Here is a 113604-nt window from a genome sequence, read left to right on the forward strand (position 1 = left end):
CGGCGCATGGGTGCACGGGGAAGGCTCGCCTCGAATGGTTGACCGTTCGAGGCGAGCCGCATCGCCTCACGAACGCTGAGGGCTTTAGTGATTACCGGGTATCGGCTGCCAACAAATTAGCGCGACTCCTTACAGGCGGGCCCGGGGAGTTCAGCGCCGAGCGGACTCAGTCGAACAAGTCGAGAAGCGAACCTTCGTTGTCCGAGCCGATGATTCCGACCGGCTTGCTGCTGGCGTCGTCGAGGATGGTGTCGAGGTTGGCTTGGATGTCCTCTGGAGTGACCTCGGGGTTCGTGTAGCCGCTGTTGATCGTGAGCGCGAAGCGTTGCATCAAGCCACCCTGGGTGAGCAGTGTCTCGCCGGCGATGGAACAGTCTTCATGCGCGAGGTAGGCAACCGTCGGGGACACCATTGCGGTGGTCATTGTCTTCTCGAGCATCTTCTTCAGATCGTCGGGGATCTCCGCCTCCGCAGCCATTCGCGTGTAGGCGGTGGGGGCGATCGCGTTCACCCGAATACCGACTTTGAGCGCTTCCATGGCGAGGGTGCGGGTGAACGAGAAAATGGCGCCCTTGGAGGCGACGTACGCGCTCTGCTGTTCAAAACCGACCAGTGTCGGCGACGCGGTGTTGACGACGCGCCCCGCCCCTGACGCGATGAGGTGCGGCCACGCCGCGGCAGTCACGGCCGCGGTGCCGAGGAAATTGACCTCGATGTGCTGGCGGATGCCCTCGATCGCCTCCGGTCCGAAGGGCGTCATGTGGTTGATGCCCGCATTGTTCACGACGATGTCGAGACGTCCGAATGCCTCGATCGCGGTCTGCACAATCGCCTCGGCGCCGGTCGACACGCTGTCGTAGTTGGCGACGGCCTTTCCGCCCGCCGCGGTGATCTCGGCGACCACGTCATCGGCGGGAGAGCTGTCGGACCCTTGTCCTGCGGCAGAAGATCCGAAGTCATTGACCACGACCGATGCTCCTCGTGAGGCCAGCAGCAGCGCGTGCGAGCGGCCGAGCCCCCGACCGGCGCCCGTGACGATGGCGACCTTCCCGTCAAAACGCAACATGGTCTCTCGCTTCCCTCCATGCGTGGCATGGACGACAGGTTGACGGGACGCCGGACGCCCCATCGCATCTAAAATATATTTGATAGTATATGCCATCTAGGATGCGGCTACGCAAGAGAGCGGGCGAAATCTGTCGACCGAAAGCTGGTTGTGAGAGCTGGCCGACAACGCGTTGCGCAGACGGCGAGGGCCGCCGGCGTGCCGGCGGCCCTCGCCGTCGTGCGTCGAACCCGGAATCAGCTCAGGTGCTTGCCGAAGAACGGGACCAGGCTCTCGAGCGCTTCGCCGGTAGGGCCGGGCTGGTCGTAGAGGTCGTAGTGCGAGGCACCCTCGACCACGACGAGTTGCTTGTCCTTCGACGCGGCACGACCGTAGAGCTCCATGCTCAGTCGCTGCGAAGCGAAGGCGCCGGGCTTGTCGCCGATCACCACGCACAGCGGCTGCGTCAGGAACACCTCGACGCGGTCGTAGGCGTCCCAATCGGCCAGGGCGGCTTGGCGACCGAAGTTGAAGCTGGTCTTGCCACCGGGGGCTTGGCCGCGATCGGTCTTGTAGTAGTCGGTGGCCTCGAGCACATCGATATCGGTGACGCCCGCCTGCTTGGCCGCCTCGACCGACGGTGGCAGCAGATCGTTGATCACCTGGGCCTGGCCGCGCGCCTGCGCGGTGCGCTGCGCGGCGATGGCCTCGAGCATGCCCATCGGGTTGTACTCGGAGAAGCCCTCGCGCATCAGCCGGCCGACGTTGCTGCCGACGACGGTGCCGAGTGCCTTGATCCGGCGGTCGATCTTGGTGGCAGCTACCGCGTAGCCGGCGCCGCCACAGATCGCGAGCACTCCGATGTTGTCCGCGTCGACGTACGGCAGCGTGACGAGGTGGTCGATCACGAAGCTGAAGTCGCTGGTCCGGAAGCCGGGATCCTCGACCGAGCGCGGATCGCCGCCACTGTCGCCCTGGAAGCTCGCGTCGAAGGCCGCCACCACGAAGCCCGATTCGGCCAGGGCCTTGCCGTAGATGTTGCCCGAAGTCTGTGCTTTGCAGCTGCCGGTGGGGTGGGCGGAGACGATGGTGGGATACACCTTCGACTCGTCGAACCCCGGCGGGAAGTAGATATCGGTTGCGATGTCCCAGGCCCAGCCCTTGACCGGCACCGTTGTGATGTTGTCTGCCATGACCTTCTCTCCCGTTCTATAGCTATTCGCTGGCTACAACAGAAATCTACGGCCGTTTCGGCAGTCGAAGAAGGTCAGAACAGTGCCTAGGAACGATCTCTCCCAGTCAGGCCGGGGCTGAACTTCGGCCGGGCCGGATCGTCGCCGACCAGAAGTAGAGGCGGGGCCGCCCGACGAATTACCCTTCGGCAACGTGGGGCAGGAGCCGATGCTCCCGCCCCACGCTGTGTGCCGTCAGATCAATTCCAGCCGCCTGGCGAGGTTGCGATTGCCACGCTGTCGCTGCCCGGGCTAGCCATCGGCGAGTCGATCAAGCGTTGGAGACGGTACCCAAGACCGCCGGATCGAGCTCCAGGCCGATGTACTCCTCGGCATGCGTTGCGAAGCCGTTCTCAGTTTTCACGATGATGGTGTTGTGGATCTTCTGGCCATTGAACTCGCCGGAAAACTGCACGAGGAAACCAGTATCGGTCACGGTGAAGCGGCGGTTGGTCATCGTAGGGAGACCCCCGACGGTGTGCACGTTCTCGATCGCCTTTTCGAAGGAAATCCAGACGTTGTCGTTGGAATGCCAAACCTGTGCGCCGGGCGCGCAGAGCGGGGCGAAATTGTCGACGTTGTCCAGTGCGTCGAGCCATGCCTGCGCGAGTTCTGCGTTCGTACGGGTGCTGGTTGTCATCGTTGACTCTATTCTCTTGGCCCGACGGGGTGCCGGGATTTTGTGAATTGCTGTGCGGATCAGGTGTTCCGACAGCGGTGATATTCAGTTGTGGTCCGGTGGGATCTCAGACGGCTCGTGTCCACGTGTGTAAGGCGTCGAGATCGACGAGCGCGCCGAGTGCGGTGCGCATGATGCTTGCCATATCGACTGCGTCGGGTTGCACGGCCCACTGCAGCTGCACGCCGTCGAGCAGGCCGATCACGCTCGACGCGGCATCCGCGTGGGAGAACTTCCCGCGGTATATCCCTCGCTCGTCAGCCAGTGCGAAACGCTGGGCCAGCAAGTCGCGGTAGGTGTTTCGGCGAGAGCGAAAGTGTTCGTAGGCCGGATGTGCGGGCGAGGTGGCCTCGGCGACGAGCATGACGTACACCCGAACCAATTCAGGTGTGTGACTCAGGGCGTCGGCCAGATCGATGATGCCGAGTAGTAAGCCGAAGTCTCCGGGCCGGAACGCGACAGTCTGCGCCCACTCGTCGCGCTGCTCCAGCACCGCGAGAAGCAGCGCTTGTTTGTCGGCGAAGTGATGGAAAATGTTTGCTGGACTGATGCCGGCATGCTCGGCGACGTTGCGCAATGTGCCGCACGCATAGCCCGAATCGGCGAACACCTGAAGTGCGCTGGCCAGAATGGCCTCACGCTTCGCCTCGCTCTTAGCGTAGCGGCCGCGCGTCCCGCAGCGGGTTCTGAGCTGGGTCATCGTCGTCCCGTCCATGTGCCCGGCAGGCCGGGATGGAAACACTATATTAAATATCTACCAGATGTTCAATATTATATTTTGTGCGACGAGAGCGTGCTAGCTTCAGCTCGGCAGCCGCCACACGGAACATCTTTCGACCCTGGTGCCCCCGATGCGGGGGACCGACAGAACGGAGCAGTCGGTGCCGACTGACTTGGAACGATTGATCGCGATCGAGGACTGCAAGCAGGCCCGATACAACTTCCACCGGTCCCTGGATACCAAGGACCGCGACCTCTACCTCTCGACAGTGTCAGCCGACCTGGTGTTCATCCCGAAGGACGCGAACAACCCCGACCTCGGCGAGATCGTCATGAACGGAGCCGACACGTTCTGGGGTTTCGCCGAGCAGGTTCTGCTCTCGCGCAAGTCGATCCATCTCGGCGTCGCGCCACAGATCACGGTGATCGACGAGAACAACGCCACCGGGTTCTGGTACATCTGCGGCTATGGCGAGCTCACCGAGGCGGAGGCGGCAGAGAAGGCCGCCGAGGCGAAGGAGATCGATGAACACGCCAAACAGGCACTCGAGATCTTCGCCGCGGATGCGGGCGGCAGCAAGAAGAGCCTCGCCTTCGAGAGCATCGAGGACGAGTATGTCCGGATCGATGGCAAGTGGGTCATCTCGAGGATCCTCGTAACCGCCCTCGCGAGCCTCTGAGTTCGCAGCCACACGACGGTGTTCGGTCACCGCAGGTACGTGCCTGCGGTGATACGGAATCTTGTGAGGGGTGTTCGCGGCGCTTCCTGGGAACAGATTCTCCCCTGCAACGGGTGGTCGGCGGGTGCCACCATCGACTCGGACATCGCCACGGCACGACGCCGTGGGCCGTGCGCCACCCACCGTCTGGACGCGGATAAGCGGTTGGCGCCGAGTGGATCGAGGAGACCGTCATTTCTACCAATATTTCCGAGCAACCGTCGCTCCATGCGGCGACACTGATCGTCGGTGGCTCGTTGGGTGGGTTGACCACAGCGCTCGCGCTGGCGGCTCGCGGAAGGGCGGTCACCGTTCTCGAGCGGACAGGTGGGCGCACACAGCGGGGCGTGGCCATTCTGGTATCCGGCGCGAGCTTGCGTGGGGCGCTCGGTGCGCAAGCGCGCGAGATCGTCGGTAAGGCACTCGGTCCCGCGTCGATGCGGCAAGGGGTCTACCCACACTCCTGGTGGGACGTGTATTCGGCACTGCGCGATGCCGCCGATGCGGAGCCGCTCATCACAGTGGTCGAGAACGCTCACGTCACCGAGGTCGGACAGGACGACGACGCTGCCTGGACCCGCCTAGCGGACGGATCGGTGTGGACCGGCGACGTGCTGCTGGGCGCCGACGGCTACCGCAGCGTGGTTCGCCGCTGGGTGGATTCGGCCCGGCCTGTCGCCGACTACGCGGGATACGTTGTGTGGCTGGGGCAGTCGGATCTGCCGGAGTACTACCTCGAGCGGGCAGGCGGCCCCGATTTCTTCTCCGGGGAGGACGACATGCTCGCCGTATACCCGCTGATCGATCGCGACGGCGGCGTCACCCGCTACGGATGGGGCTGGTTCGATCCGCACCACACCTCGTTGTTCCGGCGGATCGGAGCAATCGACGGTGCGGAGGTCAAGTACACGCCGCGCGTGGACGCTGTCCCCGGCGAGGTCTACGACGAAATGATCCGCACCGCCGAGACTCGGTGGCCCGAACCCTGGCGCACGGGTGTCGTCGAGGCGTTCCGGGCGAGGGATGTGGTGGCCACCCCGATCACCGAATACCTACCGCATCGGGTGGCCAACGGCCGCATCGGCGTACTCGGTGACGCCGCGCACGCTCAGACGCCCATGACCGGTGCCGGATTCGAAGAAGCAGTAGCGGATGCGGTCGCGCTGGCAGAGGCGCTCGACGGCGTGGATGCCGAGCAAGGCCTCGAACGCTATGAAACGGCCCGGTTGGCCGGAATGCGCAGTCGGGTATCGGCAGGGCAGTCCTTCAGCCGGTCCTTCGCGGGCATCTAGAATTCTTCGGAGCTGCGAGAATCATGGTCGTCGAACTCGATGTGATTGCGGCGCAACAAGATCCACCCTGACGCCGCAAGCGGACCTCGACCGGTGTCGAGCCCCGCTTGCCGTGCCGGTGCGGCTCGTCAGTCCAGGTTGATGTAGACCGCTTTCGGGTAGAGGTAGGACTCCACGTGTTCCTTGGCGCCCTTCCATCCGTATCCGCTCATCTTGTACCCGCCGAAGCCGATCGAGGGGTCGAGGACGCCGTAGCAGTTCACCCAGATCGTGCCGGCCTGGATACCGCGGGAGACGTTGTGCGCGGTGGACAGGTCACGGGTCCATACCCCGCCCGCCAGTCCGTATTCGGTGTCGTTGGCGATGCGGAGGGCGTCGTCGACGTCGTCGAAGGGAATGACCGAAGCGACGGGCCCGAAGATCTCCTCGCGCGCGATGGTCATGGTATTGGTGGCATCAGCGAAGATGGTCGGTTCCAGAAAGTAGCCCGCACCGAGTTCGTCGAGGCGCTTGCCGCCGGCGACCAGTTCGGCACCCTCGGTGCCGCCGATCTGGATGTACTGCTGCACCCGGTCGAGCTGACGCTGATTGATCAGCGGTCCCAGCTGCGTGTCCGGGTCGAGGCCGTCGCCGACGCGCACGGTCTTGGTGAATTCGCCGATGCGGGCGACGAATTCGTCGTAGATCGGGCGCTGCACGAGGATGCGGGAGCCGGCGACGCAGACTTGACCGCTGTTGGTGTACACGCCCATAGCGGCTCCGGGCACGGCCTTGTCCAGGTCGGCGTCGGCGAAGACGATGTCGGGTGACTTGCCGCCCAGTTCCAGCTGCAGTCGTTTGAAGTTGGTCGCCGAGGCGCGCACGATCGACCGGGCGGTGCCGACCGAACCGGTGAACGCGAGCCGGTCCACATCGCGATGCTCGGACAACGCCTGGCCCGCTTCAATGCCGTAGCCGGTGACGACATTGATCACGCCGTCGGGTACGCCGGCCTCGGTCAGCAGTTCCGCGATACGCAGTACTGACAGCGAGGCATCCTCAGCGGGCTTGAGCACCGCGGTGCAGCCGGTAGCGAGCGCGGGCCCGAAGATCCACCACAGGCCGATCAGGGGGCCGTTCCACGGAATGACGCCGCCGACCACGCCGACGGGGGCGAGGTGCTTGAGGGTGAGGAAGTTGCCCGGCAGTGAGTTGGGGGGAGTGGAAGCAGTCGCGAGGTCGCACTGGGAGGCGAAGAACTGCAGGACCTGCGAGGTCCATTCGGCCAGCCCGCGCGTGCGCTGCAGGGGCGCGCCCATGTCGAGGGTCTCGATGGTGGCGAGCTCCTCGAAGTTGTCGAGCACCACATCGTGGACCTTCAACAGCAGCTTGCGTCGCTGGTGCGGCGTCCAGCGGCTCCACTCACCTTCGAACGCGCGCCGGGCGGCGGCGACAGCGCGGTCGATATCGGTGGCATCGCCCGCGGCGATCTGCGAGATGACCTGCCCGGTAGCCGGATTGACGACATCGATCTGTCGCCCGGAGGCGGCTTCGACCCACTGACCGTCGATGAGATGGCGCTTCGGGCCGGAGACGAACGCGGGCACTTCATGAACTGATGCGAGCATATCAGGCATAATATATTCCTCTTGGGGCGCCTATCGCTGTTTCGACCAGGCATCCGAAAACAGCCGAGCCCTCGGATGGAACCGGGGATCGGTAGTGGTGTTGCGGTCAGAGATCGTCGTCGAGGTGGTCGTCGTCCACGGGGCGGGTCAGCAGCTGCTCGATGAAAATCTTCGTGGCGGGGCTGAATTCGCGTCCGCGAGCGGTAGCGAGGTGGATCCGCCGCTCGGCCCATGGCTCGTCGAGGTCGAGTACGGCGACGCGACCGATCCATTCGTGGCCCACCAGGCATTCGGGCTGCACGGTGACGCCCAGCCCGGCATTGACCAGGCTGATCGCGGCGCCGCCGCTGCGCAGGACGTGCTTGGGCGCGTACTCCTCGCCGACACGCTGGGCTGCCGCACGCAGCGCCCCGACCAAGGCGCGTGGAGCGATCAGATTCTCCGGCAGTAGATCCCGGATCGTCACGCTGGGCTGCTCGCTGAGCGGGTGCCCGAGTGGGACCACCGCGACGATGCGGTCGCGCCGATACGGGGTCACCTCGACACCGTCGAGGTCGAGCCCGTACGCCGAGGCGAAAACGCCCAGGTCTGCCTCGCCTCGTGCAACCTCTTGGACGATGTCAGCGTTCTCGACCTCGTGCACGACCAGATCGACCAGCGGGTATTCGCGGTTGAAGTCGCCGAGCTCACGGGCCAGGAACGGCACGATCACCGACCGCGCCGACACGATCCGCAACTCGCCCTGCACGCCCTCGGTCAGTGAGGCGAACTCCGTGCGCATGTCGTCGAGACTGTCGAAGATCATGCGCGCGTGGCGGGCCAGGATCGCACCCGCCGGACTCGGCACCACGCCCTTGGGGCTGCGGTCGAGCAGCTTGACACCGGCGATGTTCTCGAGCACTTGGATCCGCTTGGTCGCGGTGGACGCGGCGATGTTCTCGCGGATCGCGGCCAGGCCGATCTGCTGTTCTTCGATCGCGGAGAGGAACAGTCGCAAGGTGAACAGGTCGACCTGTCGAATCAGGTGCAACCGGTTGAGCGTGCCCATCTCACCTCCGCGGACGATCTGTCGTCGGTGACTCCGAGCATAGTCCAGACGCTGACAAAGAATATTTAATATCTCACATTCAGGAGGTCGGCACCCGTTCGATGAGGGCGACCTTGACATGGTCGGGGCGTTTCAGCGTGCCGTCGGGCACCAGCTCCACGATCGCCTTCACATTGAGCGCCGAACGCACCCGCCCTTCGATGGTGGTGCGCAGGTCCTCGCGCTGCTCGGCGCTCAGATCGTGGGCGTACTCGACCACCAGCGGTAGCGGGCGCTGGGTCGAATGACCCTCGAAGTCGGCTCGGATGCGCATCTCGCCGGTGGTCGCGGGAACCAGTTCCATGACGAGCTCCTTGATCGCCGACGGGAACAGGTTGATGCCACGCACGATGAGCATGTCGTCGGTGCGTCCGACACAGCGCACCTTGTAACCCGTTCGGCCACAAGCGCAGTCGGTGCCGGTCACCACCACGTGGTCGCGAGTGCGGAACCGCAGCAGGGGAGAGGCCTGGCGGCGCAGAGCGGTGTAGACGAGCTCACCGCCGGCGCCAGGGACCGGCGCCACCTGTTCGCCGGTCTCCGGGTTGATGAGTTCGGCGATCATCAGATCCGGCGACAGGAAGTGCATGCCGTCGCCGACCTCGCATTCGCCCCAGTAGGTGCACGCGATATCGGTGCCACCCAACATCTCCCGTGCCGTGGCGCCCCAGAGCGACTCGAGCTTCTCGCGCACCGCGGGCAGCCCACCGCCGGGTTCGCCGCCCACGCTGATCGCGCGCACCCCTAGCTCGGCGGCGGCGCGGCCGACGATCTGCGGAGCCTGCTCGGCCAGGTGGGTGAGGAAGTAGGGGGTGCCGATCAGGGCGTTGGGGCGCTGATCGGCCTGCACACGAAGCAGTCGCTCGGCGCCGGCCTCCGCGCCGATCGGGATATCGACGATGCCCATGTACTGCAGGATCTGCACGATCGGCAGGCCGCCGACAAAACCCTTGCTCATGCCGAAGCCGTGCAGCAAGCGGTCGCCGGGCCGAAAACCGTTGGCGTACAGGGCGCGTGCGCCCAGCTCACTCCAGGTGCGGATATCGCTGACGGTGAGGCCGACGTAGGACGGTGAGCCGGTGGTGCCCGACGAAGCCTGGATCTGCACGATATCGGCATCGGCGGCCGCCACATGCGCACCCAGCGGCGGAGCGGCGGCGAGGCTGTCGCGCAGTTCCTGCTTCTCGGTGAACGGGAGATCCGCCAGATCGGCGACCGTCTCGATCTTGCCGACATCGACACCGTGCTGGGCGAACTTTGCCTGGTAGAACGCGCTGTTTGCGGCCAGATAGGCGAGCTGCTCCCGGAGGCGCTCGTCTTGGACCCGCCGCGACTGAGTCGCCGACAATGTCTCGACGGCACTCCAGTACTGCGCCGAGAAAGGAACACTTCTCATGATGACTCCCGAATGGCCGTTGCAACGTCGCCGCGCTACCGTTGCGGTTCGGCGACGATTGTTCCCTGACCATAGTTGGGCTATTACAGCTATTCAATTCACTGTCTTCGAACTACCACTTCGGAATTTTTCACTTGCTAACAGACTGGGTGCGTGTCAATCTCGAACTATCGGCGGCATGCCTGCCTGACCTGCTGGTTCATGGGCGGTTGTGGGTAGGCCGGCTCGATTTGGTGGAGTATCGGACTCGGATCGGACCATCCGCCGGGGGATTCGAAGCTGTCGAATGACGAATTCGAAGATCATCACTTGGCGCCCGAGTGGGCGGGAATTAACGTACTGCTCGGCGAAACAATTATCCGAAACCATCGCATTACGGAGCGCAAGAATGAATTCGAACTTCCTGGACGAGTCGCAGGCCGACTGGCTCGACACCGTGAACAAGTTCATGGACAACGAGATCACCGTGGAGTACGTGCGCAAGTGCGACACCGGCCGGGAGTACCCGTACGAGGCATACGAGAAGATCGCCGCGCAGGGCTGGCTCGGCATCCTCATCGACGAGGCCGAGGGTGGCTCCGGCGGTGACATCTTCGACTACTCGCTGATGGCCGAGGGCCTGGGCAAGTACGGTTTCGACTTCGCCTGCTCGGTGCTGGTGCCGACCTTCACCGCGATGAACATTCTCAAGTACGGCACCGACGAGCAGAAGGCGCGCTACGTCAAGCCGTTCATCGACGGCCAGATCCGGTTCTCGGTCTCGATCTCCGAGCCCGACGCCGGTTCCGACGCCTCCAACACCAAGACCCGCGCCCGCCAGGAAGCCAACGGCGACTGGGTGATCTCGGGCCAGAAGCTGTGGTGCTCGGGTGCCGCGGCCAAGGACACCGTCATCGCGATGCTGGTGCGCACCGATACCGACGACAAGCACGGTGGTCTCTCGGTCCTGCTGATCCCGAACGACACCCCGGGCCTGGACATTCGCAAGCTGCCGACCCTGTCGCGTCATGCGACCGGTACCACCGAGATCTTCCTCGACGAGGTGCGTGTGCCCGCCGAAGCGCTGCTCGGCAAGGTCGGACAGGGCTGGAAGATCATCACCGATCACCTCGAGCTCGAGCGTTGTGCCGTCGCCGCGGCTTACGTCGGCAACGCCCAGGAGGCGGTGCGCGCGGCCAACAAGTACGCCCATGAGCGTATCCAGTTCGGCAAACCGATCTACGAGTTCCAGGTGCTCAAGCACATGCTGGCCGAGAACCAGACCCGCGTCGACGCCGCGCGTCTGCTCTGCTATCGCGCCGCCAAGATGAAGGCCGCTGGTCTGCCCGCCGCCCGCGAGACCTCCATGGCCAAGCTGTACGGCTCCGAAACCCTCAAGCAGTGCGCCCTCGACGGTATGCAGATCCTGGGTGGCTACGCCAACCTGCCCGAGGCCGACATGGAGCGCTACCTGCGCGAGAGCGTGCAGTCCACCATCGGTGGCGGCACCTCGCAGATCCAGCGCACCATCATCGCCAAGTCGATGCGCCTGTAGTCCGGCGTGTAAACCACCCTCCCGAATGCACTCTGAGGAGAACTTCGATGGCCACCATCAACAATCGCATCGACATGCCGCTCGACGAGATCGAGGTCGGCACCGTGTTCCGCTCCGGCGGACGCACCATCACCGAAGCCGACGTCGTGAATTACTGTGCGCTGACCGGCAACTGGATCGAGATCCACTCCAACGTGCACTACGCCGCGCAGACCCGCTTCGGCAAGCGCCTGGTGCAGGGTTCGCTGACCTACTCCCTGATGACCGGCCTGATCCAGTTCGGCCCGTCGATCCAGGCGAACTACGGCATCGACAACCTGCGCTACCTCAAACCGGTGCTGATCAACGACACCATCTACGTCACCGCCGAGGTCATCGCCAAGAAGGACAAGGACGAGAAGTTCGGTGTCGTCACCTTCCTGATGAAGGCGCTCAACCAGGACGGCGACGTGGTCCAGCGCAGCGAGTGGAGCCTGCTGATGCTGCGTAAGCGCGAGGACCTCGACGCACTCGTCGGCGCCTCGCTGCCGACCGAAAAGGTGCGGGGCTGACCTCATGACCGCACAACCCGTCGCAGCGATCGTCGGCATGGGCGATGCCTATGCCACGCGCGCCAATCGCAAAGACCCGCTGCAGCTGGCCGTCGAGGCCACCGTGGCGGCACTCGCCGACGCGGGGATCACGAAGGATCAGGTGGACGCCTTGTTCACCGGTCGTTCGCCGTGGGCCGACAAACGCTCGCAGTGGAACAACATCTTCGCCTCGCACATGCAGATGCCGTTGACGTTCACCAGCGAACTCACCCTGCACGGCGCCGGCCTCACCGCCACCCTTGCCCAGGCATCACAGATGATCGCCGCGGGCAAGGCGGAATACGTGCTGTGCCTGCAGAGCGATGCGACGGAGTTGTTCGTCGACGCCGTGGCCATGGGCGCGGAGGCCGACGCGGATCCGCAGTTCGAAGTGATGTACGGACCGACGATCCCGTCCCTCTACGCCCAGGCCGCGCGCCGGTACTTCCACGAATTCGGCATCACCGAAGCCGATCTCGCCGAGGTCGCCGTCGCCAACCAGCGCTGGGGCGCCCACCACCCGCACGCGGCCAAGGCCAAGCACGGCGAGATCGATGTCGCCACGGTGCTCGCCTCGCCCTACGTGGCCACCCCGTTGCGCCGGTGGATGTGTTCCACCTGGGGCGGCGGTACCGGCGGTGCGCTGGTCGTCACCGCGCCCGACAATGTGCGGGCTGACCAGAAGCCGGTCTACCTGCACGGGTACGGCTCGGCCACCACCCACGAGTACCTGTCGGACCGGATGAACATGCGCACCTGCAAGTTCGCCGACTTCGGCACCCTGCCCAACCTCACCCACACCGCCACCATCGAGGCGGCGCGGCAGGCCTACGCGATGGCCGATCTCGGCCCCTCCGACATCGACATGGTGCAGATGTCGGTGAACTTCGCGCACATGGGCCCGATCGTCATGGAGGACTTGGGTTTCGCGAAGAAGGGGCGTGGTATCGACGTCTATCGCGAAGGCCGCACCGGCGTCGACGGCGACCTGCCGACCGACACCAACGGCGGCTGGCTGTCCTTCGGTCAGCCCGGCATCTCCTGCAACATGGACACCATCATCGAGACCGTGCGCCAGCTGCGCGGACAGGCACTGGGACTGACGCCGACCCGCAAGCCGGAAACCGCACTGGTGCAGGGCGCGGGCGGCATGTTGGCGGCGGGCAGCGTCCTGGTGCTGGCGGCCTGAGCGGGAATCGGAGAACATCATGAGCGAACCAACCAACGACTGGCCGCAGCCGTACCAGCTGCTCGACGCCGCGCCCTATTGGGCGGCGCTGGACGATCAGCGCTTGACCTTTCAACGCTGTGCCGACTGCGCCGAAGCCGTCTGGCCCGCGCATTCGTATTGCCCGTACTGCGCCTCCGCAGCACTGGCCTGGGAGGAGTCGGCCGGACGCGGCACGGTCTATTCCTTCAGTACGGTGATGCGCGGCCCGACCCCGGTGTGGGCGTCTATCACGCCCTACACCGTCGGATTCGTCGAGATGGCGGAGGGCTACATGCTCTTCGCCCAGATCGAAGGCGACCCGGAGTCCATCGCGATCGACCAGGACGTCACCGTCCGCTTCGTCGAACGTGGCGCCCAGACCATCCCCGTTTTCACCGCCGCGAACCCCGGGTAGAGGTGCACGATGACACAAGACGATCGATCACGACCAGGGCAGGAGTAGGCGATGCAGAACGAACTTCCGCTGGCCGGGATCGTCGTGGTCGAGCTCGGTGACAGCGCCTCGGCGCCGTTCACCGGCAAGATCCTCGCCGAACTCGGCGCCGAGGTGTGGAAGGTCGAGCGGCCGACCGGGGATTCGTCGCGAGGCTGGGGCCCGAGTATGTGGAAGGGCAGCGGCGCTGCGTTTCACGCACTCAACCGCGGTAAACGGTCCATCAAGATCGACATCAAGGACCGCGATCAGCTTGCGCTCTTGCATCAGTTGATCGCAGAACGCGCCGATGTGTTCCTGCACAATCTGCGACCGGGCTCGGCGGCCAAATACGGCCTGGATGCCGAAAGCCTGCGGGTGACCAAGCCCGAACTCGTGCATTGCGAGGTCGGCGCCTTCGGACACAGCGGGCCGATGAACATGCTGCCAGGCTATGACCCGCTGATGCAGGCGTTCTCCGGAATCATGAGCATCACCGGCGAGAACACCGGACCGCCGGTGCGCGCGGGGGTGTCGATCATCGACTTCGGCACCGGCATGTGGGCCGCGATCGGCATCCTGGCCGCGCTGCATCGCCGTCAGTCCAAGCTCGACGGCGCCGCGGTGAACGCGTCGCTGCTGGAAACGGCGATCGGATGGATGTCGATCGGCGCGGCCGGCTACAACACCGACGGCGCACCCGGCGAACGCCACGGATCCGGCGTCGCGTTCATCGTGCCGCATCGCGCATACTCGGCCGCCGATGGCGATCTGATCGTCAGTTGCGGCAACGACGGCCTGTTCGCACACCTGAGCCGGGCGTTGGATCGGCCGGAGTGGGCGAGCGATGAGCGGTTCGCCACGAACGCGGGACGGCTGGCCAATCGGGCCGAGATCGACCGGCTGATCGGCGATCGGCTGGCCGAACACCCGCGCGAATACTGGCAGCAACGGTTGCAGGACTTCGGTGTCCCGGTCGCGCCGGTACAGACGACCGCCGAGATGGTCGCTCACGAGCAGACCAGGGCGCTCGGCATTATCGGCGCACCCTCCGAAGACGAGATCGGGGTCGTGGGTCTGCCGTTGTCGTTCGACGGCAAACGGCCACCACCGTTGGCGGCCGCGCAAGATATCGGCGGAGCCGACGACCAACTGCGCGACAGTCTCCGAATGGGTGGAAACGGCAATGGGTAGTGCCAGTGGCCCGCTCGCGGGCATCCGTATCGTCGAACTGGGCGGGGTCGGACCGACCCCGTTCGCCGCGATGCTGCTGTCGGATCTGGGTGCCGACATCATCCGGTTGGATCGCCCCCCGGGCTACGACGGTGGCGCGCCGATCGACGCGCGGTTCAATCTGCTCAACCGGGGCAGGCGCAGCGCGGTCTTCGACTTGAAGAAGCCCGCGGCGGTCGAAGCGGTGCTGCGACTCGTTGCCGAGGCGGACGTGGTGCTCGAAGGATTTCGGCCCGGCGTCGCGGAGAAGCTCGGCCTCGGTCCCGAACAGTGCACGGCGGTCAATCCGGCGCTGGTCTACGGCCGGATGACGGGCTGGGGCCAATTCGGCCCGCTCGCACAGGATCCCGGCCACGACGTCAACTACATCTCACTGACCGGCGTCTTGCACTCGGTCGGCCGCGCCGGTGAACCGCCCGCCATCCCGCTGAACCTGGCGGGTGATTTCGGCGGGGGCTCCTTATATTTGGCGCTGGGTGTGGTGTCCGCGCTGCTGGAAAGCCGCACCTCGGGTCGGGGCCAGGTGGTCGACGCCGCCATGGTCGACGGCTCGGCCTCGCTGATGACCCTGTTCTACGGCCTGTTCGCCGCCGGCTACTGGAGCGACGAGCGCGGCGTGAACCGGCTCGACTCGGGCGCGCCTTGGTACAACGTGTACGAAACCGCCGACGGCGGCTGGGTCAGCGTGGGCGCCAACGAATCCCGCTTCTGGCGCAACCTGCTGCGCATCATGGACATCGACGAATCGGAGCTGCCCGATCAGCACGAAAAGTCGCAGTGGCCGTCGGTGCACAAGCGGTTCACGTCGGTGTTCTTGACGAAGACCCGCGATGAATGGTGTGCCCTCGCGGATGGTCAGGAGGCGTGCCTGGCTCCGGTGCTCTCGCTCACCGAAGCGCCGCGACACGCGCACCTGCGTGCTCGCGGCACCTTCGTCGACATCGAAGGTGTGGTCCAGCCCGCTCCCGCACCGCGATTCAGCCGCACACCGGGCGCGATCCAGCACCCACCTGCTGACCCCGGCGAGCACACCGATGAGGTTCTGTGTGACTGGGGCTTCACTCCTGCCGAGCTCACCGCGCTGCGCCATCAACGGGCCATCGCCTGACCGCAGTGTGACCAACGAAGCGCTCGGTGCGAAACTTCCGCCGAGCGCGTTCGCGTTGCGCAGTGTGGCTACTTCGAGCTTGTCGGCCCGAAGTTGAATTCCGAGGGTTGGAGAATGATGAACCCTTCGCCGAGGAATCGCACCTGCGCTACCTCGCCGGACCCGCCGCGCAGCATCGATCCGAAGCTCTGGGTGCGCACGATGGAGGTCTGCAGGCCCGAGGACCAGCCGATCAGGGCATCGGAATCGGCGAAAACCGGTTGCTGGTGACTGACGGGGATGACGATCGGCTGACCGTGGCTGGTGATCGCCAGCCGACCCTGTCCTTGGAACACACAATTGAACAATCCGCCTCCGACGAAAGCGCCTGCGCCGGAGACCATCTGGATGTCGTAGCCGAGCGAAGGCTCGTAGACGAGGATGTGTTTGCCGTTGATCGACAGTGAATCGCCGGGGTCGAGGTCGATCAGAAAGCACTCCGAGGAATGGTGCGCGAACCAGACCTCGCCCTGCCCGCGGCAGCTCATCAACGGCACCCCCTCACCGGTCGCGAACCGCTTGACCAGGTTGCCCAGCCCCTGGCTCTTGATCTCGAACGCGAATTGCCCGCGGTAGCCGATCATGGCACCTTGGCGGGCGTACACCTCGCCGTTGACGCAGGCCTTCACACACCTGGAGTGCTGCAGGGTGATACCGAGTTGCGTTGCCTGCTGGGCCATATTGTCGGCGTGGAAGATCTCACTGCGCATGCGCGTCTGTGCTCCTGAACGATCGCGGGGCCGCCTGTTCGGGCCGGCGCGGGCCGGCCGAGCGCCTGCCTCACGATACCGAGCTGCCGGATCGGTGCCCACCACGCGATCTTCGGCATCAGGGGTGAGTTCGCTCGTTCGACGACCCCAGCCGATATGTCCAGCCCGACTCGAGGCGGGTCGCATCGTGGTCGTCAGACGTCGGTGCGAATCTGCAACGTCTCGGGCGTGAATGCAGCGCCGGTGGACACCAGGTGATCGATCTCGTCGGCACCGAACCCGTATTCGCTCAGTACCTGGACCGAGTTCTCCCCGAGCCGGGGTGCGGGATAACGCAATTCGGGTGCGTCTTCGCTCCATTGCTGGGGGATGCCCAGCGACCGCAACAGCCCTTCGGTCGGGTGTTCCTCTTCGGCGAAGAAGCCGACAGCCTTCATGTGCGGGTCGTCGAGCAGGGTTTCGGGTGTGTTCATTTCGATGGCGGGAATGTCGGCCTCGGTGAGGATCTGCACCCACTCCGCCGTCGTCTTGGTTTCGAGTACTTCGGCGAGGAAGCTGTAGAGCAGGCCGATGTTCTCGGTGCGGCCGCCGATATCGGCGAAGCGGGGGTCCTGCGACATTTCCGGTTTCCCCGCCAGCGCGAAGAATCGGTGCCAGTGCTTGTCGGTGTAGACGTTCACACCCAGGTAGCCGTCACGGGTGCGATAGGGGCGGCGGTCGGAGTTCATCATCCGGGCATAGCCGGAGGTGCCGATCGAGGGGATGAAGGTGTGGCCGTAGAGGTGGTCGCCCAGAGCGAACTGGGCGAAGGTCTCGAACATCGGGACCTGCACTTCCTGACCGTGTCCGGAGCGTTCACGGCGGTAGAGCGCGGTGGTGATCGCGTTGGCTGCGGCCATGCCGACTACCCGGTCGGCGATCGCGGTGGCGATGTAGGTGGGTGGGCCGGATTTGCGGCTCTGTAGGACCGGCATGCCGACGGCGGCCTGGATCAGATCGTCGTAGGCGGGCCGGTCGGCGTACGGGCCGTTCTGGCCGAAACCGAAAGCGCCACAATAGATCAGGCGCGGATTGCGCTCGCGCACCTGTTCGTAGGCCAGACCGAGGCGGGCCATCGACTTCGGGCGCAGGCTGTAGAGCAGCACGTCGGCCGAGGCCAGCATGCGCTGCAACGCGGCATTGCCGTCCGCGGATTTGAGGTCGAGTACCACACTGCGCTTGTTGCGGTTGAGGTGCAGGAAGATCGCGCCCATGCCGGGGTTGCGGCGTGGACCGACACCGCGCGTGGTGTCACCGGCGGTGGATTCGATCTTCACCACATCGGCGCCCATGTCGGCGAGCAACAGGGTCGCGAAGGGGCCCATGAAGTTCGAGGTCAGGTCGAGGATGCGCACGCCGTCGAGCGGTCCGGTCATGTGTTCGTCTCTTTTCGTGGTGCGGGAGACGCGGCCGGGCTGAGCCACCGGCAGCGATCATCGATCGTGCCGGGAGAACCCGAGGTCCGGTCACCGGCTCCTCTCATCGTAAAACGCGAGTGCTATCGAACCCAGTGACATGTTACGAAGCCCGAATTCGCGGACGCCGAATCAGTCGGAACTCGTGATCTGACAGTAGTTCTTACTGGGGGTGGAGGTTCATGGGAAGAATCTTTCCCATTGTCGGGAGGTTCTGCCGGAGAGAAGCTTGTCGCATCGGCTTCGAGCCGGAGCAGATCTCATCGAAAGGATCGTGCCTGATGCGCACAAGCGTCAACTTCTCGAGCAACGGCCTGCGCCTGGCGGGCATCCTGTTCACCCCCGACAACCGCACGGGTGAGCGCCTGCCCGCCGTGGTGGTGTCGCACCCCGGCGGTGGTGTGAAGGAGCAGACCGCCAGCATCTACGCGCAGCGACTGGCCGACAAGGGCTATGCCGCGCTCGTCTTCGACGCCGCCTACCAGGGTGAGAGCGAAGGCGAGCCCCGCTTCCTGGAGGACCCCTTCCAGCGCAGCGAGGACGTCAAGTCCGCTGTCACCTTCCTGACCACCCGTGACGATGTCGACCCCACCCGCATCGGCGCCCTCGGTATCTGCGCCTCCGGTGGTTATGTGCCCTTCGCCGCGCAGACTGACCACCGCATCAAGGCCGTGGCCACCGTCAGCGGTCTCGATATCGGCGACTACCTGAGCAACGGCCTCGGCCGCACCCAGGACCCGTCGGTGCTGCAGGAAATGCTCGACGCCGCCGGTGCGCTGCGCACCGCCGAGGCGCAGGGCGCGGAGCCGAACTACCAGATCTGGGCGCCGCCGAGCGCCGAAGGTCTGGAACAGGCGCCGGAACTGTTCCGCGACGCGCACGACTACTACCGCACCCCCCGCGGGCAGCACGAGCGCTCGGAGAACAAGTGGCCGCTGCAGAGCATCGACCGGATCGCGCAGTTCGACGCGTACGCCAAGATCGCCATGATTTCCCCGCGTCCGCTGCTGATGATCGTCGGCTCCAAGGCTGACACCGCCTACTTCAGCGAGGAGGCCGTCGCCAAGGCCGCCGAGCCGAAGGAACTGTTCGTCGTCGACGGCGCGACCCATGTCGACCTGTACGACCTGGACCAGTACGTCACCCCCGCCGTGGACAAGCTCGACGAGTTCTTCGGCAAGGGTCTGGCCGGCTGATCCCGGCCGACGCTCACACAGGCGTCTGCCCCGCACGGGTGATCCTCGTGCGGGGCAGACGTTTTCGTGTCTCGGTCAGGGGGTCTTCACCAGGATCGGACCGTCGCCGAAGATGGTTCCGGTATCGACCGAGGGCAGCGCGGATCGGGTCAGCGTGCCGTCGGCATTGACGTCGAAGATGTGGATCTTCGTTGTCACCGTGGTGGGCAGGCAGTCGGCGACGTAGAGGTGGCGCTCGTCGTCGCTGAGTTTCACCAACCCGGGATAGGACCCGGCCGGCGCCCGGTACGGCGAACCGGGCAGCGGCGTCAACGCACCATCCGGACCGATCGAGAATCCCGCGATCGCGCCGCCGGCGACCTCGGGAATGTAGACATAGCGTCCGTCCGAGGTGACCTCGGCCGCGTGCGGCATCCCGCCGGTGGCGTACGGCGAACCGGGGGTGGGCGTCAGGCTTCCGTCGTCGCCGACCGCGAAACCTGAGACACTGCTGCCTTGTTCATTGCTCACGTAAACGAACCGGCCGTCGGGCGTGTAGCCCGGATTGACCGGGAGCCTGCCGCCGGGCACGGGATCGCCGAGCGCGGTGAGCTCGGCGTCCGCACCGATCGCGTAGCTGTGAATCTTGGCGTCGGCGGCACTGGTGAAGCGCAGATAGCGGCCGTTCGGGTCGACGGTGATCATCGGGAAGACGGCGAATCCGTGGACCGTGGTCTCGCGCAGGAAGGTGAGCGCGCCGGTGGGGGAGACAGCGTAGGTGCTGATCCGTCCCGGTACCCCGCCCGCCCCGATGAACAGGAATCGTCCGTCGGGCGTCAGGATCGAGGTGACCACCGGGCCGCCGCTGAACGCGACCTCACCACCCGGGATCGGATGCGCCGTGCCGTTGTCGTCGAGGTGGTAGCCGGTGACGCGCTGCGCGCCCACCTGAGTGACATAGACATCGCGGCTCTCGGGTGCCGCGGCCACCGACAGCACGGCGGGACCCGCGCCGAACGGTGAGCCGGGCACTGCGGACAACCCGCCGTCGTCGGCGATGCGCAGGACCGCCACATTGCCGGTGGCGGTGCCGCCCATCAGCAGGAACTGTGACTGTTGACCGGGTGCTCCGGCGGCGGTGCCTGCCGCCCAGCCGGCGCCGAGGACCACCGCCGCGAGCGCGGCGGTCGGCTTCAGGAGCAGCTGGGCGCGACGGCCCGCCCTACGTCGTGGAAATGTCGTCATCGACTACCTATCCGAACTATCCGCTGTGTCAGACACCGAGGAAGTCGTGGTAGCGGAAGGTGATGTCGCCGTCGAGCATCTCGAGCAACTCGGCGATGACGCCGGACTCGTCGCGCCAGGCGAGGTAGGCCTCGAAGTTCGCGCGGGTGTCCCACTTCTCGACGAAGAGAATCCGGGCGGGTTCGTCCTGATTACGTGCGACCTCGACGCTGATATTGCCCGCGAAGTTGCGGGTACCGGGCAGGTTCTTGATGAACCATTCGCGCAGATCGTCGAAACGGTCGGCTTTGGCGGACATGTCGATTGTTACCTGAACAGCCATGGAAATGCAGACTCCTGTCGGCAGGAAAGGGAATGTTCGGCGGAAACTCCGGCAGCGAACGAAACGACCGTAACGCGCATCACAGTCCAAGCCAATTGGCGAATTGGCAAGTGGCGATTCGATCAGCGCGAAGTGGCTGGTCAGCGAGGTCTGGGTGGGTTCGGGGCCGGTGAAGTGAGGGTTCGAAAATCGTCAATTGATTCGCACCCAGGTCTGGATATGATCGAGGTCACTCATTCGGAAACTATTCCGGGAGTTCCTTTTGCAGCGTGGCAACGGCCATCTCATCGATGGTGCGGTGCGTGCGGCTGTATTCGTGCGGCAGGAGTTCGATGTGGCGGTGCGGCGAGAAAACCGTTCGAGTCTGTATATCGGCGGTCAATGGGTCGCCCCGGCGACCACCGATACTTTCGAAGTCGTCTCACCGTTCACCGGGCAGTCGATCCGTCGCGTCGTGGCCGGCTCGCGCGAGGACATGGACCGGGCGGTGTCCGCCGCCAGGTCGGCGTTCGACACCGGCCCGTGGCCGCGGATGAGCCTGGCCGAGCGGATGGCGGTTCTGAGTCGGCTCGGTCAGGCGATCGCCGAGCACCGCGGCGAGATCGCGGCGTTGATCACCGAGGAGATGGGCTGCCCGATCACGCAGACGCTGGCCTCCCAAGCAGGCGCGGCGATCGCGCTCATCGAGACCAATCTCGAACTGGTGCAAGACTATCCGTGGCGGACTCTGCGGCGTTCGGCGATCGGCAACGCGCTCGTCACCAGGGAACCACTCGGTGTGGTCGCGGCGGTTGTGCCGTGGAACGCGCCACTGTCGGTGGCGATGCTGAAACTCGCGCCCGCGCTACTGTCCGGCTGCACCGTGATCCTCAAGCCGTCGCCCGAGGCGCCGTTGAGCGCGTATCTGCTCGCTGAACTCGCTGATGCCGTCGGTTTTCCGCCCGGCGTCCTGAACATCGTGGTCGCCGATCGCGCCGAGAGCGAATACCTGGTCACCCACCCCGGGGTGGACAAGGTGTCGTTCACCGGCTCCACTGTGGCGGGACGTCGTATCGCCGCGCTCTGCGGCGACGACCTGCGCCGCTACACCCTCGAATTGGGCGGCAAGTCGGCCGCACTCGTCCTCGACGACGCCGATCTGGCTGCCGCCGTCGCCTCGCTGCGCACGCTGTCGTTCCGCTACAACGGGCAGGCCTGCACGAACAAGACCCGCGTGATCGTCTCACGTTCTCGTGCAGGCGAACTCGTCGAACGCCTCGCCGACGCGGTGCGTGGACTGCGGATCGGTGACCCCGCCGATCCCGCGACCGAGATCGGGCCGCTGGTCAGCCGACGACAGCGCGCCCGCGTCGAGGGGTACATCGCCGGCGGCCGAGCTGACGACGCGAAAGTCGTTGTGGGCGGCGGCCGCCCGGATGGCTTCGAGCACGGTCTGTTCGTGGAGCCGACCGTGTTCGCCGAGGTGACGTCGGACATGGCCATCGCCCAGGAGGAGATCTTCGGCCCTGTCGTCGCGGTCCTGGCGTGCGACAGCGAGGACGAAGCGGTCGCGATCGCCAACGACACCGTCTACGGGCTCAGCGGCGCGGTCTACAGCGCCGATACCGACCACGCTCTCGCGGTGGCTGCCCGACTGCGCACCGGCAGCGTCGAGATCAACGGCAGCAGTACCGGTTTCCACGCGCCGTTGGGCGGGTTCAAACACAGCGGCATCGGCCGTGAAGCCGGCCTCGAGGGGTTCGACGCGTTCGTCGAACCCAAGTCCTACGGCATCTCCGGCGACATCGCCGACGCCCTGTCCTGAACTTCATCCGCACTCCGAAAGGCATGTCAATGTCGACTGCGCAACGTCTGTGGCCACTGGCCGGGGCATCGATCACGCTGGACCACGGTCTCATCACCCTGGGTCAGCACGGTCCGCTCACGGTGCCGATCCCGACCTTCCTCATCGAGCACGAGCGCGGGCTGGTCCTGTTCGACACCGGCTTGGTGCCCGAGGCATGGAACGATCCGCGCGCTGTCTACGGCGACCTCGTCGATGTGTTCGCGCTGGACTGCCCGCCGGAGAACACCCTGGAACTCCAGCTCGCCAAGGCCGGGTTCGCGCCGTCCGACGTCACCCACGTGGTCATTTCGCACTCGCACTTCGACCACACCGGCGGCATGTATCTGTTCCCTGACGCCGAGTTCTACATGTCGGAAGTGGATCTGCGCTATGCCTTCTGGCCCGACCCGCCCTACCAGGGCTTCTACCGGCCGCAGGATCTCGAGCTCACCCGCTCGTTCTCCTGGAATCCGCTGCGCGAGGACTACGACCTCTTCGGTGACGGCAGCATCCAGATTCTGCAGACCCCAGGACACACACCCGGCGAGGTGAGCCTGCTGGTGACGCTGCCGTCGCGGAAATTCCTGATCACCGGAGACGCGGTTCACCTGCGGTCGGGCCTGGTCTCGGAGTGCCCGTGCCCGGTCGACGTCAACGCCATCCAGGCCGTGCAATCGATCCAGCGGATCAAGCAGATCAGTGCCGCCCAGCAGGCCGAGGTATGGGTCCTGCACGACCCGCAGGACTGGGAGCGGCTGGGAACCGTCGAAGGCGGCTACGCCTGATGACCAGCTCCGGTACCGGATCGGTCGGTGTCACCGCGCGACTGGCCGAGCACGTGGCCGCCGTGGCGAATTCCGCACTCGGTGCCGACGATGTCGAGGCGATACGGCGACTGTTCCTCGACAACTTCATCGTCTCGCTGTGGGGCAGTACCCGACCTGCGGCAGGTCGGGTTCGGGAGTGGTCGAGGCGCTTCGCGGGTACCGGTAGAAGTCCGGTGCTGCAGTCTGATTGGTGTACCGAAGCGTCGGTGGCGGCGTTGGTTCACGGGACGGCGGCGCACAGTTACGAGCTCGACGACACCCATGACGTGACCACCAGTCACCCGGGGTCGGTCGTGATCCCGGCGGCGCTGGCCGTCGCAGCGGAGACGGGCGCTTCGCAAGCCGACCTGTTCCGGGCGGTGGCCGCGGGCTATGAGGCGATGGTTGTGATCGGCACGGCAGCGGGTGGTTTGGAGACCGTGCATCGGGGGTTCCATCCGACGTCGGTGTTCGGTGCGTTCGGTGCGGCCACGGCAGCAGTGAGCCTGCACGCTTACCGCGATGGGCAGCTGGTCGATCCCGAGATCCTGGTGGCGGCATGGGGTCACGCGCTGTCGCAACCCAGCGGGTCGATGCAGTTCTCGGTCGAGCCGACCGGTGGTGAGGTGAAACGGGTCCACGCCGGGCTCGGCGCCCGAAACGGTGTGCTGGCGGCGGATTTCGCGCTGATACCGCAGCTGACGGCGCCCCGCCTGGTCGTCGAGGGCACCTACGGTGTCGCGGCGAGTTTCGGCGGTCCGCTGCGCGAGGTGACGCCGGGAGACCGGCTGCGTATCCACACCATCAGCTACAAGCCGTACTCGTGTTGCCGCCTGTTCCATTCGACGATCGACGCGTTGGCCGAGGTGACCGACGGATTCACGATCCCGGTCGAGCGGATCACCGAAATCGTGGTCGGTGGGCCACAACTCGTCGCCGACCAGCATATGACCGAGGCCGAGTCCACGATGACCGCGCAGTACAGCTGCCCGTACATCGTCGGTGCGACGCTGGCCTACGGTCCGACCCGTTACGACGCTTACGGCGAGGAGTTCCTGAGGGACGAACGGATCCTCGCGATCGCCGCGAAGGTCCGCTTCGAGGTCGACTCGGATCTCGAAAAGCGCTACTACCCAGAGCATTTCGCCTCGTCGGTGCGTCTGCGATTCGCTGATGGCAGTTCCGCGTCGGCGACCGTGATCGACAGCGTCGGCACCGTGGCGGCTCCCATGACCACCCCGCAGCTCATCGCGAAAGGTGCCGGGCTCGCAGCCCGTGACCACGTGCCCGACGGAACCCGGATCGCCGCTCTGCTCTGGGACGACGCCACCGATGGCCGAGATCTGGCCGCGCTCCTCGCGGCCGGGCATTCGACGAAAGAACAAGTGTGAGAATACGAGACCGTATCGGCAGAAGACGGCGCGTGATGTCGCTGGGCATCCTCGCGACCGCCGCTTTGCTGATACCCCTGCCAACTTCTCCGGCGCTCGGCGCCCCCGGCACCGACTATCTGTTTGTGGCCGGTGCTGCCTCGGACCGGCTGCTCGGCTACCGGGTCGGCGCTGATGGGGCACCGCGACTCGTCGCGGACGTACCCGCCGGATTCGGCAACCTGTCGGTGAAGGAGTCGGCGGATCACCGCTTCCTCTATGTCCTGGCCATCACACCGGCCGCGGCGATCTTCGCCTACGAGATCGGTGCGGGCGGCGACCTGTCCCCGGTTCCCGGCACCCCGACCGTCCTGTCGGAACCTCCGCTCGGGATGAACCTCTCGCCCGACGGCAAGCATCTAGTGCTGCTCACCGGCCCCAGCCTCGACGGCGGTGCCCACCTGCAGGGCTACTCGGTGGCCGCGAACGGGGCGCCGACGCCGCAGGGCGTGCCGGTGGCGATCGGCCCGGCCGGCATCGCGGGTGGCCCGGTGCCGATGCCGGTGGTCTCGCCCGACAGTCTGAATGTCTACGTGTCCAACTATTCCGGCGGCACGATGACTCGGTTCGAGCTGCGTGCCGACAGCACGGTCTCAGCAGCCCGCGAGTCGGTGCGTGCCGGCGGCGGACCGGTCAGTCCGACGTTCTCACCGGATGGCCAGTTCCTTTACACCTCGAACGAACACACGTCGAGTGTGTCGGCCTTCCGGTACCAGCCGACGACCGGCGCGCTCGTCGAGGTGCCCGGATCGCCGTTCCCGGCGACGGGGTTGACCCCGCACGGCATCGGGCTCAGCCCCGACGGGAGGTTCCTCTACACCCCGAACGCGCTGACCAATGACGTCACCGGTTTCGCGGTCCAACCGGACGGGGCGTTGCGGCCGTTGCCGGGTTCGCCTTTTCCAGGCGGGCCCGTCGGCACGATGCCCGGTCAGGTGTTCGTTTCCTCTGATGGTCAGCGGCTCTACGCCGTCGATCTGGCGGGGACCTCGCCGACACCCACGGTCGCGTTGCGTGGCTACCGCATCGAGCCCGACGGCGCGCTGACACCGGACGCGGGCGAAGCGGTCGGCACCGGACTGCTTTTTTCCGCGGCTTCGCTGCTCGTGGCCGGTCGGTAGCGGAGATACATCGCGTCGACTGTCCAGAAACATGGACATCCGCGCGTCCTGGATGTCCCTACCGTCGAGACATAGGACATGGTTCGCGAAAATCATGGCGAATGCGAATTCAGATGTCCCACTGCGTAATTCATTCACATACCTGCCCGCCGGAATCGCCGGCGAAACAGATCCCCAGAGGTGAGAAATGACTGCCACCCTTCCCGCTACGCCGGCTGTCGACCGTGACGGCGTGCCGCACTACCGGCTCTTCATCGACGGCTCGTGGGTAGATACCGACACCGCCATCCCGGTGATCAACCCGGCCACCGAGGAGGTCGTCGTCACCGTCGCCCAGGCCGATATCAGCCACGTCGACGCCGCGGTGGCGGCCGCCAAGCGGACCCACGAGTCCGGTGTTTGGCGCAACACCCCGCCTGCCGAGCGGGCTGCCGTGATCGACCGGGTGATCGCCGCGCTGAGCGCCAAGATGGACGACCTCGCGGTGCTCAGCGCCAAGGAGACCGGTATGCCGCTGCGGCTGGCGGGCGCCATCGGCGTCGGCTTCCCGCTGATGCACCTGGGCCACTACGCGGAGCTGACCCGCACCTATGAGTTCGAGCGCTCGGGACCGGTCGCCGGTCAGGTGCTCTCGGCGAGCTTCATCCGCAAGGAGCCGGTCGGGGTGTGCGCGGGCATCGTCCCGTGGAACTTCCCGGCGGTCATCGCCGTGTGGAAGTCGATCCCGGCACTGGCCGCGGGCAACACCGTGGTGCTCAAGACCGACGAGAAGACCCCGATCTTCGCCCTCGAGCTGGCTCAGCTGCTCCAGGACGCCGGACTGCCCGACGGCGCGCTCAATGTCGTCGTCGGTGACGGCCCGACCGTCGGCGGCCACCTGGTCAAGCACCCCGATGTGCGGCTGGTGTCCTTCACCGGGTCCACCGCCACGGGCCGGCAGGTGATGGCAGACGCGTCGGGCACCGTCAAGCGAGTGCTGCTCGAACTCGGTGGCAAGGGCCCGAACATCGTGCTCGACGACGCCGATATCACTGCGGCAGTGGATGGTTCGATCTACGCCTTCCTGCTGCACGCGGGCCAGGCCTGTGAGTCCGGCACCCGCCTGCTGCTGCCCGCCTCGATCCACGACGAGTTCGTCGCCCGTCTGGTGGAGCGCCTGAAGACGCTGAAGATCGGCAGCCCGCTCGACCCGGCCACCGACATCGGCGCGGTGATGAACAAGACCCAGCACGAGCGGATTCTCGGCTACATCGAGAAGGGCAAGGCCGAGGGCGCGACCCTGGTCATCGGTGGCGGTGTGCCGACCGGCGAGGGCTTCGACAAGGGCTACTGGGTGGAGCCGACGGTGTTCACCGGTGTCACCAACGACATGACCATCGCCCGCGAAGAGATCTTCGGCCCCGTGCTCTCGGTCCTGAAGTACGACTCCGAGGACGAGGCGATCAAGATCGCCAACGACACCGAGTACGGCCTGGCGGCCGCGGTGTGGAGCCGCGACAACCAGCGTGCTCTGGAGGTCGCCCGGCAGATCGAGGCGGGTTCGGTGTGGATCAACGACTACCACAACATCTCCCAGTACCTGCCGTTCGGCGGTTTCAAGCAGTCCGGCACCGGCCGTGAGCTCGGCCCCGACGCGCTGAGCGAGTTCACCCAGGACAAGGGCATCACGATCGACCTGTCCGGCGATGTGAGCCGGCGCGCCTACGGCCTCGTCCTCGGCACCCCGCCCTCGGCCGAATAGCAGTTTCCGCGGTACCGGTGCGCGCCCGAGCGTCGGGCTCGTGTTCGAGAAGATCCAACGGAGAATCTTATGATCAAAGGTCAGTTCACCAATTTCAAGCTGATCGTTCGCGATCTCGACCGCTCGCTGGCGTTCTACGCGTTGTTCGACCAAAAGGTCGGCGCGCTGCTGGAATTCGTCGACCCGGAACTCACCGAAGTGATGCTGGAGGATTCCGCGGGCGTGCGCACCCTGGTACTGCTCCACGGCGATCTGCTGCCCGCACCCGCCCCGATTCCCGGGTACGCGCCGCTGGTGCTGGTCGTGGACGACGTCCACGCCGCGGCGGCGGAAATCAAGGCCGCGGGTCACGAATTGCGGGTCGAGCCCACCGATTTCGGTCCGGTCAGCCTGGCCATGGTCGCCGACCCCGACGGTTACCTGGTCGAGCTGGTCTCCGGTGACCCGAACGCGGTGCAGAGCCCGCCGCCGGGCACCAAGATCCCGCACCCGGTTCCCTACATCCACGATCACGCATGAGCTCGGTGGTGACAGTGGAAGCGGCGGTGCGGCCCGCCTTCGGTTCCGACGGCGGCGGGCACCTGCTCATCGATGGTGAGTGGGTGCCCGCCGCCACGGGTGCGACGTTCGAGGTGATCGATCCGGGCACCGAACAGGTGGTCGGGCAGGTCGCCGAGGCGTCCGCGGCCGATGTCGATGCCGCGGTGCGGGCCGCGCGGCGCGCTTTCGACGAGGAGCGCTGGCTGCGCCTGTCCTCGGCACAGCGCGGTGTGGTGCTGTGGCGGGCGGCTGATCTGATCGAGGCCAGGTCCGAGGAGCTGGCGCGACTGGAGAGCCTCGACGTGGGAGTGCCTGTCTCCCAAGCGAAGCTGATGGTGGCCGAGGCGGTCAACCAGTTCCGCTACTTCGCGGGCTGGGCCGACAAGATCGTGGGTACCACCGTCGACCTCGGCACCGCCGAGCGCCGGATGCAGGGCGCGACCTACCGGGAGCCGGTCGGTGTCGTGGCGATGATCGTGCCGTGGAACGCACCGCTCATCGCCATGTCGATGAAGTTGGCGCCGGCGCTGGCGGCCGGGTGCACGTGTGTGCTCAAGCCGTCGGAGGAAGCACCGCTGTCGGCGCTGGCCTTGGGCCGGATCCTGCTCGAAGCGGGCGTCCCGGTCGGTGTGGTCAACATCGTCACCGGTTTCGGGGCGACGGGCGCGGCGATGGCCGAACATCCCGGGGTCGACAAGATCAGTTTCACCGGCTCCACCGAGGTCGGCCGCAAGATCGTCGCCGCGGCCACCGGCAACCTGAAGAAGGTATCGCTGGAACTGGGCGGCAAGTCACCGGTGATCGTGCTCCCCGATGCCGACCTGACGGCCGCCGCGGCGGGAATCGCCCTCGGCGTGTTCTGGAACTCGGGGCAGATCTGCACCTCGGGCACCAGGCTGTTCGCACACGCCGACATCTACGACGAACTCGTCGAAGGGATCGCCGAACAGGGCCGTGCTATGAAGATGGGTTACGGCACCGACCCGGATGTGGTGCTGGGACCGCTCATTTCGCGGCGTCAGCTCGATCGCGTCACCGGGTACGTCCACGGCGGGATCGCCGCGGGCGCCCGGGTGGTCTGTGGCGGCAAGCGGGTGGGCGAGACCGGCTTCTATTACGAGCCGACCGTTGTCGCCGACGCCTTGCCCGAGATGGCGATCGTCCGCGAGGAGATCTTCGGACCGGTCATCGCCGCCCTGTCGTTCACCGATCTCGACGAGGCGATCCGTTCGGCCAACGAGACGGAATACGGTCTGGCGGGCAGTGTCTGGACGCGCGATGTCGCGCTCGCGCATCGCATCGCCCGACGACTGCGTGGTGGCCGGATCGGCGTGAACATCCATCGGGCAGGCGGGGTCCAGATGCCCGTCGGTGGATTCAAGCAGTCCGGCTGGGGCCGAGAGAACGGTCCCGACGCGCTCGAGGGATACCTCGAGACCAAATCGGTCGTCACTCTGCTCGATCGCTGATCGTCCAACACCCGAAAGTTGAATTGCTATGGTAGAGCTCGATGATGGTCTGAAACAGAAGATCCGGTGGGTCGTCGACCTCGAGGAAATCAAGATACTGATGGCGAAGTACTGCCACGGTATCGACCAGAAGAACGAAGAGACCTTCCTGAGCATTTGGTCCGACGATGCCGATTATCTGCTGCCGCGGGGTGCGGGCCACGGTATCGACGGGGTCAGGGAACTGGTGCGCAAGGTATGGCGCGAGGTCCCGCAGTGTCATCACCACATCACCAATCCGGTGATCCAGATCCAGGGCGACACCGCGACCGCGGCGACCGATGTCTTCTATTTCCGACTCACCGCGGACGGTACCCGGGTATTGCTCTCGGGCCGATACGCATTCGAGTTCGTCCGGCGTGACGGAGAGTGGAAGACCAAGCGGCTGGAATTCGCGAGCTTCGTGTCGGACAGCCCAGTTTTCGCGTAACACCGACCTATGCCTGAGGCCCTGCGACAGTCGTCGCAGGGCCTCAGGCGTCGCATCAGCGTCAGTGGCCTTCGGCCCCAGCACTCGGCTCGGCGGTTGCCGCGCGGGACAGGCGCACGGCCAGACCGCCCAGGATCAGTACGAGGGCTACGATGACCAGCCACGGCGGCAGCCAGTAGGCCGCGCTCGCCGTGATACCGAGCACCGCGGCGCCCACCACGCGCGGGAGCCAGCCGGTGCCGGTCTCCCGGCGGAAGTAGAAGGCCTGCGACAGCAGATACACCGCCGGACCGATCATGATCAGCACACCCGCGACGCCGGCGCGATCGGTGTGGGCATGCCCGAGTACAGTTTCCGCACCCGCGGCGAATATCACCAGGCCGGCAACCACGCCGTAGATCGCACTGAGCCCCAGGTGTACCGCGGCGATCGGGTCGGCGGTGCGGGTGATGTCGCGGACCACGTCGCTCTCGGCGCGGGCGAAGTAGATCTGCCACAGGCAGACCAGTGCCAGGAAACAGCCGAAGGCGAGCGTGAGCACCAGCGCGTCGTCGTGGTGTTCGGTGATTACCCGGCCCAGTGTCAGCACGGTCTCGCCGAGCATGATGATCAGGAACAGTCGCATGCGCTCCACGACGTGCTCGGCGTCGAACGCCAGCTGCCGTGAATCGATCCGTCGACCCGGCACGGGATGCGCCAGCCAGGTACCGATCAGGTCGACGGCGGCCGCCGCGGCCCAGAACCACAGGCGCGTGCCGGGCTCCACCATCGCACCGATCAGCCACAGCGGGGTCGAGACCATGAACCACAGCAGGACCCGCAGGTAGTGCCCGCGCAGGGCGTTGTCAGGTGCAGTGACAGCGGCGTAAACGCTGGGCCCGATGAGCGCCGCCAGCATCGGCACCACGAACAGCCACGGGCTGTCGTCGAAGGCATGCGCGATGCCCGCATTGGCGAACAGACCGAGGGCCATCACCGCCACAGTGATCAGCTTCGTGCCCTTGCGCTCGATATCGAGCATGGTGATCTCGAAGGTGGTGAACGTCCAGATGCCCACCACCGCGATCAACGCCACCAGCGTCTCCGCCCCGCCCCGCCAGGTCAGATGCGCGACGAAGTGATGGGTCAGCTGGCCCAGCGCCAGGACGAAGACCAGATCGAAGAACAGCTCGAGGGGCGAGACCGCACGCGATAGCGGCATACGCGGTGCGCTCATGGCTTCCTCCTAGGTGACGCCGTGTTCGAGCACTTCGCAAAGCAGCCTCAGCCTACCTATCTGCGAGTGCTCGAGCCGTTAGCTGCCACGCCGGTGCAACCCCGTATCACAGTGGCCATTGCACATGTTTGACCTCGAAGAATTCCCTGAACCCCTCCTCGCCGCCTTCTCGGCCGATACCGCTGTGGCCGGGTCCGCCCCAAGGGGCGTCGGCGCGCATCCCACCGCCGCCATTGATGGTCACCGTGCCCGAACGCAGCCGCCGGGCGAACTCGATGGCGTGTACGGTCGGCCCCCAGACGTTGGCGTTCAGTGCGTATTTGACGTCGTTGGCCATGCGGACGGCATCGTCTGGATCGGTGTAGGGAATGACGACACCGACCGGCGCGAACAGCTCTTCCTGGGCGATTTCGGCCTCGTTCGGCACTCCGGTTACCAGGGTGGGTTCGAGGAAGAATCCGTCGTCGAGGCCTGCGGGTCGTCCACCGCCGACAGGGATCTGGGCACCCGTGGCGCGGGCCCGGGAAAGAATACCTTCGACATTGTCGCGGTGTTCGCCGGTGATGAGTGGGCCCAGAACAGTATCGGGTGCGAACGGATCGCCGACGATGAGACTGCGCAGGAACACACCCGAGCGTTCGACGTACTCGTCGAAGTCGGCTCGGGGCACCAGGGTTCGTGTGGTTGCGCCGCAGGCTTGACCGCTGTTGCGGGTGAAGCGCAACGCTGAGGCTGGAACGGCGCGTGCCAGGTCGGTGCCGGGCAGCACGATGTTGGGTGATTTGCCGCCGAGTTCGAGGACGACTTTCTTCAAGGTGGGCGCGGCGAGGGTGAGGATCTTGCTGCCGACGGTGGGGGAGCCGGTGAAGGTGACCATGTCGACTTCGGGGGCGGTGACGACCTGTTCGGTGACCGCTGGTGGTCCGAAGACGAGATTGACTGCGCCAGTGGGGAATCCGGCTTCTTCGACCAGTTTGACGAATGCTGAGGTCAGTAGAACGGCTTTGGGGGAGGTGACCAGGATGGTGGAGCAGCCTGCGGCGAGGGCGGCGCCGAGTTTGTAGGCGCTCATCATGATCGGGACGTTGTAAGCCACGATCGCGGCGACCACGCCTGCGGGTTGGCGCAGGAGCAGGCTGCTGGTGGTGATCGGGTCGTGGTCGAGGGGCAGGGGTTGTTCGTAGCCCTCGCGTGGTCCGCGGGTGGCGGCGTCGGCGAACCAGCGGAAGAATTTCGCGGGTAGGTCGACGTGGAGGGTGGGTCCGCTGCTGATCGGGGTGCCGATCTCGGTGGCTGCTATGTGGACCAGAGTCTCCCGATTGTCTTGGAGCTGGTCGGCCAGGCGGTGGAGTAGTGCGCCGCGTTCGGTTGGGCCCAGGCGGCTCCATTCGCCGCCGTCGAAGGCGCGTTGCGCGGCTGAGATGGCAGTGGTGACCTGGTCGGGGCCGGTGGCGGGGGTGAGTGTGACCTGCTGGCCGGTGGCGGGGTTGATCGTGGTGATCGGGTCACCGTCGCCGCGGGTCCAGCGGCCGTCGATGTAGCTCGCGGCCTCGCCGATGAGGGCAGTCATGCGTGAATCCTTTTCGGGTCGAGAGGTGTCGGGAAGTGAGAAGCGCCCGAGGTTCAGTGATTTCAATACAATATATTTGCTGGCGTGGAGGGTGTTTCCGCAATTCGCAGACTGTCCAATTTCCTGGACAGATGTGGACGAGAGGCGACCGTAATCTCCTGAAATCGGCACGACGGAGTTCCCGTGCAGCCGTGGAGAGTTGGGTAATCACACATGAGCAAGATTTCCGAAGCAGACAAAATTGCCGAAGCGTCGATGGCGGTCGTCGACCGGCACATCGCCGCGATGGGCAGCCGCGACGTCGACACGATCGCCGCGGACTATTCCGAGGACACGGTCATCATCACGACATTGGCCCCGGAGCCGCTCGTTGGCAAGGCCGCTATGAAAGCCTTCCTGGCGACGCTGTTGGCCGCTGGAGCCGACGAGCTCGATGCCGCCGCCGCACCTACTTTCACGCGCAAAGAGGCTGTCGGCGAATACGTCTACCTCGCTTTCGATCTGGGCAACGGCAAGACCGCGACCGAGACCTACCACGTCAAGAACAACGAAGTCGTGTTCGAGACCGCTACTTTCTGACAGTGGTGACGACGAAATAGCCGATCGTGGCATCGGTGCCTTCAGACACCGATGCCACGATCATGCTCCTAACGCGGTGTATTCGGTGTGATGGTCGCGAATGACCAGGGCTGAGCGCAGGTTCCACAGACCGGTCGGGTCTGTGGAGTCGTAGCCGGTGAGTCGCAGAATTCGTTTGAGCCGGTAGTCGACACTGTTGGGGTGCAGGTGCAGCCGACGGGCGGTACGACGGCGGTCGAGGCCGCTGTCGATGTAGCAACGCAGGGTCGCGAGAAGATCGGGGTGTTCCTCGAGCGGATCGAGCACCGTGGACAGTGCATCGCGGCCGGGCCCGGGACGGGTCAGCTGATATTCGACCGCGATATCGCTGAACCGGTGCAGCCGACCTGTCATGCCCAGCCTGGTGGCCAGATCCAGTGCGGCGTGGACCTGTTCGGCCACCGCCGGCAAGTCGGTGGTGAGTGCGTGCATCGTCAGCGCTGTCGGAACGGTGCCGTCGGCAGTGACGAGGCAATCGTTGAAGGCGGCGAGTGCGGCATAGTCGTTGGGCGCGGTATCGGGAATCAGGATGGTTGCGCCGTTGTCCGCGAGCAAGGTCAGAGCGTTCGGGCCGAAACGGCGACGCACCTCGAAGTACATTCGAGCGGCGACCGGTTCAGCGGCGGTGGGCGGTCCCTCATGATGCCGGCCGCGCAGCGGCGGAAGGCGCATCGCGAGGATGGTGTAAGAATCGGCGACGCCGATGTGGCTGCAGTGGCCGAGTATTTTCGCCGAGTCGCCCCGCAACAGTGCGGCGGCGACGGCACGGCCCTCGTCGACCCGTTCGTTCGATCGAGCCTGCTTGTACACCCGTGCGACGATTTCGGTCGCCGCACGTACCGCACGCAGGACTGAATCCGCCGTCGGTGGTGTCTCGATGGATATGACCAGTTCCATGGCCCCGATGACGATCGACAGTGTGGTGTCGAGGCTGACGCCCAAACGAACACAGCCGGCCACAGCACGCTCCAGTTGTGCGGCGGCGTCGCTGTCGAGATCGGTGGCCGACGCGAATGATCTGGAGGCGAGTGTGAGTAGCTGCTCGCGCACCTCATCGGACGCGCTGTGTGCGCTCATCGCGGAGTCGACCATCCGGGTGATCGTGTGGTTCACCTCGTGAACTCCCATCCTGCGGTTCCTCGACTGGGCGGCTGCGGCGAGTCGAGTGCGCCCAGTACTGGGCAACTCAGGCGAGCCTATGTCTCGATGTTGCGGTGCGGTGTCCAGCAATTTGGACACGACCTGACCTGGTCAACTGCACAGAAAGTGGGTGTTACAGAGGGGGCTGATGACATGTATGAGGCATAATGCATAAATAAGCGACCGAAAGGACCGACATGGAACCCACGCTGCAGGGTTTGCCGCGCAGTCCGAACAAGCAACGTCACCAGCTGTCGGAGGACGTCGCGACCTACGTTCGCGAGCTGATCATCACCGGTCAGGTGCGGCCGGGCGACTTTTTGCGGATCGAACCGGTCGCCGAGGCTGTCGGCGTCAGCAACACCCCGGTGCGGGAAGGGCTGCTGCTGCTCAGCGGCGAGGGTTTCGTCGAGCTCGTGCCGCGCCGCGGGTTCATGGTGTCGGCCTTCAGTAAACAGGATGTGCGCGACTTGTTCTGGGCGCAGGCCACGATGGCGGGGGAGCTGGCGGGAAGGGCTGCCAAGTCGATCTCCCCGCGCGAACTCGATCATCTGGCGGGTGTCGTGGAGGCGCATGCCAGGGCGGCCGCGAGCGGATCCGATGACGAGCTCGTCACCTACGGTCACGAATTCCATCGCTCGATCAACTTGGCAGCGGACTCGCGCCGGTTGGCCATGTTGCTGGCCACGGTCGTCAAGCAGCTGCCGAATCGCTTTTACATCAATATCGAAGGCCATGGCGAGGACACGTTGCGCGACCACCCGCTGATCCTCGAAGCGCTGCAGAAGCGCCGCCCCAAGGCCGCCAATGCCCTGATGCGCGAACACATCATGTCCAGTGCCGACGAACTGATCGGCATGCTGGAGAAGCAGGGTCTGTGGGCCGAGCTCCAGAAGTCCACGGCCTGAACCGATCCCGTCGAACGACGTGATCGGTGCGTCTGCGAAGCCACCGAATCGCTCGGTAGAGCCCCCTCGCCCAGGCTCCTGGGCTGATCACCGCGTTGGCGTGCCGATATGAAATATAGTATATATAAATGGTACGTTGCGTGCGTCACAGTGGCGAGAGGACTTTCAATGACGAAGTCGGTTATGACCGGGGTGCTGCCTGCCCATCCCGAGGCGTCTTACATCGACGGCAGCTGGGTTCCGGTGTCATCGTCGGAGACCTTCGAGGTCGTGAACTGCAGCACCGAAGAGGTCGTGACCGCCGTCGGCGCGGCAACCGTTGACGATGTGGACGCCGCGGTGCGGGCGGCGCGCACGGCATTCGACACCGGGCCGTGGCCGCTGATGTCGCCCACCGAGCGAGCCGGGTACCTGCGAGCGATCGCCGCCGAGCTGACCAGGCGGGGCGACGACTTCGCCCAGTTGTGGTCGGTCGAATCGGGTATCGCGTACGCGCTGGCGAAGACCAGGCTTCCGCTGTTCCTGTCCGGCGCGTTCAACGCCTATGCGGATCTGGCCGAGACCTTCGCCTTCCGGGAGTCGCGCACACCCGCGGCCGGTGGTGCCGGTCTGCTAGTGCGCGAGCCGGTCGGTGTCGTGGCGGCGATCGTGCCGTGGAACGGTCCGGCCGGATTGATGGCTTACAAGTGCGCGCCCGCTCTGCTGGCCGGGTGCACCGTGGTGCTGAAGCCGCCGCAGGAGGCGCCGACCTCGGCCTACCTGTTCGCCGAGATCTGTGACCAGGTCGGACTGCCCCCGGGTGTGCTCAATGTGGTGACCGCCGACCGGCAGGTATCGGAATCGCTGGTCCGTCACCCCGGAGTCGACAAGGTGACCTTCACCGGTTCGACGGCGGCGGGGCGTGCGATCGGCGCGATCTGTGCCGACCGGATGGCGCGTTGCACCCTCGAGCTCGGCGGTAAGTCGCCGGCCCTGGTGCTCGACGACTACGACATCGGCACGGCGGCGAAGGTTCTCGCGGGTGGCATCAGCTACCTGGCCGGGCAGGTCTGTCACAGCCTGACCCGCGTGATCGTGTCCGAGAAGCGCCACGACGAACTGGCCGACGCGCTCGGTACCGCGATGAGCGCGCTGCGTGTAGGGGACCCGTTCGACGAGACCGTCAACATGGGACCGCTCGCCTCCGCTCGCCAACGTGAACGCGTCGAAAGCTACATCGCCGCAGGCAAAGCCGACGGCGCGCGTCTGGTCACCGGCGGCGGCCGACCGGCCGGGCTGGAACGCGGCTTCTTCGTGGAGCCGACCGTTTTCGCGAACGTCGACAACAAATCGGTGATCGCGACCGAGGAAATCTTCGGACCTGTGCTCGCCGTCATCGCGGCGAAGGACGAGGACGACGCCATCGCGCTGGCCAACGACAACCCCTACGGGCTCAACGCCGCGGTCTTCACCAACGACACCGACCGCGCCTACCGCGTCGCGCGCAAACTGCGCACCGGCACAGTGGGGCACAACGGTCCGCGCACCGACTTCTCGATCGCTTTCGGCGGCTTCAAGCTGTCGGGCGTCGGCCGCGAGGGCGGCACCGAGGGTCTGCTGCCGTTCCTGGAGACCAAGACGCTGGTGCTCGAGAACCAGCCGACCGACGCCTCGGGATTCGGCAACTAGTTTTCGCACCGACAAATTTCCGGAGAAGGGCCCTGTCGACTTCTGTCGACAGGGCTCTTCTGCTGTTCGTTGAAATCCAGAATTACTGCTGACCGAAATATTTTGTATGTCCACATTATTGGACATCTTGTTGCTGGATTCCTGCTTAGCCTCGCAGAGGAAGGACGGCGCGCAGGTTGGCGCCGTTTTCCTTATGTGAGCGCATATCGCGCGAATTCTGATCGGTCGGGAGCAGCGGTGCTCGCCGACCAGCTGGAGGTTTCACGAAATGTTCTGGACCAAGAACTCTCGTCCCCGACGGGCCGCGGCCGGTCTCACCCTCGCGCTCGCTCTCGCATCGGGTAGCTGGCTGGATTCCTCGGTCGCACTGGCGGATCCGGGAGCGAGGTTTGTGGTGATCACCGGGGCCGGTTCGTCGAATATCAGCGTGCTGGGTCTCGACAGCGCAGGCGGGTTGTCGAAGGTGGCGGGATCGCCGTTCGCCTCGGGAACCGGTGCGCTGTCGGTGACGATTACTCCAGATGGCCGGAAGGTCTATTCGGCGAACGTCGTGTCGGGCACAGTGAACGGATTCGATCTCGGTGCCGACGGCAGGCTCACTCCCATCGCCGACGCGCACTTCGACCTCGGCGGCCCCGGTGTGGGAATCCTGGCGGCACCCGATGGCAAGACAGTGTTTGTGACCACCGGCACGGTGACGAACGAGATCCGTGCCTACCGGATCACCAGCACGGGCGGACTCACCCCGACCGGGGCAACTCCGGTGCCGATCCCTGGGATCAGCGGACTGAGCATGCCCGCCATCTCGCCCGACGGAAAGTATCTCTTCATGGTGGGCTGGCTCGACGCCACGGTGCTGAGCTATGCCGTGGGGCCGAACGGCGCGCTGACGCAGGTGGATTCGGTACCCGCTGGATTGATGTCGACTATTCCCGGCGTCACTCCGGACGGACGCTTTCTTTACACCAGCAATGAGGCAGAGGGCAATGTATCGGGCTATTCGATCGGCGCCGACGGGAAACTGACACCGGTACCCGGATCCCCCTTCCGTACCGGCTTGATGCCGCTGCCGCACGGCGCGATGTTCACTTCCGACAGCAAACGCATGTACATGGCCGAGGCGATGGCGGGCGGCATCGCCGGATTCGAGATCGCCGAGAACGGCGCGCTGACCACGCTGCCCGGTACGCCCTACAAGGCGCCGGCGGGCACGCTGCCGGGCCGTGTTCTGGTCGACTCGGTATCGCAACATGTCTTCCTCATCGACACTCTCACCGTTCAAGGCACTTCACGAGTGCATACCTATGCGATGGCGCCCGACGGGCGGCTCACGTTGACCGATGCCCCTTCGGTCGATACCGGCCTGCTCTTCGCCGACGGGCCGAATGCGTGGGTGGCGACCCAGTGACGATCGGTCCGAGCCCCTCGCGCGGCGGGATATTACATATATTATATTCAGGAAGGACTCATATTTCAGCTGCCAAGGGAGGCACACGATGAAACCGTACCGCTCGATGCTCTTCGTCCCCGGTCACAAGGGCGCCTGGGCCGACAAGGGCGTCGCATCCGGTGCTGACGCGCTGATCCTCGACCTCGAAGACTCGGTGCCCGCCGCCGACAAGATCGAGGCACGCGGCATCGTCGCCGCCACCATCGACCGCCTCACCGCCGAGGGCGTGCGCCCCGACCTGTGGGTCCGGGCCAACCCGGAGATCAGTGGACTGCTCGGCGGCGACCTGGAGGCCATCGTGCGTCCGGGGCTGGCCGGACTGTTCCTGGCCAAGGTGTTCACCGCCGAGGAGATCGTGCGCCTGGACGCGGTCCTGAGCCACATCGAACAGCGCGAGGGTCTCGAGGTGGGCACCGTGCAGTTGATCGTGTCCTTCGAGACCGCGGTGTCGATGGCGCACTGCGAGGACATCGCGGGCGCGAGCCCCCGGGTGGCCTCGCTGCTCGGTGCCACCGGTCCCAATGCCGACGTCGGCCGGGAACTCGGCTTCGAGTTCACTCCCGGCGGGCTCGAAACGCTGTACCTGCGCAGCCGGATCATCCTGGCGGCCAAGGCGAACGGGCTGCACCACCCGGTGACCGGCGTGTGGCAGGACATCAAGGATCTCGAGGGTGCGCGTCGTTTCTGCCTGGACAACCGCCAGCTCGGCTACCGCGGTCTGGTGGCGATCCACCCGTCGCACGTGGCCATCGCCAACGAGGTGTTCTCGCCGTCGCCCGAGACCGTCGACTACTGCCGGCGCATGATCGTGGCGTTCCGGGAAGCCGAAGCCGCAGGCAGCGCCGCGGTCGACTTCGAGGGCCAGCACGTCGATCTCGCCCACGTCAAGACCGCCGAGGGCATCATCGCCCTGTCTGACGCCGTGTCGGCCAACGCGTAACCAGCACAAAAAAGAAGGGGGTGGCCGCGGCCACCCCCTTCTTCATGTTCTGAGCTGATCAGCCCACGATCAGCAGAACCGTCTCGGCGACGCAGGCCGGCTTGGCCTCACCGCCGTCGAGCACATACTTCGTCGTCACCGAAGCTCCAGCCGGAGTCTCGGTGACATCGGTGATCGTGACGGTCGCCCGAAGTTCCGATCCGGCGCGCAGCGGCGCCGGAAAGCGAACCTTGTTGACGCCGTAGTTGACCCGGGCCGAGCCGAAGGTGAAATCCAGGAGCTCCGGCCGGAAATGGGAGATCAGCGAGAGCGTGAGATATCCATGGGCGATGGTGCCGCCGTAGGGTCCCGTGGCAGCACGCTCCGGGTCGACGTGGATCCACTGCTCGTCGTCGGTGACCACGGCGAACGCGGAGATCCGCGTCTGGTCGACGAGAAACGGTTCACTCGGGCCGATCGGCTCGCCCACCGCGGCGCGGACCTCGTCGAGGGTGGTGAAAACGCGGGTCACGATGTCTCCTGGCTAATCGGTGGTGAGATCGACGGTGGCATTCGGTCCGGCGGATTCGCCACCGGGGCCGAACAATTCGAGTGCGACACCGTCGGGTACCTCGGTGGCGAGCAGCCGGGCGGGCTGACCGCAGAACAGCGGCGCCCTGCCCCGGTGCCGTAGCTCGCGTGCGGGCGACCCGCCCATCAACCGGTGGACCTCCGCCAACGCGATGGCTTGCAACGGGCCGTGCACGACCAGCCCGGGGTAACCCTCCACACCGGTGGCATAGGGCCAGTCGTAGTGGATGCGGTGCGCGTTGGCGGTGGCCGCGGAGAACCGCGCGAGCAGTGACGGATCGGTGCGCAGCTCCCAGGCGTTGTCCGAGGCTCGGTGCAACGGGGGGCCCGGAACGGTGTTCTCGGCCTGCGGGAACACCGCGGGCCGCTCGGGGGCGGGCGCGGCCTCCCGATAGATCAGGTTCTGCGTCTCCTCGACGGCGAGTTCGTCAGTGTCGTCGAACAATCGGATCTGGACGTCGACCACCACCAGTGCGCCCGAGCGCCCCTTCTTCTCCGACACCGAGATGACCTCGGCCTCGCGGCGCACGGTCGATCCGACGAGAAGTGGTGCGTGGAAACGGATCTCACCACCGGCGAACATCCGACGCGGCAGGTCGACCGGCGGCAGGAACGACCCGCGTCGCGGGTGTCCGTCGACACCGAGGACACCGGAGGCAGCCCACCGGGGCAGGGCCACCCAGTGCCACAGCGGTGGCAGCGGATCACCGGGGCCCGGGGTGGGCAGACCGTCGTCGAGCAGGGCCGCCAACGCGGCCACCGGAGCGGGATCGAGGAGCTCGGTGGAGGTTTCCAGATGCGGCTGCCAGTCGGAGGCGGTCACATGAACCGCCCGCCGGTCACCTCGAGCACGGTGCCCGTCATGTACGAGGACATGTCGGAGGCGAGAAACAGTGCCACCGTGGCGATCTCGTCGATCTCACCGGCGCGGCCGAGGGGAATCTCGGCCATCTTCTGGTCCCATACCTTCTGCGGCATGGCTTCGGTCATGGCGGTACGGATGAGGCCGGGCTGGATGGCGTTGACCCGAACACCCAGGTGCGCGAGCTCTTTCGCCGCTGCTTTGGACAGGCCGACGATGCCGGCCTTGGCCGCGGAGTAGTTGGTCTGGCCGGGCAGGCCGATCTTGCCCGAGAGCGAGGACATGTTGATGATGGCGCCGTTGCCGCGCTCGCGCATCACCGCACCGGCCAGGCGGGTGCCGTTCCATGTGCCCTTGAGATGCACGGCGATGACCTGGTCGAACTGGTCCTCGGTCATTTTGCGCATGGTCGCGTCGCGGGTGATGCCCGCGTTGTTGATCATGACGTCGACGGGGGAGAAGGATTCGGCGGCGGCGTCGAGCAGGGTCTGGACATCGTCGGCGACGGTGACGTCACAGCGCACACCACGAGCGACAGCCGCGCCGCCGAGCTTGTCGGCGGCGGCTTCGGCGGCCGCACCGTCGATGTCACCGATGATGACGCGGGCACCCTCGGCGATGAACCGTTCGGCGATCGCGTAGCCGATGCCCTGGGCGGCGCCGGTGATGACGGCGGTCTTGTCGGCCAGAAGTGGTCCGGTCATGATGCTTCCTCACTGTCGGTGGTGGCGTCGAGCTGCGCCAGGATGCGTCGGGCACGGTCGAGGACGGGCTTGTCGACCATGGCACCGTCGACAACGGCGACACCCGAAGTGTCGGTGATCGCCGCGAAGATTTTTCGGGCCCACGCCTGTTCGTCCGCGCTGGGCCGGAAGGCTGTGGCCACGGGGTCGAGTTGGCGTGGGTGGATGCAGAGTTTGCCGGTGAAACCGAGCCGCCTGCCGTAACGGGCGTCGTCGTCGACCAGGTCGGCGTCATCGACGACGGCGGTAACGCCGTCGATCGGGCCGGGCAGGCCCGCTGCGGCCGAAGCGAGCACGAGAGCGTGCCGAGTCCCGGCCAGCGCGTCGCGGTCGGTGGGGTCCACCCCGAGTTCGGCGGCGAGGTCGAAGGTGCCGACCGCGAGTCGATCCACTCCCGGTGTGGCGGCGACGGCTGCTGAATGCAGCACCCCCGCAGCGGTTTCGATCAAGGCGATCAGCAAGGGTTCGGTCCGGCCGATGGCGGCTTTGGGACGGTAGGGACCGCTTCGTCGACTCGACTGCCCCTCGGCGAGCGCCGCGACGACACCGTCGAGAACCCCGACTTCGGCTTTCGGCAGCATCACCGCGCAGCGCAGCGGTGCCAGTGCTGCGAGATCGTCGTCATGCCAGACGGTTCCGGCCGCGTTGATGCGCACGGCGCACTCGTTGCCCGCTTCGATCCAGGCCACGGCGTTCTCGCGCGCGGTCTCTTTGGCATCGGGGGCGACGGCGTCCTCGAGATCGAGCACGACCAGGCCGGGGTTCGCCGCCGCGGCCTTGGCGAAACGTTCGGGACGATCGGCCGGGACGAACAACAGCGTCGCGGCGGAGCGCACCCGCGTCGCCAGATCGGTGGCGATACCGGTACTCACGCGCGCTTCTTCGCTTCGCGCACGAGCCCGCCACCGATGATCAGGCGCTGGATCTCGCTGGTGCCCTCGTACAGGCGCAACAGGCGGACATCGCGGTAGATGTGCTCGACGGTGACTTCACGCATGTAGCCGCTGCCGCCGTGGATCTGCACCGCGTTGTCTGCGACCCGGCCGACCATCTCGGTGCAGAAGAGCTTGGCCACCGACGGTGAGATCCGCCGGTCCTCGCCGGAGACGTACTTGGCGGCGGCGTCGCGCACCAACGCGCGGCCCGCCATCACGCCGGTCTGCATATCGGCGATCATCGCCTGGACCAACTGGAAATCACCGATGGCCGTGCCGCCCTGGGTGACGGTGGCGGCGTAGGCAACCGACTCGTCGAGCGCGCGCTGGGCGGTGCCGACAGCGAGCGCGGCGATGTGGACGCGGCCACGCGACAGAGAGGCCATAGCGGCCTTATAACCTACGTTCTCCGAGCCACCTACCAGGGCGTCTGCGGGAACGCGGACATCGGTGAAGGTGACATCGGCGGTCCACGCACCCTCCTGACCCATCTTCGCGTCCTTGGGGCCGACGATGACTCCCGGTGTATCGGCGGGCACCAGGAATACGGCGATACCGGGACCGTCCGGGCCGGGCTCCGCGGTGCGGGCGAACGTGACGAACAGATCGGCCAGGGGAGCGTTGGTGATGAAGCGCTTCTGACCGTCGATCACCCAGTCGTCACCGTCACGCCGTGCACGGGTGCGCAGCCCCGCGGGGTTGGAGCCCGCACCGGGTTCGGTGAGCGCGAAGGAGGCCAGCACCTCGCCCGAGGCGATCCGCTCGAGCCACTGCTTCTTCTGCTCATCGGTGCCGTAGTTCACCAGCACCTGGCCCGCGATGCCGTTGTTGGTGCCGAACAGCGACCGCAGCGACAGGCTGGTGTAGCCGAATTCCATGGCGAGCTCGACATCCTGGGTGAGATCGACGCCGAGGCCGCCCCACTGCTGCGGAATCGCGTACCCGAACAGCCCCATCTCGGCTGCGGCCTGGCGGATGTCGTCCGGAATCGCGTTGGTGTCGAGGATCTCCTGCTCGCGCGGGACCACCTTCGTGCGGATGAAAGTACGGACGTGGGCCAGGATCGGATCGAAGTCCTCGGCACTGAGTTCGGACACTCTCGGCTCCTTTGTTTGAGCGCAGTTGATACTAGATATAATATATGATGATACAATATATGATGAGTCCGCACGGTGGGGTACCATCCGTCCGGCACCATCTAGTACATAATATATTCCGAGAGGACGCGACATGGCTGGCCTGTATTTCGAGGAGTTCGAGCCGGGAATGGTCATCGACCATCCCACCCGCCGCACGGTCACCGAGGCGGACAACACGTTCTTCAGCGTGATGACCCTGAACCTGGCGCCGCTGCATCTCGACGCCGAGTACAGCAAGAACTCCATCTACGGTCAGCGACTGGTGAACAGCCTGTTCATCCTCGGCCTGGTGTCGGGCATCACGGTGCCGGAGACCACCCAGGGCACCACCCTGGGCAACCTGGGTTTCGAGCAGATCAAGTTCCCCAAGCCCGTCTTCCACGGCGACACGATCCACGTGCAGACCAAGATCGAGAGCAAGCGGGAATCCAAGAGCCGCAACGACTCCGGCATCGTGATGTTTCGCCACCTCGGCATCAACCAGCGTGACGAAGTGGTCTGTGACGCCCTGCGCGTCGGTCTGATGATGAAGCGACCGGCCGAGCAGGCCTGATCCGGTCCGACGAATCACCAACGAGGAGGACACGTCATGGTGGACGTTCAGCCTGTCGAGCAGCCGGCCTGGGTTCCCGACGAGCAGATCCGTGAGCGCAGCCGTCTGCTGACGGCGATGCGCGGCTGGGGCTTCGGCGACGATGCCACGGCAGTTACCGAGCTCAATCGCCGGGCGATCGCCGAACCCGAATGGTTCTGGCAGGCGGCGGCAACCGACCTGGGCGTGGACTTCTCGGTCCCGTTCGACCGCGCCGTCGACGAATCGGCCGGAAAACCCTTCCCTCGGTGGTTCACCGGCGGTGGTGTGAACATCGCGCAGCTGGCCGCGCATCGGCACGCGCAAGGAAGCAATGCCGACCGCACCGCGATCGTTTACGAGGGTGACGAGGGTGAGCGTCGCACGCTGACCTTCGCCGAACTCGACGTCGAGGTGCGCCGCTTCGCCGCCAACCTCACTCAGCTGGGTGTGCGGCGTGGCGACCGGGTGGTGCTGTTCATGCCGGTGGTGCCCGAAGCGGCCGTGGCGTTCCTCGCGATCGCCATGATCGGGGCCGTCTCGGTGCCGACCTTCAGCGGGTACGCACCGGACGCACTCGCGACCCGCCTGCAGGATTCCGAGGCGGTGCTGCTGGTGACCGCGGACGGTACGACCCGGCGTGGCAAGCGCGTCGAGCTGAAGGCCACCGCGGACGCGGCGCTGGAGGCGGCGCCCTCGGTCCGCAAGGTCGTGGTCATCCGGCATCTGGGCACCGACGTGCCGATGCACGCCGGCCGCGATGTGTATTACGACGAACTCGACGCCGACCCGGCCCCGGTGGCGACCGCCGACACCGAGTCCAACGACCCGCTGACCATCGTCTACACCTCGGGCACCACCGGTCGCCCGAAGGGCATCGTGCACTCGCACGGAGGCTTCGCGGTGAAGACCGCGGTCGATTTCGGCTACGGCTTCGATGTGCACGACGGCGATGTTGTCTCCTGGATCACCGATCTCGGCTGGCTCGTCGGTCCGATGCTGATGACCGGCCCGCTGCAACTGGGCGCGACGATCGTGATGATCGAAGGGCTGCCCACCCATCCGACCGCGAGCCGGATGTGGGAGATCATCGAACGCAACGGCGTCACCGTGGCCGGTATCGCGCCCACCGCGGCTCGAGCGCTGAAAGCGGCGGGAGATGCTGTCACCCACGAGATGCCGAGCCTGCGGACCTTCGTTTCCACCGGCGAAGCCTGGGATGAACCCACCTGGTGGTGGCTGTTCTCCGAGGTCGGCGGTGGCAAGCGACCGATCGTCAACTACAGCGGCGGCACCGAGGTCGGCGGCGGCATCCTGATCGGCTATCCCTTCCTGCCTGCGGCCCCGGCGGCCTTCACCGGTGCACTGCCCGGCGTCGACGCCGCGGTATTCGGCGAGGACGGCAAGCCGGTCGTCGGTGAGATCGGGGAACTGGTGGTGCGCAACACCTTCCCCGGCATGACCCACGCCTTCTGGCAGGAGCGCGAGCGCTACCTCGAGACCTACTGGAACCAGTGGGACGGTATCTGGGTGCACGGCGACCTCGCCAGCATCGATGATCAGGGCATGTGGCGCATCCACGGCCGCTCCGACGACACCATCAAACTCTCGGGTCGCCGGGTCGGCCCCGCCGAGATCGAAGCGGCGCTGTTGCGCGACAACAGGATCGCCGAAGTCGCCGTGATCGGCGTCCCCGACGAACTGCGCGGACAGCGCGCGGTGGCCTTCGCGGTCCTGCGCGCCGCGGGGGAGACCCCACAGGACCTGCAGGACACCGCGACCGGCAACGCGGGGCGCTCGTTCGCCCCGGCGGTGGTCGTCGTGGAAAGCCTGCCCAAGACCAAGAACGGAAAAATCATGCGCCGGGCCATTCGGTCCCGGTTCCTCGGGTCACCGATCGGCGACATGTCCGCTCTCGACCCCACCACCCCACTCGAAGCGATCCCCGTGTCCGCGGGCGACGAACAGGAGTAGCAATGACTGCCGCTACCGACACCGATGACAATGTCGAGGTCGTCCGTCAGGCGACGCGCGAGCTCGCGCGCAAGTTCGACAACAACTACTGGCTCGACAAGGACAACAAGCACGAATACCCCTGGGACTTCGTGAAAGCCTTCGCCGCGGGCGGTTGGCTCGGCGCGATGATCCCCGAGGAGTACGGCGGCATCGGGCTCGGCCTGAAAGAGACCGCGGTCATGCTGGGCGAGATCTCGGCCTCCGGCGCCGGCATGAGCGGTGGCTCGGCGATCCACTTCTACGCGTTCCCGCCCGCGCCGATCGTGAAGTACGGCTCGGAGGCGATGAAGCGCGAGTTCCTGCCCCAGCTCGCCTCCGGCGATCTGCTGATGGCCTTCGGCGTCACCGAACCCACCGCGGGCGTTGACACTTCGCGGATCAAGACCAAGGCCACCAAGGTCGACGGCGGTTGGGTGATCAACGGGCAGAAGGTGTTCATCACCAATGCCCAGAACGCGCACAAGATCCTGCTGCTGGCCCGTACCTCGCCGCGTCGCGACGACAAGCCGCTGTGGGGCATGTCGCTGTTCCTGGCCGACATGGATCGCTCCAAGATCACCGTCCGCGAGATCGACAAGCTCGGCCGCGCCGCGATCGACACCAACGAGCTGTTCATCGACAACCTCGAGGTGGCCGACGATCGCCTCGTCGGCGAGGTCGACAAGGGCTTCTACTACCTGCTCGACGGCCTGAACCCCGAACGCATCGTGGTCGGCATGGAAGGTGTGGGTCTCGGCCGCGCCGCGCTCGAGATCGGCGCCGAATACGCCAAGAACCGTGTCGTCTTCGATCGCCCGATCGGCCAGAACCAGGCTGTGGCACACCCGTTGGCCGATTCCTGGATCCGTCTGGAAGCCGCTGAAGGCATGATCATGCGGGCGGCGGACTTGTTCGACGCGGGTCTGCCGTGCGGTCCCGAGGCGGCCGCGGCCAAGTACCTCGGCGCCGAAGCCGGCTTCGAGGCGTGTGACCGCGCGTTCTCCACGCTCGGCGGGTACGCCTACGCGAAGGAGTACCACATCGAGCGGCTGTGGCGGGAGGTGCGTCTGCTGCGTAATGCGCCGTTCTCCCAGGAGATGGTGCGCAACTACATCTCCCAGCAGGTGCTCGGCCTACCGCGTTCCTACTAGGAGGGAAGAACCGATGACGGGACCGTTGACGGGTGTGCGTGTTGTCGTGCTGGCAGGCATGGGGCCGGTGCCCTACGTGTCGATGTTGCTGGCGGACATGGGCGCCGACGTCGTCCGGGTGGTGCGCCCGCGGCACCGCTCGGCGCGCGAGCTGAGCCAAACTGTCGGCCTGACCGAGGAGACCGATGTGGTCAATCGCGGTGTCGGGTCGATAGCGGTGGATCTGAAGGACCCGGCCGGGCGCGAAGCTGTTCTGCGCCTGGCTGATTCGGCCGATGTGTTCATCGAGGGCTATCGCCCCGGTGTCACCGAACGGCTGGGTCTGGGCCCCGAGGAGGCCACCGCGCGCAACCCCCGTCTGGTCTACGTCCGGCTCACCGGTTACGGCCAAACCGGTCCCCGTGCGCAGGACGCCGGACACGACATCAACTATGTCGCCCAGTCCGGCGCCCTGCACGCACTCGCGTCCGAGGGCGGCGCGCCGAGACCGCCGATCAATCTGCTCGGCGATTACGCGGGCGGCGGTGCGATCGGCGCGTTCGGCATCGCCTGCGCACTGGTGGAAGCCGCGCGCACCGGGCGCGGTCAGGTGATCGACGCCGCGATGGTCGATGGCGTCGCGGTGCTGACCGCGAAGTTGCAGGGGTTGCGTGCCGCCGGGCTGTACTCCGACGAGCCGGGTACCAATTTCCTGGATTCGGGCGCACCGTTCTACGACACCTATCGGTGCGCGGACGGTCGGTACCTGGCCGTGGGCGCGCTCGAGCCCGACTTCTACCGCGAGTTTCTCACCAAGCTCGGTGTCGACACCAGCGACTGGCCCGGGCAGGACGATCGCGATGAGTGGCCACGCCTGCGCGAACTCATCGCCGAGGCGGTAGCCCTGCGCACCCGCGACGAATGGCAGCAGATCTATCAGGGCACCGACGCGTGCGCGTCGCCGGTCCTCACCTTCGACGAAGCGGCGCAGGACCCGCACAATGTCGAACGCGGTGTGTTCGAACGTGTTTCGGGCGTCCTGCATCCGGCGCCCGCGCCCCGCTTCGGCCGGACCCCCGCTCGGGCGCCGTCGACGCCGCCCACCGGGCTCGGTGAACTCGACGACGTTCTCACGCGGTGGTCGACCACCGCGACTTCTACCGGCGCCGCTGCGGTGTCGATCAGCGAATGAAAGGACAACACGTGTCCGGCTACGAGGACTTCTCGTCGTTGACGATCGATCGGCCCTCGGAGGGCGTGCTGCGTATCGTCCTCGACGGGCCGAATCTGAATTCGGTTGGCGCCGAGGCGCATCGGCACCTCGCTGATGTCTGGCCGGTGATCGCACTCGACGAATCCGTGCGCGCGGTGATCATCCGCGGCGCGGGGGAGCGGGCCTTCTCCGCCGGTGGCAGCTTCGACTTGGTCGAGGACATGATCGGTGACTATGCCGCCCGGACCAGAGTCATGCGCGAGGCCCGCGATCTGGTGCGCAACATCATCGAGGTGCCCCAGCCGATCATCTCCGCGATCAACGGCCCGGCCGCGGGCGCGGGCCTGGTGGCCGCGCTGCTGGCCGACATCTCGGTGGCGGGTCGCCGCGCCAAGATCGTCGACGGGCACGTGCGCCTCGGCGTGGCGGCGGGCGATCACGCGGCGATCTGCTGGCCGTTGCTCACCTCGATGGCCAAGGCCAAGTACCACCTGCTCACCAACGAGGTACTCACCGGCGAGCAAGCCGAGCGTATCGGCATGGTGTCGCTGTGTGTCGACGACGACCAGGTCCAGGACCGGGCCATGGAGATCGCGCAGAAGCTGGCCGCCGGTTCGCGGGCCGGTATCCAGGGCACCAAGATGGCGCTCAACGGCTGGTACCGGCAGGCCATGCCGATCTTCGACGCATCGCTGGGCCTGGAGTTCTACCACTTCGGCGGCCCCGATGTCGCCGAGGGCGTCGGCTCCTACCGGGAGAAGCGGGAGCCCGAGTTCTCATGAGCACCGCACGCGCGCACGGCCCGCTGGCCGGTGTCACGGTGATCGGTCTGGAACAGGCCATCGCCGCCCCGCTGTGCACCCGCCATCTCGCCGACCTCGGCGCCCGCGTGATCAAGGTCGAACAGCCCGGCTACGGCGACTCGACCCGTCACTACGACACCGTGGTCGGTGGCCTGTCGGCGCACTTCACCTGGCTCAACCACGGCAAGGAATCGGCGGCACTGGACCTGCGCGCGGCCGATGACCTCGCGGTCCTCGAAGCCATGCTGGCCGGGGCCGACGTGCTGGTGAGCAATCTCGGACCCGGCGCACTGGACCGGCTCGGCCTCGGCGTCGACGAACTCGCACGCCGCTTTCCCCGGCTGATCATCGTCGACATCTCCGGCTACGGTCGCGGCGGACCACTCGACCACAAGCGCGCCTACGACCTGCTGATCCAGGCCGAAGCGGGCTCGTGCAGTATCACCGGCACACCCGGCAACCCCGCCAAGCCCGGTATCCCGGTCGCTGATATCGGCACCGCGCTGTACTCGTATTCGGCGATCCTGGCCGCGCTCTACGACCGCGAGCGCACCGGACACGGCGCGGTCGTGCCCGTGGCGATGCTCGATGTGGTGTCGGAGATGATGGGATTCGCTCTCAATCAGGTCCTGCACGCCGATACCGAACCGGTGCCGGTGGGAATGGGCTCGCCGATGATCGCCCCGTATGGCGCCTACCCGACTTCGGACGGGCAGACGGCGGTACTCGGAACTACCAGCGACCGTGAGTGGCGGCGGATGACCGACCTCATGGGTCGCCCTGAGCTGGCCGATGATCCGCGCTATCTGCACAACGACGATCGCGTCGCCCGCCGTGGCGAGGTCGATGCGATCGTCCAACAGTGGTGTGCCACCAAGACATTGGCCGAGATCCAGGACAGTGCCGACAAGGCTGGGATCGGGAACGCGCGACTCAACGGTGTGCGCGAACTCGCCGAGCATCCGCAACTGCGCGAGCGTGACCGTTGGCGCGAGATCGGCACTCCGTCCGGTCCTGTGCCCGCCCTGCTGCCGCCGGGTACCGCACGTGACTGGCCGGTGGTGAACGGGTCGGTGCCTGCTCTCGGTGCCCACACCGACGCGATTCGCGCCGAGTTCGCGCCGACGGTGGAGTCGGGGAAGACCTGATGGATCTGCCACGCGTCGCGCAACCACCGAGCCTGAAAGCGGCTGCGGTGCAGGAGATCCGGCGCCGGATCTTCGCGGGTGAGCTCCGTCCGGGTGACAAGATCGATCAGGACGAGATCGCCGAATTCCTGGGCATCAGCAAGCTACCCGTGCGCGAGGCGCTGATCGCGCTCGAGCTGGAGAGCATCGTCGACATGCCGCCGCGCCGTGGCGCGTTCGTGGCCCCGATGACGCGTGACGATGTTCGCGATCACTACTGGCTGCTCGGCGTGGTATCGGGTCTGGCTGCCGCACGTGCGGCAGCCAGGATCTCCGATGTGTCACTGGACGCGCTCGAGGCGATCCTGAATCGGATGGAAACATCGTCGAGCCGGGACCGCGAAACCCTCAACTTCGAGTTCCATCGAATGATCAACCGCGCCAGCGGATCCCGCCGCCTGCTCACCGAGCTCAAAGTACTGGGCAGCGCGGGACCACACGGCTTCTACGAAGCCCACGACGACTGGCCCGAGACGGCCGACCGCGACCACCGCGAGATCCTGACCGCGCTGCGGGCACGCGACGCGGACACCGCCCGCACCACGACCGAGAAGCACTTCCGGCACGGCGGCGACCGCGCGGTCGAGATGCTCGAAGCCCGCCAATTCTGGGCCTGATATAATATTTTATGCGTGAACTAGGAAAGGGTAGGCATGAGCCTCACAGCCGATGAGCAGCAGATGGTCGATCTGGTCGCCGACTTCGTCGATCAGCGGGTCCGCAACCGCGTGCGCGAGTTCGAAGAGGACGACATCTATCCCGAGGAGTTCATCGAGGAGATGAAGAAGCTCGGCTTCTTCGGACTGCTCGTGCCCGCCGAATACGGCGGTGTCGACGTGAGCACCGCTTGTTTCGCCGGCGTCACCGAGGAACTGGCGCGCGGCTGGATGAGCCTGGCGGGCGCCATCGGCGGCCACTCGGTGATCAGCTACCTGATCAAGACCTTCGGCACCGACGAGCAGAAGTCGAAGTACCTGCCGAAGATGGCCGAGGGCGCCATCCGCGCGACGATGGCACTCACCGAGCCCGCGGGCGGCAGTGACCTGCAAGCCATGCGCACCACCGCGGTGCGCGACGGCGACCAGTGGTCCATCTCGGGTTCCAAGACCTGGATCTCCAACGCCGCCCACTCCGGTCTGATCGGCCTGCTGTGCATCACCGATCGCGACGCCAAGCCCGCCCACAAGGGCATGAGCGTGATCCTGGTGGAGCCCGGTGACGGGATGATCATCTCCAAGAAGCTGCCCAAGCTGGGCTACCGCGGTGTCGAAGCCTGCGAGCTGGTGTTCGACGGCCGCAAGGTCGGCGACGACGCCATCCTGGGTGGCGTGCCGAACCTGGGCTGGAGTCACATGATGCGCGGCCTCGAGGTCGGCCGTATTCAGGTGGCCTCGCGTGCCTTGGGTGTCGGCCAGGCCGCGCTCGACTCCGCGGTGCGCTACGCCCAGGAGCGCCAGTCCTTCGGCAAGCCGATCTGGAAGCACCAGTCCGTCGGAAACCTCCTCGCGGACATGGCGACCAAGCAGCGCGCGGCGCGGCTGCTCACCCTCGACGCGGCCCAGAAGCTGGACGCGGGGGAGCGTGCCGACATGGAAGCGGGCATGGCCAAGCTGTTCGCCTCCGAGACCGCGATGCAGATCGCACTCGACGCGATCCGCGTGCACGGCGGCTACGGCTACTCCAAGGAATACGACGTGGAGCGATACTTCCGCGACGCGCCGCTGATGATCGTCGGTGAGGGCACCAACGAGATCCAGCGCAATGTCATTGCCGCACAGCTCATCGCGCGCAACGCGATCTGATCGGAGTCAGAAGATGTCAACTCTGCGCCGGGCCGCGATCGTTGCCCCCACCCGTACCCCCGTCGGCACCTTCGGCGGCTCACTTCGTGACGTCGCGGTCGAAGACCTGGGCGCCACCGTGGTCAAAGCCGTGGTCGAGCGCTCGGGTATCGATCCCGAACGCATCGACGACGTCGTGTTCGCCCAGTCCTACGCCAGCTCCGAGGTGCCCTGCGTCGGACGTTGGCTCGCCCTGCACGCCGGACTGCCGATCACCGTGCCCGGCATGCAGCTCGACCGCCGCTGCGGTGGTGGCCTGCAGGCGCTGGCCACCTCGGCGATGATGGTGCAGACCGGAGCAGCTGACGTCGTACTCGCCGGCGGTGTCGAATCGATGAGCCGCATCGAGTACTACTCGACCAGCACCCGCTGGGGTGCCCGCGCGGGCACCGTGCAGCTGTTCGACCGGCTCGACCGCGGCCGCGAGCGCTCCCAGCCCGAGGCCAGGTTCGGCAAGATCTCCGGGATGATCGAGACCGCCGAGAACCTCGCGCAGGACTACGGTCTGATGCGCGAAGAGGCCGACTCCTTCGCCGCCCGTAGCCATCAGCGTGCCGCCGCGGCGTGGGCGGAGGGCCGTTTCGCCGACGAGGTGGTGCCGGTGACGGTGCCGCAGCGCAAGGGCGACCCGGTCGTCTTCGCCGCCGACGAGGGCATCCGCCCGGACTCCACGGCACAGACGCTGGCGAAGCTGCGCACGATCACCCCCGGCGGCACCGTCACCGCGGGCAACTCGAGCCAGCAGAACGACGCGGCAGCGGGGCTTCTCGTCGTCGCCGAGGACCAGCTCGACGCCCTGGGCCTGGAGCCGATCGGCTACCTCACCGGTTGGGCCGCCGCGGGCTGCGAGCCCTCGCGCATGGGTATCGGTCCGGTACCCGCCGTCGCGAAACTCGCCGCGCGCCAGGGTAGCGACACGGTGTCGCTGCTGGACTCGATGGACCTGGTCGAAGTCAACGAAGCCTTCGCCGTGCAGGTCCTCGCAGTCCTCGAGGGCTGGAACTGGCGCGACCACGACCGCCTCAATGTCAACGGCTCTGGCATCTCCCTCGGCCACCCGATCGGCGCCACCGGCGTGCGCATGGTGACCACCTTGCTGCACGAGCTGCGTCGTCGTGGCGGTGGCCGTGGCCTGGCCACCATGTGCATCGGTGGTGGCCAAGGGATGGCCGCCACCTTCGAGACCGCCTGATCACCGTCAGGCACCGACTGTGCCCCGGCGAACCGAACAGGCCCGCCGGGGCACAGCCATTTACTCGAAAGTCGAACGTGATCCTATGAAGCAAGTCAGCACACCATGAAGCACGGCAAGCAATCACCGTGTCCGGAAGAGCCCGACATTCGCCTGATGGTCCAATTCGCCACCATGCGTATGGAATTCGTGGCCTGCCTGACAGCAGCGATGGTGTTCGTCCAAGACGTGGCCCGCCGTCGCCTCTGCGAAGTCACGGTGGCGGCGGCGCACTACACCGACCTGCCCCGACTGCCGAACGAACGCTTGTATTTGCTGCCTTGAGAAAGCTGAAGCCGGCTCGAACCTGAATCGCCCTGAGGCGATAAGGTCCGAGCCGGCTTCGGTCGTTTCAGGGACGCAGCAGTGCGGCGAACTCGGCGATCGGGGTGGTGGGGCCGCCGGTGGTGATCGCGGCGAGCAAGGCTTCGCTGCGGTCGGCGCCCATGTCGGCGACGGTCAGGTCGCGGAACTTGGTGTCCAGATCGGCGGGGGTCATGGGGTTTTCGGCGGTGCCGCTCGGGTTGTCGACGAAGATGTGTTCGGTGGTGCCGTCGTGGTAGACGACGGTGATGTCGGCGACCCAGCGGCCAGGGTATTCGGCGTCGAGTTCGGTATCGACCTCGATCTTCACCCGCCGCGCCATGGCGGCGACCTCGCTGCCCTCACTCAGATCGAGGCGGCCCGCCATGAAGTCGTGGTGGGCGCGGAAACCGTTGCCGCGGCCCAGGATCGCCAGGGCGAACTGGAACGGCAGGCTGTACTGCAGGTGCTCGATGATCTGGGGGGCGTAGGCGTTGGCGTTCTGGTTGCCGATGATCACGTCGCCGCCGGACTGGATGCCCAGGCGCACGGATTCGACGTCGGCCGCCCGGGCGGTGAGCTGCTGGGCTCCGTCGATGTAGGCGTGGTTGATGCCGCAGCAGCAGTAGGGCTTCACCCACACGCGGGTGATCTCGAACGAGGCATCCGGTGCGAACAGCTCGGCCGCGTCGTCCGCGACCGGCCTGCCGACAAAGGTGCGGTAGAAACCCTTGCCACCGGAGAGGAACGTGGTCGGGCCGGTGATGCCCGCGGCGGCCATCTCCGCGGCGCGAATGCCGTTGCGCGTTCCGATACCCGAGTGCAGCCGCTTCACCGAGCCGCCCGAGGAGGTGTATTCGGTGGTGCCCGAGCTGTGGCTCATCGCGATCGAGAGCGCGTGCGCGGTGCGTTCGACGTCGAAGCCGCGCATCTTCGCGACCACCGCCGCGGCGCCGAAGGCCGACAGCAGACCGTGTGGGTGGAAACCGCGTTCGAGCAGTTGCGGCGCGGCCAGGATGCCGATGCGGGTGTAGGCCTCGTAGCCGGCCACGATACCGGTGATGACCTCGCCCAGTGACGCCCCGAGTTCCTCGCCGACCGCGATGGCCGCCGAGACCACCGCGCTACCGGGGTGACTGGAACTGGAACGATGAGCATCGTCGTACTCGAAACCGTGCCCGTAGGTCGCGTTGACGAAAGCCGCGTCGGCAGCGCTCATTTCGTCACTTGACGCGGTGACGTGAGCGGCACCGGGCGCGTGCGAGGCCTTGGTCAGCTCGAGCACGGCCCGGCTCCACGGCAGCGAGGCACAGCCGATCTGCACCGCCAGCTGGTCCTGCATCAGCCGGCGCGCGCCCGCGAGCGCGTCGGCCGGGATCGAGTCGTAGTCGAGTCCGGTGACCAGCTGGGCGACCGCGTTCTCGAGTGGGGGTAGGGAAGGCATGAAAGACCTTTCGGGGTATGCGAACGTCAGGCCAGCGTGTCCAGCAGCGACTGCGGGAGGCCGTAGGACTTGGACTCGACATAGGCGTCGAAGCCTTCGAGGCCCGCTTCACGACCGATGCCGCTGTTCTTGAAGCCGCCTAGCGGAGCGAAGAAGCCGGCGGGGGTGCCGTTGAGTTCGACTGTGCCGGTGCGGATGTGGCGGGCCACGGCCAGCGCGTGCGCGGGGTCGGCAGCGAAGACCGAGCCGTTGAGGCCATAGTCGGAGTTGTTGGCGATCTCGATCGCCTCGGCCTCGGTGTCGAAGGTGTGCACGGTCAGTACCGGACCGAACACCTCCTCCTGGGCGATTCTCGCGTTGGGGTCGACGTCGGCGAAGATCGTCGGCTGCACGTACCAGCCGCGGTCGAGGCCCTCGGGCCTGCCGCCGCCGACGAGCACCTTGTTACCATCCGCCCGTGCGTCGGCGATGAAACTCTCGACGCGCTCACGCTGGCCGCGACTCACCAGCGGGCCGATCTCGGTCGCCGGATCGAACGGATCGCCCACCGGCATCGCGGCGACCATCTCGCGCAGCCGGTCGTAGAGTTCGTCGCGCAGGGAACGGGCGACCACGATGCGGGTCTTATTGCTGCAGACCTGCCCGGTGTTGCGCAGCGACAGCGCCCGGATGATGGGTACCGCGACGTCGAGAGCGGTGTCGTCGAGCAGGATCGCGGCGGACTTGCCGCCGAGCTCCAGGGTGACGCGGCGCAGGTCTTCGCCGCAGATGGCGGCGATCCGGCGGCCCGCGGCGGTCGACCCGGTGAACGAGACCTTGTCGACGCCGCGATGGCGGACCAGGTGCTCACTGACCTCGCGGCCGGCGACGACCACGTTGACCACACCCTCGGGCAGACCGGCCTGCTCGAAGATCTCCGCGAGCAGGTAGGCCGACATCGCGGTCTCGGGCGACGGCTTCAGGATCGCGGTGCACCCGGCCAGCAGTGCGGGCGCGAGCTTGATGATGGCGATCTGCAGCGGTGCGTTCCACGGCACCACAGCCGCGACGACGCCGACCGGTTCGCGGGTGACCAGTGCGTTGCCGGTCACGGATCGGCGGATATCGGACCACTGGTACTGCGGCGCGAGTTCGAGGAACGCGTCGAGCAGCATCCGGGTACCCATCGACTGCATCCTGGTCGACAGCGTGATCGGGCAACCCATCTCGGCGCTGATCAGCCTGGCCACCTCGTCCTGGCGCGCGGCGAGCGCCTCGCTGACCCGGGTGAGCACCGCGATCCGTTCGGTGAGTTCCATGCGGGGCCATGGGCCGGAGTCGAACGCGGTGCGCGCGGCGGCGACGGCGGCGTCGATGTCGGCTTCGGTGCCGTCGGCGACTCGAGCCAGCACCTCCTCGGTGGCGGGGGAGATCACCTCGAAGGTCGCCTCCGACGACGGCTTCACCCACTCGCCGCCGATGAACAGCTTGTCGAACTGTCCCTGCCACAACTCTGTCTGAACACTCATTGGTCGACCTATCGTCTTCGTCGGCGATCGTGTGCCGGGTGCGAATTGCCTGGTCAGCGACATTTACTGAGGGCATTCTGATCGCGCCGTGTGACCCAGCTAATGTAAAGTATATGATATAACCGAGGCCATCGGCGGAAGTTTCTGTGTCCGCCGCCACTATGCCTATCATGTCGGTTACCTGGCTCACGCATGCCGCCGATCCCGCTGGAATGTGACCGGTGGCACCACTGCGTAGAGATAATATATAATATGAGCCAGTGAGAAGAGGGAGACAGGCTATGCAGCACAGGCCGCTCGACGGTATCCGGATCCTGGAGATCGGGGGCTACATCGCGCTCCCGTACGCCACGTCGATGTTGTGCGCGCTCGGCGCCGAAGTGGTGAAGGTCGAGCGCCCGGTGGTCGGCGAGGACTTCCGGCGCCATCAAAACGATGCCAGCCCGTACTTCCGGCAATACAACACCGGCAAGCGCAGTCTCGCCGTCGACCTGAAGACCCCCGAGGGCATCGCGCTGGTGAAGGCATTGGTGCCGCACTTCGACGTCGTGCTCGAGAACCTCCGTCCGGGCAAGGTCGCGGCGATGGGGCTGGGGCCCGAGGATTGTCGCGCACTGCGACCCGACATCGTCTACGGCTCGGTGACCGGCTTCGGCAACGGTGGACCGCTGGCGAACCGTCCCGCCTACGACACCATCGGACAGGCGTTCGGCGGCCTCTACTCCCTCTTCGGCGACGAGGGCCACCCCCAGCTGACCGGCGGTCTGAGCGCCGACCTGGTCACCGGGCTGAGCACTGCGGCGGGTGTGCTCGCCGCACTGGTCGGTCGATTGCGGACGGGGCAGTCGCAGCACGTGGAGACCTCGATCATGGAGGCGGTCAGCGTGCTCGCCGCCGACGGCATCAGCCAGGCATTCGAGCTCGGCGCCGATCCCACCCGCCAGAGCAGGCATCCGCAGGCCCAGAACTTTTGTGTGCGGACCGCGTCAGGGGAGTTCTTGGCCGTCCATCTGTCCTCGTCGCAGAAGTTCTGGCAGGCGTTGTGCCGGGCGATGGACCGCACCGATCTCGCCGCGGACCCGCGCTTCGCCGAGTACCGGCCGCGCGAGGCGAACTACCACGAGCTGGTGCCACTCGTCGCCGCCGAGTTCGAGCGCCGCACATTCGACGAGTGGGAGAAGGTCCTGACCGCCGAGGATGTGCCGTTCGCGCCGGTGTTGTCGATGACCGGCTACGTCGAACACGAACAGGTCGACTGGCTGCGCATGATCGAGCCGCAGGACGACGGGCTCGCGCTCGTGCGACCGCCGTGGCGCTTCGAAGGTGAGCGGCCGGACCGTCCGGGCGCGGCGCCGCGCGTCGGCGCCGACACACGCTCCGTCGCGAGTGAGATCTACTCCGCGGAGCAGATCGACGAACTCCTGGCCGCGGGCGTGATCTCGGTGGAGGACTGACCGTGGCGCGCGCGACCACGACGAGCACTGTGGCGCAACCTGTTCCGATAGCGGACAGATCGGCTGTGGTGGCCGAGCTGTTGTCGAGCAGGTGGAGCTGCCGGGCCTTCGAATCGCGTGAAGTGCCACGGCCGACGATCGAGCGACTACTCAGCCTTTCGCAGCGGTCCGCGTCCTGGTGCAACACCCAGCCGTGGCAGGTGATCGTTACGACGGGGGAGGGCACCGAGCGGTTCCGGGCTGCGCTGGCCGACTACGCCGCGGGGAAGGGCGGTGAGCTCGGAGAGGAATTCGACTTCGCCCCGCCTGTGGAGTATCGCGGCGTGTATCGAGAGCGCCGCAGCACGACCGGTTGGCAACTGTACGAGGCCGTGGGTGTCGAACGCGGTGATCGCGCGGCGTCGGCGCGGCAGGCGTTCGAGAACTTCCGGCTGTTCGGCGCACCGCACGTCGCGATCGTCACCACCGCGGCTGAGCAGGGTGTGTACGGCGCCGTGGACAGCGGCCTCTACATCGGCACCTTCCTGCTCGCCGCGACGAGCTTGGGAATCGCCACGATTCCGCAGGCCGCGCTGGCAGGCCGCTCGGCCTTCATCCGGGACTACTTCGACATTCCCGAGGATCGAAAGGTGCTGGCGGGCATCTCTTTCGGCTACGCCGCCGTCGACCATCCCGCCAACAGCTACCGCACCGCGCGGGCGCCACTGGACGAGGTCGTGACCTGGCGTAGCGAGTAGTCCGTCCGGTTCGCGTCGAGGTCGAGGCGAACTCGGTCGGTATCGAAAGACAGTGGCCGGGTCGGTTGCGTCGGTACAACGAAGTACCGCGCAACCGACCCGGCCACTGTCGTATTCGACGTGGCGCCCCGACGGCTATCCGGTGCTGCCGAAGACCCCGGTGGAGCGCAGCCGGTGAAGTTCGCTGTCACTGAGGCCGAGCACCTCGGCGAAGACCTGGTCGGTGTCGGCACCCAGTGCCGAGGCCGGGTCGACCGGGCCGTAGTCGTTGTCCTCGCGGATCGGACTGCGCGCCGAGATGACCGGTCCGATACCGGGCTGGTCGAGTTCGGTCAGCACAGCACTGCCCGAACCTGCCTCGAAATCGGCGACGACATCGCTCATCTGCCGGTAGCGACTCCAGAGCACACCTGCCTCGGTGAGCGCCTCGCCCGCGTCATCGACATTCAGACCGGCGAACCAGGGACGCATGACCGCCGCGATGGTCTCACGGTGCACGTACCGGTGTGCCTCGTCGGTGAAGTCCACTCCCAGTGTTTCCTCGAGCGAGGCGATCACCTTCGCCGTCCCGGTGGCGGTGCACAGTGCGTGCCACTGACGCGGCGTGAGGGCGACGACCATGACGCGCCCACCATCGGCGGTGACGAAGTCGGCACCGAACGAGCCGTACATGTAGTTGCCGTGACGCGGCCGGTCGCCGCGTTCGCGTACCTCGCTGAGCCACCCCAGATTCGCGACGCCGGCCAGGGCGACGTCGGCCAGCGCGATCTGCAGGTGCGCGCCCTCGCCTGAGCGTTCTCGCCGGTGCAGGGCCGACAGCAGTGCGGTGGTCGCGGTCATGCCCGCGACCAGATCCCAGGCAGGCAGAACGTGATTCACCGGCGTGCGCGAGTCCGCAGGCCCGGTGAGATCGGTGACGCCGACCTCGGTGTTCACCGTGTAGTCGACCGCCGGGCCGCCGCCCGCCCTGCCGCCGATATGCACCTTGATCACGTCCGGACGCCGTGCCGCGAGCGCCTCGTAGGAGAACCACGGGCGGCCGACAGCGTTGTCCACGACGATGCCCGCGTCCGCGCCCGGTGCCGTAGCCAGCGCGAGGACCAGTTCGCGGCCCTCCTCGCTGCGCACGTCCACTGCCACCGATCGCTTGCCGCGATTGAGCGAGTTCCAATACAGGCTCTCGCCGTTGTGCTTCGACACCGGCCACCGGCGGTAGTCGGGTCCACCGCCGAGCGGATCGATCCGGATGACCTGCGCGCCGAGCTGGGCGAGGGTCATCCCGGCCGAGGGCCCCGCCACGAAACTGGCGAATTCGACGACCCGCAGGCCCGACAGGGGCTGCCCGCTCACGCGCGCACCACCGCGGGATGATCGATGGGACCTGGCTTGTGCATCGCGCTCTCCTTCGTCTGCGGCGGACCGCTCCTCTGTGTGAAATATAATATATCTGACAGTCGGGAGCCTAGGGCGTCAGGACCATGATCGGGCCGTCGCCGAGGATGGTGCCGGTGTCCACCGACGGCAGGGCTGACCTGGTCAGTGTGCCGTCGGGCTGGACGTCGAAGGTGTGTACGCGCGTGGTGACGCCGGTGGTCAGCACGTCGGCCGCGTAGACGTGCCGCTCGTCATCGCTGAGCACCACCGTGTCGGGCCCCGAGCCCGACGGTGCTGGATAGGGGGATCCGGCCAGTGGGGTCAGTGCGCCGTCCGCCGCGATGGAGTACCCGGCGACGCCACCGCCCGCGACCACCGGCACATACACCCGCTTGCCGTCGGCGGTCACCTCGGCGCCGTGCGGCATGAGTCCGCTGGCATAGGGCGATCCGGGCGTGGGAGTGAGGTGCCCGTCTGTCCCGATCGCATATCCGGAGATATTGCCGCCCATTTCGTTGCTCACATAGACGAAGCGGCCGTCCGGTGTGTAGCCGGGGTTCACCGGGAGCATGCCACCGGAAACCGGAGCGCCGATCGAGGTGAGTTCACCGTTCGCGCCGATGGCGAAGCTGGACACGAGGCTGTCAAAGGGGCTGACGAACCGCAGGAATCGGCCGTCCGGGTCGATGCGGATCATCGGGATGGCGCTGAATCCGGGTACGGAGATCGACGCGGTATGCGTCAGCGCGCCGGTGGGATCGACCGCATAGGTCCTGATATGTCCGGGCACGCCGCCGACGGCGACGAACAACAGGGTGCCGTCGGCGGACAGGGTCGAGGTGACCGGTGCACCGCCGTCGATCTCGACCTCTGCGCCCGGAATCGGGCGCAGAGCACCCGCGTTGTCGATGCGGTAGCCGGTGACCTGCTGTTCGGCGGCCTGGCTGACATAGACAGCGTGCCCGTTGGGCGCGAGCGCCAGCGACAGGATGCCGAGGCCGACCGGCGTCTGGCCGACCTTGGTCAGCCCGCCGCTCGGCTCCACCCTCAATACTGTCACGTCACCACTCACCGTGCCGCCGACCAGGAGGAATTGGGCGTCGCCACCCGGTGCGGCCGCTGCCGGGGCCATCCAGCCTGCGCTGAGCAGCACCGCCGCGAGCGCGACCGCCGTATTCCTGGTCCGCTGGGCGAACGCTTTCTCGGGTGTTGTGGATGTCGTCATCGACGTTCCTTCCGGCACGGAGCGCTGCTCCCGGCTCGCCGCGACGCGACGCCGCGCGCGGCACCGGAGTGCGCGGACTCGGCCCCCCGGTCGTTCGAATGTAGGAAGGATTCGATCCGATGACTGTCCAAGAACTCGGACACGGGCTAGGGGGAGCCCGTCATTCTGCGCATCGACACGGGTGCGCGCCAGCCGCAAGGTAGACCGCAGGTCGCTACGACCTCGTGGTGTGTGGAGCCGTCGGGGTAGTGCTGGGTCAGCAGCGAGGCCGACGCCGGATAGCCGCACGCGCCGCATTGTCCGAAGTAGTCGAGGAGTTCGCGGACGGTGGTGTTGATGGGCGCTGACACTACTTCGCTCCGGGTATCTGGTGGTGGGTCCTCGGACGGCGAGGCGGTAGGAACATTAAACATAATATATTTACGCACAGTTGAACTTTCCGCCACTCCGGGAAGAGAGTCGACGGCGGTCCGGCTCAGCCTGCGTGTTCGGTTGGGTTTCGCTCGGGAACCGGCGCCGACCAGGACATGAGGATGCGTAACTTCTCGTGTGAGGTCGTGCCCACGTCGGCCGACCACAGGACCAACTGCTGTTCGGCGTCGCCGGAATAGCTGAAGGTGTCCCAATTCAGTGTCAGCTCACCGACATCCGGGTGGTGCAGGGTCTTGGAGCCGAACTCCTGGCGAGCCACATTGCGCGCTGCCCACCATTGCCGGAACTGTTCGTCGGCAATGGAGAGTTCGCCGACCAGCGCCGTCAGTTGCGGGTCGGTCGGATTGGCCGCCGCGTCCATGCGCAGGATGGCGACGCACGTGCGGGCAACGCCTTCCCAGTCGTCGTAGAGGGTGCGCATCGCGGGATCGGTGAAGACCATCCGCACGTAGTTACGCTGCCGCGGCGACATCTGTCCGAAGTCCGCGATCAATGCCGCGGCCAGGTGGTTCCAGGCAAGGATCTCGAGGTAGCGGCCGAACACCAGGGCGGGCGTCTCGGTGAGCTGATCCAAGAGGCGCTGCAGCTGTGGACGCACGGTCTTCTGGCCGCGCTTGGCCGGGCGGCGCTCCGACCGGCGAGCGAGATTCTCGATGTAGTCGCGCTGGGCGTCGTCGAGACGCAGGGCGCGGACCAGGGCGTCGAGGACTGGCTCCGACGGGGCGAGGCGGCCCTGTTCGATCCGGGTGTAGTAATCGTGGCTGATCGCGACCAGGTCGGCGACCTCCTCGCGGCGCAGGCCGGTGACCCGGCGCGGGGAGGCGCTGTGCACGGTGAGGCCCACGTCCTGGGGGGTCAGCTCGCCGCGCCGGGCTTTGAGGAATCCGCCCAGTTCGCGAAGGTGGGGCGCTCTGTCTGTCATTTCCCCACGATATGCCTGCCGATGCCGGCGTGCCTGGGACAAATCCTTCCTATGTCGGCGAAAAAACAGCCGTATCGGACAAAGCTGCAGGAAATCAACAGATATTGTGTATAAAATACAAGTGTGCTCGGTCACAGGACCGATCGTCGACCGCATCTCCACGCGGTCGGGAGAAGGTGGTGTTCAGTGTCCATGACTGTGTTGCAGGTTCACGGAGATACGACTCGACCGGACATCGAGTCGTCGTGGGCCCGATCGCGACTGAACGGCGTGCGCCGAGACACGCTGCCGCCGTTCGACCTCGTGACCCGTACCTCCGAGAGCAATCTCGCACGCGCGGCCAATCCGGTGCTGCGGCGGGTGGCGGGCGAACTCGAGGGCACTCAGGTAGCCCTGGTGCTCACCGATCACGCCGGCCAGCTGGTCGACATCCACGGCGCCGCGCGGTCGATGCGCCACGCGATCGGCGACCTCGGTCTGGTGCCCGGCGTCCAGCTCGGTGAGGACCGGATCGGTACCAATGCCCTCGGCACCCCGCTGGAAACCAGGCGAAGCCTTCTCGTCCGTGCCGACGAGCATTATCTGACGGTGTTCCGGGGGTTCACCTGCTACGGCCACCCGATCTTCCATCCGGTGACGCGGCGACTCGAAGGTGTACTCGGCATCGGCTCGAAAACCGGCGCGGACTACCGGTTGTCGTCGCTGCTGGCCCGGCGCATGGTCCGTGACATCGAAGAGCGGCTCCAGCGTGATTCGCCGCGCGCCCAGAGCCGGCTGATGAGTGCCTTTCAAGCGGCTGTCGGTCGCCGGGGGCGCGCCGTCGTCGTCATCGGTGAGGGCCTGGTTCTGGCCACACCTGCGGCCGTCGACCTGCTCGAACCCGCCGATCACGCCGCAGTGCGCGCATGCGCCGAATCCGTGCCGATCGGATCGCAGGAAAGCCACGAGCTCGCGCTGACCTCCGGACGTGAGGTGCGCCTGGTCTGTACGCCGATCGACGGAGCCGATGGTGTGCTCGTCGACATCACACAGGAATCCGTTGTCCGGCGCGGCAATTCGCTATCGGCCCACGTGCCGCGCTGGCCGCTGCTGGTGGTCGGTGAAGCCGGCACCGGCCGGACTACCGAGGCGCACAACATCGCGGGTCCTGGCGCTGTCACCCTCGACGCGACCGACATCGTTCTCGCGGGCGAGAGTGTCTGGGCGGCCCAGCTAGGAGAGGCGCTGTGGGGCAACGGACCCGCCGTGGTTGTCGAGAACATCCAGTTGCTCTCCCCGCAGATCACGGCACTGCTCGCCCAGCGATTGCGGGAAACGACCCGCAACGTCGTCCTGACGTCGACTCCCGGCGAACACCTCGACGACATCCACGCCGCGGTACCGGCCCTGTGCAACGACCGCAGAGAACTGATCCCGCTGCGCAGGCGCAGGCACGAGGTCCCCGGCCTGGCCCAGCAGATCCTGACCGATGTCGCCGGGCACACCAGGACCCGGTTCACCGCCGAGACGATGCGGATCTTGGCGTCGCAGCCGTGGCGAGGCAACCTCGCCGAGCTGCGCCGAGTCGTGGAAGTAGTCGCGGCCGTGCGATCGGCAGGTGACATCATCCCCGCCGACCTGCCCGCCTCCCACCGCGGCGGCCAAGCACCCGGCTCCCCGATCCGCGAAGCGGAGCGGGAGGTCATCATGGCCGCGATCGAGGCCGCCGGCGGCAACAAGCTCCAGGCCGCACGCGCACTCGGCGTGAGCCGCTCGACGCTCTACAACCGGATCCGGGCACTACGCATCGGGTGAATTGCCTGATCACCACTCGTGTCGGCCGCACAACAGCGTGCCCTCCCGGCGATATCGCCGGGAGGGCACGCTGATATCCCGCGCACGCGAGCGCCGAATCACCCCGCGCGGAACACCGTCTTGTATTCGAGGTAGGCGTCGAGTGCTCGCGGGCCGAGTTCGCGTCCGAGACCGCTGTTCTTCATACCGCCGAACGGTGCGTCCATCGGGAACGAGGCGTTGTTGACCCCGACAGTGCCGGAAACAATGCGCCGTGCCACGTCGGTGGCCTTGTCCTTGTCGGCGGAGAACACCCCGCCGCCGAGGCCGTACTCGGTGTCATTGGCGATGTCGACCGCCTCGTCGATGCTGTCGTAGGGCATCACGACCACCACCGGCCCGAAAATCTCCTCGCGGGCGATCCGCATATCGTTGGTGACATTGCCGAACAAGGTCGGCTCCACGTAGTAGCCGCGTTCGAAGCCTGCCGGACGTCCGCCGCCGACGATCACTTCGGCGCCCTCCTGCTTACCGATCTCGAGGTAGGACAGCACCCGCTCGAGCTGGGCTGCGTTGGCCAGCGGCCCGTAGAAGGTCTGCGGGTTCTCGGGATCACCGAGCGGGGTTTTCGTCATGGTGTCGGCGAGCATGGCGACGATCTCGTCGTATCGTGCCCGCGGGGCCAGGATCCGGCTCAACGCTCGACACGTCTGGCCGGTGTTCGGGGTCAGGGCCGTGCGCACGAACGGGGCGAAAGCCGCCAGGTCGACATCGTCGAGCAGGATGCCCGCTGCCTTACCTCCGAGTTCGAGGGTGACGTGCTTGAGGTCGCGGCCGCACGACGCGCCGATGGCACGTCCTGCCCTGACGGAACCGGTGAAGGCCACCTTTCGCACATCGGGGTGGGATACGAGCAGCGCACCTGTCTCGCGTGCACCGGTCACGATATTGACCGTGCCGGGAGGAAGCCCGGCCTGCTGGACGACCTCGGCGAACAGGAACGCGTCGAGAGAGGTGTCCGGTGCCGGTTTCACCACGGCTGTACATCCAGCGGCCAGCGCGGGCCCGAGTTTCCACGCGGTCAGCGGCTGTGGTCCGTTCCACGGGGTGATCGCGCCGACCACCCCCAGCGGTTCGCGGGTGATGACGGCATCGCCGGTCATCGTCGCCCGTACTTCCTCGGGCTCGAGTTGCTCGGCCAGTGTGGCGAAATAGCGGTAGTTGAGCGGGACCTGGCTCTGCATCGCGCGCGAGACACTGATCGGCGTCCCGTTCTCCTTGGTGACGAGGGCCGAGATCTCCTCGCCGCGCGCCTCGAAGGCATCGGCCAGCGCGCGCAGCAGGCGCCCCCGTTCGGTCGGGTCGGTCTGCGCCCACCCTGATCCCGCGTCCCGTGCGGCGCGCACCGCGGCGTCCACATCGGCCGCGTCGCCGTCAACGATCGAGCCGAAGACCTCCTCGGTCGCTGGATTGATCACGTCGAGCCGCTCGCAAGAATTGGCGCGCTGAAGCCGACCGCCGATGAAGTGGTGGTTGTGGTCGTGAGCTCCGGACATGGCTTTCCTTCTGTCGTTCGATGGTTGATCAGCGCACGCCGAGCGTGAAGGGAATTCGGCCATCCGCCGCGCGCTCGGCACCCGATCAGCTGCGCTGTGCTTGCACGATGTTGACCACGCCGGCGGGAAGGCCGACCTTGTCGAGTAGTTCGGCGAGCAGGTATCCGTCCAGCGGTGTCTCCGGCGACGGTTTCACGACGACGGTGCAGCCGGCGAGCAGCGCGGGCGCCGCTTTCATCACCGTGACGAGTAGTGGCTCGTCCCAGGGGATGATCGCGGCGACGACGCCGACAGGACCACGCGTTACCTGCGCGCTGCCGGTTGCGGATCGTCGGGTTGTCGACCATGGATATTCGGGCGCGAGGTCGAGGAAACTGTCGAGCAGCAGGCGCGGCCCGATTGCCTGCATCTTGGTGGAAAGTGTTATTGGGCAACCTATTTGGGCGGTGATGAGCTGGGCGATCTGAGCCTCGTATGCGGCCAGTTCGGTACTGAGCGCACGGAGTACGGCGATCCGCTCCGCGATCGACATTCGCGGCCAAGGCCCGGAGTCGAAGGTCGCGCGCGCCTCGCCGACCGCGGCGTCGATGTCGGCCTCGACACCTGCGGGCACGCGTGCGACCAGGTGCTCGGTTGCGGGCGAGATCACCTCGATCGTGCTGTCGGAGGTCGGCTCGACCCATCGGCCGCCGATGAACAGTGTGTCGTACCGGCCGTGCCACAGGTTTGAGTGCGTCGTCACAAGCGACCCCCTTGGTCACCGAAAAGTGCTGTGGCCCTATTCAAATGGGTGGCTGCGCGCTGTCGTGTCCAGATATTTGGACAGCCGACGACATACCTCGCGGTCTACTGTCGAGGGCGTCGGCCGGACATGTGTCGGCATCATGGGGAGACGAAAAGCCCCGCTCGCGTAGGGGGCGAGCGGGGCTTTTCGGGGAGCGGGGGAAATCAGGCGGTCGTGCTGTTCGGTGCGAGCAGGCGCATCACCGTGCCGAAGTCGTCGACCTCGTCCACGCCGAGCACGGTGTCGACGATCTGATCGATCCTGTTCTCCGACAGCACATCCTGTGCGTTGATGCGGAACTTGGTGACCAGTTCGTCGGTGGTCATTCTGGTGGTCGGGTCGGGGGAGGGGCTGCCCTTGGGGTAGGTGCGGTCCGCGGAGAAGGTGGTGCCGCGGGCGTCTACTTCGATGCGGGTGGGCCGGGCGGACGGGTTGGCCGACAGTGCCTTGAAGTAGTCCGGGTGCGGTTCGAAGGTGACCTTGTCCATCAGGCCGAGCACCGAATCGCTGAACACGAGTTCCGGTGCGTGCCAAGCCCTGCTGGGGACCACTCGGTGCGCGCCGACCGACAGGCCGTGGGCGATGTCGAACTGCGCGTCGTGGGTCTTCTCGATGACCCGGCTCTGCCACAGCGGGTGCATCACCGCGGCCTCGCCCCAACAGCGGATGGCGTCGATCTCGTCGGGCTTGATGTCGTTGGTCTCGAGGATCTCGGTGAGCGCGTGCAGCGGGGCGTGCAGGATGCGGCAGTGCGGGTAGGGCTTGTAGGACTGTTCGGCGAGGAAGCGCCATTCGGTGCCGAGCGCGTCGGTGATGTTTTTCGGTTCCCACCGCCGGGTGCCGATGTATTTGCGGAAGCCGACCTCGGCGTCGTCGAGGATCTGCAGATCGCCGGTGTGGCCGAATTCGGCCATGTGCACGGCGGTGAGCGTGGCCTGGGTCAGGGTGCCCGCGAGCAGATACTTGAGGGTGGAGCTCGGGGCGTGCTTGATCCACGGGCGCATCGCGTTGACCGGGGCGGTGGCGGCGGCGATACCGAGCGCGTTGGCCAGGGTCTCGGTGGACTGGCCCGCGAGCTTGCCCGCGGCCGCAGTTCCACCGAAAACGGTGACGCTGTACCCGATCACGGGGGACAGATCCATCGAATTGTTCTGGACGTCGCGCAGATAGTCCATCGACTTGTAGAACCGGTAGGACATCTCGTGGGAGAGCGCGACGGCGGCGAGCACCTCGCGACCGGATCGCCCCCGGCTCTCGGCCATCGCCATCGTGGTCGGCAGCACGTAGGGCGAGACGTGGCCGGGCGGCAGCACCGCGTCGAAGTCCAGGGCGTTGATGAGCTCGCCGTTGGCGAAGGAGGCGCCGAAGATCGAGACCCGGTCGTCGGTGCCGATGATCGTGGCGTCACCGTCGGTGCCGCCGGTGAGCTTGCCGTAGTCGATGCCGATCTTGCCTTTGGGCTCGTCGACGGCGCCGAGCGCGCACCCCATCGCGTCGAGCAACAGCCGCTTGGATTCATCGACCGCCTCGGGCGGCAGTGTGTCGAAGTCGGCGTCGGAGGTGAATCGCGCCAGTTGCTCGACGATGGTGTCGGCCATGAACTGTCCTCTCGCAGGGGGTGCGGGAGGTAGTTCGACCAGCCGCCCCAGGTAATTGCACTATATATTATGTAAGCATTGCGAAGGGGTTAGCAGCAAGCTGCAGTTTCAGCGTACGACGGTTCCGCGCAGCCAGTAGGCGACTGCTTCGGCACGATTCGCCGCGCCGAGTTTGCGCAGGATATGGGTGATGTGGGTCTTCACCGTCGCCTCCGAGATCGCGAGTTCACGCGCGATCTGCCGATTCGCCCTGCCCGCGGCGAGCAACTCGACGACATCGAGCTCCCGGGTCGAGAGAGCGGGCGTCTCGACAGGGCTGGGCGAGGCATCGACGGATCCGGCCAACCGGTCGAAACCGGTGCGCAGTGCTGTGACGCCGTCGAGCAGGCTCGCGCCGGTCAGCGCGTGGCCGAGGCCGGCGGCGAAGACCGCCAGCATCGCCCGAGCGGTTGCGTCGGCTTCGCGCCGCTGGAAGTAATAGTCGCCGTGGACCAGGCCGACGACCGTTCCGTTCATGGTCAGCGGCGCCACGGCGTAGGAGCTGCAGCGCGTCATCTCCACCAGCGGCCGGATGACGCGAGGATTGTGCTGGACGTCGAAGACGAGTCCGGGCCGGGCTCGCTGCACGATGTCGCTCTCGACGAGGTGTCCGTCCAGCGTCGGTGACGACTCACGCCCCGCCGCGATGATGGCATCGGCCCACGGCTCGTCGTCGACGACGAACATGGTGTGCAGGTGCCAGCGCTGCCCTTCGGTCGTCGAGACCAGTGCGCGGTCGAAGCCCATCGCACCCATCGCTTCCGCGGCCCTGCGCAACAGGTCGTCCACTCCCCGCGCGCCATGTAATCGCGCGATCGCCTGTGCGGCCATGCGCAGATGTGTGGCCGAGCCGGCGGCGTCGGACGCGGCCAGGTCGGCCTCGGTCGCGCGGATGCGGGCCAGCAGTGCGGTTGTCCGCTGGATATCGGCGCCGGCTGTCGTGTCGGACAGGGCAGCGACGGCGTCGTCCCACAGCTGGGTGAGCAGGCGCTTGGCCTCGCCGGGGGAGTGGGCGCCGGGTGGCTGGATCCGGCGGCCGAGGATCTCGGAAGCCTCGATGACGACGGCGGCCAACTCGGCGCCGAGTGTCGCGTCGCCGCTGGGTGTCCTCGTCTCGATCGCCACGTGCCAACTCCAGTCCATCTACCACGTCTATACAGAATATGCAATATATAGCCCCGCCGTCACCGGCAGGCCCGAATTGTGTCCGAAACCTGCGTCCGGCATCGACCCCTGGTCGCAGCGCTGTACGACGTTCGGCTGATCGAGGTGGCGAAGCCTTGTGAGCAACAACACCACATATTTAATATTTTGCACAGCTTTAGATAGTGACCTGAGTCTCAGAGGAGAAACAATGCGGGGTGTTGTGTTCAACGGTGATCGCGACCTCGAGATCGCCGAGTTCGACGACCCGTCCCCGGGGCCCGACGACGCGGTAGTGGCGATGAAGGCGTCGGGGATGTGCGGTAGCGACCTGCGGTTCTACCGCGCGGCTCCCGGCGCCGCGCTCGCGGCCTTCGGCCTGTCGGGCGATACCGGCGGCATCATCGCCGGCCACGAGCCGTGCGGAATAGTCGTCGCGCTCGGCGCGAATGTGGACCAGCGCGCGGTTCGGGTCGGCGACCGGGTGATGATCTATCACTACGACGGCTGCGGATACTGCGATCGGTGTCGCACCGGATGGACCCAGATGTGTCAGCGTGGCGCGACGATTTTCGGGGCGACCGCCCACGGCGGGCACGCCGACTTCATCAAAGTGCCCGCCCGCACCCTGGTTCCGCTGCCCGATGACGTGAGTTTCACTGCGGGCGCGGCGATTTCCTGTGGAACCGGGACAGCGTTCGGCGCACTGCGCCGGCTGAATCTGGATGCCTGCGACACCATCGCGATCTTCGGTCAGGGACCGGTGGGACTCTCGGCGGTGCAGTTGGCGGCGGCCATGGGCGCCGAGGTGATCGCAGTCGACGTGCAAGCCGATCGAGTCACGCGGGCGATGGAGTTCGGCGCGGCCCACGCTATCGATTCCAGCAGTGCCGATCCCGCGGCGGCGATCAAGGAACTGACCGCAGGAGCGGGCGTGAGCTGTGCGCTGGACTGTTCCGGCGCGTCCGTGGCCAGGGTCGCGGCGGTCAAGTCCGCCGCGCAGTGGGGCCGGGTGGCCTTCGTCGGCGAGGGCAACGACGTGACCCTGGACGTGAGCCCCGACATCATCCGCAAGCAGCTGACGATCCTGGGCTCCTACACCTTCTCGCTGACCGGTCAAGCGGACTGCGCCCGCTTCGTCGCCGCGCACGGCCTCGACGTCGACCGCTTGTTCACCGACCGCTGGAACCTCGCCGACGCCGCCCAGGCGTACACGGAGTTCGACAAACAGGCAGGCGGCAAGGCCGTCATCGAGTTCTGAACGGGAGCATCATGACGACGACAATCGCGGCCACCTCGCCGCCCCCCAGCCTGCGCGACCGACTCGGTCGTTCGGAGCAGGCCTATTTCGTCCTCGGCATCACCGTGCTGCTGTGCGCGGTCGGCGCCGCCACCACGCCGGGATTTCTCACCACCGGTAATTTCGCCAGCCTGCTGCGGCTGTCGGCGGCGTTCGGGATCCTGGCCGTCGGCGTTGCGATCGTCATCCTGGGCAAAGGCATCGACCTCTCGATCGCCGGTGTCGCACTCGGGTGTGCGCAAGCAACCCTGGCCCTGATGTCGAGTGGCATGCCCGAATGGCAGGCAATAGCCATCGCCGCGGCGGTCGCGCTGCTCGTCGGGCTGGTCAACGGCGTGCTCGTGGCCTACGTCGAGGTGCCGTCGCTGTTCGTCACCCTGGCAACCGGTCTGCTGGTCATCGGCGCGGTCGACATGCTGCTGCTCGACAGCAACTACTACGCGCTGCCCGCCGGATCGTGGATCGCGGAATTGAGCAACGGCTCGGTGCTCGGCGTGCCACGCCCGATCGTGCTCGCCGCGGCCGTGTTCGTACTGGCCTGGTTCTTCGTCACCTACACCACCGCGGGTCGGTTGATCAGGGCGATGGGCGACAACTTCGCCACCGCCCGAGCCACCGGCGCCCCCGTCCGCCCGCTGCAGGTACTCACCTATGTGATCTCCGCGCTGCTGGCCCTGCTCGCCGGCTACCTGACCGTGTCGATCCAGGGCAGCGTGCAGACGACGGTCACCTCGTTCGACCCGCTGCTGTTCACCGCACTCACCGCGACCGTAATCGGCGGCATCTCGCTGGCCGGTGGCCGCGGCTCGATCCTGGGTGTGCTCGCGGGCTCGCTGTTCATCGGTGTGCTCAACAACCTGCTCGTGCTGCACGGTCTCACCTCCGCGGTGCAGGACCTGATCCGCGGCGGCGTGCTGATCGCGGCCATCGCCCTCGACTCGTGGCTGCATCCCCGCGACGAGGAAACCGCCAAGAGCGGCGAACTGTAATGCCCTCGCCTCGAAACACCTTCGCTCACAAGGAGTCTTCAACGATGAAGAAGAAAATGATCGCGCTCGCTCTCGCCTCGGTCTCGGCCGTCGTGATCACGGGTTGTTCCACCGGCGCACGCACGGCCGCCACCGGCCCCGCGGGCGGCGAGGGCCAGGCTTTCGGCGAGAACGTGCAATTGTTCGACGCGACGCAGCAGGTCCACGAGTCGATGCAGGGCAAGCGGATCGCCTTCGTGCCGATCCTCTACAAGGGCTACAACCTGACGATGAACTGGGGCGCCTCGATGGAGCGCGCCTTCGGCAACCTCGGTGCCGACTTCCAGGTCTACGACCCCAATTTCGACACCGACAAGATGACCAGGATCATCAGCGACCTGATCGCCCGCAAGGCCGTCGACGTGCTGATCCTGCACAACCCCGACGTCGGGGTGTTGTCCAAGCAGATCGAGGACGCCCAGCGCGCGGGCATCTACACGGTGGTGGTCAACATGATCTCGAGCCGCCTCGGTGACGCCTATATCGGCGTCGACAACATCGCCGCCGCCGAGGACATCGCCCAGCGTGCCGTACAGGACTGCGAAAAGCGCGGCGCCCCCAAGCGATTGGCGATCATCGACGGCCCGGGCAATGACGCGGCCTCGCTGCTGTGGTCCAAGGGCGTGCACAATGTGCTCGATCCGGCCGGGTTCGAGGTGGTGACCACCGCGCACACCCAGTGGCAGAACTCCCTCGCCCAGCAGGCCGCCGAGTCGATCATCCAGCAGCAGAAGAACAACTTCTGCGGTTTCCTGGTCACCTACGACCTCAACTCCGTCGCGGTCGGCGACGCGGTGCAGAGTGCGGTCTCGCGCGGGGTGATCCCCGCCGATTCGCTGGGCACCTACACGATGGCCACCGACACCCTGTGGTGTGACGCGCTGCGCGCGGGCAAGGTGACGGCCTCGGCCTCCTACGACGTCCAGGGCGTCGGCACCGCCGCGGTGGTGACCGCCCAGCAGCTGGTCCAGACCGGCGCACCGGCGGGCAGCAGCCACACCGTCGCGTTCGTGCCGCACACCATCGTGGACCGCGCGAACGTCGACAACACCACTATCGCCTGCTACAAGGGGCAGTGATCGGCGATGAAACTGCTGTCACGTTCGCGGGGAATCGACGCGTTCCCCCTGACCGGCGGGAAGTGGCGTGATCGGCTCGCGCCGGCCAGGACCCTGTCGGATCTGTTCGAGAAACGCTGGATGGAGGGCGCGGTCCCGCTCGGTCTGGCCCTGTCGCTCAGCCTGCTGTTCGTCTTCTTCACCCCGGTCGGACCGGCCGATTCCCCGATCATCATGGACGAGGTCTCGGAGAAGGGACTGCTGGCCATCGGACTGACCGTGGTGCTGGTGTGCGGCGGCATCGATCTGTCGGTCGGCTCGATGGTCGGTCTGACCGCGATCGGCGCGATGGTCGCCTCCCGCGCCTGGGACTGGCCGATGGCGGTCGTCGCACCGGGCACGGTGGTGTTCGGCGCGCTGCTCGGCAGTGTGAACGGCTACTTCATCGCCTACCGGAAGATGCGGCCGTTCATCACGACCCTGGTCACCCTCGTGGCCTTCGGTGGCGCGGCCGCCGCGCTGCAGTCGGCGTACAGCTTTCAGCTGAGCATGCCCAAGCCCGATATCGTCTGGGACTTCCTCGGCGAGGGCAGCATCGCGCTGATCCCCACCGGGTGGTTCTTCTTCGGCTGTGTGCTGATCGTGGTGCATGTCGGTCTCACCCGGTCGCGGTGGGGTTGGTGGGTCGCGGCGGTCGGCAGCGATCGGCGATCGGCACGGCGCAACGGCATCCCGGTCGACCGGGTCACTTTTCTGGTGTACGTCCTCTCGGGTGCGCTGGCGGGGTTGGCCGCCCTGCTCACCTCGGCCAGGGTCGGGCGCACCGATCCGGATGTGGGTCAGGGCTGGGAGATCATCGCGCTCACCGCGGTGGTGCTCGGCGGCGTCAGCCTCAAGGGCGGTCGCGGCTCGGTGCTGCGGGCCACCGTCGGCATCATCGTGGTGCAGGTGATCCAGCAGGCCACCGTCGCGCTGCGGCTCGAAGGTTCCTACTACACGGTCATTCTCGCGACGGCGCTGCTCGTATTCGCCGTGCTCGACCTGCAGTGGGGCAAGTACCGGCAGCGCACCGCCGACAAGCTCAAAATCGATCCCGGCCGGATCACCCTCGGCAGCCTCATCGACGTCACCGAACCGGGCACGGTCTGGACGATCAACAACAGGACGACCGATGCGCCCCCGATCGGGCTCGGCAAGATCGAGGGCGCCGAGGACTGCGCGGTCGATCCCGAGGGCAATGTCTACTGCGGTGACCGTCGCGGCTGGGTGTGGCGATTCCGCGCCGACCAGCCCGACGAAGGCGAGATCTTCGCGCGCACAGGCGGTTTCCCGCTCGGCCACGGGTGGGACCGTGACGGGCAGCTACTCGTGGCGGTCGGCGGCATGGGGATCTACCGGATCTCCCCGGACGGTGAATCCGAGCCGATCGCGACGAAGGTCAGGCGCAGCCGCTTCTCGCTGCTCGACGATTCCGGTCTCCGCGCCGTCGACGATCTCGATGTGGCCCCGGACGGTTCGATCTACGTATCGGACTTCTCGACGCGAAGCAACGCCGCCGAATACCTGGTGGAACTGGTGGAATCGCGGTCCAACGGCCGCGTGGTACGGATCGATCCCGACGGCAGCACCGAGGTCGTCGTCTCGAACAGTGTGTTCCCCAACGGAATCTGCACCTCGCACGACGGCCAGTCGATCCTGATCGCCAGCACCGGCCTGTGCCGAGTGGACCGGCTCTGGATCGCCGGACCCAAACAGGGGCAGCTCGAACCGGTGCTGGAGAACCTGCCCGGCAACCCCGACAACCTCAACCGCTCCTCCGACGGCAACTACTGGCTGCCGTTCGTATCGATGCGCACGCCGATGTCGGACCTGCTCAACCGCTATCCGGCCGTGCGCAGGCGGATGACCCAGGAGGTGCCGCTGGACAGCTGGGTCGTCCCGCAGCTCAACGTGTCGTGCGTGATGAAGTTCAACGATCGTGGCGAAATCCTTCAGGTGCTGTGGGATTCGTCGCTGGCGAACTACCCGATGGTCACCGCGGTCAAGGAACGGGCCGGTCAGCTCTACCTGTGCGGTGTGAGCAACAACCGCATCGGCCGGCTGACGCTGGACTCCAGCGAAGTCGGGTCGATCGATCCGGCCGCAGTACCGGGCCTGATCGTGCCCGGACGACCGATGGTGGAGGTACAGCGATGAACCGCACGATCAGTGCGCTGAAGGAATGGCTGAACCCCGACTGGGCGCGACACCGCACGGTGCCGCCGTTCGAAGCGGGGCTACGGCCGAACCGTCGACTCGACGAAGGCGAAACCCTGCTCCCCGCCGCCGAGTTCGAGCCCGACGACGTGGTCATCCGTGACTCCGGCGAATTCGTCTTCTCCAGCGGCGACAGCATTTTCACGCTGACCGATGGGGTTGTCGCGCCGCTGGTGACGCTCGGCGGGCAAGTCGGAAGCCTGCTGGCGGTGCAGGACCGGTTGGTCGCCGCGGTCGAGGGCGTCGGCCTGGTCACCATCGATGCGGCGGGAACGGCGCACGACCTGTGCACCGACCCGGAGCTGGCTGTCTGCGTCACTGATCTGACACTGCTGCCCGACGGCATCGTGCTGGCCACCATCGGCTCGAGCGCGGTCCCGGACTGGGGCGCCGCCTTGGTCGCCGACGACCGCAAAGGGCGCATCGTGCGGGTCGACGGGTCGCGCGCGGAGGTGGTGGCAGAAGGCCTCGGGTGGCCCGGCGGCATCGAAACTGCCTCGGACAACGAGGTTCTGGTATCGCTGGGCTTCGATCATCGGATCGAGCGACGTGCGTCGAATGCGCTGGGTAAACCGGGAATACCGGTGGGGGCGAACCTGCCGATCTACCCCGGCCGCATCGCCGCCACCACGGACGGCTGGTGGGTCGCGGCGCCCTATGCGCGCAACCGCTTCACCGAATTGCTGCTCGACGAACCCGAATTGCTGCGCGAGATGACCGCGACGATCCGTCAGGACCAATGGTTCGTCCCCCGGCTGCGGTGCCCGGACCCCTACACCGACACCCTGCAACTGGGTCAATTGCGGGTCCACGGCGTGATCAAACCGTGGGCGCCTGCCCGGTCCTACGGTCTGGCGTTCCGCATCGATCAGCGCGGTCGGATCACCGAAAGCGTGCATTCGCGCGCCGACAGCGACCGCCACGGGGTCACCGGCGTCGCGTCACGTGACGGCCGAATAGTGGTGGCGGCGCGTGGATTCCGCAACCTGCTCGCGCCGCGAACAGTGAACGAAAGGTGAGTACGGTGGCAGACAGCGACACCGCCGTTGCCGAGGAGCCGGTGATCCGGCTCAGCGGTATCAGCAAGCATTACAGCGGAACCTACGCGTTGCGCGATGTCGACTTCGAGGTCCGACCGGGCGAGATCCACGCCCTGCTCGGCGAGAACGGCGCGGGCAAGTCCACGCTGGTGAAGGTGATCTCGGGCGCGATCGAACACGACGCGGGCACGCTGCTCGTCACCGGTCGTATGCGCAACTTCAGTACCCCCAAGGAATCCGCCGAGGCGGGGGTCGCGATGGTGTACCAGGAGGGCTCGCTCGTCGAGTCGATGACGGTGGCACAGAACCTGTTCCTCGGTGACGAGAAACCGTTCAACAATCTCTCCCAGCTCAATGTGGTGGCACGAGAACTGCTGGAATCACACAACTTCCACATCCGGCCCGAGGTGACTGCGGGCGCGCTCGGCATCGCCCAGAAACAGATGGTGGAGATCGCCCGCGCGGTGCATCGCGATGCCAAGGTGGTCATCCTCGACGAACCGACCGCGTCGGTGACCCCGGAGGAACGACTGCAACTGTTCCTGTCGATGCGCAGGCTCAAGCGCCAGGGGATCGGGGTCGTGTTCATCACCCACATGCTCGACGAGGCCTTCGAGGAAGCCGACCGGATCACTGTGCTGCGCGACGGCGAGGTACAGGGCACCCTCGACAAACCTGACTTCGACCGCACCGAGGTGGTGCGGATGATGGTGGGGCGCAGCGTGGAATATCAACGGGTGCCACCGAATCGGGAACCCGACCCGGCCCCGGTGCTCGAGGTCGACGACATCACGCTGCTGCCGGTAGTGCGCAACATGTCGTTCTCCGCGCACCCGGGGGAGATCGTCGGCATCTACGGGCTGGTCGGCGCCGGGCGCAGCGAGACCGCGATGATCGTCAGCGGGGTGACCAAGCGCAGGAGACTGCGCGGCGGCACAGTGCGGCTCAACGGCAGGAACGTGCGGTTCAGGACACCGCGTCATGCCCGCCGGGCCGGGCTGGTCTACATCACCGAGGACCGCAAGGCATCGGGCTTCTTCGGCCACTTCTCGATCGCGGACAATATCTATTTCGGGCACCTGTGTAGTGCGGCGAGGCTGCCACTGCTGGTTCGCCCCGGCGAACGCAAGTCGGTGGCGCAGCGCTTCGTCGAGCGGTTCCATGTGCGGACGCTGCAACCCGGCCGCGCCAAGCTCGAGGAGCTCAGCGGCGGTAACCAGCAGAAGGTGGTGCTCGCCAAAGGCTTGACCCGTCAGCCGCTGGTGGCGATCATCGACGAGCCGACCCGCGGCGTCGACCTCGGCACGATCACCGAGATCCACACGATGATCCGTGCGCTGGCCGACGACGGTGTCGCGGTGGTAGTGATCTCGTCGTACCTGCCCGAGATCCGGGCGCTCTCGGACCGCATCCTGGTGGCCAAGCAGGGCAGCATCGTGGCGGAGTTCGATCCGGCCGAGGCCGACGACGCGAAGCTGATGTTCGCGGCGGTGCACTGAGGGGGAAGGATTTCTCCCAGGAACAGAGTCGTCCTGTCGCGCGCTCGCCGAATCGCGGAGGCTGATGTCACCGGAACGATCCCCCAGCGAACCGAGGACATCATCGTGCAGAACATCGAATTCTCGAACGCCAGGATCACCATGGCGGGCGACCTGTTCCTCCCGGAGAACTTCTCCGCTGACCAGTACTACCCGGCCATCGTGTGCGTGCACCCCGGTGGCGGCGTCAAGGAGCAGACCGCGGGTCTGTATGCCGAGAAACTGGCGGCCCAGGGTTTCGTGACCCTGGCCTTCGACGCCTCCCACCAGGGTGAGAGCGGTGGGATCCCGCGCCGGCTGGAAGATCCCTTCGCCCGGGTCGAGGACATCCGCGCCGCGGTCGACTACCTGTCCATCCTCGACTTCGTCGACGCGGACCGGATCGGTGCGTTCGGCGTGTGCGCCGGCGGCGGCTACGCCATCGATGCCACCAAGACCGACCGCCGGATCAAAGCCGTCGGCACGGTCAGTCCGGTCGATATCGGCGCGACGTTCCGCAAGGGCTGGGACGGTTCGCTGCCGCTCGAAGCGCAGATCGCCACGCTCGACGCTGTCGCGGGTCAGCGCGCGATCGAAGTGGCGGGCGGTGACATCGCCGAGATCGCGTACGTGCCCGAGACCCTGGACGCCACCACCCCGGCGGACATGGTCGAAGCGCACGAGTACTACCGGACCCCGCGGGCACAGCACCCGAACTCGGACAATCGGATGCTGTTCACCGCCAGCGTCACCCGGATCTTCGACTACGACGCCTTCGCGGGTGCTGAGTTCCTGACCCAGCCGGTACTGCTGGTCGCTGGCTCCGCGGCGGGTTCGCTGTGGCAGGCGGAGCGACTGAACAAGCGCATTCCGGAGAACACCGACCTGGTGCTCGTCGAAAACGCGGGGCACGTGGGTCTCTACGACCGACCCGAGTACGTCGACCAGGCCATGGCCGCCCTGACCCCGTTCTTCGAGACCAATCTCTGATTCTTGCCGGTGGCTTGTTCCGGAATGCTTGCGCGCTTTGTCAATGTGATATTGAATATATTATCTATCTAAGAATCGGGCTCCCGCTCGATCCGGAACGAAGGGTGATGTCATGAGTGGTGAGCATCTGGCCAAGACCGCGCGGCGTGTGATCGCGGGGCTCGACGCCGACGGTAAGTCGACTGTCGCGATCGATGAGAACACCGCGACGCGGGTCGCGTTGCCCGCGTTCACGGTCAACGATGTGTGGCGGGTGGATGCACTGCCTGCGGCGATGGCCGATGGTGACACCTTGGCCGCCGACGTGGAGCTGGATCCGCCTGCCGCCGGTGTCGTCGTGCGTCTGGCGACCTTCCCGCCGGATGCCGAGATCGATCCGGCGGTGTACGCGGAGTCGATCGGCAATCTGCACGGTGAGGACGCCAAGGCCGAGGACGATGCGATTGTCGGCCTGCACGCGACGGAGACGGTCGACATCGCCACCATCATCGACGGCGAGATCTACGCGATCTACGAAACGGGGGAGACGCTGCTGCGCCCGGGCGACACTGTGATCAATCGCGGCATCAAGCACGCCTGGAGCAACCGGACCGACAAGCCGGTGACGATGGTCGCCGTCATGCTGCCTGCCAAGCACTGACCGCATCACGGCGGTAGGTTGCGCGCGAGGCGAAGGTCCGGTCTGCCGGCCACCCGCTGAGTCCATTTGCACGCACAGGGTTCGGGAATCGTCACAGATTCCCGGGCCCTGCTTGTGTTTTCGGACAATCCAGGCCTCTCGAAATGTATTCAGGATCATATATTGTGCGATATTGTGACCTGAGTCGCTCGGCAATGCCGCCGTGGTGGAGCGTTGAAGGAGAACGAGATGGATAGTCCGGCCCCGCGCCAGAAAAGCGGCCTCGTCGTGGTCATGCTGTGTTTCCTGACGATCGTGGCCGACGGCTACGACTTGATCGTCTACGGAGCCACCGTCCCCAGCCTGCTCGACGAACCCGGATGGGAGATGACCGCCAGCACCGCCGGTCTGATCGGCAGCTGGACACTGTTCGGTCTGATGGTCGGGTTCCTGCTCGCGGGTCCGCTGGCTGATCGGGTCGGTCGCCGCAAGGTCATGATGGCGGGTGTCGTCTGGTTCTCCGCCGGCTGCGCGATCTGCGCGCTGGCCACCTCACCGGAATTCCTCGGCGCCGCCCGGTTCTTCACCGGCATCGGCCTCGGCGGCGTCGTGCCGTCGGCGGTCGCGTTGACGATGGAGTTCGCGCCGCGCAACCGCAGGCAGATCTACAACGGCATGATGCTGACCGGCTACTCCTTCGGCGGCATCATCGCCGCGCTCGTCGCGATCGCACTGCTGCCCGACCACGGCTGGCGCGTGTTGTACGCGGTCGGTGCCCTGTGCGTGATCGTGGTGCCCGCCATGTACTTCTGGCTGCCCGAATCGGTGAACTCCCTGGTGTCGCGTGGCAAGGACGCCGAGGCCGCGGAAGTCGCTCGCGCCTACGGTCTCGACATCGGCGCGGTGCGGGCCGAACAGCTGATCCAGCGCACCGCCACCGCGAACGGGGAGAAGGCGAGCGGATTCCGGATGCTGCTGACCCGGAAGTATCTGCCGTCGCTGCTGCTGTTCGTCGTGGTCTGCATCTGCGCCCAGCTGATCGGCTACGGCTTGAGCACCTGGTTGCCGGTGCTGATGCGCGAGGCGGGCTACCCACTGGGATCCTCGTTGCAGTTCCTGCTGGTTCTGCAGGTCGGCGCCGTGATCGGCATGATCGGCGGTTCGATGCTGGCCGACCGATACGGCTCCCGGCGGGTTCTCGTGCCGTTCTTCCTCATCGGTGCGATTTCGCTGCTGGTGCTCAGCCGTAAGGTCGATACCGCGGTGCTGATGGTCGCGGTAGCGGGGGCCGGGCTCGGCTCCATCGGCAGCAGCTCACTCGCATACGGCTATGTCGCCGCGAAATACCCCGCTTCGTGCCGCGGGTCCGCGGTGGGGGCGAGCATGGGACTGGGGCGTATCGGTTCGATCCTCGGGCCGTCCATCGGTGGGTGGATCGTCGGTTCCTCGCTGGCGACCCACTGGAACTTCTACGCCTTCGCGGTGCCCGCGGTGATCGCCGCCGTCATCGTGATCCTGATGCCGGCCTCGACAGTCGATGACGAAGTCGCCGAAGTGCGCGCTCCCGACGTCGAGCCGGATCGCAAGCCCGGCGGTCTCGTCGTCGAGCAAGCGGGCTGATAGGCCGGGCATCGTCTAGGACGCCATCGCGTCGGCGGGCAGGCGGACCAGGCCGAGGCGATCGCATCGCCGGATCAACGGTGTGAGGATGCGATCGGCCTCGGCCGTGCGGTCGGCCCGGCGCAGGGCGTTGCCGAGCAGCAACCCGGCGCGCAGCGCGGCCAGCGGCCTGCGCTGCGCGTCTATCTCGGCGACCGAGTTCTCTGCGCGCTCGATCGCCGACCGGAGCTGATCCGTCGCCAGCAACAAACGGATCGCGGAGTCCTCATCGAATTCATCGATGGCCGTATCGATTCCGTCGTCGCGCCGGATCGTGCGCGTGTCCATCAGCCTGTCCGTCACGGTCGGATCGAGTTCGACGCCCAGACGCACCCGTTCGTTGCGGATCCGTGCGGCCAGGCGCGGCAGGTTCAGGCGTTCGGCATGCGACATCCCCTCGTCGAGGAGTTGCAGCGCGCCGTCCCGGTCGCCGCGCAGGGCTCGTACCCGCGCACCGGTCGCGTAGGTGGCGAGCATGAAGTCCACTCCGCCGCCGCCTTCGGCGGACAGCTCTCTGCTCTGCTCCAATAGATCTGTCGCGATGTCGAGATCTCCAGTCTCATAACGTAATTCGCCCAGTAGTGCGGACGCGAGGCGAGTCGCGTGGGCGGCGGCTCCCATGGTCGTGCGTGCGGTGTCGAGCGCGGTCGTGAACAGGTCGTCCGCGCCGGTGATGTCGAGCTGTTCACGGGCGGCCACCCCCGCGAAACAGCGGCCGTACACCGACAGGAACGGGCCGGTCGCCTCGTGGTACGGCGCCGCCCAGAGCTGCCATCGGCGCGCCTCGGCGAAGTCGAAGCGCTGGATCGCCGCGAAGCTGGCGATATTGGCCGCCACCCCGGGAATTCGTGGGGAGAAGTCGTCGGGCCGGGCCAGTGCGTCACCGATCAGGCCGTCCAGCTCTGACACCCGGTCGGCGAACATCTCTCGGACACTGATCGCGACATCGGCTTCCGCGCGTAGATCGGTGCGTTCGGGTTCGGCGGGTGGGGCCGCGGCCAGCGCGGTCTCGAAGCGGGCTAGGGAGGACGCGGTGGCCGCGGGTCTGCGCAGGACAAGGTTGACCCAGACGCCGAAAAGCTGGATACGGGGCCTGGCCCGGCACACCCCAGCGGGCAGCTTCGCCAGGATGCCTTGCAACATCACCACTCTCGACCGCTCCAGCAGGTAACCCGCGCCCTGCTCGACGAGTTCGGCCGCGCGTTCGGGATTTTCCGCGGCAAGTGCCTGGTCGACCGCTTCGTTGAGCAGGTGATGATGCGCGAACCAGTCGGCGGCTCACAGCCGCAGTGCTGCGATCTCGGCCGGGCGGTCCTGTGCGAGTCTGCGGCACAGATAACCAGCGAACAACTGGTGGTAGCGGTACCAGTCGTGGGCGGGACCGGTGGGAAGCAGGAACAAGCCACGGTCGGCGATGTCGGCGAGGAGGTCGGCGGCATCGGTGCGGCCGGTCAGCGCGATGGCCAGTCCGGCGCAGATCCGCTCGCAGATCGAGGTCGTCATGAGGAATTCGAGGGTGTCCGGATCCAGTGCGCCGAGCACGTTCTCGGCCAGGAACGCCCCGATATCGGGGTGCGTGGCAAGGCTGTCGAGTAGGCGCGCCGGGTCCTCGCCTGCACGCAGCGACAGCACTGTCAGCTGCAGTGCCGCGACCCAGCCGTCGGTGGCGCCGACCAGCGCGGTCACCTCGTCGGCGGCCAAGTGCACACCGCGGGCTTCGGCGAGGAACGCGTGTACTTCGTCGGGATTGAAACGTAGTGTCGTGGCGTCGATTTCGGCGAGTTCACCGTGGATGCGCAGACGACTCAACGGCAGGTCGAGACGCTCGGTACTCGTGACGACGAGGGGCAGATGGTGACAGCCGTGCTCGAGCAGGAATCGGACCGCGTCCACCGAGGCGGGAGCGGTGACCCGTTGCCAGTCGTCGAGGATCAGCGCCCCCGCCGGTCGTCGGCGTGCAGACCGTCGACGAGTGCGGTCAGCACGGCACGGGCCGGGTCGTCGGGGTTGGCTTCCAGCAGCCGGTCGAGGTCGTCGGCGAGCACGGGGACCGTGGGTCGGATCGCCTCGGCGAGGTGGGTGAGGAACCAGGAGACATTGTCGTCGTCCTCGTCGACGGTCAGCCACGCGACCGCGGCGCCGTGCTCGACCAGCTCGTCGTGCCACTGGGCGGCCACTGTGGTTTTGCCGAAACCGCTGGGCGCGTGGATCGCGGTGAGCCGGGTGCGTTCGGTGGTTCGCAAGTGCTCGAGCAGGCGCTTTCTGGCCAGAGTCGCCCGCGCCGGAGTCGGCGGGCGATATTTCGTGGCGGGTGTGGGAGGTGCGGTGGTGCGGTCGCGGGCCCGCGCTGCCGGTGCTATCGGCACCGCAACGGGCCGCTGGGTATCGGGGACTCGCAGGACATCGACCGGGCTGCCGGTACTGCGCTGGGCCGCAACCAGTTCCGCGCCGAGCGCAGCAGCGCTGTCCGGCCGGTCGGCGGGGTCGGTCGCCATCGCGTGCTCGATGACGGCTCTGACCTCGTCGGGTACATCCTGGTCGGTGAGATCGGGGCCGCGCTGCGCGGAGACTCGCAGGAACTGCGACAACACCTGCTCGCCGACGCGCCGCTCGTAGGCGACGTGACCGGTGAGCGCGCAGAACAGTGTGGCGCCCAGGCCGTACACGTCGGCGGCAGCGGTGGCCTGCGCTCCGCGCAGTACTTCCGGCGCGGCGAAAGCGGGGGAGCCGGTGACGATTCCGGTGGTCGTGTGGAACCCGCCCTGGATCCGGGCGATTCCGAAATCGGTGAGTTCGGGTTCGTTGTAGTCGCTGAGCAGGATGTTGGACGGTTTCACGTCGCGGTGCAGGATGTCGGCCCGGTGCGCGGTCTCGAGCGCGCCCGCCATCTTCACGCCCAAGCGTAGTGTCGCCGCCCAGTCCAGCGGGCCGACGGTGTGGATGCGTTGTTCCAACGAGCCCCGCGCGTGATACGGCATCACCAGGTAGGGGTGCCCGCCGCGGGTGGTGCCGGCTTGGAAGACCGCGACGATGTAAGGATGACCGGACAGCCTGCCCATCGCCTGCTGTTCGCGGACGAAGCGCTGCAATCCGTCGGGATCGAGCTCGGCGGTCAGTACCTTCACCGCGACCACGCGGTCCAGATCGGGCTGGACGCAGCGGTAGACCACACCGAAACCGCCGCGTCCGATCTCCTCGGCGTCCTCGAAGCCCTCGGCGGTCAGTTCCGCCGCGATCCCCGTGGCCGGGCTGCGCTGCGTCGGCAAGTTGTCGGCCATCTCGGCTCGATTCGGTGCGGCCTTGTGGCGGTACGCTGGTGCGCCCGCCCTCTACCGAGGATAGCCCCGGTGTCGACCGTATTCGACGATGTCAGGCGCGTTTCGGCCGGTAGTGCAGCCACCGGTATCTGGCGCGTTCGCGCGGTGTCATCCCGCCCCAGATACCGTGTGGCTCGTTCGCGGCGACAGCGTGGTCCCTGCAGTGGGTCAGGACCGGGCAGCTCGCGCAGATCTTCTTGGCGGCCAGCAATTTCCGGGACTCGTGGCTGGTGTCGTAGAAGTCGTTGACATCGTACGCGCGGCAGGTGGCGTGCATCTGCCAGGCCCAGGTCTCCGCGCGCGGGGCGGGCAATTGCAACGCGTACACGCTCCCTCTGCTCATCGCGCACCACCGTCGGCGGCCACCTGCGCGCGCCGATGCGCGGCAGCGGCCAGTTCGTGTTCGCGGGCGCTGTCGGGTCCGCCCAGCCCGGCCAGATGGTCGTGCAGCCGTGCCTTCGCCGCATACCAGGAGGCGAGTGTCTCCGCACTGGCGCCGCGGGAGGGGCGGCTCAGGCACAAGGCGGTCATTTCGATCAGCACGTTCATGGTCGGTCCTCCGACTCGCGGGATCAGTCGTAGACGACGACTCCACGCAGATTGCGGCCGGCGTTCATGTCGGCGAAGCCCTGCGTGATGTCGTCGAGGGAGTAGCGGGTGGTGACGAGTTCGTCGAGTTTCAGCGAGCCCTGCTGATACATCGCCAGCTGCGCGGGGATGTCGGCGGTGGGGGAGCTCGCGCCGAAGAGCGAGCCCTGCAGACGCTTCTGGTACAGCGTGAGCTCGTGCAGGTTGATGTCGCCCGCGCCGACGGTGGCGTCGCCGAGCCCGACGGCGACACAGGTGCCTGCCTTGCGTACGGCGCCGAGCGCCTGGCCGACATGGCGTCCGGTGGTGATGCCGACTGTGACGATCGAGGAATCAGCACCTTGCCCGTTGGTCATCGAGCGTGCCAGTTCGGCCGCTTCGTCGATGTCGGCGACGGCGTGGGTGGCGCCGAGTTTCAGTGCGGAGTCGCGCTTGAACGCGACCGGGTCGACGGCGATCACGGCTGATGCGCCGGCATGGGCCGCGCCCTGGACCGCGTTGATCCCGATACCGCCGATGCCCATGACGATCACGACATGCCCGGGCTTCACCTCGGCCGAGTTCACCGCTGCGCCCCAGCCTGTCCCGACACCGCAGCCGGTCAGGCACGCGACGTCGAGCGGGATCGACGGATCGATCTTGATGGCCGAGACCGCCGACACGGTGGTGTACTCGCAGAAGGTGCCGAGCCCGGCGAGCTGACCGGTGGGTGCCCCGTCGAGGGAGAGCCGATACGAGGTGGGGTCGTCGAAGCGCGCGCCGGTGGCCAGGAACGCGCCGAGGTCACACAGGTTCTGATGGCCGTGTGCGCACCATCGACAACGGCCGCACACCGGCAGGAAGGAGAACACGACATGGTCGCCCTCGGCGAAGCCCTTGGTGCCGGGACCGACCGCCTCGACGACACCCGCGCCCTCGTGTCCCCCGGCCAGCGGAAGGATGCCGGGCGTCTGGGTGCCGACCGCGAAATGATCGTCGGAGTGGCACAGGCCGGCGGCGGCCATCTTCACCCGGATCTCGCCGGGGCGCGGGTCCTCGACCTCGAGTTCGACGATCTCGTAGGCACCGGGTGATTGCCGGAGTACCGCGCCCCGGGTCAGCATGACGTCTCGTTTCGATCCAACTGCCACATGGGGGTGTCCACTCCTCCGGGAAAGAGAATATTCAACATAATATAATATAAGTGTCGCATGGCGCTGATCTGCGCGTCAACGATTCGGTGAGGTCGGGGCCGATTTCTCAGTTGCCGATGGATGGATCAATTCCGATTTCGCCATCCGCCGTCGTGCCGAAGAACGCGGGCAGGTCGACGGCGCGGTGGGTGTTGGCCAGTGCCGATACCGTCGCGGTGCCGAACACTCCGGTGCGGTCGAACGCGACAGCGGTGCCCACGGAGATCCCGGCGTGCTCGATCCGGTCGGTGGCCGAGAACCCGACCGCGGTGCCCAACGGCAGGCGGACCAGCGCGAGCGTGATGTCGGCATTGATGAATTCCAGCCCGTTGCTGCCGAGATTGGCCACCACGTTCACCACGTCGGCGATCCCGGCGGTGAGCTGAAACGGTGTGATCGGCTCGCCCTCGACCACCGGGATCGGGTCGTGCCAGACCTGCTTACGCGCGTCGTTCTGCGCCTGTGCCGCATCGCCCCATCCGGAGCCTTCGCTGAAGTACAAGCGGTGACCCTGTGTCATCGACGCGCCCAGTGGTGGAGGCTCGGGGCGGGCGCCGCCGGACCAGACCGCACCGGGCGGGCTCTCGCTCGGCGCGAGGAACAGTGCCGAGGCGCGGGCGACCGGTCCGCCGTCTTGATGTAGGACCGTGTCGATCAGGCACAGGCGCTTTCCTTCCCGCACGATGGTCGCCGAGGTGGTGCAGGGGCGTCGCCTGGCCGGTCGGTACAGGTCCAGGGTCCACCTGACCGGCTGCAAGTCGGTGCGGCCGATGTCGGCGACAGCGCGCTCGGCCGCGCGAGCCAGCGCCGAACTGATGGCGAGTCCGCGCAGATGATCCACGCCCCAGCCGCTCAGTGCTTCTGTTTGCGGTACCAGTTCCGCACCTGTCCGGCCTGGCTCCGTGCGGAAGAAAGCTGACGTCATAGTGATCCTCTCCACCATTTAGGGCATGATATTAAATATATGATACCGTCAGATATGCGTCCATAGACCTCCCGAGGTCCTTCTGACCCCCTGCTCGGGGACCTCGGGCGCCGGCGTCGATCACCGACGCGTACGTCACATCCGTGCGTGGAAACCCTCCGGTGATCGACGCCGTTCCATGGGTCGACGATGCGCGACAGTGTGTCCGAGACGCATAATGCATAACGTGCCGAACGACAATGACCCACTCCAGGCCGAATCCGCGACACGGGGGTTACCTCGCTCCGCGCATTCGCAACGCCAACAGTTGTCCGAAGACGTCGCGAGCTACGTTCGCGAGCTGATCATCTCGGGCCGGGTACGGTCCGGTGAATTCCTGCGCGCCGAGCCGATCGCCGAGGCGGTCGGCGTGAGCAACACGCCGGTGCGCGAGGGCTTGTTGTTGCTCAGCGGTGAAGGTTTCGTCGAACTCGTTCCTCGGCGTGGGTTCATGGTCTCGGCGTTCAGCAGGCAGGATGTGCGCGATCTGTTCTGGGCGCAGGCCACCCTGGCCGGTGAACTGGCCTCGCGGGCGGCGAAGTCGATCTCCCCGCGTCAGCTCGCCCACCTGGCCGACGTGATCGCTCAGCACGAGCAGGCGGTCGCCGACGGCGCCGACCTGGACCGCATCGTGGCGCTGGGCCATGAATTCCATCGCACCATCAACCTGGCGGCCGACTCGCGCAGGCTGGCGCTGTTGCTGCGCTCGATCGTCAAGCAGCTGCCCAACCGGTTCTACGGCAACATCGAGGGCCACGCGAACGAGTCGCTCGACTTCCACCCGGCCATCCTCGAAGCGTTGCAGAAGCGGCGTGCGAAGGCGGCTAGCACTTTGATGCGCGATCACATCATGTCCGGCGCCGACGAGCTCATCGTCATGCTGGAGAAGCAGGGCATGTGGTCGACCCCGGAGCGATCCACCGCATAATCCCGGTTCACCGTGATCGAGATCGGCGGTCAGAAGACGAAGAAGGGTCGGTGCCACAACCGAAAGGTAGTGGCACCGACCCTTTTCTGATGTCTAAGGGGTCATGGCGACGACGGGGCCGTCGGACATGACGACACCGGTATCGATCGATGGCGCGCCCGATGGCGCGATGCTTCCGTCCGGGCGGATCGTGTAGGTGTGGATGCGGGTCGTCATCTGGGCGGTGAGTACGTCGACGAGGTAGAGGGTCTTGCCGTCGGGATGCAGCGCGACCTGTCCAGGCAGTGTGGCGGCGGGTGCCGCGTACGGCGAACCGGGCAGCTCGGTGAGTCGGCCGTCCTCGTGCACATCGAAGCCGGCGATCGACTGGCCCATTGCATTGGGTACGTAGAGCCGTGTGCCGTCGGTTGTCACCACCGCGCCGTGTGGGACCCCATGAGTCGGGTAGGGCGAGCCGGGGGTGGGCGTCACCTGGCCGTCCTCGCCGATGACGAAGCCGGACAGGTCGAAGCCGAATTCGTTGCTCACGTAGAGATGGCGCCCGTCGGGGGTGAAACCCGGTGCCACCGGACCCAGCTTCACGGTGGTGGGGCCGAGCGGCGTCATGGTGCCGTTGCGCTCGATCGCGTAGTTGGACATGGTGTTGCCGAGATAGGTGACCACCCGCAGGAAGCGCCCGCCGGGGTCGACGGCTGCCATGCCGACGGCGCTGAAGCCGTCTACCGGCACGGTGGGAGCCCCGGACGGGGTGAGCGCGCCCGAGGCTGCGACCGCGTAGGACTCCACGTGGCCCGGTGCCCCGCCGACCACGACGAACAGTTGAGTGCCGTCGGGGCTCAGGGTCGCCGCGGTGGGCGGACCACCGACGGCGATGTCGGCACCGGGAATCGGGTGCAGGGTGCCGCTGTCGTCCAGGCGGTATCCGGTGACGCCGAAGTCGCCGACATGCGGAACGTAGACCGTGTGCCCGTCAGGAGCGATGACCAGCGAGAGAATGCCGAAGCCGGTGGCGAACGGGCTGCCCGGTACGGGGGTCAACGCGCCGTCATCGGCAACCCGCACCACACTGATGCCCATCGACGCGGTGCCCGCGACGATCATGAACCGGGAACCGGCAGCCGAGGCCACCGGCGCCGCCGCCCAGCTGAACGTGCTGAGCAAGGCGGCGATGAAAGCTAGTGCGGCACAACGAAGTAACCGGGTACCGGCCCGGGGTCGACAGGCGGCGGGTGTCGAAGTCATCGGTGATCTCCTCGATGAGATGCGGGTGCGATCGGCAGTGCGCGGAGCGCGTGACAACCCGGAACGATCACATTTTATATATGAACTTGCAATCATCGTTGTGCCGCGTGACAACGGTTCTCGCTGTTCGACGCGGGATTTCAAAACTCGCTTCGCGTAGAGATTACTGACTATATTGTGCATAATTCAGGGTGGGCGACGTGGCCCGCCGGATACGTGGAGGTATCGCCGCAGATGCTCAGGAACGCATTCACACCGCATCGAGTCGCTGTCGGTGTGGCCGCCGCGCTTGCGCTCTCGCTGTCCCCGAGCCTGGCGCATGCGGCCCCGGGCGACGCGCCGCGGTATCTGCTGGTCACCGGCACCGGTTCCTCGAACATCAGCGTCCTGCGCGTCGATGACAACGGCTCGCTCACCAAGGTGGCCGGCGCGCCGTTCGCCAGTGACACCGGCTCGCTCACCCTCGAGATCACCCCGGACGGTCGCCGCGCCTACGCCGGACACGTGGTGTCGGGCTCGATCATCGGCTACGACCTCGGCGCCGACGGCTCGCTGCACGAGATCACGGGCACGCGCATCGACTTCGGCGCCCCGGTGATCGGGGTGACGATCACCCCGGACGGTTCCCGGCTGTTCGCGACCGTCGGCTCGCTCACCACCGAGGTCCGCTCCTTCGACATCACCGCCTCCGGCGTGCTCGTGCCGACCGGCGCACCCGCCACTGCTGTACCCGGGATGAGCGGGCTGAGCCTGCCGCAGGTGACTCCCGACGGGCGCAATTTGATCGTGAGCACCTTCATCGGCGCGACGGTGACCAGCTACGCCATCGGGGCCGATGCCTCGCTGACCCAGGTCGGCGCCACGATGGCGACCGGCGAGCGGCCCGCACTGCCCGCCGTCACCCCGAACGGGCGCTACCTCTACATCAGCAACGAGGGCAGCAACACCCTGTCGGGCTATGTGATCGCAGCCGACGGCAGCCTGTCGAATGCGCCCGGTTCGCCCTACCCCACCGGCGGAACCCCGCACGGTTCGGCGATCACCGCCGACGGCACCCGTATGTACGTGCCCGCGTCGGCCGGCGGTGAGGTCGACGGCTTCCACATCGGTGCCGACGGAGCGCTCACGCCACTGCCGGGCTCGCCCTACAAGACTCCGGACGGCGCGATGCCGGGACGCCTCGTGCTCAGTCCCGACGAGGACGAACTCTTCGTCATCGACAGCCTCACGGTGAGTGGGTCGGCCCGGGTGCACACCTACACCGTCGCCGCCGACGGCAGCGTCGCCCCGTCGGGCCTGCCTGCCGCTGATACCGGCGTGGTGTTCCACGACGGTCCGTCGGCTCACCTGACCCCTGCACGATGACGCACCGCGGTGGGCCGCCCGGTCCACCGCGGCGTCCGCGTCAGCCCACCCCGAGGAGACCCGCTGTGCCATCGGCCGCATCCGAGCCGAGCGTCGAGAACGCCCGCTCCGGCAGCCCGCGTCGTCCGTTCCGTGAACGATTCGGTACCAGCGTGCGGACCCGTGTGCTGGCCATCGCGCTGATTCCGAGCGTGGTGCTGCTCGCCACGGGCGCTGTCGCGGTCACGTTGGTCGGGGTCCGGGCGCAGTCGGTCAAGGAATGGTCCGACTACCGGGGCGCGAACATCGACCCGCTGCTGCGGTTCGTGACCTCGATCCAAGCCGAGCGACTCGCCAGCGTCACCGCGCAGGACCCTTCGCCTACTACGGCCGCGGATCTGCGCGCCAGCCGCGACAACACCGACCGCGCGATCGCGGAGACCGCCCGTATCGCGTCGTCAGCCCAGAACCTGGACCAGGACACCGGCGCGGAATCCATCAAGGCGCTGGGCGATCTGATCGGGCGTATGCAGGTGATCCGAGAGTCGGTCGACAGCAGGCGAGCGACCACAGGCGACGTGGACCAGTACTTCACCGATCTGATCGCCGCGGTGCTCGGCGCGGGTCAGGAGTCGGCGCGATTGAAGTCGTCCGACACCACGACGATGGATGCCGAGCTGACCTCGCTCGAGCTGCTGCGGGCGGCCGAAAGTCATTCGCGGGTGGTCGGTCTCGTTGCCGCGGGCGCGGCCAACGGCATGCCTTCGCTGAGGGAACGGCGAACGCTCGCCCAACATATCGGCGTGTACCGCAAGCAGTTCGACCTCATCGACACCCGCTTGTCGCCGGAGGTACGGACCAGCGTGCGCGCCCTGACCACCGGTACCGACTGGCGTCTGGGCACCACCGGCGAGGACGAGATGTCCGAGCGGGGCATGCTGACCATGCCGGCCGAAGAATGGCTGGCAGCCGAGCGCGCGGTGGACACCCGAGTCATCGCGGTGATCCGCGATCAGTTCAGGGTGACGGTCGACGCGACCAGCGCGGCAGCTGACCGGATGATCAACCAGCTGCTGATCCTCTCGGCCATCATGCTCGTTGTCACCTTCTTCGCGGTCTCGGTGTCGCTGGTACTGGCCAATCGGCTGCTGCGGCGGCTGCGCACCCTGCGTTCGGCCAGTCTCGATCTCGCCAACGAACGACTGCCCGCGCTGATCCGCCGCATCCACAACGGCGAGCAGGTCGACGCGGAGGCCGAAACCGCCGTGGTCGACCGCGGCCGTGACGAGATCGGTCAGGTCGCCGAGGCATTCGCCGCGGCACAGCGCACGGCGATCGAGACCGCGATCGGCGAGGCGAGCACCCGCAACGGCTTCAACAAAGTGTTCCTCGACATCGCGTTCCGCAGCCAGGCGCTGGTCCGCCGACAGCTCGATGTGCTCGATGTCGCCGAGGCCCGCCAAGACGACCCGGAGGATCTGGAACTGTTGTTCCAGCTCGACCACCTGGCCACCCGCGCGCGTCGCAACTCCGAGAACCTGCTGATCCTGGGTGGGCGTTCACCCGGCCGCCGCTGGCGTAACCCGGTGGCGCTCGAGGAGATCGTGCGCAGCGCCGTGTCCGAGACCGAGGGCTACGCGCGAGTGAGCGCCGTCCGGCTGCCCGCGATGCGAGTGCTCGGTACTGCCGTGGCCGACCTCGTCCACCTGCTGGCCGAGCTGATCGACAACGCGACCGCGTTCTCGCCGCCGGACGCGCCGGTGGCGGTGCACGGCAACTCGGTCGGCAGGGGAGTGGTGGTCGAGGTCGACGACCAGGGCCTCGGTATCTCCTTCGAGGAGCGTGAACGCCTCAACGCGCTGCTCGCCGAGCCTCCGCAGTTCCACGAGATGGCGTTGTCGGGACATCGTCACCTCGGTTTGTTCGTGGTGAGCAGGCTCGCCGCGCGCCACGGTATTTCGGTGACCCTGCAGGAATCTCCGTACGGCGGCGTGCGGGCGATCGTGTTGGTGCCGTGGGCCGTGCTCGAGGCCGGTGACGACAACCCGACAGTGGCGGTGGAACCGGTGCGCGGGCGTGATGTCGTGCACCGAGTGCCCGGCGCAACCGCATTGCCGGGTGCGCCACGACCTGATCCGCACCCGGCACCCGCCCTGCCGGACCGGGTCGGACGCACGACTGCCGTGGGGCACAACGGATATCCCGTCGAGCAGGCCGACCGGCGGCCTGCCCTGCCGAAACGCGATCGACTCACCCATCTGTCGCCTCAGCTCAGCGTCGATGTCGAGGAAACCGACACGCGCCCAACGGCTCCCGAGTCCCAGCGAGTACGCGCACCCGAAACGGTGCGCGCCGCGATGAGCGGGCTGCAACAGGGCACGCGTCGGGCACGTGGCCGATCACCCCATACCCACCCCTAGAACGGTCTGAACATGAACGAGGACATGACAGCTCGCCAAGCTCCGGCCGGCACGCTGGACTGGCTGCTCACCAGTCTGGTGAAAACGACGTCGGGCGCCGAACAGGCGGTGGTGCTGTCCGCGGACGGCCTGGCGCTGGCCGGGTCGGCCGGTATCGAGCGCGAGGACGTCGAGCACCTCGCCGCCATGGCGTCAGCGTTGCACAGCTTGGCTCGTGGCGTCGGCACGCGCTTCTCCAAGGGTGCGTTGCATCAGACCGTGGTCGAGCTCGAGCACGGGTACCTGTTGGTCACCGAAGCCGGGCACGGCGCGTGCCTGGCATTGTTGACCAGCGCCGATGCTGATCTCGGACTGATCGCCTACGAGATGAACGTCATCGTCGGGCAGGTGCGCGATCACCTGTCGGCGGCTCCGAGGAATTCGATGACCACGCGAGTGCCGTGAGTGAGGGCCCGGATGAGATGTGGGGCTACGAGGACGACGACCCGGGCCCCCTGGTTCGGCCGTTCGCGCTGACCCGCGGTCGAGCGGGCCGGGAGCTGCAGGATCTCGACATTCTGACCCTGGTGATCTCGGTCGGCTACGACTCCGATGTGAACAAGCTCGATCGCGAGTACGCCGAGATCTTCCAGCTCTGCCGCCATCGGCCGCTGTCGATCGTCGAAATCGCCGCCCACACGAAGTTGCTGATGGTCACCGTCAAAGTGCTTGTCAGCGACCTCATCGCGGCCGGTTATGTCATCTTCCGATCCCCACCACGGGCCGACGCGGGCCCTGATCCCGAACTACTGCAGGCGGTACTCGATGGCATACGTAACCTCTGACGGCCCGGCGGTCATGTCCGCCGAACTGGCGGTAAAGGTCTTGGTGGCAGGCGGATTCGGCGTCGGCAAGACGACGATGGTCGGCGCGATCAGTGAGATCACCCCGTTGCGCACCGAGGAACAGCTCACCGAGCTGAGTACCTCGGTCGACGATCTGCACGGCATCGAAGGCAAGCGGACCACCACGGTCGCACTGGATTTCGGCCGGATCACCATCAATCCCCGAGTGATCCTGTACTTGTTCGGGACACCGGGCCAGGACCGGTTCTGGTTCCTCTGGCCGGAGCTGTCACGGGGCGCGCTGGGTGCGGTGGTGCTGGTCGATACCCGCCGACTGGCCGACAGTTTCGCCGCGGTGGACTATTTCGAATCCCGGCGGATCCCGTTCGTGGTCGCGGTGAACTGCTTCGACGGTGCGGATCGCTACGAGACCACCGAAATCGGTGCCGCGCTCGGCGTGCCGACGCATGTTCCGATCCTGCTGTGCGATGCGCGAGACCGTGCGTCGTGCAAGGAAGTTCTGGTGTGCCTGTTCGAATACATCATGGCGAACTCGACTGCGGTTCGTCACCGGTCCCATTGAATTCGCCAGGCGCCCAACATCTCTAGCGCAAAATCGGATGCACAATATATTGTCCAGGTTGCAGCAATTGTGGATACAACCCCATCGAAAGGTTCACCAATGAGCGATCTGCTCGATCTCGTCAACGTGCACTACGCCGGCCTCGAAGGCGGCGATCTCGACCTGGCCGCGAGCCCGTTCACCGAGGATGTCGCGGCGGAGTTCCCGTCCGGTCCGCTCGCCGGCATCGAGGCACTGCGCGGGCTGATCGGTGCCTTCATCACCGCATTCCCCGGCATGAAGATCGAACGTCGCAACACCTGGGTCGACGGTGACACCGCCGTCGCCGAAATCGTGTTCACCGGTGTTCAGACCGGTCCGCTTGCGACCGCCGAGGGCGAGGTGCCGCCGTCCGGCCGCACGGTGACTTTCCCGCTGATCGACACCTTCACCCTGCGCGATGGCAAGGTCTCCGAGCATCGCGTCTACTGGGACAACGTGAGCTTCCTGACCCAGCTCGGGCTGCTGCCCGCCCAGGGCTGAGCAGCTGTCCATCGGAAACCCCTTCGGCTCGGCCGGAGGGGTTTTCGCTGTTCGTGAGGGTCGGTGGTGTGCAGGTTTCTGGACAGTTCACCTGCCCGTTCGGGCCATAGCCTCCCAGGTATGACCTCTGATTCAACGTCGACAGGTGGTTCGGGAATCCGGCGCGCGCGAGCAGGATGGGTTCTTGCCCTTGCCGCGACCGTCCTTCCCGGCTTCACGGCGACAGCACAACCCGCCGCGGCCGACAGCGCCGGATACCACATCTACGCCCATGGCTTCCTCAGCGACGGCATTGTCGGTTACAACGCGTCCGACAGCGGGCAGCCCACCCCGATCGCGGGCCGTGCGACGCCCGGCTCGCTGAACTGGCCGCAGGCTCCCACTCTCGACGGCCGGTTCCTGTTCGTCGCCCCGGGTTCGAACCCGCAACTGATCCCGTACGCGATCGGCCCCGGCGGCGAACTCACCGCCGGGGCGCCGCTCGCGATGCCTGATGTCCCGGTCGACATCATCTTCGCGCCGAACAACCGTGATGCCTTCGTCGTTGTCGGCCTGCAGAATGCCCAGGTGGTGCCCGTACGCATCGGCGCCGACGGCACGCCCAGCCTCAACGGTACGGCGATGCCGTTCGGTGAGTCGATCGACGGAATCGCCTCGGGCACCGTTTCGCCGGACGGCAAGCAGCTGTACGTGGCCAGCCTGCTGCCCCGGCAGTTGCTGGTGTTCGACATCAACGCCGACGGCTCCGTGTCTCCGGTCAAGCAGCGGGTCTCGACGGGCCTGAATCCGATCTACCCGCGGGTCACGCCAGACGGTCGGCACGTGTACGTCATCAACGAGATCAGCGGTTCGGTGTCGGGCTTCAGCCGGGCAGAGGACGGTTCGCTGACCGAGATCGCAGGATCACCGTTCCCGACGGGCATGCTTCCCCATGTCACCAGCATCACCCCCGACGGCCGCTTCCTCTATGTGCCCAATATGGGTTCGGGGCACATCAGCTCCTTCGCGATCGAGCCGAACGGTGTGCTGACCCCGCTGCCCGATGTCGCCTTCGCGCCGGAGAAGCCGGGCACGTTCGCGGAGTCCTCGGCGATGTCGCCCAGCGGTGACGTGCTGTGGGCGCTGGGGACCGACCCGATGCGCGGCGGCGAGGAGATCCTGCGACGGTTCACCGTCGGCTCCGACGGCGTGCTCGACCTGGACGAATCGGTGGCGATCTACACCGGCACGTACGTGGCCGACGGACGCACGATGTCGCTGGTTCCACGCCGCTGAACCCACTGAGAAGGCCCCTCCGACTTGAAGTCGGAGGGGCCTTTTTGTGTTTCAGGTCTATGCCCAGCATCACCGCAGTTACGCAACTAACTTGCTTAATTTAGTTGTATGGTTGGCTAATGACCGCTGACCCGTCCACTGCCCGAGAGCTGGGGGAAGTACTGCGTCCGATCGCCCGCCGACTGCTCGCCGGACGGACGATCTCTGGGGGGAAACTCGGTGTGCTCGGCTATCTGTCCAGCCATGGCAGGGCCACCGCTACCACGTTGGCGGGGATTCAAACCGTCAGTCCTCAAGCCATCGCCACCGCGGTCCGCGAGCTCGAAGCCCTCGGGCTGGTCGTGCGCACTCCCGACAGCGAGGACCGCCGCCGCATCTGGATCGAACTCACCCAGACCGGTCGCGTGCGGCTCGCCGAGGAACGCGCGGTCGGCCTGGACTGGCTCGAACGCGCGATCGCCGAGCGACTCGACGACGAGGAACGTGCCAACCTCGACAACGCTCTGCCCGCGCTGCGGAAACTGATCGATGGCGGGCCGGTCGGATGATCGCCGCACGCCGACTGACTCCCGCGCTCGTCTATACCGCCCTGACCTCGGCCATCGTCAGCTCGCTCGGCATGCTGCTCGTCCCGGCGATCTCGCGGGAGATGCACGTCGATGTGAGCGCGGCGCAATGGATGCTGACGGTCAATCTGCTGGTCGGCGCGGTGACCACGCCGATCATGGGCAGGCTCAGCGACGGCCCGCACAAGAAGCGATTGCTGCTGTGGTCGCTGACGATCATCTTCATCGGGTCGATCATCGCGGCCACAGCACCGAACTTCGCGATATTCCTCCTCGGCCGCGCACTGCAAGGACTCAGTTACGGCATCGTCCCGGTGACGATCGCCCTGGCTCGCCGCTACCTTCCTCCCCACGAAGTCCGCAACGGCATGTCGACGCTGTCGGTGACAGTGACCAGTGGGCTCGGGCTCGGCTACCCGCTCACCGGCATCCTCGCCGATCTGTTCGGCTTCCGATTCGCGTTCTGGGCGGCGGCCTTGTTCCTGTTGTCGACTGTGCTGGTCGTGTGGCGTGTGGTGCCCGACGGCCCGGACGAGCGGGCACCCCGTACGCCGTTCGATGTACGTGGCGCGGTGTTGCTCGGGGCCGGGCTGGCGACGTTGCTCCTGGTGGCCGGTGAAGGTTCGCGCTGGGGGTGGGGTTCACCGGTGACGATCGGCCTGTTGATCGTGGCGCTGATCATTCTGGTCGGGTGGGCGCTGGTCGAACTGCGGACTCCGCACGCGCTGGTCGACCTGCGCGTGCTGCGCGCCGGCGACGCCCTGGTCGCGAACGGTACCGCGATCGGCCTCGGCGCCGCGATGTATGCGTGCCTGTCGATCGCCAGCCTGATCGCGCAGGCACCCGCGTCCACGGGCTATGGCATCGCGCTGCCGTTGTTCTGGGCCGGTTTCGTCATGTTGCCGCTGTCGATCGGCAGCTTCGCGGCCAACCGTATCGTTCGCGTGGTCTCGGCACGTATTCCCATGCGCGCTCTGTTGATTCCGGGCGCCGCCCTGGTGAGCGTGTCCAGCCTTTTCCTGTGGCTGGCTCACGACGAGCTGTGGGAGATCCTGCTGGGCATGTTCGGCTTCGGCTTGGGCATCGGCACGACCTATGCCGCGATGCCCGCGCTGATCGCCCGCAGCGTGGCCGACCGCGAGCTCGGCAGTGCTGTGAGCTTCAATCAGGTTCTGCGCACCGTCGGCGGCTCGTTCGGTAGCGCCATGTCCGGCGCGGTCCTCGCCGCCCACCTCGCCACCAGCGGGTACCCGACCGCGACCGGCATCGGCATCGCCCTGGCGGTGGGTGCCGTCGGCTGCGCCATGGTGCTCACCGTTCTGCTGACCGCCCACTTGATGACCCGGCAGAAACAGAGGTGATCGGTCGGTTCTGCTTCCGCCTCAGGCTGCCACGACCTCGGCGACGTCGCTGAGCCGGGCATAGCGCCCGCCGTCGTCGTTCAGCGCCGCATGGTCGCCCAGCTCGACGACCCGCCCGTGATGGAGGACGCGATCTGATCGGCGTCGCGGATGGTGCTGAGCCGGTGCGCGATGGTGATGACCGTGCGGCCCTGTGTCACTGCGTTGATGGCGGTCTGCACCGCACGCTCTGTTTCGTCGTCGAGGGCGCTGGCCGCGCATCGTCGAGCACCAGCACGCGCGGGTCGCGCAGTGGTGGACGCGCTCGAAAGGGCGAGCTGGTCACGCGTGAGCCCGACCCGACGGACCGCCGCGCGGCCCTCGTGCTGGCGACCGCACGGGGAAAGCGAACCCCCGAAACTCTGACCGAGGCCCGGACGAAGGACGCCGACGAATTCTTCGGACGCCTCACCGACCAGGAACGCACCGCGCTGCGCGACATTCTGGGCAAGCTCACGCTGTGAAGCCTGGTGGGTTACCGCTGTCGACGGCGTTCGGCCGACGTCCTCGAGCGTGAACAGCCGAGCTGAACTGACCCGGCAGCGGTCGCTTGGTGTGGCCGCTGCCGGGTTCGAGCGGAACCAGGTCAGTTCACGGCGACCCGGCGTGGAACTGTGCGGCGAAATCGGTGATGAGCGCTACGGTCGCGTCCTTGGTGACCGCCGTTGTTCCGCCGTCGACCGGCAGCGCGATGCCGGTGATCCAATCCGAGAGGTCGCTGGCGAGGAACAGCGCAGCACAGGCGACATCGCGGGCCTGGCCCGCGCGCCCGATCAACGTCTCGCCACCGATGCGTTCGCCGATCCCGGTGAGGAATTCGTCTTCGCGATCCTGGCTCACCCCGAACATGTCGGTGATGATCGAGGTGAGGACCGCGCCCGGCAGGATCGCATTCGAACGAATGCCGGTGCCGCGATTCTCCATGGCCGTCTGGCGGACCAATGCCAGCACGGCTGCCTTGGCCATCGAATAGGCGCCACCGTTCCACCCGGCCTGCAGTGCCGCGACACTGGCTGTGGTGATGATCGAGCCGGGTGTGCCCTGCACGCGAAACTGTCGCGCCGCGTACTTGTGCGCCGCGACGTGCGCCTGCAGGTTCAGTGCCAATGTTCGGTCCAGGCCCGCCGGGGTGAGCTCGTCGATCGGTGAAAGGTCCACGGCGGCACCAGCATTGCTGAACATGACGTCGAGTCGACCGAAGGTGTCCACCGCGACGTCGACGATGGATTCGACTGCGGCCGCCGAGGTGACATCGGTGTGGGTGAACACCGCCGAATCACCCAGGCGCGCAGCGGCGGCCGCACCGCGTTCGTCTTGGATATCGGCCAGGACCACCTTCGCACCGTGCTCGACGAAGGTTCCGGCGGCGGCCAGACCCATCCCGCTCGCCGCTCCGGTGATGACGGCTACCTTGCCGTCGAGGAGGTTCACAGCGGCCACTGGAGGTGTTTGACTTCGAAGAATTCGCGGAATCCCTCTTCGCCGCCTTCTCGGCCGATACCGCTGTGGCCGGGTCCGCCCCAGGGGGCGTCGGCGCGCATGCCACCGCCGCCGTTGATGGTCACCGTGCCCGCACGCAGTTGACGTGCGAACTCGATCGCGTCGACGGTCGGTCCCCACACATTGGCATTGAGTGCGTATTTGACGTCGTTGGCCATGCAGACGGCATCGTCGAGATCGGTGTACGGCATCACCACACCCACCGGCGCGAACAGCTCTTCCTGGGCGATTTCGGCCTCGTTCGACACTCCGGTTACCAGGGTGGGTTCGAGGAAGAATCCGTCGTCGAGGCCTGCGGGTCGTCCACCGCCGACGGGTGTCCGGGCTCCGGCGTCGCGGGCGCGGGCGAGGAATCCTTCGACGTTGTCGCGGTGTTCGCCGGTGATGAGAGGGCCCAGAACGGTGTCGGGTGCGAACGGGTCGCCGACGGTAAGCGTGCGCAGGAACTGCGCCGAGCGTTCGATGTATTCGTCGAAGTCGGCTTGGGGGACCAGGGTTCGTGTTGTCGCGCCGCACGCTTGGCCGCTGTTGCGCGTGAAGCGCAGTGCCGAGGCGGGGACCGCGCGTGCCAGGTCGGTGCCGGGCAGCACGATGTTGGGTGATTTGCCCCCGAGTTCGAGGACGACTTTCTTCAGCGTCGGTGCCGCCAAAGCGAGGATCTTGCTGCCGACGGTTGCCGACCCGGTGAAGGTCACCATGTCGACTTCAGGGGCGGTGACCACTTGTTCGGTGACTTCCGGTGGTCCGAAGACGAGATTGACTGCGCCAGTGGGGAATCCGGCTTCTTCGACCAGTTTGACGAATGCTGAGGTCAGTAGAACGGCTTTGGGGGAGGTGACCAGGATGGTGGAGCAGCCTGCGGCGAGGGCGGCGCCGAGTTTGTAGGCGCTCATCATGATCGGGACGTTGTAAGCCACGATCGCGGCGACCACGCCTGCGGGTTGGCGCAGGAGCAGGCTGCTGGTGGTGATCGGGTCGTGGTCGAGGGGCAGGGGTTGTTCGTAGCCCTCGCGTGGTCCGCGGGTGGCGGCGTCGGCGAACCAGCGGAAGAATTTCGCGGGTAGGTCGACGTGGAGGGTGGGTCCGCTGCTGATCGGGGTGCCGATCTCGGTGGCTGCTATGTGGACCAGAGTCTCCCGATTGTCTTGGAGCTGGTCGGCCAGGCGGTGGAGTAGTGCGCCGCGTTCGGTTGGGCCCAGGCGGCTCCATTCGCCGCCGTCGAAGGCGCGTTGCGCGGCTGAGATGGCAGTGGTGACCTGGTCGGGGCCGGTGGCGGGGGTGAGTGTGACCTGCTGGCCGGTGGCGGGGTTGATCGTGGTGATCGGGTCACCGTCGCCGCGGGTCCAGCGGCCGTCGATGTAGCTCGCGGCCTCGCCGATGAGGGCAGTCATGCGTGAATCCTTTTCGGGTAAAGATCAATTCGGGAGATGACGGATCACCCCGCCATATAGCCGCCATCGACGACGAACTCGCCGCCGGTGGCATAGGCGGCACGGTCGGACAGCAACCAGCACGCCATCTCGGCGATCTCCTGCGGCTGAGCGAGCCGAGCCGACGGAATGCGCGCCATGATCGTGTCGCCACTGCGGCGCTTGGCGTCCTTCATCAGATCGGTGTCGGTGTAGCCGGGACACACGGCATTGATCCGGACGGTCGGGGCATATTCGATCGCGGCGGTCTTGGTCAGCCCGATGACACCGTGCTTGGCTGCCGAATAGCCGGCGGTGGTCTTGAACCCGGTGAGCCCGGCCAGCGAGGCGGTGTTCACGATCGCACCGCCACCCTGCGCTTGCATCTGCGTCAATTCCGCACGCAGGCACAGCCATACGCCCTTGAGGTTCACCGCGATCGCCCGATCGAAGGCGTCCTCGTCCCACTCGGCGACGCGGCGCCCACCCTGACCGATCTGCCCGCCGCTGACCCCGGCGTTGTTGAATGCGGCGTCGAGGCGGCCGTACTCGGCGACCACCGCGGCGACCATGGCGTTCACCGCCGCGCCGTCGGTGAGGTCGGCGGGCAGCGTGACGGCCTCGCCGCCCGCGGCTCGCACCTGTTCGGCCGTGGTTTCCACGCCGTCCTTCGACACATCGGTCAGCGCGAGCCGCGCGCCTTCCTGCGCGGCGAGCAGAGCGGTGGCTGTGCCGATCCCGCCCGCGGCGCCGGTGATGAGGACGATTTTCCCGTCGAGCAACATGATGGTGACCTATCTCTTGGAACGAATGATGTTGGGGGAGTGCCTATCCCACGCGAGAGGCGGGCCAGTCCCTGGCGGGAGAACGCCATGCGGGCCAGTGGTCCTCTGGCTCCGGGCGGGTCACCGACACGTGGTGGAAGCACTGCTGGCACTTCACGACCATGCGCGGTCCGAGGAAGTTGGCGACGGGATAGCGGGCCAGTTCCGTGGCACCGCATGCCGGGCACGCGCCGTCGACGGGTACGCGTTCGACATAGACGCGATCAGTGTCGGGGCGGGGGAACAGGAGTCGATCGACTGACATGGGATTGTCCTTAGCCTTCAGAGAGTCCAGGTGAGGGGAGTGCCGACCGGCGCCTGCCAGTGCCCTTTCGCGCGATCGGTAGCCAGACGCGCACGCCGCGTGGTCGTGGCCTGTGCGTCGACCTCACCGTCGGTGATCACGACTCCGTAAGCGGCAGCGGCGAATTCGATGCTCACCAGGCCGGCGCGCACATCGGCCGCGACCCGGTCCACCTCGCGTTCGAGCGGGTCGCCCCAGCCGCCGCCACCACCGATGACGAACCGCAGAGCGTCACCGGCTTTCAGGATCAGACCGGAGAATTTGCCGGTCTGATAGCGCGCGCCCCGGCCGAATTCGCCGTGATTGGGGTCAGGTCTGCCGTCGGCGTCGAACATGCCGAACAAGGGCTCGATGCCGCGCAGGTCCAGCGGGTCGGCGTGCCGGGCGAGATCGAAATTCTCGATGTACCAGCCGAAGGCGGGGGCGCCCGCGCCGCCACCGTTGGACCCCGGCGCCCCGACCCGGATCCGGTCGGCGGTGACGGTCACCATCGTGTCGGATTCGGCGTAGATCGAATACACCGAACCGGCGCCGCCGCGGTACTGCCCCGCACCGGCGGTATCGATGACCATCTCGTGCTGGACGACGACCAGAGGGCTCTCGATCTCGAGGTGCTCCTGCACCGAGGTGCGGCAGTTGCCGATCGGAATCACACAGAAGGAGACACCGTCCTCCTTCCAGGTTCCGCCCCAGCCGCCGCCGGCGAGCGCGAACGCACCCCAGGGCGTGCCTTCGTGCCCGGGTCGGGTGTCGATGCCGCCCAGGCTCACGACCACCGCGGTGCCGGTGTCGCAGGCGAAGGCCTCGTCGGTGGCCTGGCTCAGCGCCTGGGTCACCACATTGATGCCGCGCGCGCCGATATCGGCGTGGTTGGAGCAGCTCGACGGCGGCAGGACCTGCACCACACTGCCGGGCGGCAGGATGGTCTCGATCGGGCGCAAGGTACCGCTGTTGACCGGTGTGGCCGGGTCGACCATCAGCTTGACCGCCTCGATGCAGCGGGTGGCCTCGCACCACGCGGTCCCACAGTTGCCCAGTGGCTGGCGACCGGAGCCGGAGAAGTCGATCTCCATCGAGTCGCCACGGACTTTCACGGTGACGTGCACCGGGATCGCCTCGTCGCTCACGCCGTCTTCGTCGAGGAAGTCCTCGGCGGTGTAGTCACCATCGGGGATGCTCGCGATGCCGCGCCGCATGCTCGCCTCGGTGGACTCGATGGCGTACCGACCAGCCGCGCGGACTCCGGCCAGCCCACTGCGGGCGATCAGTTCCTGGAGCTGGCGTTCACCCACAACCAGGCAACCGTGCAGGGCGCGCAGGTCGCCGAGCACGAGCTGGGGCACGCGATTGTTCTCGAGGATGAAGTTGAAGGTCGGGCGCACCGGAACGTCGTTGGCGTACAACAGGGTCGGCGGCAGCTTGAGCTGTTCCTCGAAGTGGGTCTGGGTGCCGTTGGAGAAGCCGCCGGGGATCGCGCCGCCGAGGTCGACCAGATGTGAGGTCGAGTGCAGCAGGAATTCCACACGCCCGTTCACGAACACCGGCCGCAGCAGGTTCACGTCGGACTGGTGGATGGTGCCGCGCCACGGGTCGTTGACGAAGATGACGTCACCGGGCTGCATGGTGTCGATGTCCCAGTCGTCCATCACGAAGTTCGCGATGTGCGGTGCGGTGAAGGCGTGCTGCATGCAGCCCTCCCACAGTGCGACGGTCTCCCAGCCGTCGTCGGTGCGCATGTGGATGGCGCTGGTGCAGTCGAGGATGTCGCGGCAGACCGGCGAAAAGGCGCTGCGCATCAGCGAATCCAGCATTTCCCTGGCCACTTCGATGAGGCCGTAGCGCAGGATGTCGAGTTCGACGTCGACCGCGGGGCCGGGGGTATCGGTGGTGATGGTCATGATTTGCTCCTCAGGCCTGCGGCTCGATGATGAGATTGAGGTCGTCGTCCACCCGGGCCACCCGGCCGGGCAGGACCAGGGTGGTCGCGAACTTCTCGGCGATCAGGGCGGGCCCTGGCACCGGGCGCTGCGGCGCGAGACGTTCGCGGATATAGATCGGCACCTCGACGGATTCGGTGGTGCCGGGCACGGTCAGCGCGGTGGCGCGCAGGAAGGCATCGCCCTGCTCCGGGGTGCGGTCGGCGGCGCCGAGTTCGCGCGGGATCACCGCGGTCACCTCGACCGTGGACACGACCACGGGAATCTCGGGTGCCGCGAACCCGTAGGACTCCTGGTAGAACTCGTGGAAGGCGGGGATCAGCTGCCCGACTCGCTCGGCGGTGACGGCACCTGCGGCGATCGGCAGACGGTTGTCCCAGGTTTGTCCGCGATACATCGCGAACACCGCGCGTTCGAAGCGCAGGCGCGACACGTCGATGCCCTGGGCTTGCAGATCGATTCTGATGCTGTCCTGCAATGCCGTGAACGCGGCCTCGACGGCGTCGGCCCGGTCGGGGGCCAGCGGGGTCATGATGGATTGCGCGCGCGTCACCATGAGATCGCTGCGCAGCAGACCGAGTGCGGAGAACTGGCCGGGGCTGCGGGGCACGATCACCTTGTCCAGGCCGAGGATTTGGCCCACCCGGTCGGCGAGCATCGGCCCGGCCGACCCGGACGGCTGCAAGGCGAACTCGCGGACATTGAGCCCGCGATACACCGAGATGCTGCGCACCTTCGCCGCGATGTCCTGACAAGCGATTTCGTAAGCGGCGGAAGCGAGTTCGATCGCTGACAAGCCCCACTGCTTGCCCGTGGTGCGCAGCGCCTCGACAGCGGAGTCCACATCGAGCTGGATCGCGCCGTTGGCGAACAGATCCGGCGCCAGGATGCCGAGCGCGGCGCACGCGTCGGTGAGCGTCGGCTCCACGCCGCCGCGCTGGTAGCAGACCGGGCCGGGGTTCGACCCGGCCGACGCGGGCCCGACGGCGACCGCGCCCAGCGCGCTGGGCCGGATCAGGCTGCCCGCGCCGGAACCGATGCTCTCGACGTCGACCAGCGGCATGGTCAGCGTCAGGCCGGTTTCGAGCGTCCAGGTGTCGGTGAGCGGAGTCTTGCCACCGCGGATGGCGGCCACGTCGGTGCTGGTGCCGCCGACATCGATGGTGAGCAGATTCGGCGCGCTGCTCTCGTTGGCGAGCTTGACGCTGCCGCTCACACCTCCGACCGGACCGGAGACGAGCTGGAAGACCGGCGCCCGGCTGGCGTCGGCGAAGGTCGACACACCGCCGTTCATCATCATGATCCACAAGGTGCCCCGGTAGTCCTGCTCGGACAGCCGGGCCATCAGGCGCTCGAGATAGCCGACGACCGCCGGGCCGACATAGGCATCCAGCGCCACCGTGGTGGTGCGCTCGTGCTCGCGCGTCACTGGATACAACGCCGAGGTCTGGATATAGGTCCCCGGCAGTTCCTCGGCGACGATCTCGGCGGCCCGCCGTTCGTGATCGGTGTTGATGTAGGAGTTCATCAGACACACCGCCACCGAGCGCGCGCCCTGCTCGCCGAGTTCCCTGGCGGCGCGGCGCACCGCGTCCTCGTCGAGGGCCAGCAGCTCGCTGCCGTCGTAGCGCAGACGGCCGGGGACGCCGAAGCGCGATTCGCGGCGCACGATCGGGCGCTCCTGGTGGGGACGCAGCCAGGTGGGATCGTAGAAGCGATCACCGAATTCGCGGTGCATCCGACCGATGTCGAGCAGGTCGCGGTGACCGCCGGTGGCGATCAGACCGGTGTGCGCACCGGTCCGGCTGAGCAGTGCGTTGATCCCTACGGTGTGCCCGTGCACGATCTCGGCGACTTCGGGCACGGCGACGTCGATCGCCGCCAACGCCTGGAGAACGCCCACCTCCTGTTCCACGGTGGACAGGACCTTGCCGTCGCGGATCTCCCCGGTGCCCTGGTGCAGCCCGATGATGTCGGTGAACGTGCCGCCGACGTCGATCCCGACGATCCAGTCGGCTCCTCGTTCGCTCTGTGTCATACCCGCGCCTCCGTGCCGTGTGCTGCGGCAGATGGTGCCGCTCTATGTCACAGGTCACTTTTCCGTTCGGCGGGCTCGCCGACATCTGGCGTAGGTAAGAGGTTTGTACGACTTTCGGTCTATCCGGTGGTCTCAGACGTGGATGGACCCGGTCGGGTCCGAGTTCCGCAGCCAGATCGAGACCGCTTCGGCACGATTGGCGGCGCCCAGCTTGCGCAGCACGCGGGTGATGTGAGTTTTGACGGTGCCTTCGGAGATGGTGAGCTTGCGGGCGATCTTGGCATTGGCATCGCCTGCGGCGAGCAACCGGACGATCTGTACCTCACGACGGGTCAGTACCGAATCGTCGTCGCGGCTCAACGCGATCGATTCCGCGACAGCGGGCGAGCGCCACCGGCCGAGACTGTCGAGCTGGGTGCGGATCGCCGACATCCCTTCCAGCACAGACACTCTCGCCAGATGTTGACTCAACCCCTGGGCGAAGGCCGACAGCAGCAACTGATCGACATCGTCGAGCACTCGCTGCTGGTGGTAGCAGTCCCCATGTACCAAGCCCACCACCTCGCCGTCGATCATCAGTGGCGCGATTCCGTAGGAGGACGACTTGGTGATCGCCGCCAGCGGGCGATTGACGCGCGGGTTGTCCTGCACTTGGTGCACGAGCACGGCCCGCGCGTCGACCACCGTGTCGTTCTCGACGATCCTCTGGTCCAGGATCGGCGGGTTCTCGCGTCCCACCGCGACGATGTCCGCGGCCCAGCGCGGATCGCGCACGACGAACATCGTGTGCAATCGCCATGCCCCGTCGACGGTGGAAACCAGCGCGCGATCGAACCCGAGACCGCACGCCGCTTCCGGAATCCGGGCGAGCAGCGAATCGACCGTTGTCGCGCTACCCACCTCTGTGAGCGCGGCATGCACTTTGCCCAGCTGCCGGGTTCGCTGCGTGAGCCGCACCTGCGCTTGCATCGATTCCGCCGCCCTGATCCGGTCGAGCACCCCGATCAATTCGGCCAGCCGCGTGGGCGACGAGCCCCCCGCGTCGGCTTCGCGAAGCGCTTGGGCTGTCACCGTCTCCCACAGGTCGCCCAGGGTCCGGCCCGCCGTGGATCCAGGCAGCCCGACCGGGTCGCGATCGAGCACGCGACCCGCGTCCTCGGCAATCTCGGTGACCACGGCATCCAGCTCGGCGGCACTGCACTGTGTCGATGAACTGTTCATACTTTCGACTCCTGTCCCTGCGCTACTGCTCGCCCCGACTCGTTCCGGCGGCCGTTTCGGACGGCAGCTCGCCGAATCGTTCGCGGTACTGCTGAGCGAAGCGACCGAGGTGGAAGAAGCCCCACCGCATCGCGGTGTCGCTCACCGACATGGCTCGGCCGGAAGACAATTCGTCGTGGACCCGGTCGAGTCGCACCGTGCGGACATACGCGCTGGGTGACATCCCGACCGCGTCACGGAACCCCAGCTGGAGCGCCCGTGCGGTGACTCCGCCCCGGGCCGCGAGCTCGGCGGTCGTGATGTCCGCGTCGGGATTGGCGTGGATATAGGCGACGGCCTCGCGTACCCGTGCCGGGCCGATGCTCGGTGCGGAGCCGGTCAGTGACGGAGTGAGCTGGCTCGGTGCGATGAGCAGCAGCTGCGTCATCAAGGTGGACTCGAGCTCTCGGCACGCCAGCGGCATCGTCGACACCCCGCCCTCGCGGGCCAGCTCGGCGTAGACGAAACGGGTAGAAGCCAGCAAGGCGCGACCCGTGGGCGAATCCATGGGGAAGGTGAGGTCGAAGCGGACCGGCTCGGTTTCCCGGTGGCCGAGCAGTCGCGCGGCGTGGCGTTCGAAGGGCTCGCGGCGCAGATTGATGTGATAGTGCGCGGCGTCGGCGCTCCAGCGGATGGATACCGGGGCGTCGTGGACGAACGCTACTCCGGCCTGTCCTGCCTCGAAGGACTGGCGTCTGCCGTGCTGGGCGACCGTGCTGTGGCCGGCGATCGATAGATTCACGTGATAGCAGGACTGCATCGGTGGCCCGTCGATGCGCGCGGTGGTGCCGTAGGCCATCCGGCCGACGGTCAGGCGTTCCGAGCGCACCGACTCGAGGGCGAAGTCGATCCCGCGACGGTCGTCGAGGACGAGATCGTGATGGGCGAACGCGGCGGCCACGTGATCATGGGCGGCGGCTGGATCGGCCGTGCGGAAGGCACTCGCGCAGGTTATCGGCGTTGACAACAACGGGTGCACCCCTCCTCTCGAGCGTGATGGGTGTCACATAGTGAATATAATATACGTTCCGCCTCGAAGGTGGTTGCGTTCGGTTCCCGGATAGCGGACCTTCGCTGCGCGGATTGTGACCCAGCTCTCTCACTTCTAGCGTCGTCCTCACGGCACTCGGCCGAACATTCCATCGCCGCAGGAGGACCAGAAATGCCTGACGTACCGCCACCGCTCGAGGTGAACCGCGAACCACTCGACGGCACCTGCCCCCGCTGCGGTGCCGCCGATCTGCGCGCGTATCCCGTTGTCGCGGAACAGGGTTGGGTGCAGGTGGTCAAGTGCCAGCACTGCCTGCACTCCGTGTCGCGCGAGCCTTGGCACCGGCTCGGTCCCATCCGGCTGCTCGCCGACCTCGTCTGAACACCGAATCACTTTCAGGAGCCATCATGATCGCAGTCGATGTGGGCGGCACGTTCACCGACGTCGTCGCCTGGCGCGACGGGCGGATCCACACCGCCAAGATTTCCACCGACTACGCCGAGGTCGCGGGCCCGGTACTGTGCGGCGCCGAGGTGCTCGGCGTCACGGACGCGGCGGTGTTCAACCACGCCAGCACGCACGGCCTCAACGCCGTGATCACCCGTCAGCTGCCCAAGATCGGCTTCCTGACCACCGAAGGCCACCGCGACATCCTCGACATGGGCCGGGTCTGGCGCCCGGCCGAGGCCATTCTCGACCCGCACTGGCGGCGCAGTTTCGGCGACGCCGCCAGGCCGTTGGTGCAGCGTTACCTGCGCCGCGGTATCCACGAGCGGCTCACCGCCGACGGCGGGGTGCTCTTCGAACTCGACGAGGACCAGGCCAGGACCGAACTCGAGGTGCTGCGCCGGTGCGAGGTCGCCGGCGTGGCCATCTGCCTGATCAACGCCTACGTCGACCCGGTACACGAGCTGCGGCTGCGTGAACTGGTGCGCGAGGTGCTCGGCGACGTGCCGTGCTCGATCTCGAGCGAGGTCTCGCCGCTGGCGAAGGAATACGCCCGCGCCTCCACCACGGTGATCGACACCCTGATGAAGATCATCTACTCCGACTACACCGAGGGCCTGGAGAAGGGACTGAGCGAACTCGGATTCGCCGGTCAGCTCAACTTCGCCGACTGCGCCGCCACGCTGGTTCCGGCGGCCCAGGCGATGGAGCAGCCGTTCCGGATCGTGTTCTCCGGTCCCGCCGCGGGCACCGTGGCCTGTGCACACTTCGGCAAGCTGGTCGACGAGAACGACCTGCTGTGCGCCGATGTGGGGGGCACGTCCTGCGATATCAGCGTGGTCAGCGACGGCGAACCGTTCGTCAACACCACCTTCGAGCTAGAGCACGACCTCGTGGTCAACGCCCTCGCCAACGACATCTCCAGCATCGGCGCAGGCGGCGGCAGCATCGTGTCGGTCGGCTCCGCCGGGGAGATCCAGGTCGGACCGGACAGTGCCAGGGCCCAGCCCGGACCCGCCTGTTACGGCCGCGGCGGCACCCAACCGACGACCACCGACACCTGTCTGTTGATCGGAATCCTCGACGCGGACGACTTCGCCGGTGGGGAACTGCAGCTCGACGCCGGCGCGGCGCGACGCGCATTCGACACCCTCGACACCGAGCTCGACCTCGCCCACCGGGTGCGCTACGCCTACGAGATGGCTGTCAACAACATGGCTGAGGGCGTGTTCAACGTCGCCATCAAGAACGGTGTCGACCCGCGCGACTACAGCCTCGTCGCCTTCGGCGCGGCAGGCCCGATGCTGCTGCCCGCGGTGCTCGACACCGTGCAGTGCAAACAGGTGATCGTGCCGCCGAACCCCGGATTGTTCTCCGCTGTCGGGCTGCTTTCCACCGACCAGGTGTTCACCGTCGACCGCAGCGCCTACCTCATGCTCACCGGCGACGCGGCCCCCGAGATCGACGCCTTGTTCGCCGAGATGGAGGAGCGGTTGCGCGCGCGGACCGGCGGTGGATCGGTGCGGATGCTGCGCAGCATGGACGCGCACCTGGCCGGTCAGAGCTGGGAGACACCGTTCGTGCCGGTGCCGAGCGGAACCATCGACGAGGCCGCTGTCGCCACGATGGTGTCGGCCTTCCACGAGACCTACGAGGCCCGCTCCGGCAATCGGTTCGAGATCATGCCTGTCGAGGGCGTGACATTCCGGGTCCGCGCGGTGCTCGACACCCCCAAGGTCGAGTACGCGCGCGTCGATGGCCGCGGCCCGGCGGACGGAGAACTGGCGCCGATCCGCACGGTGACCCTGCGCTATCTCGGCGATCTCGACGCCGACGGTGTCGGCGCTCAGCAAGCCCATGTCTACGACCGCACGAGTCTGCGGGCCGGCGATGTGCTGGACGGCCCCGCGGTCGTCGAAGAGGAACTGTCCACGACGCATGTCGGCGCGGGGCAGCAGGCCACCGTCGGCGAGTACGGCGAAATCGTGATCCGGAGGAAGTGACATGTCCAGTCCCACCATCCCCAACGCCCCACGGCTGCGGGACCTCTCCGACGCGGAGTTTCGCGAGCAGTACGGTTGCGACCGGTTCAGCGCCACGGTGATCACCAACCGGCTGCGCTACGCGGTCGAACACATGTCGACCGGATTCATGCGTGAGGCGTTCTCGCCCATCATCCGCGACTGGTACGACTTCGCCTGCACCATCAGTGGTCCCGCGAGCAAGGGCTACCCGATGGCCGTGGTCAGCAACAGCCTGGTCGTGTTCCTCGGCACCATGGGCGACGCGGTGCGCAATGCAGTGGAGGAATACGGGCCCGAAAACCTGCGTCCCGGTGACGTGTTGATCTGCAACGACCCCTATCGCGGTGGCAGGCACGTGAACGACGTGGCATTCACCCGACCGGTGTTCGTGGACGGCGAGATCATCTCCTACGTCACCATGTGCGCCCACCAGCTCGACATGGGTGGCACAGTGCCCGGCGGATTCTCGGCCACCAAGGCCAACGTCTACGAGAACGGCCTCGTCATCCCGCCCATGCTGCTCTGGTCGCAGGACCAGCCGGTGCGGTCCACCTTCAGCCTGATCTTCGACAACACCCGCTGGGGCGGCATGTTGCTGCCCGACTTCAAGAGCATCTTCCAGCAGTTGAAGCTGGGGGAGCGGCTGGTGCTGGAGAACATCGACAGGTACGGGCTCGCGGCGTACCTCGGCACGCTGGACTACTCGTGCGACACCTCCGCCGAGCGGATGCGCGACGCGATCGTGTTGGTGCCCGATGGTGACTACGCGGGTTCGGCCCTGATCGATGCCGACGGTCTCGACGACACCATCGACTACACCGTGCGTGTTCTCGTCCGCAAGCGCGGGGAGAACATGGAGATCGACCTGTCGGGCACCTCACCGCAGGCACGCACGTGCATCAACTGTGGCGTCCTCGACGCCAAAACAGCTGTGGGCGTGGCGCTCACGATGCTGCTGGACCCGAAGGTCCCGTTCACCTCGGGTACCTGGCGCAACGTCGACCTCGCCGTGCCGCCGGGGACGATCGTCTCCTCGCTCCCGCCCGACGGCGGCATCATGATGTTCTGGGAGGCCTCGGGCGCCGTCGCGTCTGCGGTGTTCGACGCGCTCAATCCCGTACTCGGACACCAGGGTGTCGGCGGCGACTACGGTTCCACCAACACCCACAACGCCTCCGGCGTGCGGTCCGACGGCACACCGTGGACCTCGGCCACCCAGTGCGGCGGCGAGCACGGACCCTGGGGTGCCACGCAGGCCGGTGACGGTGACAGCTACACGGTGCTGTTCACGCTCAACAACCTCGACCCGGCGACCGAAACCATCGAACGTGACTCGCCGGTTGTGCTGTTGCGCAAGGAACATGCCATCGACACCGGTGGTGCGGGAGTGTTCCGTGGCGGTGCGGCCAATCTCAAAGACGCGCTGTGGCTCACTGCGGGCGCTCACTACCTGTCACCGTTCCGTACCAAGGAAGCCTCGGGAGTGGGTGCCAACGGCGGACAGGCCGGACCCACCGGTGCGATGTGGTTGTTCCCGCCGGGCGAGGACGGCGCGACCCCCGGCCTGCTCGGGACCACAGCGGATGTTTACGCCGACAGCGTGCCCGTCGCGGGCGTGCTCGACCCCGAAACCAAGGCACTGGACCCGGTCGACGGCCGGTACCACTACTTCGCCGCCGAACAGGTCTGGGCAACTCAGCCGAACACCATCCTGCGCTGCCTCACCAACGGCGGTGGCGGATGGGGTGATCCGTTGCAGCGAGACCCCGAACGAGTACTCGCCGACGTGCGCAACGAGTACGTGAGCGTCGCCGGCGCCGCACGCGACTACGGAGTGGTCATCGAAGGCGACCCGCGTTCCGACCCCGAGGGTCTTCGCATCGACCACGAGGCGAGCGCGCAGCTTCGTGCCGGGCGGTCGGCATGACCGCCCGCACGACACCGACGACACAGAGGAGACAGCGATGAAGGGAATCGTGTTCCCCGGCAACGGGACTACGGTCCTGAAAGACTTCCCCGATCC

Annotated in this window: 105 protein-coding genes (1 of these 105 only partly in view); 59 read left to right on the top strand and 46 right to left on the bottom strand. The window is 66.7% G+C overall.

Annotation, left to right across the window (positions count from 1 at the left end; genetic code table 11):
- Window positions 1-166: 166 nt before the first annotated feature.
- The 4 genes from ACFVVI_RS07325 to ACFVVI_RS07340 form a co-directional block, all read right to left on the bottom strand.
- Window positions 167-1066: an SDR family NAD(P)-dependent oxidoreductase gene (locus tag ACFVVI_RS07325; protein WP_387444004.1), complete on the bottom strand. Its 900-nt coding sequence runs from the start codon at window positions 1064-1066 to the stop codon at window positions 167-169.
- A 236-nt stretch (window positions 1067-1302) separates the two neighbouring features.
- Window positions 1303-2238 (bottom strand): alpha/beta hydrolase, encoded by a 936-nt coding sequence (locus ACFVVI_RS07330; protein ID WP_387444006.1) that lies wholly within the window; start codon window positions 2236-2238, stop codon window positions 1303-1305.
- A gap of 310 nt (window positions 2239-2548) precedes the next feature.
- A complete protein-coding gene (locus ACFVVI_RS07335; RefSeq protein ID WP_378628051.1) occupies window positions 2549-2917 on the bottom strand; it encodes a hypothetical protein in 369 nt (122 codons plus the stop codon).
- Window positions 2918-3023: 106 nt separating this feature from the next.
- Complete coding sequence (locus tag ACFVVI_RS07340) at window positions 3024-3656, bottom strand: TetR/AcrR family transcriptional regulator (RefSeq protein ID WP_378628052.1); 633 nt, start codon at window positions 3654-3656, stop codon at window positions 3024-3026.
- A gap of 181 nt (window positions 3657-3837) precedes the next feature.
- On the opposite strand from ACFVVI_RS07340, the gene ACFVVI_RS07345 reads away from it, so the two are divergent.
- Both ACFVVI_RS07345 and ACFVVI_RS07350 read left to right on the top strand, forming a co-directional pair.
- On the top strand, window positions 3838-4356 hold the full coding sequence (locus ACFVVI_RS07345) for a nuclear transport factor 2 family protein (protein WP_387444008.1): 519 nt from the start codon (window positions 3838-3840) through the stop codon (window positions 4354-4356).
- Between the two features lie 386 nt (window positions 4357-4742).
- Window positions 4743-5687 carry an FAD-dependent monooxygenase gene (locus ACFVVI_RS07350; RefSeq protein ID WP_387444010.1) on the top strand — a complete coding sequence of 315 codons (945 nt, stop codon included), beginning with the start codon at window positions 4743-4745 and terminating at the stop codon, window positions 5685-5687.
- Window positions 5688-5815: 128 nt separating this feature from the next.
- On the opposite strand, the gene ACFVVI_RS07355 is transcribed toward ACFVVI_RS07350, so the two are convergent.
- From ACFVVI_RS07355 to ACFVVI_RS07365, 3 genes are all read right to left on the bottom strand, one after another.
- Complete coding sequence (locus ACFVVI_RS07355) at window positions 5816-7294, bottom strand: aldehyde dehydrogenase family protein (RefSeq protein WP_387444012.1); 1479 nt, start codon at window positions 7292-7294, stop codon at window positions 5816-5818.
- Window positions 7295-7400: 106 nt separating this feature from the next.
- Window positions 7401-8342 carry a LysR family transcriptional regulator gene (locus tag ACFVVI_RS07360; protein ID WP_387444015.1) on the bottom strand — a complete coding sequence of 314 codons (942 nt, stop codon included), beginning with the start codon at window positions 8340-8342 and terminating at the stop codon, window positions 7401-7403.
- A 79-nt stretch (window positions 8343-8421) separates the two neighbouring features.
- Window positions 8422-9777, bottom strand: a complete 1356-nt coding sequence (locus tag ACFVVI_RS07365; RefSeq protein ID WP_387444017.1) for a phenylacetate--CoA ligase family protein — start codon at window positions 9775-9777, stop codon at window positions 8422-8424.
- Window positions 9778-10165: 388 nt separating this feature from the next.
- Between ACFVVI_RS07365 and ACFVVI_RS07370 the strand changes: the two genes are divergently transcribed.
- Genes ACFVVI_RS07370 through ACFVVI_RS07395 form a run of 6 tightly spaced genes read left to right on the top strand, consistent with a single transcriptional unit; the run spans window position 10166 to window position 15867 of the window.
- Window positions 10166-11311: an acyl-CoA dehydrogenase family protein gene (locus ACFVVI_RS07370; protein ID WP_387444020.1), complete on the top strand. Its 1146-nt coding sequence runs from the start codon at window positions 10166-10168 to the stop codon at window positions 11309-11311.
- Window positions 11312-11358: 47 nt separating this feature from the next.
- The gene (locus ACFVVI_RS07375; RefSeq protein WP_364708891.1) at window positions 11359-11862 is read left to right on the top strand and encodes a MaoC/PaaZ C-terminal domain-containing protein; all 504 of its coding nucleotides are present in this window, start codon (window positions 11359-11361) and stop codon (window positions 11860-11862) included.
- 4 nt (window positions 11863-11866) lie between these two features.
- The gene (locus ACFVVI_RS07380) at window positions 11867-13072 is read left to right on the top strand and encodes a thiolase family protein (RefSeq protein ID WP_387444023.1); all 1206 of its coding nucleotides are present in this window, start codon (window positions 11867-11869) and stop codon (window positions 13070-13072) included.
- A gap of 19 nt (window positions 13073-13091) precedes the next feature.
- On the top strand, window positions 13092-13508 hold the full coding sequence (locus ACFVVI_RS07385; RefSeq protein ID WP_387444025.1) for a Zn-ribbon domain-containing OB-fold protein: 417 nt from the start codon (window positions 13092-13094) through the stop codon (window positions 13506-13508).
- Window positions 13509-13559: 51 nt separating this feature from the next.
- Entirely contained in the window at window positions 13560-14720 is a 1161-nt protein-coding gene (locus ACFVVI_RS07390) for a CaiB/BaiF CoA transferase family protein (RefSeq protein ID WP_387444028.1), read from the top strand.
- Window positions 14713-15867: a CaiB/BaiF CoA transferase family protein gene (locus ACFVVI_RS07395; RefSeq protein WP_387444030.1), complete on the top strand. Its 1155-nt coding sequence runs from the start codon at window positions 14713-14715 to the stop codon at window positions 15865-15867. Before ACFVVI_RS07390 ends, ACFVVI_RS07395 begins: the two co-directional genes overlap by 8 nt.
- A gap of 68 nt (window positions 15868-15935) precedes the next feature.
- Here ACFVVI_RS07395 and ACFVVI_RS07400 read toward each other — a convergent pair whose 3' ends face one another.
- Both ACFVVI_RS07400 and ACFVVI_RS07405 read right to left on the bottom strand, forming a co-directional pair.
- Window positions 15936-16616 carry an AIM24 family protein gene (locus tag ACFVVI_RS07400; protein ID WP_387444032.1) on the bottom strand — a complete coding sequence of 227 codons (681 nt, stop codon included), beginning with the start codon at window positions 16614-16616 and terminating at the stop codon, window positions 15936-15938.
- A gap of 194 nt (window positions 16617-16810) precedes the next feature.
- Window positions 16811-18031, bottom strand: coding sequence for a CaiB/BaiF CoA transferase family protein (locus tag ACFVVI_RS07405; protein WP_387444034.1), 1221 nt, complete (start codon window positions 18029-18031; stop codon window positions 16811-16813).
- Between the two features lie 320 nt (window positions 18032-18351).
- On the opposite strand from ACFVVI_RS07405, the gene ACFVVI_RS07410 reads away from it, so the two are divergent.
- Entirely contained in the window at window positions 18352-19266 is a 915-nt protein-coding gene (locus tag ACFVVI_RS07410; protein ID WP_387444036.1) for an alpha/beta hydrolase, read from the top strand.
- Between the two features lie 75 nt (window positions 19267-19341).
- Here ACFVVI_RS07410 and ACFVVI_RS07415 read toward each other — a convergent pair whose 3' ends face one another.
- Both ACFVVI_RS07415 and ACFVVI_RS07420 read right to left on the bottom strand, forming a co-directional pair.
- The gene (locus ACFVVI_RS07415; protein ID WP_387444037.1) at window positions 19342-20490 is read right to left on the bottom strand and encodes a lactonase family protein; all 1149 of its coding nucleotides are present in this window, start codon (window positions 20488-20490) and stop codon (window positions 19342-19344) included.
- 28 nt (window positions 20491-20518) lie between these two features.
- Window positions 20519-20812: a putative quinol monooxygenase gene (locus ACFVVI_RS07420; RefSeq protein WP_387444039.1), complete on the bottom strand. Its 294-nt coding sequence runs from the start codon at window positions 20810-20812 to the stop codon at window positions 20519-20521.
- A gap of 262 nt (window positions 20813-21074) precedes the next feature.
- Here ACFVVI_RS07420 and ACFVVI_RS07425 point away from each other — a divergent pair, with 262 nt between their 5' ends.
- The 8 genes from ACFVVI_RS07425 to ACFVVI_RS07460 all read left to right on the top strand — a co-directional run bounded on the left by ACFVVI_RS07425 (window position 21075) and on the right by ACFVVI_RS07460 (window position 30213).
- A complete protein-coding gene (locus ACFVVI_RS07425; RefSeq protein WP_387444041.1) occupies window positions 21075-22616 on the top strand; it encodes an aldehyde dehydrogenase in 1542 nt (513 codons plus the stop codon).
- Window positions 22617-22645: 29 nt separating this feature from the next.
- Window positions 22646-23422, top strand: a complete 777-nt coding sequence (locus tag ACFVVI_RS07430; RefSeq protein WP_387444043.1) for an N-acyl homoserine lactonase family protein — start codon at window positions 22646-22648, stop codon at window positions 23420-23422.
- On the top strand, window positions 23422-24834 hold the full coding sequence (locus ACFVVI_RS07435; protein ID WP_387444046.1) for an MmgE/PrpD family protein: 1413 nt from the start codon (window positions 23422-23424) through the stop codon (window positions 24832-24834). The genes ACFVVI_RS07430 and ACFVVI_RS07435 overlap by 1 nt, the downstream gene beginning before the upstream one ends.
- 35 nt (window positions 24835-24869) lie before the next feature.
- On the top strand, window positions 24870-25994 hold the full coding sequence (locus tag ACFVVI_RS07440) for a lactonase family protein (RefSeq protein WP_387444048.1): 1125 nt from the start codon (window positions 24870-24872) through the stop codon (window positions 25992-25994).
- Window positions 25995-26181: 187 nt separating this feature from the next.
- Window positions 26182-27735 carry an aldehyde dehydrogenase family protein gene (locus tag ACFVVI_RS07445; protein ID WP_387444051.1) on the top strand — a complete coding sequence of 518 codons (1554 nt, stop codon included), beginning with the start codon at window positions 26182-26184 and terminating at the stop codon, window positions 27733-27735.
- A 69-nt stretch (window positions 27736-27804) separates the two neighbouring features.
- Entirely contained in the window at window positions 27805-28254 is a 450-nt protein-coding gene (locus ACFVVI_RS07450; protein ID WP_378663267.1) for a VOC family protein, read from the top strand.
- Window positions 28251-29744, top strand: a complete 1494-nt coding sequence (locus tag ACFVVI_RS07455) for an aldehyde dehydrogenase family protein (RefSeq protein WP_387444054.1) — start codon at window positions 28251-28253, stop codon at window positions 29742-29744. The genes ACFVVI_RS07450 and ACFVVI_RS07455 overlap by 4 nt, the downstream gene beginning before the upstream one ends.
- Before the next feature lie 28 nt (window positions 29745-29772).
- Complete coding sequence (locus ACFVVI_RS07460; protein WP_387444056.1) at window positions 29773-30213, top strand: nuclear transport factor 2 family protein; 441 nt, start codon at window positions 29773-29775, stop codon at window positions 30211-30213.
- 61 nt (window positions 30214-30274) lie between these two features.
- On the opposite strand, the gene ACFVVI_RS07465 is transcribed toward ACFVVI_RS07460, so the two are convergent.
- Both ACFVVI_RS07465 and ACFVVI_RS07470 read right to left on the bottom strand, forming a co-directional pair.
- On the bottom strand, window positions 30275-31429 hold the full coding sequence (locus ACFVVI_RS07465) for a low temperature requirement protein A (protein WP_387444059.1): 1155 nt from the start codon (window positions 31427-31429) through the stop codon (window positions 30275-30277).
- 106 nt (window positions 31430-31535) lie between these two features.
- Entirely contained in the window at window positions 31536-32999 is a 1464-nt protein-coding gene (locus tag ACFVVI_RS07470) for an aldehyde dehydrogenase family protein (protein WP_387444061.1), read from the bottom strand.
- Between the two features lie 213 nt (window positions 33000-33212).
- Between ACFVVI_RS07470 and ACFVVI_RS07475 the strand changes: the two genes are divergently transcribed.
- Window positions 33213-33578, top strand: coding sequence for a nuclear transport factor 2 family protein (locus ACFVVI_RS07475; RefSeq protein ID WP_378628097.1), 366 nt, complete (start codon window positions 33213-33215; stop codon window positions 33576-33578).
- A gap of 60 nt (window positions 33579-33638) precedes the next feature.
- Here ACFVVI_RS07475 and ACFVVI_RS07480 read toward each other — a convergent pair whose 3' ends face one another.
- On the bottom strand, window positions 33639-34745 hold the full coding sequence (locus ACFVVI_RS07480; protein WP_378663254.1) for a PucR family transcriptional regulator: 1107 nt from the start codon (window positions 34743-34745) through the stop codon (window positions 33639-33641).
- A gap of 209 nt (window positions 34746-34954) precedes the next feature.
- On the opposite strand from ACFVVI_RS07480, the gene ACFVVI_RS07485 reads away from it, so the two are divergent.
- The 4 genes from ACFVVI_RS07485 to ACFVVI_RS07500 all read left to right on the top strand — a co-directional run bounded on the left by ACFVVI_RS07485 (window position 34955) and on the right by ACFVVI_RS07500 (window position 39723).
- On the top strand, window positions 34955-35665 hold the full coding sequence (locus ACFVVI_RS07485) for a GntR family transcriptional regulator (protein ID WP_387444064.1): 711 nt from the start codon (window positions 34955-34957) through the stop codon (window positions 35663-35665).
- Between the two features lie 168 nt (window positions 35666-35833).
- Window positions 35834-37333, top strand: coding sequence for an aldehyde dehydrogenase (locus ACFVVI_RS07490; protein WP_387444066.1), 1500 nt, complete (start codon window positions 35834-35836; stop codon window positions 37331-37333).
- A 268-nt stretch (window positions 37334-37601) separates the two neighbouring features.
- The gene (locus tag ACFVVI_RS07495) at window positions 37602-38741 is read left to right on the top strand and encodes a lactonase family protein (RefSeq protein ID WP_378663245.1); all 1140 of its coding nucleotides are present in this window, start codon (window positions 37602-37604) and stop codon (window positions 38739-38741) included.
- A gap of 88 nt (window positions 38742-38829) precedes the next feature.
- Entirely contained in the window at window positions 38830-39723 is an 894-nt protein-coding gene (locus ACFVVI_RS07500) for an HpcH/HpaI aldolase/citrate lyase family protein (RefSeq protein ID WP_378663242.1), read from the top strand.
- 58 nt (window positions 39724-39781) lie between these two features.
- On the opposite strand, the gene ACFVVI_RS07505 is transcribed toward ACFVVI_RS07500, so the two are convergent.
- Genes ACFVVI_RS07505 through ACFVVI_RS07525 form a run of 5 tightly spaced genes read right to left on the bottom strand, consistent with a single transcriptional unit; the run spans window position 39782 to window position 43930 of the window.
- Window positions 39782-40234 carry a MaoC family dehydratase gene (locus ACFVVI_RS07505; protein WP_387444068.1) on the bottom strand — a complete coding sequence of 151 codons (453 nt, stop codon included), beginning with the start codon at window positions 40232-40234 and terminating at the stop codon, window positions 39782-39784.
- A 12-nt stretch (window positions 40235-40246) separates the two neighbouring features.
- Window positions 40247-41116 (bottom strand): MaoC family dehydratase N-terminal domain-containing protein, encoded by an 870-nt coding sequence (locus tag ACFVVI_RS07510; RefSeq protein ID WP_387444071.1) that lies wholly within the window; start codon window positions 41114-41116, stop codon window positions 40247-40249.
- The gene (fabG, locus tag ACFVVI_RS07515) at window positions 41113-41859 is read right to left on the bottom strand and encodes a 3-oxoacyl-ACP reductase FabG (RefSeq protein ID WP_378628110.1); all 747 of its coding nucleotides are present in this window, start codon (window positions 41857-41859) and stop codon (window positions 41113-41115) included. The genes ACFVVI_RS07510 and fabG overlap by 4 nt, the downstream gene beginning before the upstream one ends.
- Window positions 41856-42770 (bottom strand): HpcH/HpaI aldolase/citrate lyase family protein, encoded by a 915-nt coding sequence (locus tag ACFVVI_RS07520; protein WP_387444073.1) that lies wholly within the window; start codon window positions 42768-42770, stop codon window positions 41856-41858. The genes fabG and ACFVVI_RS07520 overlap by 4 nt, the downstream gene beginning before the upstream one ends.
- On the bottom strand, window positions 42767-43930 hold the full coding sequence (locus ACFVVI_RS07525) for an acyl-CoA dehydrogenase family protein (protein ID WP_378663234.1): 1164 nt from the start codon (window positions 43928-43930) through the stop codon (window positions 42767-42769). The genes ACFVVI_RS07520 and ACFVVI_RS07525 overlap by 4 nt, the downstream gene beginning before the upstream one ends.
- A gap of 133 nt (window positions 43931-44063) precedes the next feature.
- On the opposite strand from ACFVVI_RS07525, the gene ACFVVI_RS07530 reads away from it, so the two are divergent.
- The 10 genes from ACFVVI_RS07530 (at window position 44064) to ACFVVI_RS07575 (ending at window position 54228) form a co-directional block, all read left to right on the top strand.
- On the top strand, window positions 44064-44525 hold the full coding sequence (locus ACFVVI_RS07530; RefSeq protein ID WP_101463091.1) for a MaoC family dehydratase: 462 nt from the start codon (window positions 44064-44066) through the stop codon (window positions 44523-44525).
- Between the two features lie 36 nt (window positions 44526-44561).
- Entirely contained in the window at window positions 44562-46517 is a 1956-nt protein-coding gene (locus ACFVVI_RS07535) for an AMP-binding protein (RefSeq protein ID WP_387444076.1), read from the top strand.
- A 2-nt stretch (window positions 46518-46519) separates the two neighbouring features.
- The gene (locus ACFVVI_RS07540; protein WP_378663228.1) at window positions 46520-47689 is read left to right on the top strand and encodes an acyl-CoA dehydrogenase family protein; all 1170 of its coding nucleotides are present in this window, start codon (window positions 46520-46522) and stop codon (window positions 47687-47689) included.
- 13 nt (window positions 47690-47702) lie between these two features.
- Window positions 47703-48860 carry a CaiB/BaiF CoA transferase family protein gene (locus ACFVVI_RS07545; protein WP_387444079.1) on the top strand — a complete coding sequence of 386 codons (1158 nt, stop codon included), beginning with the start codon at window positions 47703-47705 and terminating at the stop codon, window positions 48858-48860.
- Window positions 48857-49663, top strand: a complete 807-nt coding sequence (locus ACFVVI_RS07550) for an enoyl-CoA hydratase/isomerase family protein (protein WP_387444081.1) — start codon at window positions 48857-48859, stop codon at window positions 49661-49663. The genes ACFVVI_RS07545 and ACFVVI_RS07550 overlap by 4 nt, the downstream gene beginning before the upstream one ends.
- Window positions 49660-50832: a CaiB/BaiF CoA transferase family protein gene (locus tag ACFVVI_RS07555; RefSeq protein ID WP_387444084.1), complete on the top strand. Its 1173-nt coding sequence runs from the start codon at window positions 49660-49662 to the stop codon at window positions 50830-50832. The genes ACFVVI_RS07550 and ACFVVI_RS07555 overlap by 4 nt, the downstream gene beginning before the upstream one ends.
- Window positions 50832-51488, top strand: a complete 657-nt coding sequence (locus ACFVVI_RS07560; RefSeq protein ID WP_378663221.1) for a GntR family transcriptional regulator — start codon at window positions 50832-50834, stop codon at window positions 51486-51488. Before ACFVVI_RS07555 ends, ACFVVI_RS07560 begins: the two co-directional genes overlap by 1 nt.
- A gap of 36 nt (window positions 51489-51524) precedes the next feature.
- Window positions 51525-52673, top strand: coding sequence for an acyl-CoA dehydrogenase family protein (locus ACFVVI_RS07565; RefSeq protein WP_378628131.1), 1149 nt, complete (start codon window positions 51525-51527; stop codon window positions 52671-52673).
- Window positions 52674-52686: 13 nt separating this feature from the next.
- Window positions 52687-53904: an acetyl-CoA C-acetyltransferase gene (locus ACFVVI_RS07570; RefSeq protein WP_378663218.1), complete on the top strand. Its 1218-nt coding sequence runs from the start codon at window positions 52687-52689 to the stop codon at window positions 53902-53904.
- 105 nt (window positions 53905-54009) lie between these two features.
- Window positions 54010-54228: a hypothetical protein gene (locus tag ACFVVI_RS07575; protein WP_387444088.1), complete on the top strand. Its 219-nt coding sequence runs from the start codon at window positions 54010-54012 to the stop codon at window positions 54226-54228.
- A gap of 67 nt (window positions 54229-54295) precedes the next feature.
- On the opposite strand, the gene ACFVVI_RS07580 is transcribed toward ACFVVI_RS07575, so the two are convergent.
- Window positions 54296-55690, bottom strand: a complete 1395-nt coding sequence (locus ACFVVI_RS07580; protein ID WP_387444090.1) for an MmgE/PrpD family protein — start codon at window positions 55688-55690, stop codon at window positions 54296-54298.
- Window positions 55691-55716: 26 nt separating this feature from the next.
- Window positions 55717-57198 (bottom strand): aldehyde dehydrogenase, encoded by a 1482-nt coding sequence (locus ACFVVI_RS07585; protein WP_387444092.1) that lies wholly within the window; start codon window positions 57196-57198, stop codon window positions 55717-55719.
- 281 nt (window positions 57199-57479) lie between these two features.
- On the opposite strand from ACFVVI_RS07585, the gene ACFVVI_RS07590 reads away from it, so the two are divergent.
- Together ACFVVI_RS07590 and ACFVVI_RS07595 are read left to right on the top strand one after the other, a co-directional pair.
- Entirely contained in the window at window positions 57480-58652 is a 1173-nt protein-coding gene (locus ACFVVI_RS07590; protein ID WP_378663210.1) for a CaiB/BaiF CoA transferase family protein, read from the top strand.
- Window positions 58653-58654: 2 nt separating this feature from the next.
- Window positions 58655-59389, top strand: a complete 735-nt coding sequence (locus tag ACFVVI_RS07595; RefSeq protein WP_387444095.1) for a nitroreductase — start codon at window positions 58655-58657, stop codon at window positions 59387-59389.
- 135 nt (window positions 59390-59524) lie between these two features.
- On the opposite strand, the gene ACFVVI_RS07600 is transcribed toward ACFVVI_RS07595, so the two are convergent.
- From ACFVVI_RS07600 to ACFVVI_RS07615, 4 genes are all read right to left on the bottom strand, one after another.
- Window positions 59525-60739, bottom strand: a complete 1215-nt coding sequence (locus ACFVVI_RS07600; RefSeq protein WP_387444097.1) for a CoA transferase — start codon at window positions 60737-60739, stop codon at window positions 59525-59527.
- A gap of 112 nt (window positions 60740-60851) precedes the next feature.
- A complete protein-coding gene (locus ACFVVI_RS07605; protein ID WP_387444099.1) occupies window positions 60852-61988 on the bottom strand; it encodes a lactonase family protein in 1137 nt (378 codons plus the stop codon).
- A gap of 146 nt (window positions 61989-62134) precedes the next feature.
- The gene (locus ACFVVI_RS07610) at window positions 62135-62338 is read right to left on the bottom strand and encodes a hypothetical protein (RefSeq protein ID WP_378628146.1); all 204 of its coding nucleotides are present in this window, start codon (window positions 62336-62338) and stop codon (window positions 62135-62137) included.
- Window positions 62339-62463: 125 nt separating this feature from the next.
- A complete protein-coding gene (locus ACFVVI_RS07615; RefSeq protein ID WP_378628148.1) occupies window positions 62464-63342 on the bottom strand; it encodes a helix-turn-helix transcriptional regulator in 879 nt (292 codons plus the stop codon).
- A gap of 192 nt (window positions 63343-63534) precedes the next feature.
- Between ACFVVI_RS07615 and ACFVVI_RS07620 the strand changes: the two genes are divergently transcribed.
- Window positions 63535-65136 (top strand): sigma-54-dependent Fis family transcriptional regulator, encoded by a 1602-nt coding sequence (locus ACFVVI_RS07620; RefSeq protein ID WP_387444102.1) that lies wholly within the window; start codon window positions 63535-63537, stop codon window positions 65134-65136.
- Window positions 65137-65234: 98 nt separating this feature from the next.
- Here the strand turns inward: ACFVVI_RS07620 and ACFVVI_RS07625 are convergent, their stop codons facing one another.
- The 4 genes from ACFVVI_RS07625 to ACFVVI_RS07640 form a co-directional block, all read right to left on the bottom strand.
- The gene (locus ACFVVI_RS07625; protein ID WP_378664077.1) at window positions 65235-66671 is read right to left on the bottom strand and encodes an aldehyde dehydrogenase; all 1437 of its coding nucleotides are present in this window, start codon (window positions 66669-66671) and stop codon (window positions 65235-65237) included.
- Between the two features lie 85 nt (window positions 66672-66756).
- A complete protein-coding gene (locus tag ACFVVI_RS07630; protein WP_387444104.1) occupies window positions 66757-67413 on the bottom strand; it encodes an aldehyde dehydrogenase family protein in 657 nt (218 codons plus the stop codon).
- Window positions 67414-67619: 206 nt separating this feature from the next.
- Window positions 67620-69053, bottom strand: coding sequence for an MmgE/PrpD family protein (locus ACFVVI_RS07635; RefSeq protein WP_387444106.1), 1434 nt, complete (start codon window positions 69051-69053; stop codon window positions 67620-67622).
- Between the two features lie 108 nt (window positions 69054-69161).
- Window positions 69162-70235, bottom strand: coding sequence for a LuxR C-terminal-related transcriptional regulator (locus ACFVVI_RS07640; RefSeq protein WP_387444109.1), 1074 nt, complete (start codon window positions 70233-70235; stop codon window positions 69162-69164).
- Between the two features lie 211 nt (window positions 70236-70446).
- On the opposite strand from ACFVVI_RS07640, the gene ACFVVI_RS07645 reads away from it, so the two are divergent.
- From ACFVVI_RS07645 to ACFVVI_RS07685, 9 genes are all read left to right on the top strand, one after another.
- Entirely contained in the window at window positions 70447-71496 is a 1050-nt protein-coding gene (locus ACFVVI_RS07645) for a zinc-binding dehydrogenase (RefSeq protein WP_387444111.1), read from the top strand.
- Window positions 71497-71507: 11 nt separating this feature from the next.
- Complete coding sequence (locus ACFVVI_RS07650) at window positions 71508-72524, top strand: ABC transporter permease (protein ID WP_378628158.1); 1017 nt, start codon at window positions 71508-71510, stop codon at window positions 72522-72524.
- 44 nt (window positions 72525-72568) lie between these two features.
- Window positions 72569-73642: a sugar ABC transporter substrate-binding protein gene (locus ACFVVI_RS07655; protein WP_387444112.1), complete on the top strand. Its 1074-nt coding sequence runs from the start codon at window positions 72569-72571 to the stop codon at window positions 73640-73642.
- Window positions 73643-73648: 6 nt separating this feature from the next.
- Window positions 73649-75817, top strand: a complete 2169-nt coding sequence (locus tag ACFVVI_RS07660) for an ABC transporter permease (protein WP_387444114.1) — start codon at window positions 73649-73651, stop codon at window positions 75815-75817.
- Window positions 75814-76896 (top strand): hypothetical protein, encoded by a 1083-nt coding sequence (locus ACFVVI_RS07665; protein ID WP_387444116.1) that lies wholly within the window; start codon window positions 75814-75816, stop codon window positions 76894-76896. The genes ACFVVI_RS07660 and ACFVVI_RS07665 overlap by 4 nt, the downstream gene beginning before the upstream one ends.
- A gap of 5 nt (window positions 76897-76901) precedes the next feature.
- Window positions 76902-78416 carry a sugar ABC transporter ATP-binding protein gene (locus ACFVVI_RS07670; protein ID WP_378628166.1) on the top strand — a complete coding sequence of 505 codons (1515 nt, stop codon included), beginning with the start codon at window positions 76902-76904 and terminating at the stop codon, window positions 78414-78416.
- A 105-nt stretch (window positions 78417-78521) separates the two neighbouring features.
- Window positions 78522-79424 carry an alpha/beta hydrolase gene (locus ACFVVI_RS07675; RefSeq protein ID WP_387444118.1) on the top strand — a complete coding sequence of 301 codons (903 nt, stop codon included), beginning with the start codon at window positions 78522-78524 and terminating at the stop codon, window positions 79422-79424.
- 112 nt (window positions 79425-79536) lie between these two features.
- Complete coding sequence (locus ACFVVI_RS07680) at window positions 79537-80064, top strand: cupin domain-containing protein (RefSeq protein WP_378664102.1); 528 nt, start codon at window positions 79537-79539, stop codon at window positions 80062-80064.
- Window positions 80065-80292: 228 nt separating this feature from the next.
- A complete protein-coding gene (locus tag ACFVVI_RS07685; protein WP_378664105.1) occupies window positions 80293-81663 on the top strand; it encodes an MFS transporter in 1371 nt (456 codons plus the stop codon).
- Window positions 81664-81678: 15 nt separating this feature from the next.
- Here the strand turns inward: ACFVVI_RS07685 and ACFVVI_RS07690 are convergent, their stop codons facing one another.
- From ACFVVI_RS07690 to ACFVVI_RS07720, 7 genes are all read right to left on the bottom strand, one after another.
- Window positions 81679-82845: a hypothetical protein gene (locus tag ACFVVI_RS07690; RefSeq protein ID WP_387444121.1), complete on the bottom strand. Its 1167-nt coding sequence runs from the start codon at window positions 82843-82845 to the stop codon at window positions 81679-81681.
- Window positions 82846-82980: 135 nt separating this feature from the next.
- Complete coding sequence (locus ACFVVI_RS07695) at window positions 82981-83595, bottom strand: hypothetical protein (protein WP_387444123.1); 615 nt, start codon at window positions 83593-83595, stop codon at window positions 82981-82983.
- Between the two features lie 38 nt (window positions 83596-83633).
- The gene (locus ACFVVI_RS07700; RefSeq protein WP_387444126.1) at window positions 83634-84980 is read right to left on the bottom strand and encodes a protein kinase; all 1347 of its coding nucleotides are present in this window, start codon (window positions 84978-84980) and stop codon (window positions 83634-83636) included.
- 91 nt (window positions 84981-85071) lie between these two features.
- Window positions 85072-85362 (bottom strand): WhiB family transcriptional regulator, encoded by a 291-nt coding sequence (locus tag ACFVVI_RS07705; protein WP_378628177.1) that lies wholly within the window; start codon window positions 85360-85362, stop codon window positions 85072-85074.
- On the bottom strand, window positions 85359-85568 hold the full coding sequence (locus ACFVVI_RS07710; protein ID WP_378628179.1) for a hypothetical protein: 210 nt from the start codon (window positions 85566-85568) through the stop codon (window positions 85359-85361). The genes ACFVVI_RS07705 and ACFVVI_RS07710 overlap by 4 nt, the downstream gene beginning before the upstream one ends.
- A 23-nt stretch (window positions 85569-85591) precedes the next feature.
- Window positions 85592-86710, bottom strand: coding sequence for an NDMA-dependent alcohol dehydrogenase (locus ACFVVI_RS07715; protein ID WP_387444129.1), 1119 nt, complete (start codon window positions 86708-86710; stop codon window positions 85592-85594).
- A gap of 136 nt (window positions 86711-86846) precedes the next feature.
- The gene (locus tag ACFVVI_RS07720; protein WP_387444132.1) at window positions 86847-87704 is read right to left on the bottom strand and encodes an acyl-CoA thioesterase domain-containing protein; all 858 of its coding nucleotides are present in this window, start codon (window positions 87702-87704) and stop codon (window positions 86847-86849) included.
- A gap of 226 nt (window positions 87705-87930) precedes the next feature.
- Between ACFVVI_RS07720 and ACFVVI_RS07725 the strand changes: the two genes are divergently transcribed.
- Entirely contained in the window at window positions 87931-88671 is a 741-nt protein-coding gene (locus ACFVVI_RS07725; RefSeq protein WP_378664118.1) for a GntR family transcriptional regulator, read from the top strand.
- 93 nt (window positions 88672-88764) lie between these two features.
- Here ACFVVI_RS07725 and ACFVVI_RS07730 read toward each other — a convergent pair whose 3' ends face one another.
- The gene (locus ACFVVI_RS07730) at window positions 88765-89913 is read right to left on the bottom strand and encodes a lactonase family protein (protein ID WP_387444135.1); all 1149 of its coding nucleotides are present in this window, start codon (window positions 89911-89913) and stop codon (window positions 88765-88767) included.
- Between the two features lie 234 nt (window positions 89914-90147).
- On the opposite strand from ACFVVI_RS07730, the gene ACFVVI_RS07735 reads away from it, so the two are divergent.
- From ACFVVI_RS07735 to ACFVVI_RS07775, 9 genes are all read left to right on the top strand, one after another.
- Window positions 90148-91278, top strand: a complete 1131-nt coding sequence (locus ACFVVI_RS07735) for a lactonase family protein (RefSeq protein ID WP_387444138.1) — start codon at window positions 90148-90150, stop codon at window positions 91276-91278.
- A 65-nt stretch (window positions 91279-91343) separates the two neighbouring features.
- Entirely contained in the window at window positions 91344-93677 is a 2334-nt protein-coding gene (locus ACFVVI_RS07740; RefSeq protein WP_387444139.1) for a nitrate- and nitrite sensing domain-containing protein, read from the top strand.
- A 12-nt stretch (window positions 93678-93689) separates the two neighbouring features.
- A complete protein-coding gene (locus tag ACFVVI_RS07745; RefSeq protein WP_378628192.1) occupies window positions 93690-94121 on the top strand; it encodes a roadblock/LC7 domain-containing protein in 432 nt (143 codons plus the stop codon).
- Window positions 94118-94501: a DUF742 domain-containing protein gene (locus ACFVVI_RS07750; RefSeq protein WP_378628195.1), complete on the top strand. Its 384-nt coding sequence runs from the start codon at window positions 94118-94120 to the stop codon at window positions 94499-94501. Before ACFVVI_RS07745 ends, ACFVVI_RS07750 begins: the two co-directional genes overlap by 4 nt.
- Window positions 94482-95084, top strand: coding sequence for an ATP/GTP-binding protein (locus ACFVVI_RS07755; protein ID WP_387444143.1), 603 nt, complete (start codon window positions 94482-94484; stop codon window positions 95082-95084). The genes ACFVVI_RS07750 and ACFVVI_RS07755 overlap by 20 nt, the downstream gene beginning before the upstream one ends.
- A 99-nt stretch (window positions 95085-95183) precedes the next feature.
- The gene (locus tag ACFVVI_RS07760; protein ID WP_378628199.1) at window positions 95184-95606 is read left to right on the top strand and encodes an ester cyclase; all 423 of its coding nucleotides are present in this window, start codon (window positions 95184-95186) and stop codon (window positions 95604-95606) included.
- Between the two features lie 120 nt (window positions 95607-95726).
- On the top strand, window positions 95727-96881 hold the full coding sequence (locus ACFVVI_RS07765) for a lactonase family protein (RefSeq protein WP_387444146.1): 1155 nt from the start codon (window positions 95727-95729) through the stop codon (window positions 96879-96881).
- 119 nt (window positions 96882-97000) lie between these two features.
- A complete protein-coding gene (locus ACFVVI_RS07770) occupies window positions 97001-97429 on the top strand; it encodes a MarR family winged helix-turn-helix transcriptional regulator (RefSeq protein ID WP_378628203.1) in 429 nt (142 codons plus the stop codon).
- Complete coding sequence (locus ACFVVI_RS07775) at window positions 97426-98808, top strand: MFS transporter (protein WP_378628205.1); 1383 nt, start codon at window positions 97426-97428, stop codon at window positions 98806-98808. The genes ACFVVI_RS07770 and ACFVVI_RS07775 overlap by 4 nt, the downstream gene beginning before the upstream one ends.
- A gap of 80 nt (window positions 98809-98888) precedes the next feature.
- On the opposite strand, the gene ACFVVI_RS07780 is transcribed toward ACFVVI_RS07775, so the two are convergent.
- On the bottom strand, window positions 98889-99029 hold the full coding sequence (locus tag ACFVVI_RS07780; protein ID WP_387444150.1) for a hypothetical protein: 141 nt from the start codon (window positions 99027-99029) through the stop codon (window positions 98889-98891).
- A 141-nt stretch (window positions 99030-99170) separates the two neighbouring features.
- Between ACFVVI_RS07780 and ACFVVI_RS07785 the strand changes: the two genes are divergently transcribed.
- Window positions 99171-99311 (top strand): hypothetical protein, encoded by a 141-nt coding sequence (locus ACFVVI_RS07785; RefSeq protein WP_387444152.1) that lies wholly within the window; start codon window positions 99171-99173, stop codon window positions 99309-99311.
- 127 nt (window positions 99312-99438) lie between these two features.
- On the opposite strand, the gene ACFVVI_RS07790 is transcribed toward ACFVVI_RS07785, so the two are convergent.
- The 8 genes from ACFVVI_RS07790 to ACFVVI_RS07825 form a co-directional block, all read right to left on the bottom strand.
- A complete protein-coding gene (locus tag ACFVVI_RS07790) occupies window positions 99439-100278 on the bottom strand; it encodes an SDR family NAD(P)-dependent oxidoreductase (RefSeq protein ID WP_387444154.1) in 840 nt (279 codons plus the stop codon).
- On the bottom strand, window positions 100275-101738 hold the full coding sequence (locus ACFVVI_RS07795; protein ID WP_387444157.1) for an aldehyde dehydrogenase family protein: 1464 nt from the start codon (window positions 101736-101738) through the stop codon (window positions 100275-100277). The genes ACFVVI_RS07790 and ACFVVI_RS07795 overlap by 4 nt, the downstream gene beginning before the upstream one ends.
- A 44-nt stretch (window positions 101739-101782) precedes the next feature.
- Window positions 101783-102541: an SDR family NAD(P)-dependent oxidoreductase gene (locus tag ACFVVI_RS07800; RefSeq protein WP_387444160.1), complete on the bottom strand. Its 759-nt coding sequence runs from the start codon at window positions 102539-102541 to the stop codon at window positions 101783-101785.
- A 43-nt stretch (window positions 102542-102584) separates the two neighbouring features.
- Window positions 102585-102845, bottom strand: a complete 261-nt coding sequence (locus ACFVVI_RS07805) for a hypothetical protein (RefSeq protein ID WP_378628213.1) — start codon at window positions 102843-102845, stop codon at window positions 102585-102587.
- Between the two features lie 17 nt (window positions 102846-102862).
- Window positions 102863-104782: a hydantoinase B/oxoprolinase family protein gene (locus ACFVVI_RS07810; RefSeq protein ID WP_387444163.1), complete on the bottom strand. Its 1920-nt coding sequence runs from the start codon at window positions 104780-104782 to the stop codon at window positions 102863-102865.
- 10 nt (window positions 104783-104792) lie between these two features.
- A complete protein-coding gene (locus ACFVVI_RS07815; RefSeq protein ID WP_387444164.1) occupies window positions 104793-106859 on the bottom strand; it encodes a hydantoinase/oxoprolinase family protein in 2067 nt (688 codons plus the stop codon).
- A 132-nt stretch (window positions 106860-106991) separates the two neighbouring features.
- Window positions 106992-108080 (bottom strand): LuxR C-terminal-related transcriptional regulator, encoded by a 1089-nt coding sequence (locus ACFVVI_RS07820; protein ID WP_387444166.1) that lies wholly within the window; start codon window positions 108078-108080, stop codon window positions 106992-106994.
- Between the two features lie 22 nt (window positions 108081-108102).
- Entirely contained in the window at window positions 108103-109086 is a 984-nt protein-coding gene (locus ACFVVI_RS07825; protein WP_387444168.1) for an AraC family transcriptional regulator, read from the bottom strand.
- A 195-nt stretch (window positions 109087-109281) separates the two neighbouring features.
- On the opposite strand from ACFVVI_RS07825, the gene ACFVVI_RS07830 reads away from it, so the two are divergent.
- The 4 genes in view from ACFVVI_RS07830 to ACFVVI_RS07845 are tightly spaced (at most 37 nt apart) and all read left to right on the top strand, a layout consistent with a single transcriptional unit that may run on beyond the window.
- Window positions 109282-109491, top strand: coding sequence for a hypothetical protein (locus ACFVVI_RS07830; protein ID WP_387444170.1), 210 nt, complete (start codon window positions 109282-109284; stop codon window positions 109489-109491).
- Between the two features lie 26 nt (window positions 109492-109517).
- Window positions 109518-111560, top strand: coding sequence for a hydantoinase/oxoprolinase family protein (locus tag ACFVVI_RS07835; RefSeq protein WP_387444174.1), 2043 nt, complete (start codon window positions 109518-109520; stop codon window positions 111558-111560).
- Between the two features lies 1 nt (window position 111561).
- Entirely contained in the window at window positions 111562-113508 is a 1947-nt protein-coding gene (locus ACFVVI_RS07840) for a hydantoinase B/oxoprolinase family protein (RefSeq protein ID WP_387444176.1), read from the top strand.
- A gap of 37 nt (window positions 113509-113545) precedes the next feature.
- Window positions 113546-113604, top strand: the beginning of a protein-coding gene (locus ACFVVI_RS07845) for an alcohol dehydrogenase catalytic domain-containing protein (protein ID WP_387444178.1). It continues 958 nt past the right edge of the window; 59 of the gene's 1017 nt are visible here — the first part of the coding sequence; it begins with the start codon at window positions 113546-113548; its stop codon lies beyond the right edge, outside the window.

The sequence above is a fragment of the Nocardia sp. NPDC058114 genome (assembly GCF_042884695.1).
Classification (GTDB): domain Bacteria; phylum Actinomycetota; class Actinomycetes; order Mycobacteriales; family Mycobacteriaceae; genus Nocardia.

Excerpts from the sequence above, each read along its gene's own strand:
- ACFVVI_RS07700 (WP_387444126.1), bottom strand. The coding sequence starts at position 84,980 with ATGGCCGACAACTTGCCGACGCAGCGCAGCCCGGCCACGGGGATCGCG.
- ACFVVI_RS07680 (WP_378664102.1), top strand. The coding sequence starts at position 79,537 with ATGAGTGGTGAGCATCTGGCCAAGACCGCGCGGCGTGTGATCGCGGGG.
- ACFVVI_RS07710 (WP_378628179.1), bottom strand. The coding sequence starts at position 85,568 with ATGAACGTGCTGATCGAAATGACCGCCTTGTGCCTGAGCCGCCCCTCC.
- ACFVVI_RS07380 (WP_387444023.1), top strand. The coding sequence starts at position 11,867 with ATGACCGCACAACCCGTCGCAGCGATCGTCGGCATGGGCGATGCCTAT.
- ACFVVI_RS07835 (WP_387444174.1), top strand. The coding sequence starts at position 109,518 with ATGATCGCAGTCGATGTGGGCGGCACGTTCACCGACGTCGTCGCCTGG.
- ACFVVI_RS07485 (WP_387444064.1), top strand. The coding sequence starts at position 34,955 with ATGGAACCCACGCTGCAGGGTTTGCCGCGCAGTCCGAACAAGCAACGT.
- ACFVVI_RS07810 (WP_387444163.1), bottom strand. The coding sequence starts at position 104,782 with ATGACCATCACCACCGATACCCCCGGCCCCGCGGTCGACGTCGAACTC.
- ACFVVI_RS07635 (WP_387444106.1), bottom strand. The coding sequence starts at position 69,053 with ATGGCCGACACCATCGTCGAGCAACTGGCGCGATTCACCTCCGACGCC.
- ACFVVI_RS07745 (WP_378628192.1), top strand. The coding sequence starts at position 93,690 with ATGAACGAGGACATGACAGCTCGCCAAGCTCCGGCCGGCACGCTGGAC.
- ACFVVI_RS07415 (WP_387444037.1), bottom strand. The coding sequence starts at position 20,490 with ATGACGACATTTCCACGACGTAGGGCGGGCCGTCGCGCCCAGCTGCTC.
- ACFVVI_RS07455 (WP_387444054.1), top strand. The coding sequence starts at position 28,251 with ATGAGCTCGGTGGTGACAGTGGAAGCGGCGGTGCGGCCCGCCTTCGGT.
- ACFVVI_RS07495 (WP_378663245.1), top strand. The coding sequence starts at position 37,602 with ATGTTCTGGACCAAGAACTCTCGTCCCCGACGGGCCGCGGCCGGTCTC.
- ACFVVI_RS07755 (WP_387444143.1), top strand. The coding sequence starts at position 94,482 with ATGGCATACGTAACCTCTGACGGCCCGGCGGTCATGTCCGCCGAACTG.
- ACFVVI_RS07550 (WP_387444081.1), top strand. The coding sequence starts at position 48,857 with ATGAAAGGACAACACGTGTCCGGCTACGAGGACTTCTCGTCGTTGACG.
- ACFVVI_RS07795 (WP_387444157.1), bottom strand. The coding sequence starts at position 101,738 with ATGACTGCCCTCATCGGCGAGGCCGCGAGCTACATCGACGGCCGCTGG.
- ACFVVI_RS07760 (WP_378628199.1), top strand. The coding sequence starts at position 95,184 with ATGAGCGATCTGCTCGATCTCGTCAACGTGCACTACGCCGGCCTCGAA.
- ACFVVI_RS07805 (WP_378628213.1), bottom strand. The coding sequence starts at position 102,845 with ATGTCAGTCGATCGACTCCTGTTCCCCCGCCCCGACACTGATCGCGTC.
- ACFVVI_RS07475 (WP_378628097.1), top strand. The coding sequence starts at position 33,213 with ATGAGCAAGATTTCCGAAGCAGACAAAATTGCCGAAGCGTCGATGGCG.
- ACFVVI_RS07490 (WP_387444066.1), top strand. The coding sequence starts at position 35,834 with ATGACGAAGTCGGTTATGACCGGGGTGCTGCCTGCCCATCCCGAGGCG.
- ACFVVI_RS07730 (WP_387444135.1), bottom strand. The coding sequence starts at position 89,913 with ATGACTTCGACACCCGCCGCCTGTCGACCCCGGGCCGGTACCCGGTTA.
- ACFVVI_RS07615 (WP_378628148.1), bottom strand. The coding sequence starts at position 63,342 with ATGACAGACAGAGCGCCCCACCTTCGCGAACTGGGCGGATTCCTCAAA.
- ACFVVI_RS07395 (WP_387444030.1), top strand. The coding sequence starts at position 14,713 with ATGGGTAGTGCCAGTGGCCCGCTCGCGGGCATCCGTATCGTCGAACTG.
- ACFVVI_RS07480 (WP_378663254.1), bottom strand. The coding sequence starts at position 34,745 with ATGGGAGTTCACGAGGTGAACCACACGATCACCCGGATGGTCGACTCC.
- ACFVVI_RS07325 (WP_387444004.1), bottom strand. The coding sequence starts at position 1,066 with ATGTTGCGTTTTGACGGGAAGGTCGCCATCGTCACGGGCGCCGGTCGG.
- ACFVVI_RS07450 (WP_378663267.1), top strand. The coding sequence starts at position 27,805 with ATGATCAAAGGTCAGTTCACCAATTTCAAGCTGATCGTTCGCGATCTC.
- ACFVVI_RS07435 (WP_387444046.1), top strand. The coding sequence starts at position 23,422 with ATGACCAGCTCCGGTACCGGATCGGTCGGTGTCACCGCGCGACTGGCC.
- ACFVVI_RS07650 (WP_378628158.1), top strand. The coding sequence starts at position 71,508 with ATGACGACGACAATCGCGGCCACCTCGCCGCCCCCCAGCCTGCGCGAC.
- ACFVVI_RS07815 (WP_387444164.1), bottom strand. The coding sequence starts at position 106,859 with ATGACACAGAGCGAACGAGGAGCCGACTGGATCGTCGGGATCGACGTC.
- ACFVVI_RS07390 (WP_387444028.1), top strand. The coding sequence starts at position 13,560 with ATGCAGAACGAACTTCCGCTGGCCGGGATCGTCGTGGTCGAGCTCGGT.
- fabG (WP_378628110.1), bottom strand. The coding sequence starts at position 41,859 with ATGACCGGACCACTTCTGGCCGACAAGACCGCCGTCATCACCGGCGCC.
- ACFVVI_RS07430 (WP_387444043.1), top strand. The coding sequence starts at position 22,646 with ATGTCGACTGCGCAACGTCTGTGGCCACTGGCCGGGGCATCGATCACG.
- ACFVVI_RS07460 (WP_387444056.1), top strand. The coding sequence starts at position 29,773 with ATGGTAGAGCTCGATGATGGTCTGAAACAGAAGATCCGGTGGGTCGTC.
- ACFVVI_RS07500 (WP_378663242.1), top strand. The coding sequence starts at position 38,830 with ATGAAACCGTACCGCTCGATGCTCTTCGTCCCCGGTCACAAGGGCGCC.
- ACFVVI_RS07625 (WP_378664077.1), bottom strand. The coding sequence starts at position 66,671 with ATGTCCGGAGCTCACGACCACAACCACCACTTCATCGGCGGTCGGCTT.
- ACFVVI_RS07585 (WP_387444092.1), bottom strand. The coding sequence starts at position 57,198 with ATGAGTGTTCAGACAGAGTTGTGGCAGGGACAGTTCGACAAGCTGTTC.
- ACFVVI_RS07660 (WP_387444114.1), top strand. The coding sequence starts at position 73,649 with ATGAAACTGCTGTCACGTTCGCGGGGAATCGACGCGTTCCCCCTGACC.
- ACFVVI_RS07685 (WP_378664105.1), top strand. The coding sequence starts at position 80,293 with ATGGATAGTCCGGCCCCGCGCCAGAAAAGCGGCCTCGTCGTGGTCATG.
- ACFVVI_RS07540 (WP_378663228.1), top strand. The coding sequence starts at position 46,520 with ATGACTGCCGCTACCGACACCGATGACAATGTCGAGGTCGTCCGTCAG.
- ACFVVI_RS07770 (WP_378628203.1), top strand. The coding sequence starts at position 97,001 with ATGACCGCTGACCCGTCCACTGCCCGAGAGCTGGGGGAAGTACTGCGT.
- ACFVVI_RS07545 (WP_387444079.1), top strand. The coding sequence starts at position 47,703 with ATGACGGGACCGTTGACGGGTGTGCGTGTTGTCGTGCTGGCAGGCATG.
- ACFVVI_RS07420 (WP_387444039.1), bottom strand. The coding sequence starts at position 20,812 with ATGGCTGTTCAGGTAACAATCGACATGTCCGCCAAAGCCGACCGTTTC.
- ACFVVI_RS07580 (WP_387444090.1), bottom strand. The coding sequence starts at position 55,690 with ATGCCTTCCCTACCCCCACTCGAGAACGCGGTCGCCCAGCTGGTCACC.
- ACFVVI_RS07405 (WP_387444034.1), bottom strand. The coding sequence starts at position 18,031 with ATGACCGGACCGCTCGACGGCGTGCGCATCCTCGACCTGACCTCGAAC.
- ACFVVI_RS07605 (WP_387444099.1), bottom strand. The coding sequence starts at position 61,988 with ATGACGACATCCACAACACCCGAGAAAGCGTTCGCCCAGCGGACCAGG.
- ACFVVI_RS07535 (WP_387444076.1), top strand. The coding sequence starts at position 44,562 with ATGGTGGACGTTCAGCCTGTCGAGCAGCCGGCCTGGGTTCCCGACGAG.
- ACFVVI_RS07840 (WP_387444176.1), top strand. The coding sequence starts at position 111,562 with ATGTCCAGTCCCACCATCCCCAACGCCCCACGGCTGCGGGACCTCTCC.
- ACFVVI_RS07360 (WP_387444015.1), bottom strand. The coding sequence starts at position 8,342 with ATGGGCACGCTCAACCGGTTGCACCTGATTCGACAGGTCGACCTGTTC.
- ACFVVI_RS07715 (WP_387444129.1), bottom strand. The coding sequence starts at position 86,710 with ATGCTGACCCGGGGCGCGGTACTCCGGCAATCACCCGGTGCCTACGAG.
- ACFVVI_RS07640 (WP_387444109.1), bottom strand. The coding sequence starts at position 70,235 with ATGGACTGGAGTTGGCACGTGGCGATCGAGACGAGGACACCCAGCGGC.
- ACFVVI_RS07400 (WP_387444032.1), bottom strand. The coding sequence starts at position 16,616 with ATGCGCAGTGAGATCTTCCACGCCGACAATATGGCCCAGCAGGCAACG.
- ACFVVI_RS07555 (WP_387444084.1), top strand. The coding sequence starts at position 49,660 with ATGAGCACCGCACGCGCGCACGGCCCGCTGGCCGGTGTCACGGTGATC.
- ACFVVI_RS07410 (WP_387444036.1), top strand. The coding sequence starts at position 18,352 with ATGCGCACAAGCGTCAACTTCTCGAGCAACGGCCTGCGCCTGGCGGGC.
- ACFVVI_RS07765 (WP_387444146.1), top strand. The coding sequence starts at position 95,727 with ATGACCTCTGATTCAACGTCGACAGGTGGTTCGGGAATCCGGCGCGCG.
- ACFVVI_RS07570 (WP_378663218.1), top strand. The coding sequence starts at position 52,687 with ATGTCAACTCTGCGCCGGGCCGCGATCGTTGCCCCCACCCGTACCCCC.
- ACFVVI_RS07530 (WP_101463091.1), top strand. The coding sequence starts at position 44,064 with ATGGCTGGCCTGTATTTCGAGGAGTTCGAGCCGGGAATGGTCATCGAC.
- ACFVVI_RS07575 (WP_387444088.1), top strand. The coding sequence starts at position 54,010 with ATGAAGCACGGCAAGCAATCACCGTGTCCGGAAGAGCCCGACATTCGC.
- ACFVVI_RS07735 (WP_387444138.1), top strand. The coding sequence starts at position 90,148 with ATGCTCAGGAACGCATTCACACCGCATCGAGTCGCTGTCGGTGTGGCC.
- ACFVVI_RS07775 (WP_378628205.1), top strand. The coding sequence starts at position 97,426 with ATGATCGCCGCACGCCGACTGACTCCCGCGCTCGTCTATACCGCCCTG.
- ACFVVI_RS07665 (WP_387444116.1), top strand. The coding sequence starts at position 75,814 with ATGAACCGCACGATCAGTGCGCTGAAGGAATGGCTGAACCCCGACTGG.
- ACFVVI_RS07375 (WP_364708891.1), top strand. The coding sequence starts at position 11,359 with ATGGCCACCATCAACAATCGCATCGACATGCCGCTCGACGAGATCGAG.
- ACFVVI_RS07465 (WP_387444059.1), bottom strand. The coding sequence starts at position 31,429 with ATGAGCGCACCGCGTATGCCGCTATCGCGTGCGGTCTCGCCCCTCGAG.
- ACFVVI_RS07385 (WP_387444025.1), top strand. The coding sequence starts at position 13,092 with ATGAGCGAACCAACCAACGACTGGCCGCAGCCGTACCAGCTGCTCGAC.
- ACFVVI_RS07655 (WP_387444112.1), top strand. The coding sequence starts at position 72,569 with ATGAAGAAGAAAATGATCGCGCTCGCTCTCGCCTCGGTCTCGGCCGTC.
- ACFVVI_RS07620 (WP_387444102.1), top strand. The coding sequence starts at position 63,535 with ATGACTGTGTTGCAGGTTCACGGAGATACGACTCGACCGGACATCGAG.
- ACFVVI_RS07330 (WP_387444006.1), bottom strand. The coding sequence starts at position 2,238 with ATGGCAGACAACATCACAACGGTGCCGGTCAAGGGCTGGGCCTGGGAC.
- ACFVVI_RS07560 (WP_378663221.1), top strand. The coding sequence starts at position 50,832 with ATGGATCTGCCACGCGTCGCGCAACCACCGAGCCTGAAAGCGGCTGCG.
- ACFVVI_RS07690 (WP_387444121.1), bottom strand. The coding sequence starts at position 82,845 with ATGTTGCAAGGCATCCTGGCGAAGCTGCCCGCTGGGGTGTGCCGGGCC.
- ACFVVI_RS07355 (WP_387444012.1), bottom strand. The coding sequence starts at position 7,294 with ATGCTCGCATCAGTTCATGAAGTGCCCGCGTTCGTCTCCGGCCCGAAG.
- ACFVVI_RS07335 (WP_378628051.1), bottom strand. The coding sequence starts at position 2,917 with ATGACAACCAGCACCCGTACGAACGCAGAACTCGCGCAGGCATGGCTC.
- ACFVVI_RS07800 (WP_387444160.1), bottom strand. The coding sequence starts at position 102,541 with ATGTTGCTCGACGGGAAAATCGTCCTCATCACCGGCGCCGCGGGCGGG.
- ACFVVI_RS07340 (WP_378628052.1), bottom strand. The coding sequence starts at position 3,656 with ATGACCCAGCTCAGAACCCGCTGCGGGACGCGCGGCCGCTACGCTAAG.
- ACFVVI_RS07470 (WP_387444061.1), bottom strand. The coding sequence starts at position 32,999 with ATGACTGCCCTCATCGGCGAGGCCGCGAGCTACATCGACGGCCGCTGG.
- ACFVVI_RS07830 (WP_387444170.1), top strand. The coding sequence starts at position 109,282 with ATGCCTGACGTACCGCCACCGCTCGAGGTGAACCGCGAACCACTCGAC.
- ACFVVI_RS07565 (WP_378628131.1), top strand. The coding sequence starts at position 51,525 with ATGAGCCTCACAGCCGATGAGCAGCAGATGGTCGATCTGGTCGCCGAC.
- ACFVVI_RS07440 (WP_387444048.1), top strand. The coding sequence starts at position 24,870 with ATGTCGCTGGGCATCCTCGCGACCGCCGCTTTGCTGATACCCCTGCCA.
- ACFVVI_RS07365 (WP_387444017.1), bottom strand. The coding sequence starts at position 9,777 with ATGAGAAGTGTTCCTTTCTCGGCGCAGTACTGGAGTGCCGTCGAGACA.
- ACFVVI_RS07645 (WP_387444111.1), top strand. The coding sequence starts at position 70,447 with ATGCGGGGTGTTGTGTTCAACGGTGATCGCGACCTCGAGATCGCCGAG.
- ACFVVI_RS07590 (WP_378663210.1), top strand. The coding sequence starts at position 57,480 with ATGCAGCACAGGCCGCTCGACGGTATCCGGATCCTGGAGATCGGGGGC.
- ACFVVI_RS07705 (WP_378628177.1), bottom strand. The coding sequence starts at position 85,362 with ATGAGCAGAGGGAGCGTGTACGCGTTGCAATTGCCCGCCCCGCGCGCG.
- ACFVVI_RS07720 (WP_387444132.1), bottom strand. The coding sequence starts at position 87,704 with ATGACGTCAGCTTTCTTCCGCACGGAGCCAGGCCGGACAGGTGCGGAA.
- ACFVVI_RS07820 (WP_387444166.1), bottom strand. The coding sequence starts at position 108,080 with ATGAACAGTTCATCGACACAGTGCAGTGCCGCCGAGCTGGATGCCGTG.
- ACFVVI_RS07445 (WP_387444051.1), top strand. The coding sequence starts at position 26,182 with ATGACTGCCACCCTTCCCGCTACGCCGGCTGTCGACCGTGACGGCGTG.
- ACFVVI_RS07370 (WP_387444020.1), top strand. The coding sequence starts at position 10,166 with ATGAATTCGAACTTCCTGGACGAGTCGCAGGCCGACTGGCTCGACACC.